This window comes from Thiorhodovibrio frisius, assembly GCF_033954835.1.
Classification (GTDB): Bacteria; Pseudomonadota; Gammaproteobacteria; order Chromatiales; family Chromatiaceae; genus Thiorhodovibrio; species Thiorhodovibrio frisius.
The window spans coordinates 3,948,031-4,063,373 of record NZ_CP121471.1 but is presented as its reverse complement, the minus strand read 5'-3'; the positions used below and the strand labels follow the sequence as shown (position 1 = coordinate 4,063,373).

The window sequence follows — 115,343 nt, the reverse complement described above, 5'->3', positions numbered from 1 at the left end:
ATTGCTCTTCGGTTTGGAAGTTAATGTACTGGGCGCGTCCGCTGTGCGGCTCGCGCGCCGAGGTATAGCGGATACCCCCTTCGCCGGCTAAGTCGACCACAAAGCTCCTGAAGCCACCCGGGACCATCAGTTTGATGCCGCAGGGATTCTCTGGACCGCCGATCACCTCCGCCACCAGTCCGCCTAGGCGGTCGTTGCGGCGATCGAAGTCTGTGGGCCAGATTTGCTTGAGCAAATCGATCTTGACGAATTCGTTTTGAATGTCCTCAAATGCCTTGATTAGCGGCTCCGCAGCCTTGGCGCGCTTGACGGCGTCCGAGTCTTTTGACTCTTTTTCCATCATCTGAGATTCGCCGCTTTGGCTGGCCTTCCGGCGAATTTTACTCAGCGTGTCGTTCATCCTGTATGCTCCGGCAGGAGTTTTTGGTCGGTTACACCAGTGCGCAGGCTGACGCATTGCGGGGCTGGCGGCACTAGCTTAGGTCTGCGTGTCTGAGTATATAGCAGTCGCAAATGCGTTTTCTGTTTTGGGTCGGGTAGCGCTCCCGGCCCGAAACAAGCCGGTGAGGAAATTGCATCAAGGGGACGATGCCACTGGGCCGCGCTCTGCCATCGGTTGGTGGGTATCGGCGCGCGTCGCCGTTGTATCCGACTCCGCGAGCGGCGTGCCGACCAGCGCTTTGCTGTCCTGGCTGATGCTGTTTAGGGTCAGGGATTCTATCTGATTCAGCCAGTCCTGATGGATTCTGCCCGCCGCGCTGCTGATGTCAAGACGCACTGGTAGATAGTTGAGCGTGTAGCCAAAAAGGGTATCACCGCGAGCCCCAGCAAAGCCGTTTTCGAGCAGGACCGGCATGGTGCGCCCAAGGTGCGCATCGAAGGCCCGGGCTCTTAACTCTTCTGCAAGCTGGTGCAATTGCTCGGTGCGGACGCGCTTGATCTGGTCCGGTACCTGCTCTGGCATCTCGGCGGCGCGGGTGCCGGGGCGCGGCGAATAGGAAAATATATGGACATGGCTGAAGCCGATTTCGGCGACTGTGGTCATTGTCTCCCGCCAGTCTGATTCACTCTCCCCGGGAAAGCCAAGGATGATGTCGGTGGTTGGGTTGAAATCGGTGATGGATTGGCGCGCCTGTGCGATCAGTGCGCGGTAGGCTGAGCTGTCGCAACGCCGGCCCATGCGCCGCAGGATATGATCAGAGCCGCTTTGCAGCGGCAGATGCAGATGGGGCGCCAGACGCGGATTCTCGAACAGGCGCCAGAAACCCTCGCTCAGGCCCCAGGGCTCGATTGAGCCGAGGCGCAGTCGCGGGATGTCGGTGTCTTGCAGGACGGCAGCGATCAGATCCTCAAGCCGGCTGTTGATATCGGCCCCATAGCCGGTCGCATGCACGCCGGTCAGCACGGCCTCTTGGATGCCCTCAGTGGCGGCCTCTTGCACCTCGGCGACGATCTCCGCCAAGGGCCGGCTGCGTTCCGGACCACGGGCAATGGTTGTGATGCAGAAGGTGCACTGGTAGCGGCAGCCATCCTGGATTTTGACAAAAGCCCGCTGGCGACCACGCGCAAACAGCGGATTGGCCTGGCTGGTCTGGGCAGTGGTGGGCATGACCGGCAACGCCAACTCGCGGGTGGCGATCTCGACCAGACGGTCCTTGTCGGAATTGGCGATGAGCAGATCGATGCCGCTGTGGTCAATGCCCGTTGGTTTTCCGCTGGATTCATCCAGTGCGGTGGCGCAGCCGCTGACGATCAGGCGCGCGCGCGGATTTTGCCGCTGCACCCGGCGCAGCAATTGGCGCGATTTTCGCACTGCTTCTTGGGTAACTGCGCAGGTGTTGACCACGACAAGATCGACAGGCCGATCAGTGTCCTGACCGGATGCGCTTGGGCTGTGCCCCAGTGCCTGGAACTCCCGCGCCCAGCGCTGGAGTTCGGCCTCGTTCAGCCGACAGCCGAGTGTTTCGAGTCGGATGTGCACCTTGAGATGCCGGGAAGGACGCGTTCAGGGTCGCGGCAGGATGATGATGACGCTGTTGTCTTGGTCCGAACGCGTCATAGCGCCGAGATTGGCATCGGGCGGCACGCCGAGGCGGCGCTGGAAGCGGCCGCTCGAGAAGCTGAAGCTGCGGCTATAACCGCGCCCGTTTTGATTCTCCTGCTCGGAGCTGCTGTAGCTCTCCCGCACGCTGCTGATGAGCAGGCCGCGCCCGCGTGGCTCGATCTTGATGTCCTCGGGCTTCTGGTTGGGACTTAGCCGGATGGTTAGCCGATAGCCTTGGTCGGTGATGTCCTGAATCAGCTCTGGCATCTGGCGCGAAGGGTGCGAGCCAGTTCTTGAGTAACCGGGCCCGTGATAGCCGGGTCTGGCGTAAGCTGATCCCGGGTCAGGTCGGTAGGCTGGTGGGTAGCTAGGCTGATAGCTCGGCAGATTGAAATTTCCATAAGAGGGCGGCAAGGGATAAGTGCCTGGTGCCCCTTGGGAGTAGCCCGGTCCATAACCGGCCACATAAGCGGGTGCGACAGGCGCTGGCTGGCTGGCCGGATTGGATGCCGCAGCTGATGGTGGATTGGTTGGCGGGGTTTGCGCCACAGCGGCGGTGAAGGGCAGGGCGCACAGCAGGGTGGTGAACAGCAGGCGGGTAGAGACGGTGTTGATGGTCATTGGCGGTATTTCCCCAGGCATCGGCGAAAGAAGGCAGCGGAGACATCCCGAGGCTTTTGGTGAGCCGCGCGACAGGCGTGCATTATAGCCGCAGCTCAGTGGCTAAGGGTGACCCGGTTCTGGCATTGAGCGGCTTAGATTGCGCACCAGCACCCGAGCGTCGCGGGCGATTAGCCCGGCATCATTCAGCCAGTCGTGGGCATCCTCAGCGTCCTGTTCGAACCAGGCTTGGGCGTTGCCAAGGCGAAAGGAATAACCCCAGGCGTCCATGTCGGCGAAAAGGCGCGCGCGCGGCAGGCCGAGCAGCTGCTCGCCAATCAGGATTTGCAGCATGCAGACGGCGTTTTCCTCCTCCACCGTGCCGCCGGCGTCGGTGTGCAGACTGGCGCGGCGGGCGTCGTTCATGCAGATAAAGTGACAGGCCTCGTGCAGCAGGGAATGCACCGGTGTGTCGGGACGCACCAGCAGCTGCTGGCCGACCAGACCGGCCTCGGGTGCGCCCCAGTAGGAGCCGGGGATCTCGGCATCGGCTGGCAGTTCGCGCAGTTCCAAACCATAGCCGCTGAGCACTCTGATGATCAGCGCGCGATCCGCTGCGGCGAAGGTCAGCACCTCGGGCGCCGGGCTCGCCTTAGGGGCCAGCGTCTGCGCATTCGTGCTATCCGGAGTCATGTCAGTTTTCGCCGCTCAGACGGGCGGCGGCGCTTCGGCCATGGCGTCAAGAAAGAACTGAGGCGCCGCTAGCGCCGCCTGATGCATGGCGGCGTTGTAATACTTGGTGGCAAAGCCGCGTGCCTCGGCGGCTTCCCGGCGCCAGTCGTCCAGGCTGCTGTCCTTGGCCGCCATGGTGGCGCTCCACCAGCCGGAAGGATAAATAGCCTGCGGAAAGAACAGGGTGCGCCGGTCGGCAAAGCCGGCGCTGGTTAAGTCGGCGTACATGCCGCGAATGATCTCCATGTGGTAGAGCGGGGACTCGCTCTGTTGCACCAAGAGGCCGCCCGGGGCAAGCGCAGCCAAGCAGTCGCGGTAAAAGTCGGCGGTGAACAGGCCCTCGGCCGGGCCGACCGGGTCGGTGCTGTCGATGATGATGACATCCAGGCTGGCGTTCTCGACATTGCGAATCCAGGCAATGCCGTCCTCAAACAGCAGGCTGGCGCGCGGGTCCTGGTTGCTTTCGGTCAGTTCGGGAAAAAACTGCTCGGCGACTCGGGTAACGCGTTCGTCGATGTCGATCTGCACCGCGACTTCAACCTCTTGGTGCTTGAGTACCTCGCGCAGGGTGCCGCAGTCGCCGCCGCCAATGATGGCGACATGGCGCGGAGCCTGGTGGGTGAAGAGCACCGGGTGGGCGAGCATCTCGTGATACAGAAAATTATCCCGGCTGCTCAGCATGGTGAAGCCGTCGATCACCATCAGCTGGCCGAAGCCATCGGTGTCATAGACCTCGATGCTCTGGTAGGGCGTCTGTTCTTCATGCACCTTGCTTTTGATGCGCAATGAAAAGGCGCTGCCCGAGTCTTCGACGATCTCGGTGAACCATTCCTCGGGATTCAGCATGATGTCTCCAGCAATCGGTATTTAAAGGATAATTGAGGGAAAAGGGAGCGCCGGGCCGGTTCGATGTCAGCGTGGGTAGTGATCATCGAGATTGGCGGGGCAGAGCACGTCGCGCATGATTCCGATCAGTTCAAGTAGTTGGCTGTTGCGGATGCGGTAAAAAATCCGGTTGGCATCTTTGCGCGAGATAACGATATTTTTGTTGCGTAGTTGCTCAAGATGCTGGGAGATATTGCTCTGCGACGTACCGGTGCGTTCGACGATCTCGCCGACCGAGAGTTCGCGATCACCAAGCGAGCAGAGGATTTTCCACCGCAGCGGATGCGCCATGGCCTTGAGCGCATTGGCGGTCAGGGCGGCGTTCTCTGTGGTTGCCTTGGCGGTCGGTTGCTCGGTTGGTTGCTCGGTTTGTTGCTCGCTCATGCGGCCAGCCCTCGTGCTGGAGACCATTGGCTCATTGTTCTGGCGACCCAGGACAATGAATCCTTGTGATTCAGAGTCAATCTTCTCTTTCCGTGCGGCGCTACTCAAACCCGGATGGCTTTGCTGTCGCCTTGGTTCGCCGCCGGCTCTGCTGGAACCAGGGCATCTGGGTCCTGATCCTGGTCTTCCGGCACCCGGGTGTAGCCGGTCATGTTCTTGGCGATGCAGATAATGTCGCTGATTTGTCCGCTCGGGTCCAGCAGGGCGGTGCGCGAAAACAAGATGGGAACTCGCGAGCCGTCTCTGGCGATAAAGCGGGCGTCGATCTTGCTCAGGGCGCCGGTGCGGATCAGCGCCTCCAGCCAGGTTCCCATGAAGGCGCCAGCTTCCTCGTCGCCTTCTTCTTCGAAGACATCGCCAATGGCCATGCCGATGAGATCCTCGGACTGGTAGTCGAGCATGGCGCAGGCGGCCGGGTTGGCAAATTTGATCTCGCCTTGCGGGTTGAGGACCAGCAAGGCCTCGCCCATGTGGGTGATAATGCGCTCGCTGTATTGTTTTTCGCGCTCAAGCTCAGCGGTGCGTTCGGCGACTTTTTGTTCGAGCGTGCGGTTGAGACCGCGTTCTTTCTCGATGAGTCGAAAATAGGTGCTGATTTTGTTGATCAGCAGCAAATCGTCAATGGGTTTGAGCAGATAATCCACCGCGCCCACGGCGAAGCCGCGCTGCTGGAATTCTTCCGACTTAAAGGCGGCAGTCAGAAAAATAATGGGAATATCCCGGGTACGCTTGCGCAGCTTGAGCAATGAGGCGGTCTGAAAGCCGTCCATCTCCGGCATCTGCACGTCGAGGATGATTAAATCGATGTCGCGCTGATCGAGAGTGCTGTCGATGGCCTCGCGGCCGCAGGTGGCCTCCAGCACCTCCGCGTCCAGATGCTTTTCAATCAGGGTGCGCAGGGTGAAGAGATTGTGCTGGTGGTCATCGACAATCAGCACCTTGTAACCAGGTTTGGCGGGCATGGCGGTTGCTGTCGCTCAGGGTTGGGCTGAATGCTTGGCTCGCTGCTGGGGACAGGGAGTTGGCCTGGGCGGGATCATGTCTGACTGTCCTGCGTTGGCGCGTCGCGCTGGTCATCCGACTCGGCCTCCTGCGCGACCAGACGATCAATCAATTCGATGAGATCATCGGCTGCCAGCGGCTTGCTGAAGAAGGCCGTCGCGCCGGCGGCCAGATAGTCTTGCAGGGCGTCATCTTTGGGTGGGCCCATCACAATCACCGGGAACTGGGCGCCAGCCGGATCGGCGCGCAAACGCGCGATGCTATCACAGGTGCGCCCGGGCTCGGGCAGGGCGGCGAACAGGATCAGGGCGCAGTCGGGTTCCTCGTTCAGGGCTTCGAGTGCTTCATCGACATCTGCGGCTGCCTGCACGCGCAGGCCAAAGTCCTTTAGATAGGCGGTGAGATCGAGCAGGCTCTGGACGTCGCGCTCGAGCAGCAGAATCCAGCGGTTGCCAAGATTGGCCTGCGCCAGCCGCTGCCTGGCAGATTCGGTGTCCCAGCGCTTGGTGCGGCGCTTGCCTGGATTGTCATTGCCATGTCGCATGTCGTCCTTTGGCATGTCTTCTGGCAGGTCATCGTCCATGCTGTCGTCATTGATTGGGATCAGATGGGTGCTGATGGGTGTGTTGTGTGTCTCGGTGACCTCCATGCCATCGAGTTGATCGGGGCCGAGTGACAGCGGTAGCGCCAGCGTGAAGCGACTGCCCTGGCCAAGAGCGCTGTCGACCGAAATTTTGCCATTCAGCAGTCCGGCGAGTTCACGGCTGATGGACAGCCCCAGCCCGGTGCCGCCATAGCGCCGGCGGGTTGAGCCATCCGCCTGCTGGAAGGCGTCGAAAATGATCTCCTCCTTGCCCGGCGGGATGCCGATGCCAGTGTCGCTGACGCTGATGGCTACCGGGTATTTCGGGTCGCTGTGCGCCTCGGCAGTGATCAGCACCCGGCCCTGATGGGTAAACTTGGCTGCGTTGGATAGAAAGTTCTTGATAATCTGCCGAATTTTGTCGCGATCACTGTAGATGCGGGTGGGCACATTGGGGGCGATTTCGAGCTCGAGTGGCAAGTCCTTGGCGGTGAAAATTGCCTCGGTCAGGTTGGCCAGTTCCTCGAGCATGGAGGGCAGGTCCACCCATTCCAGATGCATGGCCACCTGACCGGCCTCAATGCGCGAGATATCCAGAATGTTGTCGATCAGTCCGCGCAGATCGCGGCTGGCCTCGTGAATCACCTGCGCCTGGCGGCGTTGCTCGCCTTCCAGGCCGGATTCCTGGTCGGCAAGCATTTTCGACAGCAGCAAAATGGCATTGAGCGGCGTGCGCAGTTCATGACTGACATTGGCTAGAAACTCCGACTTGTAGCGGTTGGAACGTTCCAATTCACGCGTGTGTTGGCGCTCGCTTGCGATATGCTCGGAGTGGGAGCGCGACAGGGCGCTGAGTTGCTCGCCGAGTTCGCGCACCTCGAAGGGGCCGCGCCATTGGAGCTGTAAGGGTTCGCCGGCGCGCAGAATGTGCTGCACGCCGGCGGTCAGCTCGCGCCCGAAGCGCTCGGCGCGGCGCGCGATGGTCCGCGCCATGACCATGACCACCAGCACCAGCACCAGTACGATGGACAGTACCCTCACAATCAAGGTGTTGCGAAAATCGGCGATGGGCGAGGAGTCCACCGGCCGGCCTACCCACAGGGGCAGCGCGTCCTCGGTCAGAAACATGGGTACCCAGAGATAGGGCTCGCCCGCAGTGGATTTTGACAGCGCCAGCTTGCCCTCGGCAAACACCTGCTCGAGCCCGGGAAAATCGGTGAAGGCCTGGGGGGCGTCGCTAATCGGCTGTCCGGGCACAAGATAGCTTCCGCGGTGGTGTACCCAAAGGGTGTTGCGGTAGAACTTCGCCAGACCACCCACATCGACCGTCATTAACAGCAGCCCCAGCGCAGGTCCGCCGGGCTTTTTCGGTTCGCCGATGGGGCTCGCCAGTTGCAGGGTGAGCAGCCGGCGCGGATCGCGGCTGGAGGCATAGGGATTGACGCGAATTCTGCTGACCATGACCTCGCCTGGCTGAAGCTTGGCGGCGGCATTGATGAAACCAAAATTGGGCGGCTCGGGCGGGTTCTCGCTCTGGCGCCACTGGCGATCTTGGGCATTGCGCTCCAGCCAGAAGCGCTCCTGGCCGTGATGGTCGAGAAACAGAATCTGAATGATATCGCCCTGATCAGACAGCATCTGGTTGATCCAGCTGGTGTAACGCGCGCGCGTCAGCTCGATTTGCTGCTCGCTGCTGAGGGTGCCGAGCAAAATCTCAGGGTCGGGCAGCTTGGCCAGTAGCCGGATGATTTCATCGCGACTGGCCAGATGCTGATCAAGATCGCGAAAATCCGCACGCAAGTTCTGCAGATAGGCTTTCTGATAGAACATGGCGGTGCGCTCCACCACCAGCGGCAGATTGATCAGTACCGCCAGAATCAGCGGTACCAGGCCAAAGAGCAGCAGCAGCGCGAGGATGTAGTAGCGAAGTTTCATCCCTGAGCAGAGGAGCCTTGGGGTTGCCAGGGTTAGAGCCGGCGCCGGATGTCGTCCAGCAAACCGGCGCTGGCCGCCTCGACCAGATCCAGCACCCGGTCGAAACCACTGGGGCCGCCATAGTAGGGATCGGGCACCTCGCGCACCGGCGCCTGGGGGGCAAAATCCATAAAGAGCTTGAGCCTGTTGCTCAACCCCGGCGGGCACAACTCGCTCAGATCGCGAAAATTGTCACCATCCATCGCCAGTACGTAGTCGAAGGCGTGGAAATCCTCCACCCTCGCACGGCGCGCGCGCAGATCGCTGAGATCAATTCCGCGCAGGCGTGCCGTCTGGGCCGCGCGCGCATCTGGCGGCTCGCCGACATGGTAGGCATGGGTGCCGGCAGAGTCGATCTCGATACGATCAGCGAGTCCGGCCTGCTCCACCAGTTGGCGGAAGACACCTTGGGCGGTTGGGGAGCGGCAGATATTGCCCATGCAAACGAAGAGCACCCGCACCGGGCTTTGCTGGTTTTTGAGGGTGTTTTGGGGGTTGTTCTTGGTTGTGTCATTCATGGGCATTACTGTCCTTCATCTGTTGGCGCCGGCTCGCGGCCCACCCGAACCCCCAGGACCGAAAGCCAGTTTGCGATGGGCATAAAACGGATCTTGCAGCACTGTGTTGGCGGTTATGGTACGCCTGAGCGCTGGGTGGTCAACTCAGGATGTCCGTGGTGTCGGCGATGCGTCTTGGAGCGCTTGTCTGTATCATAGAGGCTTGTGAGTTCCGCGCGCATGCTTTGCCTTTGGGCCCGACTGATTCTTTTTTTGCGCCTGTTTTCAGAGCCAGTATTCAAAACAGGCGATTAGAGATCTTTCGTTTCCGCTGGCATTGGCTGGTGTTTCGCCTGTTTGGGCCTTGCTGCCTTTGTCCTCAATCTTCAGTCCTCCAGCGATCAATCTGGACTCAACCACTGCTGCCGGGGTTTGCTGATGGAATGGTTGTTTCTGCTATTACCTGTCGCCGCCGCATCTGGCTGGTGGGTTGGGCGGCGGGGCGCGGGTGGCGCGCGGTCAGCTGAGCGCGGTCCTGGTTCAGCGTACTTTCGCGGTTTGAATTATCTGCTCAACGAGCAACCGGACAAGGCAATCGATGTCTTTCTGGAGCTGGCTGAGGTCGACCGCGAGACCGCCGAGACGCATCTGGCGCTGGGTGCGCTCTTTCGTCGTCGGGGCGAGGTTGATCGCGCTATTCGCATTCATCAGGATCTGATCGCGCGGCCGAAACTGACCGCTCAGCAGCGCGCCTTCGGGCTTTATGAGCTGGGGCTCGACTACATGCGCGCCGGACTGCTCGACCGCGCTGAGAGCTTGTTTAAAGAACTTGCAGAAATGCAGATGCAGGTTCAGCCGGCACTGCGTGCGCTGATTGATATCTATCAGCAAGAGAAAGACTGGCAGCGTTGTCTGGAAACCGCGCGCCAGCTTGAAGCGGCCGGAGAGGTTCCATTGCGCGCCGAGATCGCACAATTTCACTGCGAACTGGCCGAACAACATCTGCGCGAGCAGGATAATCGCGCCGCACGGCGGCACTTGCAGGATGCACAGCGGGCCGCCCCGGACTGCATTCGGGCAAGCCTGTTACAGGCCGAAATGGACATGGCCGATGGTGATGCAAAATCGGCGCTCGCGCTTTATGCCCGCGTGACTGAGCGCGGTCCGCGTTTTGTTCCTGCGATGCTGCCCGGGCTGCTCGACTGTTACCGGCGGCTTGGCTATGAACGCGTGGCAGGCGAGCTTGGCCAGCTGTTCCAGGCGCAGCCGAGCCCGCCGCTGATGTTGGAGCTGTCCGAGGCACTCGAGCGCGAGCAGGGCATAGATGCCGCAGTCAGCTTTTTGGTCGATTACTTGCGTGGGCACGCGGACTTGTCGGCAGCCGAGCGCCTGCTCGATTTGCGGGTTCGTCAGCAGCGACAAGAGGGCGGGACGGCCGATCCGACCGCAGAAATCGTCCTCGGTGTTGTGGCGCATCTGTTGTCTGCGCGGCCGGCTTATCAGTGCGAACATTGCGGGTTCGAGGCGCGGGCGCTGCACTGGCAGTGCCCGAGTTGCAAGCACTGGGGAAGCATCATGGCGGTCGAGCCTGACCGCTTGGTGACGGATGTGGCGCCCTTGCGGCAACGACGCATCACCTAAATTCACGCGTATACCCATCGCAAATGGTTTTCGGTTTTGGGTCGGGTGATGGTCACGGGGGTCTCGGCGGCCCTTGATCAGATCAGGGACACCGCCGGGAAGCCTCCATGGATGGATTTACGGTGTCCACCGTGGCCAGCACCCGGCCCCGAACGAGCCGAAATCTTAAAGGGTTTCGGTATACAACTGGCCTGGGCCAGTATCAGAGATTTCAGGAGTCATCATGGCAACGATTGGCAAGACGGTATTTCCGGTGGCAGGGCTTGGGACCCGCTTTCTTCCGGCAACGAAGGCGAGCCCGAAAGAAATGCTTCCGGTTGTTGATAAGCCGCTGATTCAATACGCCGCCGAGGAGGCGGAAGCGGCCGGAGCCGGGCGGCTGGTGTTTGTGACCGGGCGCAGCAAGCGTTCGATTGAAGACCACTTTGATAAAGCCTACGAGCTTGAGTCTGAGCTCGAACGCGCGGGTAAGACCAAACTGCTAGAAATTGTGCAAAGCGTGCTGCCAGATCATGTCAGTTGCATTTACCTGCGCCAGGCCGAGGCGCTTGGTTTGGGGCATGCCGTGCTCTGCGCCCAGCCCGTGGTTGGCAACGAGGCGTTTGCCGTGGTGCTCGCCGATGACCTCATCCGCAATCCAGGCGGGCCAGGAGTGGTGGAGCAAATGGCCGAGGTCCATGCGCGTACGGGTGCCAGCGTGCTCAGTGTGGAAGAAGTGCCGCCAAGCGAGACCAATAAATACGGCATTGTCGAGACCGAGCGCCAAGCCGATGGGACGCTCAAGGTGATCTCCATTGTTGAAAAGCCTGATCCCTCCCAAGCCCCATCCAATCTCGCGGTTGTTGGCCGGTACCTGCTTTCACCAACAATATTTACCGAACTTGAAGCGACGGAACCCGGCGCCGGGGGCGAAATTCAGCTCACCGATGGCATCGCAAGCCTGCTTGAGAAAGAACTCGTGATCGCCCATCCTTTTGTCGGCAAGCGCTACGACTGCGGCAGCAAGCAGGGCTATCTGGAGGCGACCGTGGAGCTGGCGCTCGAGCATCCCGAGCTTGGGGAGGAGTTTTCCAGGTATCTGCGGCGTTTAATGGCCTGATGGGGCCGGCTTGCCCATCTCTCGCATGCGGGTCATGCGGGTGCTTGGGTGGGGCAGCCATCCATGGCGGTGATTGATCGGTTAGGGTTGCTGTTTGTGGCTGGGCCTTCGCGGTAAAAAGTGTTCAGTTGCTCGGGTTAGCCAATCAGGGCTTTTTCCAGGGCCTTTAAATCCATGGCTTTCAGATAGGCTTCGAGCATGTCCTTGGTGGCCCCGCCGCTGCCATCAATCTGCATCAGAATTCGGGTGCCCAGCATCAAAGAGAGCTGGGTGTCCCCCGCGCCATCCGTTTGCATCATGCCGCGGTAAGCGCCAAAGCTGTAGGGCTTGGTGCCTGGTTCCGCCTGCATCAGCATGGGCGATGCCATTAGCATGTTCATCATCGTCAGCAATGGCGAGTCGGCCGTGACCGTGATGCTAACTCGCGCGCCGCTGCCGTCCTGGCGATAGCTGCGCGAGATGTTGGTGCCGGTCAGCAGACCAATTAGCCCGCCGGAGGTGCTGTCCGCCGGCTCGGCGCTCCAGCCTTTCAGGGGTTCCGGCAACAGACTGGCACGTTGTTCGGCAAGTTGCTCCTCAATCTGCGCGGCGGCGAACTGTAGTGCCTGAATGGCAACTCGGGGCTCGCCATCCTTGTAAGCACGCAATGCGGCGTCGATTTGATCGGTCACCGGATCGGCAGCGCCTGACTGTGCGGTGACGAGCAGCAAAAGCAAGCTGCAACCGATGTGAATGGTCTTGGCGGTGTGCATTTTGGTGTCCTTTTGTTTGATTGCTGGTTGTTTGACAGGGGGCTCGGGGGAGGGTCAGTCGGGAGCTTGGTGCCTATTATGGTCGTCAAGCGGTGGGTTCATGTTGCGCTCGGTCTCGGTGAGCAGTTGTTTCACGCGATTCGGGCTCGCGCCGCGCCTGGGGCGATTGGAAACCGGGTCGAGCGGCGGATTACGCTGGGCCTTGTACGGCAGCACATCGATCCGCACTGGCACCTCGCCAGCCAAGAAGCGCACGACCGGGTGGTCCAGACGCTGATTACCCGCGTATCGGAAGGACGCCTGATCGGCGCTCCAGGGCATCTGACGGTCAATCAATAACCAGATGATGTCTTCGGTGCTTTCGCTAAAGACCTGCAGCGTAATTCCCTGCGCGCGGGTTGCGGTGCCGGCCAGGGCGGAGCCGACTAGACGAGGAGCATAGGCATCGAAAAGCTGCATTGCGGCCAGTGCTTGCTCCAGCAAGCTGTGTCTTTCACGCTGCTGCGCCAGGCCGCCAAAGAGCCGCTGCTGTTCGAGCAGGCGTTGCTCAATTTCCTCGTTGTCCGGCCACAGAGCTTTGTTGGTCACGGCCATGCGCTCGGCGGCTTTGCGTCTGGCGTGCTCGAATTCGCCAATCTGGCCATCCGCCATGATGCGTGCCGCCTCATAGGCGAGTTGCTGGCGCAGGGCGGCAATGCCCGCTGCCTGGCGGCTTCTGCTCTTGCCGGCCGGCGCTGGTCCGGTGTGTGTCTGATTCTTGCGAGAGTGTTTTCGGGCCATGGTTTGATCGTGCTCCAAGCGGGAGCTGGCCTGATCATTTTGAGGTGGGCGCTTGGGACGGCCGCCGTTCGCGCCATCAAGGCGTCTGCCTAAGTGGCATCCTGCACCCTGGGAGCAGCAATGTGCAAGCCGGCAAAGCGGGGCTTGAGATGTGTCGGGCCTTGACGCGGATTGCTCAAGGAGGGTGAAAAGGCTGTTACAAGCGCACGGAACTTAGTCTATACCCGAGAGAAGAAATAAAAAAAGCCTGTCACAGTACTTGTTTAAGACGGTTTTATAATCTAAACTCGAAGCATCATTAACAAAGCCTGCCATCTTTAACGCCGCTGCATGCCATGTTCAACCTAGGTCGCAACAAACACGCCCTTCTCGGCATCGACATCAGCTCCACCTCAATCAAGCTGGTTGAGCTGGCGCGAACCGGCAGTTATTCCTCGGGCATGTACCGGGTCGAATCTTTCGCGCTTGAGCCTTTGCCGGTCGGGGCTGTGGTGGAGAAGAAAATCGCCGACGCTGAAGTGGTTGGTGGCGCTATCCAGAAAGCCCTACAGCGCTCGCGCTCAAAAACCCGGCAGGCTGCGGTGGCCGTGCCAGCCTCGGCCGCCATCACCAAGTCCATCGCTATGTCCGCCGAGTTGTCCGAAAGCGAGATGGAAGCACAAATCCAACTCGAGGCGGATCAGTATATCCCCTATCCGCTCGAGGAAGTGAATCTTGACTTCGACATTCTAGGGCCCTCCGCAGTCTCCTCGGGCATGGTTGATGTCTTGCTGGCCGCTTCCCGACGCGAAAATGTCGACGACCGGGTTGCCGCGCTCGAATTCGCCGGGCTCACGGCCGAGGTGGTGGATATTGAGACCTATGCGATGGAAAACGCCTGCGCGCTGCAACTGGCCAACATAGACGACGCACTGGAAGCCAAAATCATCGCCGTCGCCGACGTTGGGGCCACCACCACAACCCTGCACGTACTCCATGGCGGAGCCATTGTATACACGCGCGAGCAGAATTTCGGTGGCAATCAGTTGCTCTCTGATTTGCAACGGCGCTATGACCTGTCGGTTGAAGAAGCGCTAGCAGGACTCAATCAACCGGCGGCGGCACAGCCAAACCTGCTGGCCAAGGGCGGGCTACCCGAGAATGCTGAAACTGAAGTCGTAGGTCCTTTCAAGGAGGCGCTGGCCCAACAGGTGAGCAGAGCCTTGCAGTTTTTCTACTCGGCAAGCAGTTTCGGTCGCACGGATCAGCTCATACTGGCTGGTGGCGCCGCACGTTTGCTCAATATCGCCGATCTGGTCGAGCAACGACTCGGTTTCCCGGTGCAGGTGGCAAACCCCTTCGAGGACATGGCGCTTGCCCGTGGCGTGGATCGCGATGGCCTGGAGCGCGCCGCACCAGGCATGATGATTGCCGTCGGGCTGGCGCTGCGAGGGTTTAACTAAATGGCCAGAATCAATCTTCTGCCCTGGCGCGAAGCGCGCCGCCAGCGCCGTCAGCGCGACTTTATCTCGGCCGTTATCGCGGCCGTGGTGGTGACCCTGCTTGCGGGCATTGCGGTGCAGATGCAGTACTCGCACATGATCGAGAATCAGAATCGGCGCAACGATTTTCTCACCGCCGAGATTCGCAAACTCGACGAGATCATTAAAGAAATTGAGCGACTGGATGCCATGAAGCAGGATCTGCTCGCGCGCATGAACATCATCCAAAAGCTACAGGAAAGTCGGCCCGAAATCGTGCGACTCTTCGACGAGATGGTGCGCGTGATGCCAGAGGGCGTTTTTTTGGTCGATCTAAAACAAGATGGCAGCACTGTGACCATTAGTGGCCGAGCACAGTCGAACGCGCGAGTCTCGGCGTTGATGCGCAACATTGAGGATTCCGACTGGATTGGCTCGCCGCAGCTTCTCCTCATTGAAAACAAAGACCAGACAGGCACAGGTCTGTCGCATTTTCGCCTGAGCTTCAAGCAGCAGCGGAAGAAACCGGACGCGGCAGAGGCAGGTTAGGGCAAAGCAAAGTGGCTGTGGTGATATCTTCAGGCGTCGAATCATTGCGCAGCGAGTGACAGCATGGATATCAATCAACTCAACGAAATCGATTTCAACAACCTTGGTGAGGCTCCCATTGGGGTCAAGGCAGTGTTGATTGTGCTGTTGTGCGCGGGCATCGGCTATGGCTGGTATCACTTCAACACCAGCAAGCAGATCGAGCAACTCGAGGCGGCCCAGCGCAAGGAAAGCGAGCTGAAGCAAACCTTTGAAACAAAGCAGAAAAAGGCCGCCAATCTCGATGCCTACAAGATGCAGCTGGCCGAGATGGACGAATCCTTCGGCGCGCTGCTCAAGCGGCTGCCGAATGAGACCGAGGTGGATGATCTATTGATCGATGTCTCCCAAACGGGCCTTGCTGCTGGGCTGGAATTCCAATTTTTTAAGCCCACGGGCGAACAGAAACGGGACTTTTACGCCGAATATCCGATTCAGATCAGTGTCACTGGCAAGTACCACCAGTTCGGCGAGTTTGTCAGTGGCCTAGCGGCTTTGCCGCGAATTGTGACCATTCACAATATTTCCACCAACGGCGATAGTTTGAGCGCGACCGTCAAGACCTATCGCTACCTGGAAGAGAACGCCCTGCAATGAGGATTCCAGCCCGCCTTGTCTTTGCGACGGCCTTGAGTGCCACGCTCGGTCTTGCCGCCTGTGGTGATGCCAATCTGTGGGAAGTGCAGGGCTTTGTTGACGATGCCAAACAAAAGCCCGCACCGCCGCTGGAGCCGGTACCGCAGATTAAGCAGGTGGAGAACTTTATTTACGACCCCGATGGCCGGCGCAGTCCCTTTGTGATGGACGAGCAGAGCGCGGAGGCGGTCATACCCGAAAGCGCCAACGGCACAGGCCCCGCGCCGGACCCGCTTAGGAGCAAAGAGGTGCTTGAGCAGTATTCGCTCGACTCCCTGCGCATGGTCGGAACCCTGGATCAGAACGATACGAACTGGGGCCTGATCACCTCTCCGGACGGTATTTTGCATCGGGTCACGGTGGGGAACTACCTGGGGCGCAACTATGGTCGCGTGACCAGTATCAGTCAGCAGGGCATCCAGTTGATGGAACTCATCAACGAGGGTGTGAACGAATGGGTTGAACGCCAAGCCTCGATCAAGCTCAGCGAATGATCGACCGGAGATTTTCGCCATGACCAGACGCAAGACAGAGATACACTCAACCCATGGGTTTGAACGCAGGCGTTTTCGAGGTGCCGCCAGCGCGTGCCTTGATGGTAGCCGGCCTGTCCTTCGGCCCTTCCTACTGTTCGGCCTGTTGTTGCCTCTGGCAGCTGGGGCGGCGACGCTGCTTGAGGATGTCGAATTCTCGTCCTTGCCGGGCAATGCCGTCGAGGTCGATCTGATCTTCTCGGGCACACCGCCGACGGCAACGGATTTCGCCACCGACAATCCGGCGCGCATCGCCATTGATCTGCCCGATGTCACCACCGATCTGACCAGCAAGGAAGTGCCGATCGGGATTGGCGTCGCCCAGAGTCTGAACGCTATTCAGGCCGGCAGTCGCACCAGGGTGGTGCTGAATCTGGCCGATGCGGTGCCTTACAAGCTCAGAACCGATGGAAACCGCATTATTGTCGGCCTGAATATGCCTGCTGCGGATGTCGTGACGGAAGTGGATCTTGCCGATGAGGATTTGCGACCTGGTGACTCCCCAGCAGGAGAAACAGCCGACACCGCGGCCACCGGAGACCTAATTCCGCCGGCGGAGGTCGCACCTGAAATGCCGCGCCAGATCGGCGCCTTGCGCACCTCTCGCTTCGGGCGCGAAGCAGCATCCAACCGCCGTGCCGCGCTCAAGAATATCGACTTTCGCCGCGGCGCCGATGGTGCCGGGCGGGTGCTGATCAGTCTGCCCTCGGCCAGTACGCCGGTGAATGTGCGCGAACAAGGTGACTCTGTTGTGGTGGATATCGGCAATACCCAGCTGCCGCAGCGGTTGTTCCGCCGGCTCGACGTGGTTGACTTTGCCACTCCCGTGGTCGCGGTGGAGTCGCGCGCCGAGGGTGAGGACATCCAGGTCAAGATCGATACCACCGAGGACTACGACTATCTGGCCTACCAAAGCGACAACCTCTTCACGGTCGAATTCCGCGCCTTGACGCCGGCTGAGAAGGAACAGCTCGAGCGCGACAAGGTCGTCTACGATGGCGACCGCTTGTCGCTGAATTTCCAGGATATCGAAGTGCGCGCCGTGCTCCAGTTGCTGGCCGACTTCACCGGCCTGAATCTGGTCGCCAGCGACACCGTGCGCGGCAACATTACCCTGCGCCTGCAAAATGTTCCCTGGGATCAGGCCTTGGACATTGTGCTCAAGACCAAGGGTTTGTCCATGCGCCAGACTGGCAATGTGGTCATGGTCGCGCCGACCCAGGAAATTGCCGCCCAGGAGAAACTGGAGCTTGAATCCATCCAGCAGATTGAGGAGCTTGCTCCGCTGCGCTCCGAGTTCATTCAGGTCAATTACGCCAAGGCAGGAGATCTCGCGTCCCTGATCAAATCCGAGGGCAATAACCTTCTATCTGAGCGCGGCGCCGTCACCGTCGATCAGCGCACCAATACGCTGTTGGTGCAGGATACCGGCAACAAGCTCGAGGAAATCCGCGCACTGGTATTGCGACTGGATATCCCTGTGCGACAGGTGCTGGTCGAGTCACGCGTGGTGATTGCGGATAACAACTTCTCGCGGGATTTGGGGGTGCGGTTTGGTGTATCGGGGTCGATGGGTAACATTGGGAGCAACGAGCTGATGATTTCCGGTTCGCAGCAAGGCAATATCGATGATAGCGGTACGCTAGACATGGGAGGGTTCATGGGCATTTACGGAGCGCCTGACTCACCGGTGAATTCCACTATCATTACGGAAAATGATGCGGCGGGGTTGATGGTCAGTCTCCCCGCCGGCACTCCCTCGGGCGCGGTGAACTTCCTGCTCGGAAAAGTCGGTTCGCATCTGTTGCAGCTCGAATTGTCGGCCATGCAGACGGAAGGTCGCGGCGAGATCGTTTCCGCCCCTCGGGTGGTCACCTCGGATGGGCATCAGGCGACGATCAAACTGGGCAAGGAGATTCCCTATCAGCAAGAGGCCGGTGGTCTTGGCGGCGGAACGACCGTCGCTTTTAAGGAGGCCCTGTTGAAACTGGACGTCACTCCGCAGATCACGCCCGATGATCGCATTATCATGGATCTCGTGGTCAACAAAGATAATCCGGATTACACGAGAGAAAGAAACGGTGTTCCGCCGATCGATACGCGATCTGTGGAAACTTCGGTCTTAGTCAATAACGGCGAAACCGTTGTTCTTGGTGGGGTGTTTGAAGGCGATAAGACCTTTAGTCGCGAACAGGTGCCTTGGCTGGGGGATATTCCCGTCCTGGGAAATCTGTTCAAGACAACGGGTCGTCGGGAGATCAACTCGGAGCTTCTGATCTTTGTGACGCCAAAAATTCTCAAAGGTGGCCTGGCTGGGGGCTAGTGGTGCAGCGGACTGGTGATGCTGCGGAAAAGTGTCCCAGCCTGCGAGCGGTGCACAGACAATCATTAAATAAGGGTCCAACAAGACCCTTGGTCGCAGGGCGGCTGGATTCGTTGAGTTGCTACCTTTGCCATCTAACGCGTCTCAAGGGCATGGTGACGCTCTTGCCAGGGATGCCATTTGCCAGGCGAATGGCGACGGATAGGGATTGTTCCGAATGAGTCGAGCCGTTGCGCACGTCGGTTTCGCTGCCCCTAGCGGGACCGGCAAGACCACCCTGCTGACGCGGCTGCTCCCGGTGCTGCGCGCGCGCGGTCTGCGCTTGGGTTACCTCAAGCACGCCCATCATGGCTTTGATCTCGACACTCCAGGTAAGGACAGTTACCTGTTGCGCGAGGCCGGCGCGAGCGCCGTGCTGATCGCTTCCTCCCGGCGCTGGGCCCTGATGCAGGAGGGTTTGCCCGAAAGTGAGCGGGCAGAACATCGGGCGGCCTCGGCAACAGGCCAAGACGCCCCCCGGCTGTTCGATTCCCTGCTGTCGCGTTTTGACCCGCATGTCACCGACCTGGTGCTGATTGAAGGCTGGCATGGTGCGTCCTTCCCGCGCATTGCGGTGCATCGGACTGCCTCTGGGCTGGCGTTCTCGCGCTTTGATGATCCCGATCTGATTGCCGTGGCGACCGACGCGCCCGAACAAGTGCCGGGCAGTTTGCCGAAGCTTGCGCTTGGCGAGCCGGAAGTGATCGCCGATTTCATTCTGAATCACCCGCGCGTCGGTCTGAGCGCCAGTGAATCTCCCGCGCCTTCCCGCTCTTTCCATGACCTATCCCCTGCCTGCGCGCCATCCAATCCGCGCGAGCAATTGGTGTTTTACTATGGCCTGTTGCGGCGCCATGGCTATAACGATGCGCAATCGGGCAATGCCTCGGTGCGCACAGACAATGGGTTTCTGATCACCCCCACCGGTGCCGGCGGCGATGATCTTTCCCCTCATGAGCTGGTGGCCTGTCCGCTAAGTGGCCCCATACCCGAGGGCGCGTCATTTGATAGCCTGCTGCATCAGCTTGTTTATTTGAACCAGCCCGAGGCGAGGGCGATTCTGCACAGCCACGGTCCTTATTCGATTGCAGCAAGTTGCGGCCCCGGGGGGGGCTTCATGCCGGTGGATTTTGAGGGCAAGCACTATTTCTCTCAGGTGCCGATCGTGCCTATACCCGACAGCTTCGAGGACTACATCCGCGATGTGCCTCGGCGGGTGTCATCGGCGCTGAGCGCTTCCCCGATTGCTATGGTGTCTAGTCATGGTGTGTATGCCTGGGGCCGAACCCTGCGCGAAGCCTACCGCTGGACGGGCGCGCTGGAGCATTCGGCGCAAATCAAGCATTTGCTGACTGGCGGGGCCTCCCAGTCCTGCGGGTGCTCTTAAGATTCCTGAAAGCCAGGGCGCTTGTCGGGGCAGGTTAATTGGCCCCTGCATGGCAGGGTGCGGTCAGCATCTCTCCACTCACACCGCAGCTCTCGGGCCCAAGCAGATACAAAAAGCTCGGGGTAACCGAATCGGGAGGCGGGTTGTTGCCGGGATTCTCTCCCGGATAGAGCACCCGGCGCATGGCGGTGTTCAGAATGCCAGGGTCCAGGCTGTTGAAACGAATCGGCTGCTCGGTTTGATTCTCCGCCGCCAGCACCTGCATCAGCCCCTCAAGACCGAATTTGGCTGCGGCAAAGGCGCCCCAGTAAGCCCGCCCTTGGCGGCCGACGCGATCAGCGGCGAACACCACGCTAGGGTCCGGTGCTGCGCGCAACAGCGGCAGACAAGCCTGAGTGAGCAAAAAGGGGGCGGTGAGGTTCACTCGCAGCACCCGCTCCCAGTCCTTTAACTCATAGTCATCAATGCGCGTCAGATAGGGCGCGAAGGCGGCGCAATGGGCGATGCCGTCGAGGCGCCCGAACTCGTTCCCTAGGGTGTCGGCAGCACCGGTGAAGAGCGTCTCGTCGCCTTTTTCCAGATCAAGCGGGAAACTGGCCGGCTGGGGCGCGCCGCTCGCTTCGATCTCGTCATACAGGCCGTCGAGGTCGGTGTCCTCGTAGTCAACCAGCACTGCGGTGGCGCCATGGCGGGCGCAAGCCAGGGCGACCGCACGGCCGAGACCCTCGGCGGCGCCAGTGATCAGAATCACGCGCTCGGCGAGCAGATTGGAGGAGGAAGGGGAAGAATCGGTGCTTGGGTTCATTGCGACAGAGGCTTGCGGGACAGGGCGGTCATGGATATGGGTGGATGGAGGTGGACCTGAGCCTGACTGATTAGGCTAGGCTAGGTCAAACCTTGGTGCTGGGGGCAGAAAAAACTCAGGCCGGACGTTGGCAACTCAGCAGGTAATTGACCGAGATATCCTTGGAGTCAAGGTGGTAGACCTGGGTCAGTGGGTTGTAGGTCATGCCGCTAATCTCATCGATTTGCAAGTCGGCGGCGCGGGCAAAACGCGCCAGCTCAGATGGGCGCAGAAAACGCGTGTAGTCATGCGTGCCTTTGGGCAGCATGTTTAGCAGATACTCAGCCCCCAGCACCGCGAACAGATAGGACTTGGGGTTGCGGTTGAGCGTGGAGAAAAACAGATATCCGCCAGGTCGCACCAGCCGGGCGCAAGCGCGCACAACCGAGGCAGGCTCTGGCACATGCTCGAGTAGCTCCATGCAGGTGATGACATCAAAGCTTGCGGGTGTTTCCTCGGCCAGGGCCTCGGCCGAGGTCTGACGGTAGTCGACTTGCACGCCGGTCTCAAGCGTATGCAACTCGGCAATGCGCAACGGCATCTCGCCCATGTCGATGCCAGTCACCTTGGCCCCCCGCGCTGCCATGGCCTCGGACAGAATGCCACCGCCGCAGCCGACATCCAGCACTTGTTTGCCCTGGAGTTCGACCTTGCGTTCGATAAAGGCTAGGCGCAGCGGGTTGATGTCGTGCAGGGTCTTGAATTCGCTGTCCGGGTCCCACCAGCGCGCGGCCAGTTGCTCGAACTTGCTGATTTCGGCGTGATCCACGTTCGCGCTTGCTTGCGTCATAAGTATTGGAATTCTCTAGCGGTAGTTTTTTGCGGTCTGACGGTTGGCTGGCCCATAGTTTGGCACAAACCCCAAGAGTCGGCAGCGTCCCGATTTGATCGAAAAATAAGCACTCAGTTGGAAGGCGCACATAATTATCGAAAAAGCCAAGTCTTTGACGGCTTGTCCACAGGGGTTCTGGTCATCGGTGTGAAAATCTGAGTGTCTTGGCTGCCGCTATGACAGCAGCCATCACAGCTGCGAGGTTCCTGCAGCAAGATGACAGCAGGATCACAGAATTAGGAAAAGAATGATTCCCCCAAGCAGCAAGCGATAGAGCACGAAGGGCAGCATGCTGATGCGCTCGATCAGCCGCAGGAAAAAGTGAATGGTCACATAGGCCACCAGGGCGGAGATCATGGCACCGACACCTAACGCCAACCAGTCCACTGGCGTCGGGCTGGCCAGTAGCTCGCGGGTTTCCACCATGCCGGCGAGCAGAATAGTTGGAATCGACAGCAGAAAGGAGAATCTTGAGCTGGCCTCGCGTGTCAGGCCGAGCATCAGGCCGGCGGTCATGGTGATGCCCGAGCGCGAGGTGCCAGGAATAATGGCCAGCGTCTGGGCGCAGCCGATGGCCAATGCCGCCTTCCAGTCGAGCGCGTATTCGTCCTTGACTCGCCGGCCGCGCCAGTCGGCCAGCCACAGGAGCAGACCAAAACCAATGGTCGTGGCGGCAATCACCAGGGCGACCAAGTGCTCGTCCTCGCGCAAGACTTCCAGCAAGGCTTTGAGCGGCAGCCCAAGCAGCAACAGCGGCAGGGTGGCGACCACCAGCAACCAACCCAGGCGGCGCTCCTGCTGCGCCTGGGCATGCTGGGCGCGTCCGAGCATGGCGCCCGTCATGCCAATCAGCTCACGGCGAAAATAGAGCATCACGGCAGACAGGGTGCCCAGATGCACGGCGACATCGAAGGCCAGGCTCTGGAGTTCGTAGCCAAATAGCAAAGGGGCTAAAATCAAATGGGCCGAGCTTGAAATTGGCAGGAATTCGGTCAAGCCCTGGGCCAGGCTCAAAAGCGTGATCTGACTAAGATCCATGGGATGATGATCCTTGTGCTGAAGGCTAAAAGTCGCCCATTAAATAGCCTATTGTATTCGCAATGCCCATGACAATCGGGGCTAAAACGCATTGATGATGGGTAGATACCAATCGCAAACGAATGGTTTTCGGTCGGGTGACGGCCACGGGGGTCTCGGCGGTCCTTGATCGGATCAGGGACGCCGCCAGGAAGTAGCCTCTCTAGATGCAAATAGGGATGTATTCACGGCGTCCCTCGTGGCCGTCACTTGGCCCAAAACGCGCCGAAATTTCAAAGGGTTTCGGTATAGAATGCAAGCGACTGCTTTGAGTGAGCGACAAGCCCGTGGGGTCTGAAATGCAGGACGAAAACCAAGAGCCAGACGCGGCGGCCCAACCGGCGACAAGCGGCGAGACCGTTGCGCGTGTCATGACGGGCCTCAATATGCTGCGCGGTCGCGCCGAGCTACCCAGAGCCGAGCCCTCTGGTGGCGACCGGGACGGGGCATTTGATTCTGATTCAGCCGCTTTCGTCAATGAAAATGCCATGACAGCGCGTCTGAATGCCTTTGTCGATGCCGCCGAGCGCGCGCTCGAACAAGTCATCGACAATGATGCGCGCTTGCCGGCGGCACTGGTTCCCGCCGGCCTGGCCGAGAGCGACGCCAGCGGCGTGCCGGTGCCGTCCGAAACCGGCATTGCCGCCTTGCCGAGCATGCAGTGCGGGCTCGCGGCCCTGCGGCTCGAGGTGCGGATGCTGATTAACGGCGCGGACGATTTTGCCACCGATCCGCAGGATCAAACCCGCTTTGAGCGTCTTGACAAGCGCCTGATTCATGCACAAAAGACGCTCGCGGAGTTCTCAACCCTGCGCGAGCGAGCGGAAGAGGAATTGGCAGAGTATCTTAACGGCTCAGCGCCCGATCAAGGAGATTCGGCAGAAGAGCCTGAGCCAGAACCTGAGCCAGAACCTGAGCCAGAACCTGAGCCAGAACCTGAGCCAGAACTTGAGCCAGAGTCCGAGCCAGAACTAGAGGCGGAGCTGGAATCAGAACTCGATCTGGAACTAGAGGCCGAGCTGGAATCAGAACTTGAGCCAGAACTAGAGTCCCAGCCGGAACTGAAGCCGGAACCCGAACCTGAGCCAGAGCCAGAGCCCGAACCTGAGCCAGAGCCCGAACCTGAGCCGGAGCCCGAACCTGAGCCGGAGCCCGAACCTGAGCCGGAGCCCGAACCTGAGCCGGAGCCCGAACCTGAGCCGGAGCCCGAACCTGAGCCCGAACCTGAGCCTGAGCCTGAGCCTGAGCCTGAGCCTGAGCCTGAGCCAGAACAAGAGCCAGAACAAGAGCCAGAAAATACGGCAACTGTTGAACCAGAGGCTCCGTTCGTCAGTGCGTCTGACAAGGCAGAAATTGCCTCGGTTGCCACTGCGCTATTTGCCGCGACGGGCATGGATAAGCCGGAAGTGCCGGCGGTGCCTGATGATTCGCGATTAGACCAGGATGACGCACCCTTATCCCCGCCCGCATCCGAGCCGGAACCGATGCCACAGCCAACCCAAGTCGAGCCGCAGGAGGATGCAGCCATGGCGCAACCAAAAGACGAGGTCACCGACGCCAGGGGCGCGGATGATAGCCGCATGCCACAAGATCTTTCGGCGATGACGGCTGCAATGGCTTCAGAAGATGATGCCATTGACCTCGCCGAGGCCGAGGAGTTGGCCGATGTTTTCGATGAACTCGACGACCAGCGTGATGACGCGCCCAGGGATCAGCCGATTGATAATGTCCCCGATCTGGACCAGGGCCATGGCCAGGATCAGGCCATGGATCACCTAGGTGATCCGTCATCGCAGGATGCGCCGAGCCCTGAAGCACTGACGGCTGAAGAGACCTTTGCCCAGGCGTTATCCGCAGAGGAAGCGCCGTCAGCACCGCCTGCCGCAGAGGACGTGGTCGTTTCAGCTCCCGAGGAGCCCGAGGAGGATCTCTTCTCCTCGGAGCCGTCTCCGGGCAGCCTGACTGAAGAGCCGCCACCCGTTAGCCTGGAAGGCGAGCCCTCACCCGAGAGCGCAACCCAAGCGCCACTCAAGACGCCTACTCACCCGAATTGGAGCGGTGAACTCAAGCAACTCAAGCGCCACATGATGATGGGCTTGGGCGCGGTCACCGCTTTGGCCTTGGGCTTATTCGGGCTTGGTTGGTGGTTATTCGGCGCGGGAGCGGGCGCGACAGCAACAACAGGTGCGGCAGCGTCAGGACAGACCCCCGAGCTGGTGCAACAAGTTGAAGGCCGCCTCGCTGCCATTGAAGGCGACTTTGAGGCTGTGGATCAGCGTCTAAGCCGACTCGAGCAACAGGCCGCTGCTCTGACCGAGTACTTTGCCGGCTTTAACCGAGGTGCGCCTGCCATCTCTTCGGGGGGCAACCCGGCTTTCCCGCAAGCTCCGGCTGAGCCCTTGTCGGGGACGCCCGAGTTGCTGGCGAATCAGCCGCCGCTCGAGAACGCGCCGCCAGCAGATCTCCGTTCCGCGCCCACCGCCGCCGAGGTGACTGGAACACCAGACAATCAGGAGGCGGTCCAGACTGATGCGCAGCAGGCGGGGGCGGCAGAGACTCCAGTCCCATCCGCCGACACCTCGGGTATGGATGCGAATGCCTCGACGCCTTCTGAGGGTTCGGACATGCTGAGTCTGACCCCTGCGAGCAACAGTCTGGTGCTGAACTCCGTGCGCTACGGCATTCAGCTTGGCGCTTTTGGTCTTGAGGAAAGTGCGCGGCAGCTGGCGCGGGAGAAAAGCGCCGATGGCCAGTCGCTGTATTTCTTTCGTTCTGGTCCGAACGGGAAAATGATCGCGGTGATTCAGGGGCTGTATTCGACCAATCAAGAGGTGTCGGATGATCTGCTTGAGGCGCGCCGCAAATATCCAAAAGCCTGGCCGCGCCGCTTCGATCCCGGCGCTGAGCTGACCCTGTTTAACCCCGGCGCGGCGCAGTGATGGCATTAGCCTTCCCGCCATCGGAGGTAACAATCCGCCTAGTGATCATCGTGCTTGCGCTCTTGCTGCTCGGTGCTTGTAGCGGGCACGAGCAGGCCGAGGTGCTGGAACTCCAAGGGCGGACCATGGGGACCACCTACTCGGTGCAACTGGCCAATCCGCCGCCAGATATCGACCCTGCCGCTCTGCAGCAGTCCATCGCGGACGAACTGGCGCGCATCAATGCGCAAATGTCGACCTATGACCCCGACTCCAGCCTGTCGCGCTTCAACCAGTCGGGCTCAACCCATTGGTTTGCGGTGCCACCGGAACTGGCACAGGTGGTGGCAGAGGCGCGGCGGATCAGCCGGCTCAGTGATGGCGCCTTTGATGTCACTGTCGGGCGCCTGGTCAATCTGTGGGGCTTTGGGCCTGAGTTTCATCCGGATCGGATACCGACGCCCGAGGCGATTGCCAAGACACTGGCGGTGACGGGCTACCACAAGCTTGCTGTTCGCGCTGACCCGCCAGCGCTGTGCAAGACTCAGCCCGAGCTCTATGTCGATCTTTCCGCCATCGCCAAGGGCTATGCGGTGGACCGTTTGGCCGAGGTGTTGGCAGAGCGCGGTTTTGGTGACTATCTGGTCGAAGTGGGCGGCGAGCTGCGCGCCGCCGGCCAGCATCCCGAACGGCCCTGGCGTGTCGCTATCGAGCGCCCGGAGAGCAGCACGCGCGCGGTGTTCCGCGTGGTGCGTCTCAACGACATCGCCATGGCCACCTCGGGCGACTACCGCAATTTCTTCGAGCAGGATGGCAAGCTTTATTCTCACACCATCAATCCCCACAGGGGACGCCCGGTCGATCATCTGCTGGCGTCGGTGTCGGTGCTGGACGAAAGTTGCATGCGCGCCGACGCGCTGGCCACCGGGTTGCTGGTGCTAGGACCGGAGGACGGACTGGCGCTGGCCGAACAGCAGGGGATTGCGGCCTTTTTCATCGAGCGCTTGGAGTCAGGTTATCAGGCACACATGAGCAGCGCCTTCGAGCGCATCGCGGGTGCTAGCGAATCGCCGAATCCGTCCGCGCCATGATGCGGGCAAGGGATTGTCTGACTCGATTGCTCGGTACGGCAAAGCCAATGCCGATATTGCCGCCGCTGGGGCCGAGAAGGGCGGAGTTGATGCCGACTACTTCGCCGGCGAGATTGATCAGCGGGCCACCGGAGTTACCAGGGTTGATGGAGGCATCGGTCTGGATCAGATCCCCGAGTCGGTCGCCAGCGACGCCGGAGCGCCCGAGCGCACTGACAATGCCCGAGGTAACCGTCTGACCGAGCCCGAAGGGATTTCCGATCACAATGACGAAATCCCCGACCTCCAAGGCTTTGGAGTCGCCCCATCGCAGCCCGTCGATAGCCACCGGTGGAATGCGCAGCAGGGCGGTATCAGAGCCAGGGTCACGCCCGACCAGCTGTGCTTTGAAGTTGCGCCTGTCTTTCAAGGTGATGGTGATGTCGGTTGCGTTCTCGATGACATGCGCGTTGGTCAGCACCAGGCCGCGACGGCCGTCGATCAGAAAGCCGGAACCTACACTGCCGCGTTTCTCGGTGCCACCGCCCGCAGGTGGCAGCGGGATGTCGAAGTGCTCGAGAAAGCGGCGGAATTCTGGATCGCGCAGGAAGGGGTGGTCTTCGACTTTGACCTCCGAGACCACTGAGACATTAACCACCGCCGGAGTGATGCGCGCCAACATAGGCGCGAGCGAGGGATAGCCACCTCGGGCCTTGCGATAGAGGACGTCGGGCATCAGCGCGGGCGCGGACAGGGCCGCTGACGTTTCCGGCATCGGTGTTTGCGCGCTGGCTGCCGGATTGGTGGTTTGGCAGCCGGATGCGGTCAAGACGAGAAATGATAGCAGCAGCACGCCTGTGTGTTTCGCCCGCAGGCGACGGCGAGCGGGGTTTTCAGTCAATTTGCGATTGGCGGACACGCCCGAAAGACTAGCCGCGACGACTGGCTGGGTCATCGTGCTGGGCGTGCGAGGGTCGGCGTGTCCGCCAGGGCCTGCGCCAGGCGCCGGCGCAGGTCATAGGGCGCGGCCTGGTTGATCATCAGGCTAAAGGGCACCCAGCCCTGCGGGCGCTCGACAAAACCCGCGTAGCAGCTCACTGCGCTCAGGGTGCCGGTCTTGGCGCGCACTCGGGGCTCATTGTCCTGCTCTGGCAATAACTGGCGATAGTCGGCCAGGGCGCCCAGGAGTTCAATCATTTGCTCGCCGCTCAGACGGTTGCCGCGCGACAGCCCGGCGCCGTCCTCGATACGGAAATCCCGCCAGCCGAACTTCCTTCGCGCCCAATCTTCCATGTGCCGCTGCGCCTGCGCAAAACTGGTCTGTCCGGCCTGTTCGCCAAGCAGCAAGAACAGGTTATTGGCGACAAAGTTGTTGGAATACTCAAGCATGCTGCGGAGGACTTGCTCCAGGGTTCGGCTATTGGCATGCAGATGCAGCCGGTTGGCGCTTGCGGGCACCGAGCCCATGAGCACATCGCCCTCGACCTGAATGCCAGCCTGTTGCAGCTTGGCGGTCAAGACTTCGCCAAAATAGCTGAGCGCACTGGCTCGGGTGCCGAGATTGACGCGATGTTTGCCCCCCGCTAGTCCGGCACCCATGCGCCGGCCAGTGGCTGTTAGCGGAGTTTGCGGCTCGCCGCTGCGAATGCCGGCTTGCCCGATGGATAAATTGACTGTGTTGAAGTTGACCGCCAGAGCCGACAGCGGCGCGTCATAGGGGTTATTGCTGCGCGAGCGTCCGGGAACGCGCAAGTCGCTCGCATAGAGCCCGTCGTCGAGCCCGAGGCCGCGCACCCGGTTCAGCCCGCGCGCCTTGAGCGCCTGGACCAGAAGGTCGAGTTCCTCAGCGACCAGATAAGGGTCACCGCTGCCTTTGATCCACAGCCTTTGATTGCCATCGACCAGCACTTCGGTGGTGAAGTGATGCGACAGCCCCCAGCGCTCGATAGCCGCCAGCGCGGTGACCAGCTTCATGGTGGAGGCGGGGATCATAGGCTCGCTGGCGTGGCGGCTGATCAGGCGTTGTCTGGCGGGCCCGACGACCAGGCTTGCCTGGTCCATTGCGAGCACTTGCTCAATGGGGCCGGCCAGGCTCAGGGGTGCCCAGGCAAGCAGCGCGCTGAAGGCGAGCACGAGGGCGGAACGACGCCCAGTGCCGCACCCAGTGTCGCACCCAGTGTCAAAGTGGCGGTCATGCCGAGTCTTGTTGTGATTCATCGGGGTCTCTTCATGTCGGGGCTGGTTGTGCGCTTGCGCGAAGCAGAATTGTCGGTCGGATGCACATGTATTCGGGTTGGATGCAGCCTCGTTGGAGGTTCACCGTTGCATCCTGGCGTCGAACCTAACCGAAAAAGTGACTATAATGCGTGGTTTTTGCACCGGCTGATGGCCTGCGGGCTGCTTTGGCCGTTTATGGTTTCACTCAAGAGGTTTTAACACCATGCCACACGGAACGACCATCACTCAGTTTATCAGCGAAGAGCAGCGCCGTGCGCCAGGCGCGACCGGCGACTTCACCGCCTTGCTGAACGACATTGTGACAGCGTGCAAGATGATCTCCAATCAGGTCAATCATGGCGCGCTGGTGGGCGCCCTGGGGAGCGCCGGTAGCGAGAATGTGCAGGGCGAGACGCAGAAAAAGCTCGATGTGCTGTCGAATGATATTTTTCTGCAGTGCAATGCCTGGGCTGGCCATCTGGGCGCCATGGCGTCTGAGGAAATGGATGACATCTACCATATTCCGGATGAGTATCCGCGCGGCAAGTATCTGCTCACCTTCGATCCGCTCGACGGCTCGTCGAATATCGACGTGAATGTCTCGGTCGGGACCATTTTCTCCATCCTCAAGTGCCCGGGCGGCGCAGAGAAACCCACGGTGCGAGATTTTCTGCAAGCTGGCACCCAACAGGTGGCGGCGGGTTATGCACTTTATGGTCCCTCAACCATGATGGTGCTGACCTCCGGGAAGGGTGTGAACGGCTTTACCCTGGATCAGAACATCGGCGAGTTTATTCTGACCCATCCGAACATGACCATTCCGGCCGATACCCGGGAGTTTGCCATTAATGCCTCCAACATGCGCTTCTGGGACGCGCCGGTGAAGCGCTATGTCGATGAGTGCCTGGCTGGCAAGGAGGGGCCGCGCGGTGAGGACTTCAATATGCGCTGGATCGCTTCCATGGTGGCCGAGGTGCATCGGATTCTGACTCGAGGAGGGGTGTTCATGTATCCGATGGACGCGAAAATTCGCTCCAAAGGGCAGGGCGGCAAGCTGCGCCTGATGTATGAAGCCAATCCCATGTCCTTTATTGTCGAGCAGGCCGGCGGCGGTTCCGTCATCGGGCAGGAGCGCATCATGGAACTGCAGCCGGAAGACCTGCACCAGCGGGTGCCGGTCATTCTTGGCTCGCGCAACGAGGTCGAGCGCATTCGTCAGTACCACGAGGAAGCCACCAGCTAACCTCTAGAGCAAGTCTCGCCATGGGTCAGGAGGGTCGGCATCGCCGGCGCTCGGACCGGGCCAAGGCGCTCCACCATTAAGATGAATAGCCCGGACCAGCTCGCGCCGCCGCAGTCGGCGAGCGAGCGCATGGCCTATCTATCCATTGGCTCGAATATCGACCCCTTGGGCAATGTCAGACGCAGTCTTGCGCTGTTGCGCGCGCTCCCTGGGGTGGCCATGGTCGCGGTCTCGAGCCTCTACCGCACCAGCCCCTGGGGCGGCGTGACCGAGGCGGAATTCCTCAATCTGGCGGTGGCGCTGCAAACCGATCTTTCCGCGCGGAGGTTGCTAACACGCACCCAGCGGATTGAACTTGCGCTCGGGCGCAAGCGCTCCCGTCGCAACGCCGCGCGCACCATGGATATCGATCTGCTGCTGATCGGCGCCGAACAGCACCGAGACGCGGACCTGTGCGTGCCCCACCCCGGTCTGCTCGAGCGCGACTTTATGTTGTTGCCACTCGTTGAAATTGCGCCTGAGTTGCGCGACCCAAGGACGGGCGAGCGCTTGGCTGATCAGTGCGGGCGAATTCGCTACCAGCAGATTATCGAACGCTTGCCTATGGCGCAGGTGTTGGATGAAACAGGGCTGCCGTGACCTATGGCGATTGCGCTGAACAAGCCCGTTTTTTTAGTTCATTCTGGGGTCATTGCGGGTTCATTGTGCGGGTTGAATCCGCATCGGAATCCAGCGGCTGATCAAGCGTTCGAGGGTGCCGTCGTTTCGCCATTGGGCGATGGCGGTGTTCACGCGAGCAAGCAGATGAACGTCCTTCTCGCGCACAGTCCAGACTAGATGCTCGCTGATCAGCGGGTCGAGCAGAGCCGCAAGTTCGGACTCCTCTGGGTCTGCGAGCAGATTCCAGGCGCGCAGGGCATCGAGCACCAGCAAGGCGATCTGCCCGCGTTTGAGAGCAACCAATGCCTGCCAGGCATTGGGGAAGGGGATACGCTCGGCTTGGGGCATGAGCTGGTGGACCGCGCGCGCCGCTGTGGTGCCGCGCTCGAAACCGACCTTGCCGCGGGTCGATAGCACGTCGATCTGGCGCGTATAGCGCACCAGATCTGCCTGTCGCACCAGCGCGAGCTGCCCGGTTTGCAGTACTGGCTCGCTGGGTAACAGACGCAGGGCACGCAACTCCTCATTGGGGAGGGTGCTCAGCATCAAGTCGATGCGGCCTCCCTTGAGTGCAGGAATCAGGTCGCGCTCTGGTAGCTGCCTCAGTCGAAGCTCCATGCCCAGTTGCTCGCCGAGCAGGCTGGAGAGGTCAACGGCGAGTCCGTTGAGAACGCCATGCTCGACGGTGGCCAGCGGCAGTGTGGACTCGCGGGCAAGGCCGATATGCAACTCGAGATCGCTACCCGCCATTGCGACGGGGCCGCCAAGACTCAGGGCGAGACCCAGGCAGACCCTGGGGCAAAAACAGGGCTGAAGGCTGGGCCAAAAGACGGCAAGTATCTCACGCAAAGTCAATCGCCCGGCAGAATGGGCGTGGTGGCGCCGCGCTCGGGGTCGGGGTTGGCGCTGAACCAGGCCAGCTTATCCCGCAGCTTGACGACCTGCCCCACAATGACGAGCGTTGGTGGTTCCGGCGGGTCTTGCTCGACCTTGGCCAGAATGTCGGTCAGCGTGCCAACATAAACCTTCTGCATGTGGGTTGTTCCCTGCTGAACCAGCGCGATAGGCATGTCGCGCGGCACACCGTGCTCCATCAGTTTGGCCACAATCACCGGTAAGCCAACCAGCCCCATATAAAACACAAGGGTCTGGTGGGGCTGGGCCAGTTGTGGCCAGTTGAGGTCAATGCTGCCATCTTTCAGGTGGCCGGTGACAAAGGTCACGGACTGCGCGTAGTCTCGATGTGTCAGCGGAATGCCGCCGTAGCAGGCGCAGCCCGATGCCGCCGTGATGCCGGGTACCACCTGGAAAGGTATCCCTTCTGCGGCCAGAGTGTCGATTTCCTCGCCGCCGCGACCAAAAATAAAGGGATCACCACCCTTGAGACGCAGCACCCGATGTCCTTCTTTGGCCAGGCTGGCGAGCAGGGCGTTGATTTCCTCTTGGCGCATGGCGTGATGGTTGCGCTCTTTGCCCACATAGATGTGGCGGGCGTCGCGGCGCACCATGGCTAAAATGGGTTTGGCGACCAGCCGGTCATAGACCACGACATCCGCCTGCTGGAGCAAGCGCAGGGCGCGGAAGGTGAGCAGGTCCGGGTCGCCGGGACCGGCGCCAACCAGATAGACCTCGCCCTTGCCCGAGTCGGTGATGCCGATGGCAAGCTCGCGCTCCATGGTTTGATCGGCTTCTTCAAGGTGGCCCGAGAAGACGCGCTCGGCCACCCCCCCCTGAAGAACGCGATCCCAGAACCGGCGCCGGTCGCGTTGATCATTAAACCGGGCTTTGACCCGGTCGCGATAGCGCGCGCATAGCTCGGCGAGGCGCCCATAGCCGGCGGGCACCAGAGACTCCAGCCGCGCACGAATCATGCGCGCCAGAACCGGGGAGGCACTGCCGGTGGAGACTGCGACCACCACTGGCGAGCGGTCGATGATGGCTGGCATGAGGAAATTGCAGTCTTCAGGCTGATCGGCCACATTGACCAGCAGTTTGCGCGCCTTGGCCTGCCCGGCGATGGTGCGATTTAGCGTGCGGTTATCGGTGGCGGCAATGACCAGAGATGCCTGGTCAAGGTCCTCATCGACAAATGCGCGTAAGCTGAGGGTGATTTTGCTCGCGTCGGCGAGCGTCTGAATCTCGTCAATGACCTCTGGGGCAATCACCTGCGCGCTAGCACCCGACGCCAGCAGATGGTTGAGCTTGCGCAATGCAACGCGACCCCCGCCGACGACCAGGCAGGGGCGGTTCTTGACCTCGAGAAAAATCGGTAATTGTTCCATTTAAATACTGATGACAGCGAATAAGACAGCCTGACTGACGCGAGCGCATCGCCCTTTCGGCACTGGGATCAGGCCGACTTAGAACTGCTCGCGGCTGATAACACTTGAGCCGCAGCGGCTAGGGTCCAACAATATACTGAAGATTTCAGCCTCACGGGTAGGAGAAACAGTGGTTCGAGAAATAGATTCGGATTCTCTCAAATTGCGTCTGGGTGCGTTCGACAACCTCCAACTGGTCGATATTCGCACGCCAGAGGAAGTGGCTCAGGGTGTGATTCCGCAGGCGACCCATGTGCCCATGCACCTGCTGCCCCTGCGCCAGACCGAGCTGCCGCGCGACCGGGATTTGGTGATCTACTGCCGCAGCGGGGCGCGTTCCTATCATGCCTGCCAGTTTCTGATGCAGCAGGGGTTTGACAACGTCATCAACCTGCGCGGGGGCATCATCGATTGGGCGCGGCAGGGGTTCGGGATTGGAGTGCTCGAAAAGGCTGGCTAATTGCAGGTTCCATGCCGTGAAACAGCAGCTTTCATCAGCCGGGCCCCTGACCCTTGCCCGGCCTAACACAGAAAACTCAGTTGCTGCAGCTATAACGCATTGAACAAGCAGCAGGTATCTCTGATATGGGGGCGGGCGGCTAGTCCTTACGGCTTGCGTTTTGCGCTGGCTTCGCCTATAAATCAGAATCTTTGCGTTTTGTTAACTGCTGAAATGCTTTCCGGGGCATGCCTTGGAGGCGAACACAAATCTGGAGGTTGACGATGGCCGATTTTGATCAAGAACTGGATGCAAGCGGACTCAATTGCCCTTTGCCGATTCTGCGCGCGAAAAAGACCCTTTCCAGCATGGAATCGGGTCAGGTACTCCATATCATTGCCACCGATCCAGGCTCGGTCAAGGATTTCGACGCCTTCGCCAAGCAGACTGGCAACGAGCTGATGGAGTCGCGTGAAGAAGATGGCAAGTTCCTGTTCCTAATAAAGAAATCCTGATAACAGTGATCCGGGTAACAGGCCGGTCTGAATTTGGCTGGCCGAACAAACCACGGGAACCGACTGACACCCGCTGAGAGGAACCGATGGAAGAAAAGAAATTAGCGATTATCGCAACCAAGGGCTCGCTCGACTGGGCTTATCCGCCTTTTATCCTGGCGTCCACAGCGGCCGCACTGGGCTATGAGGTGCAGGTGTTTTTCACCTTCTACGGCCTACAGCTTCTCAAGAAGAAACTGTCGCTTGAGGTCACGCCACTTGGGAATCCGGGCATGCCCATGCCTATGGGTATGGACAAATGGTTCCCGATTCTCGGCATGGCCCTGCCAGGCATGCAGACCATGATGACGGCCATGATGAAAAAGAAGATGAAGGATAAGGGCGTGGCGAGCGTCGAAGAGCTGCGCGAGCTGTGCCAGGAAGCCGACGTTCAGCTCATTGCCTGCCAGATGACGGTGGATCTGTTTGACATGGATCGCAAGGATTTCATCGACGGCGTTGAATATGCCGGCGCGGCGGCTTTCTTTGAATTCGCTGGCGAGAGCGACATCTGTCTCTATATCTAAGCCGCTCTTTACATGCCACTGGCCAGTTGTGGCCAGTTGTGGCAAGTTGTCGGAAAAATGCCGCGGGGCTTGTGCCGCGGCGTTTTTTTTCCTGACATTGCGCGTTGGTGTGGGGCGACGCAGACTCGCCTGACCGTCACCATGATTTACATGGGTTCATTCTCCGGGTGGCCGGTACCATGATGCCGGTACTATGAGCTTGAAAATGTCTTTGTCAGGTCACTGCGCTGATGTTGGGAACTGAAATTGGTAACGCGCGCGAGCGTCGTTTGATCAAGCGCTTTCGGGCGCTTGATACCGCAGATCGCGAGACCTTGAGCGCCTTTGCGGAGTTTTTGCTTGAGCGGCGAGCGCGGGTCGAGTCCCTGCCGGACGGTGGGCAACCCCAAGCAAAGGGCAATGGCAAATCCTTGTCGCAGGTGCGCGAGCCGCGACCGGCGCAAGAGAGTGTCATCGCCGCGATGAAGCGGCTGCGGCGCGGTTATCCCAAGCTTGACGCTAGCGATCTGCTCAACGAGGCATCCTTGCTGATGTCGGAGCACATGCTTCAGGGGCGCCCGGCCGCTGAGGTGATCGATGAACTCGAAGCGCTCTTTGAACGCCACGAGAGCGCTCGCCATGCGCATGAGAGCTCCTGAGGTATTCGCCCCCAATGCTGGCTGTCAGCAACGGATTCCACCAGCGCCTTTGCGGTATGCGCCGGGCGCGCATGAGCCGAGTGGATGGGTTAGAATCCTCGTCCGAATTGCGAATTTGCGCAGCCCGCCCGAGCGCGGCTGCTTAGTGCAGTAGCTTCCTCTATAATGTTTGAACTAATCACCGGCCTGTTGCTGTTTTTGGGAACGCATTCCACAGCCATAGTGCGTCCTGCCTGGCGGGCTCGGGCGATTGATCGCCTGGGCGTGGCAGTATGGAAAATTGGCTACGCGCTGCTGTCGCTGCTCGGCCTGTGGTTGATCATCCAGGGTTATGGCGATGCGCGGGCCAGCCTCGATCCGACAATCCTTTACCAGCCGCCCACTTGGCTGCGGCATTTGGTGTTGCTGCTGATGTTGCCGGTGTTTCCGCTGCTGTTGGCCGCCTATCTGCCTGGACGCATTCAGCAGGCCACCAAGCATCCGATGCTGGCTGGGGTCAAAATCTGGGCCTTCGCGCATCTACTGGCTAATGGATCTCTGGCCGATGTGCTGCTCTTTGGCAGTTTTTTGGCATGGGCTGTCGCTGATCGAATATCGCTGAAACGCCGTGGCCTTGGTTCCGAGTCCGTGCCGGGTGCTTCGGCCGGACAATGGAACGACTGGATCGTCCTGATCGCTGGCGTGCTGGTTTATTTGCTGTTCCTGTTCTGGGCGCATCAGTGGTTGTTTGGCCGAGCGCCTTTAGGGTAGGAGTGAATCCAGCCTGGTGCGTGATTGCATGCATCTGGCGAACGGTGTTTGCTTTATCGTGAAATGCAGTTTCCTTTGCCGGGGTGGTCGTCGGGACCATGAGCCTTAGCCCCGGTAACCTATTTTGACGACATCAATTTCTTGCCACTGTGCACTAATGTGCATCACTGTGAAACGGAACAACAGGAGATATGAATGAGCAAGTCCGTGGATGCAGATCAGCATAACCAAAAGTCCGGCGGCATCTTTGCCACGCTCGGGACTGGTCAGGTCGTAACTGTCGGTGCTGTTCTTGCGCTGATATTCGTTTCCATCTTCGTGCTTGGCGATCCCTACGGCTCGCACAAGAGTGCCGCTCATCATCATGCGGGGGAAACCATCGACGAGCGTCTCAGCCCAATCGGGCAGGTCGCGGTCGCCCAGGAAGTGCCGGCCGATGCGCCGGCACCTGGGGCGGATGCCAAGGGCACCTCTGGCAATCAGCCCAAGGCGGATCAGTCTGCCGGGGAGATTTCCGCAACAGCTGCCAGTGCCGCGAAACCCGCAGCTACCAGCGCGCCAAAACCCGCAGCTACCAGCGCGCCAAAACCCGCAGCCACCAGTGCCGCGAAACCCGCATCCACCAGTGCCGCGAAACCCGCATCCACCAGCGCGCCAAAACCCGCCGCTGCTGCGCCGGCGTCGCAAGCAGGCTCCCCAGGGACACCTCATCCAGCAAGTGCGCCGGCACCCGACCCCGCCAAGCCTTTTGCGCCCCGGCCCAGTCAGTCCGCGAGTAAGCCAGCACCAAAACCCGCGCCGCCAGCTGCACCTCCGGCAGCTGCGTACAAGCCAGCGCTTGCGCCAGCAACGCCAGTTCCAGCAAAGCCAGCACCAGCAAAGCCGGAACCAGCAGCGGGGTCTGCGCAACCAGCTTCGGGCGATGCGGCAGAATCTCAGACTGCGCCTGTGCCACCCAAGGCTGCTCCGGCGCGCCCGGTTAAGCCTTTCGCGCCTCAACCAATGCCGCGGCGGCCAGTCATGCCGAGCTGGATGCAGCAAAATGGGCCCCTGCCTCCGCAGCAATATCATCCATATCGCTAGCGCCGTTGCTAACAAGCACCTGTAACAAACAGGAGCGGGTGGCCCCGCAGTGGGGCCTCCTGCGCTGCCTGATGATTGCCGAATCACATGAATTCATCCTCCTAGGCGGCCGGGACCATTAGCCTTAGTTCGCCTCAGGTGCCGGTCAGGTCGGTGGTGGGTGCGGCCACCTCTGCTGCGTCATACTTGTAGTGCTTGATTTTGCGCCGGATGTTGCGCTGGATGATCAGGCCGAGCATGCTCCATTCGAGTCCATCAAGGGCGATGTCGGGAAAATCCGGGTTTAAGGCAATTAGCCATTGCCGGCCCTTTTCGTCGCGCCGGTATTGACGCAGCCAGCGTATCCCTTCAACCTCGGCGAAGATGTACATGCCATCGGCCACCTTGTTGACGGGGTCGATAATAACCACGCAGCGGTCGGGGAATTCTGGTTCCATGTCCGGCCCCAGAACTTGCAGGGCGAAAGGCTCCTGCAATGCGCAGCCGCCATTGTCCAGTGCCAAGCCCATCTCCGAGCGGGCTGTCGGTGTCTGTTCGTTCATCGTTGTCTCAGTCTGTTTTGCGTCGCCTTGGTGACCGTTCGGACATGGGATCGCTGCCGCCAAGACTCAATCACCCATGGTGAATCCGGGAAGAATCTTCGCCACCGAGCGCGTTCACAATGATCGCCGCGACTGGCGGAATCTGCGCGAAATGTTGCCCTATCTGTGGGAGTTTCGCGGGCGCGCCTTGCTCGCGCTGACGGCCTTGGTGCTGGCCAAGTTCGCCAATGTTGGCGTGCCCATGGTGTTCAAAGAAATTGTGGACGCCTTTGAGGGGCGGCAGGCGCAATTGCTGGTGCTGCCTGTCAGTCTGCTGCTGCTCTATGGCGCGCTGAAGCTTTCGAGCTCGTTGTTTAACGAACTGCGCGATGTCGTTTTCGCACGGGTGCGTTTCCGTGCCATGCGCCGACTCTCAACCCGGGTTCTTGAGCATCTGCACCGCCTGTCGTTGCGCTATCACCTTGAGCGGCAGAGCGGTGCTATCAGTCGGGACCTTGAGCGGGGCACCCGTTCGGTCTCGACCATTCTCAATTACATGGTCTTTAGCGTCATCCCGGTGCTGGTGGAGTTCTCCCTGGTTGCCGCCGTGCTGCTGACCAAGTACGCGCTGGTGTTCACCTTGGTCACCTTTTCCACCGTGCTGGTCTATGTTGGCTTCACCTTTGCGATCACCGAGTGGCGCATGGATTATCGCCATCAGATGAACCGGCTGGATTCTCACGCAAACACCCAGGCGTTCGACAGCCTGCTGAACTATGAGACGGTAAAGTACTTCGGCAACGAGTCTATGGAGTTGGAGCGCTACGACGGCACTCTGTCGCAGTGGGAAGACTATGCTGTAAAGAGCCAGAGTTCCATGTCGCTGTTGAACTTCGGTCAGGGCAGCATTATTGCGCTTGGAGTGACGGGCATTATGTTCTTTGCCGCCCAGGGCGTGGTGGCTGGGCGCATGAGCATCGGCGATCTGGTGCTGGTCAATGCGCTCATGTTGCAGCTGTTTATTCCGCTGGGTTTTCTTGGCATTGTTTATCGGCAGATCAAATACGCACTGGCTGATATGGACCTGGTGGTCAAGCTGCTCGCGCGGGTGCCTGAGGTGCAGGATGCCCCCACAGCCCGACCGCTTTGCCTCAATGCCGGCGGCGTGCGCTTTGAGCAAGTCAGCTTTGATTATCAGCCGGAGCGGCCCATTTTACGCTCGGTGGACTTTGCTATCGCCCCGGGCGAGAAGGTCGCCGTGGTCGGTCATAGCGGGGCCGGCAAGTCGACCCTTGCGCGACTATTGTTTCGTTTCTACGATGTGACTGACGGTCGTATCCTGGTCGATGGTCAGGACATTCGTGAAGTGACCCAGCAGAGTCTGCGCGCAGCTATTGGTATCGTGCCCCAGGATACGGTGCTCTTCAATGACAGCATTCTCTACAATCTGAGCTATGGGCGCCCGGATGCTACCAGCGAGGAAATTGAGCGCGCGGCAGAACTGGCGCATATCCGCGACTTCATCGAAAGCTTGCCAAATGCTTGGGAAACGATTGTTGGTGAGCGTGGGCTCAAGCTCTCTGGTGGCGAGAAGCAACGAGTTGCCATTGCACGCACAATACTCAAGCGCCCGCGCATTCTGGTGTTCGACGAGGCGACTTCCTCGCTTGATAGCCGCACCGAACAGGCCATTCAGCAAACCCTGGCCGAGGTGGCCGAAAACCACAGCACCCTGGTTATCGCCCATCGCCTTTCGACCATTGTCGACGCCGACCGCATTCTGGTCATGGATAGCGGGGGCATTATTGAGCAGGGGCATCATCGCGACCTGCTCGCCGCCGGCGGCACTTATGCCACCATGTGGGAGTTGCAACTGCGCGAGCGCGAACAGCAGACAACTGAGGAGCCGGTGCCGCAACCCGGTTGAGTGATAGCTGCAACAAATGTGTTTTCGGTTTTGGGCCGGGTAGCGGTCACGGGGTTCTCGGCGGCATGGATGCCTGGAAGCCCCCATGGAAGGGTTTACGGCGTCCCCCTGACCGCTGCCCGGTCCGAAACAAGCTGAAAGTTATAATGACTCGCTTTTACGGATATCACCAATGGCGCGCATCAAGGTCGAATTTCCCAATCAGCAAGGCGAGCGTCTGGCCGGCTTGCTCGAGACGCCGCCATCTGATACTGGTACCTTGAGCTATGCGTTGTTCGCGCACTGCTTTACCTGCGGAAAGGATATTGCAGCAGCCAGTCGCATCAGCCGTGCCTTGGCCGCGCGCGGCATTGCAGTGCTGAGGTTTGATTTTACCGGGCTTGGCAATAGCGATGGGGATTTCGCCAATACGAGCTTTTCCTCTAATGTGGCTGATCTGCTGGCAGCCGCCGACATGTTGGCGCGTGAGTTTGCGTCGCCGAGGTTGCTGATTGGCCATAGCCTTGGCGGAGCGGCCGCCCTGGTGGCCGCGCACCAATTACCCCAGGTCGAAGCCCTGGTGACAATCGCCGCGCCAGCCACCGCGACCCATGTGCGCCACCTGTTCAGCGGTGCGGAGCAGGAGTTGAACATCCAAGGCGAGGCGCAAGTGCGTATCGCCAACCGGCGTTTTCGCATCAAAAAGCAATTTCTTGAGGATCTCGACCAGCATGCGACGGCGGAGCATATCGCGCGACTGCGCCGGCCGCTGCTGCTCTTTCATTCGCCTTTCGATGAGGTAGTGGATATCTCGGAAGCCTTTAGCATCTATCAGGCGGCAAAGCATCCCAAGAGCTTCATCTCGCTTGACCGTGCCGATCATCTGCTGACTGACCCAGCCGATGCCCTCTATGTGGCTGATACCATGGTTGCCTGGGCTAGACGTTATCTTGGTTGTGGCTGAGGGCTAAGGCAAAAAAAACCGGGTGTTGAACCAACGGCTCTTACCCGGTAGTAGGGTCGGGAAACTGTCAGGTCTAGGGGGCGACCGCTTATGGCCCTGGTCACACCGCAGAGTGAAGCCGATGTTTAAAGTAAGCCCCGTCAAACAATCAGAATCATCGGACGATTGATCGGAAGTTTTGGGAGGTGATGTCCATGGCGGCCATCCGTGGCTGCCAAATCCCCCAGCAAGCTGTTGTTTTCCGCTCTTTGTCCAGTCTTTAACTAGTCGCACAGTGTGAATGATAGCCTATTGCATTCTGTTAGGCTGTGAGCTGGTTTGCATTTCATGCGGCGAAGAAAATGGCTATCGTTGGTGGTGTGCCCGGAGCTTGATTTTCCGCCACGAACAGGACAAGGTAGCCAAAGCCTGCCGTGAGGCGGTTGAGGCCATTTTAGGCGTTAAGAACGGTAATGACTGACTGATGTTACGTGAGGTAACGAAAACATGAAGGTGATGAACTTGAAAACGCGCTGGCTGGTCGCTCTGGCCGTCGCACTGGTCCTTGGCGGTTGTGTCAAGGTTGAGCAGACACTGACGCTGAAGAAAGACGGTTCCGGCACGCTCGACATGCGCTATGGCATGTCCGAGCAGACCATCGCGCAAATGGACGCCATGCAAACAATGGCCGAGAGCATGGGGCAGGAAGCAGAGGACGCCGGTTCCGAGAACCCGTTCGATTTCGACGAGGCCGAAGTTCGCGAGCAGTTCGAGGCTGAAGCGCCCGAGGGTGTTGAGCTGGTCAGCCTGAACTCGGAAAGCATCGATGGCTGGAAATACATGAACCTCAAACTGACCTTCGATGACCTCGCGGCACTGAGAGAAACCGAATTCTTCTCAGACGGCGCGATGAGTCTGACCAAGAACGCCGATGGGAACTATGTGCTGGTGCAGTCCACCGGTGCCGAGGATGCCATGCCGCCGACGCCATCCGGCGGCAGCGAGGTTGCCGAGGCTGCCATGTTGCAGCAGATGGCAGGCATGTTTGCCGGCATGCGCATTGTCACGACCGTGGTCGCGCCTTCCGAGGTGATTGAGTCCAACGCCACTGAGACCGACGGGCGCAAAGCCTCCTGGGTGTTCGATGTCGATGAAGACCCAACAGTGCTCTCGAAGCTGCAGAATATGAGTTTGCGTATGGTCTTCAAAGGCAAAGGCGTCGATATCGCGGAATTCGGCTCGGCTGAGGCCGAGCCAGAGGCGGCTAAGGAGTAATCGCACTCGCGCCGCGAAGATAGGCGAAAGATTGAGCGGGCCCGGAAGCCGCGGCCCGCTCTTTTAACGACCCGCAGCTTAACCGCGCGCCTGCTCCAATGCCGCGATACGGCGTTCAAGTGGCGGATGGCTTGCGAATGCCGCCTTGAAGCCATCGGCTATCTTGCCCGAAACACCAAAGGCTGCGAACTCGCCAGCCGCCAGATCCTGGGGTTCATGCACCCGCTGCAAGGCGCGTAGTGCGTTGATCATATTCTGCCGTCCAGCCAGATTGGCGCCGCCGGCGTCGGCGCGGAACTCACGGTAGCGCGAGAACCACATGACGATCATGCTGGCGAGAACGGATAGGCAGATCTCGGCGATGATGGTCACCACAAAGTAGCCGATGCCATAACCGCGCTCGTTTTTTAGAATGACCCGGTCGACAAAATGACCGATCACCCGGGCCAGGAAGATCACAAAAGTGTTTACCACACCCTGGATCAGCGTCAGTGTGACCATGTCCCCATTAGCGACATGGCTGATCTCATGGCCGACCACGGCCTCCACCTCATCCTTGGTCATGCGTTCCAGTAGTCCTGTGCTTACGGCGACTAGCGCGTTATTGCGATTCCATCCGGTTGCGAAGGCATTCGGGGCTGGCTGATCAAAAATACCCACCTCGGGCATGCCGATGCCGGCGCGTTGCGCTTGCTGGCGGACCAGTTCCACCAACCAGCGCTCGAAAGGCGTGGCAGGTTGCGCGATGATTCGCACGCCCATTGAGCGCTTTGCCATCCATTTCGACATTGCCAGTGATATTAGCGAGCCACTAAAGCCGAAAAGGGCCGCCACCACCAGGAGCGCGCCCGGGTCAAGGCCGCCGGTTTCGGTTTGAATATTGCCCAGCCCAAACAGACTGAAAACAATACTCAGCACCACCAGGACGGCCAGGTTGGTGCCAAGGAATAGCAAAACTCTCATCATGTTCATGGACTCCAAGAAGTTGCGTGACATTTCCACTCGCTCAACATGGGATTCAAGTAGTCAGTCGACAAGTCCCGGTCGGAATCTTGCGAGTAGGTGCGGATGGGTAAAAATGTCTAGACAGAGTCCTGCTTGCGGTATATAGTAGCGGGCTTCCGTTCGGGGCCATAGCTCAGCTGGGAGAGCGCAACACTGGCAGTGTTGAGGTCGGCGGTTCGATCCCGCCTGGCTCCACCAACAAAAGCTCGGGCCCAACAAAAGCTCAGACCCAACAAAAGCTCAGACCCAACAAAAGCTCAGACCCAACAAAAGCTCAGACCCAACAAAAGCTCAGACCCAACAAAAGCTCAGACCCAACAAAAGCTCAGACCCAACAAAAGCTCAGACCCAACAAAAGCTCAGACCCAACAAAAGCTCAGACCCAACAAAAGCTCAGACCCAACAAAAGCTCAGACCCAACAAAAGCTCAGACCCAACAAAAGCTCAGACCCAACAAAAGCTCAGACCCAACAAAAGCTCAGACCCAACAAAAGCTCAGACCCAACAAAAGCTCAGACCCAACAAAAGCTCAGACCCAACAAAAGCTCAGACCCAACAAAAGCTCAGACCCAACAAAAGCTCAGACATAGAGCCAACAAGCTTTCGATTGTGGGCCTTCACTTGCAGGCCCTAGAAAAAAACGCTTCTAAGTCCCCATCGTCTAGAGGCCTAGGACACCGCCCTTTCACGGCGGCAACCGGGGTTCGAATCCCCGTGGGGACGCCAATAAGAACAACGGGTTAGCTGAGAAATCGGCTAGCCCGTTTTTCGGTGGGTGAAATTCGGGGGAAAATCGGCGCGTATTTTTTGCGCTCGCCACCGCGAACACTAGGCCGGCAGTTTGAAAAATTCTTATTCAGTCTCGTTGCCGGCCTTTCGGCTCCGCGATGGTCGCTGCGGCATCGTCAGAGATTCTGCCGGAACGAAGCGGGGCAAACGTTTCATCGCTTCCTGATGACGCAATGGCGAATGCTCGTTTTCCAGGATTTCCTGCCACAAGCCCTTCTTATTTTGCGGTGCTGCCACTTTGGCAGTCGTGGACTCGACAGATTTCAGCCCTCTCGGCTGGTGAAACACTGGCGGGCTGTGCCGGTGGTAAGCGAGATGATAGCTCCGTTCGGAGTGACGGTTTCTTGGGCTTATTGTCTTCTGGCATTAGTTAACCGACAGGGGTTTTCCGGCGACTAACCCCTTTTTACCAGCATCGGCAGAATGGAAAAGTAGACCGACTAGGGTGGGCGGAGAAGCGACCACCCTATGTCCCGGTGGGCTGATGCGATTGTCGCTTTGGCGGGTAAGGTGATGTGCAATTTTTGCGTATCGGTCGCAGGGGGATAAGTCTCGCTAACCAGTCCAACTGGGCAGGGATGGCGAGGGAAATAAATATTGAGCCGCTAGCGCTGCTCAAGATCGGCGCTAGAGAGTGCGCGATCCTGGCCGTTGGCGCAAAGGCGCATGTCGGAAATCTTGGCTTGCTTGAGCAGGTTTCTCGCCTGCTTGCGGCTCACATCAAAGATTTCGAAATGGCAGTCATCGCCAGAAGGCGTCGGGGAGTGCTTTACGCAGTGGCTCTCAGGAAGCCCGGCAATTGGTACGGGCCAAAAAATGGGTGGTTCGCCGGAGATCCTTTGGTCGTAGTAGGTTCTGATGTGATTGCATACTTGACCACTCTTCGCTTCGGCGCACTCTCGGTCAACGACGGAAATGCCTCCATTGGATGATGGCTTGAAGGCCAGGCTTTTGAACTCCTGTCGCTGCGGGTCGTAGTGATCTTGGTGGATGAGTCTGACAACCTCCACTGCTCCCTCCAGAGTCGCCTTATGTGTTCTTTTGCTGCGTGCATGTCGATGGTCTGATCTAGGACTTCCTTGCCGTCTTTTTCAAAAAGAAAATGAATCCGGCCATCGGCCTCAACGGTGAACTCTTGGTATAACCGACCGCGACGATGGTACAGCGTGACCATAATCTCCCCGTCGACGCCAGGAAAGGCATCCGTCCCTTCGATGCCGTAATTGATCGCGAGATCAATAAGTTGATCTGCATTCGATAAGGTTTTTTGCACAAAAGGAATGCCTTCACCGAAGTGCCAGCCCGAGGGGTAAGTAAGGAAGCGCTGTAGCTTCTTCTTTGCCTTGAGCTGATCAGCGGTGCCTAAGCGCGGAGTAGCTTGCTCAATCATTCGGTGTCGTCCTGCATGAGTGGCTCGGCAATTTCCTCTGTTGTCATGATGCTATTGCCTGTTTTTTCCTCTAACGTGGCCAGAAGGCTGCTGAGCGATTGGGCGAGTGTTTTCGCTACGGTGTAAGAAATATTCAGAACGGCAGCTGGTTGGCCGTTGCGGTCGATGGCGAGGATCATGTCACCAACACCAATGGACGCAGTGAATCCATTGAAATAAATCTCAGGCACGTTCGCTTCAAGCGCGGCCTCAAGTCGCTGGTTCCGATCTGTCGGGCGTCCTAAATTTTCGTCGGTCATGGCAAATGAATCGGTTTCGCTTTTAGTCTCTTGGTCGCAGTTTAAGGCAACTTCCGGAAAATAGCATGCCATTGATGCATCGCGTGACTAATCAGACCTGCACCAGTTATCAGGAAGTACTGTCAACTTATTTCCGGGGAGTTGCCTAACGACCGTTTCTAGCATCATGATCGAACACCCCCTGAGTGTTGTTGTCTGTTATCATCGGGGCGTGAGCGGTGCTTGAGATGTCCCATGGTCGGATATGCTAGGAAACAAGTTTTGTGAATTGGTCGGATGAACGCGAACGGGTGTATCAATGGATGCGGCGCGCGCTCTTGGGTTCTGGTGTCGGGTCGGAAGGCGCGACCGCTATTGCGTCCCTGACCGGCATTAAACCTCTGGACCGGTTTCAGACCGGTATTCTGTTTCCGCTCGCGAGCGACGAATCCGGCATTGACGCAGCCGACAGCGATGCCGATGAGGAGACCGAATCAGACCTTAGCGCGGCAGAAGGCCAAAATACATCAAGCTTGTCGGGGGCCGCCCAACCCAAACGGCGCTTCGTTCCGCCATCCTCCGTCGGATTCTCTTTCTTCGTCCAGGGAAACGTCGCCAACATCCAGCTGATTCCGAGTGCTGTTCGCTATCAGTTGCCGAAGGACCGCAAGCGTAGCGATGTTGAACAATGGCAACGCGTCTCGCTCGGCGATGCGGACAGCGAGGTACGCGACCTCAGCGCGCCACCCCCTGGTCGAACCCGCGTCAGAATAGAGCCTATCCAGGTTTTCAATGGCGCAGCCAGGCTCGACGTCCTCTGGCGCGCCCGACTCGATGGCTGGCTCGTCACCGTCTCCCTGAGCAACACTCAAGAACTGCCTTCGCAACGGGGTGCTGACAAAGCGACCGCTGCCACGCACAATCAGGTTCTAATTGCGGAAAGCGAACGAGCACTGTTCGAGGTAGCCCTCGAATGCGTGATCGATACCGGCTGCCTGGGCCCCTACCCGCGGGCAGACTTCCATCTGCTCGGCGACGAAGACCAAGAGCTTGAGCTTCAATACCGCAAGCGCGTCATCTACGCCATCGGGCACGGTGCCGCCGTGGACTGGACCTTGCGGGAAGGGCGGGTTGCCAGTATTCGCACGGAGTTTCTGCCCAAGGTCGAGATTCCACGGTTCGACCCCACAGCGGGAGAAGCCGAGGGCGCGGAGCTTGATGTTAGGCGGCTCGCGTCCATCGAGTCCGAATCTCACCAGATCTGCACAGCGCTGGAGCGCTTTGTCGATGGCTACGCTGCCTGGATTGCAAGCCAGGTATCCGCGTTGGATGGGTTGGAATCCCGTTATCAGAAACCTGCCTCCCGCATTCTCGCGCGAATCAAAGACGCCGAAGCACGAATGCGAGCCGGTGTCCTGCTTCTGCGTGATGACCCCTTAGCCGCGCGCGCCTTCGGCCTCGCCAATGAGGCGATGGCTCGACAGATGCGCTATTCGTCCCCGCGCTGGCGTCCGTTTCAACTCGCATTCCTGCTGCTGACCATCGAGTCCGCGACCGACGCCGACTCGGATCACCGCGATGTCTTGGATTTGATCTGGTTTCCGACCGGTGGCGGTAAGACCGAGGCCTATCTGGGGCTGATGGCCTTCGTGATTTGGTGGCGCCGGCTCAAGTACCAAGCAAGCGGCGGTGGCACGACTGTGCTGATGCGCTACACGCTTCGACTACTCACCAAGGATCAATTCCGACGCGCGGCGCGGCTGATCTGCGCCATGGAACTGATGCGCCGCGCCAAGCCTACGCAACTTGGTCATGAGCCGGTGACGCTGGGGCTCTGGGTGGGCGGCGCATCGAGCCCGAACAACTTCGCCGTTGCAAAGCAAGCCGTCGAAGACGCCATTGAAGATGAACAAGACCGTCCACCGAGCCTGATGGTGCTGGAATCCTGCCCCTGGTGCGGAACGCCATGGCATGTGCGGCACAACTTCGACGCCAGCGGGGAGCACTTCCGCTTCCGCTGCACCAATCCCGACTGCGATTTCGGGAAAACAAAAGATGGCACGCTACCCTGCAACGTGGTGGACGCAGCCCTCTACAAGGCGCCGCCGACGCTGCTGCTCGCGACCATCGACAAGTTCGCTCGCCTCGCCTGGGAGGAACGCAGCTTGGCCTTTTTCGGTCGTGACGGAAACCGCCCGCCGGAGCTGATTATTCAGGACGAGTTGCACCTGATTGCGGGCGCCCTGGGCTCCATTGCTGGGCTGTATGAGGCGGGCTTGGAGACCGTGCTGCGCATGCGCGGCATGTACCCAAAATACATTGCATCCACAGCCACCATCCGCATGGCACACGAGCAGGTGGAGCGACTCTATGGGCGCGAGGCGGCGGTATTCCCGCCGCCCGGGCTCAATTCCGACGATGCCTATTTCGCGCGCAGCATCGCGCCAACCCGTGAGCAGCCGGGGCGACTCTATGTCGGCTACCTGGCCCCGGCCCGCAATCGCCAGCGCTGCCTCGCTCCGCTGGCAGCGGCTCTTTTGTCGGCCCCGGAAGGGCTGTTCGGCAGTGCCACCTCGGACCAAGATGCGCTACTCGATGCCTGGTGGACGCTACTGGTCTACCACGGCAGTCTCAAGGGCGTCGGCGTCAGCCGCAATGCGCTGCGCGAGATCGAGGAGCGGATCGAGCGACTGCAACGTGAATGGCGCGAACATACTGCCGGCGTTGGTTCGCCAGACCAACCGGTTCCCCCGGCGAAAAGCGAGCCGCGTTGGCGGTCTCAGCTCGCCGAGCGTCTAACCCAGCTTACCAGTCAGATGTCGGCGGACGAGAATGCCCGGGGCTTCGAGGGGCTGGCAAAGGGGCGCGACACCGCGGATTGCCTCGATCTGGCCCTGGCCACGAACATGGTCTCGGTTGGGCTCGATGTACCCCGCCTTGCTGCAATGATTATCAACGGTCAACCGCTGACAACAGCGGAGTACATCCAGTCCAGCTCTCGGGTCGGTCGTGGTGCCGTGCCTGGCATTGTGGTGGCCAACTATTATCGCGATCAGGCCCGCAGCCTGTCTCACTACGAAGACTTCCGTGCCTATCACGAGGCTTTCTATCGCTTCGTCGAGCCCACCAGCGTCACGCCATACACCTATCAGGCCCGCTTGCGTGCACTGCATGCGGCTTTGGTCATTGCGGTGCGCCACGCGAGCGACGATCTGACCGCCAACCAGCGAGCCCATGCATTCGACCCGGGAAAACCGGAAACAGCTAAGTTGATTGAAGAGTTCATCAAGCGTTGCCGCTGCGCCGATCCGGGACGCGGGAACGAGACCGCTGCACACATTCGACGGCTGGTCGAACATTGGGCTGACACCGCTCGCAGGGCTAACGAGCAGCGAGAACTTCTTGTCTATTCCGGACCGGATCGCGACCGAAAGGATAAGCGTCTGCTTTACACTCACGACGCCCGCGTGCGAGGCGAATGGGTCACGCTGAACAGTATGCGCAATGTTGAGCATGAGGCGTTGGTAAAGATCCTATGAAACGCTACATCCCGACTCGTTGGTCCCATGTGCTCGGCTTCAGCGGTGTCGGCGCATTGGTGCGCGCCGACAATGATCTCTTTGTGGTCATGGACATCAGTCATTGGACCGACAAAAACCGCAAACCCGCTGGCGAGCCTTTGTACTACGTGGACCTGTTGCGGGGCGCCCTTGGCCTCGACGACAAGCGGCTCCTGCAGCCGCCGCTGGCGCGGTTGATCAATAACGGCGCTGTGGACGGTATCTGTGTGCCGGCGGTGCGCTTCCCGCGCTGGGCGCGCTGCCCGAGCTGCGGACTGCTCCATTACCTGCCATGGCGACCCCAAGGGCAGGAGCATCCTTCACTGGAGGATCCTCGCTGCCATTGCGAGAAGCGCTCACGTTTAAGGCAGGTGGACTGGGTCGTCGCCCATCCGGACGGCGGGCTCTGGGATGTGCCCTGGCACTGGCTCGCCCATCGCGGCGGACAGGCGGACTGTCGCGAGTCCAATGAGCAACGATCGTTGCACCTGCGGCGTGATGGCAGTAGTGGTCATTGGACTCTGCATTGCGACCGCTGCTGCTCCTCCGGGCGCTTCAGTCCCAGCCAAGAGTTTAAGAATGAGCAACGTGCGCCCTTGCAGCCCTGGCAGAAACACGCGGGAGGTCAGACCGTTCCCAGCAAGCAGCCGGCTCGCATTCTAGAGGTCAATGACCCGAGGCTCTACTTCACCCGGTTGCAGGGCGGTTTGGTGATCCCGCCCGAGTCGCAGGTCGAGCGCGGCGGGGTGTTGGATCGTCTGTATCGCAATCATGGCATGCGGATGGACATCGCGCGCTCTAGGACCAAATTGGCGCGCGGTGGCCTGTTGCGACGATTGGCAAACGAGTTCGGCTGCACGCGCGGAGCATTGGAGGAGGCACTGGAGCAGATCGAAGCCGGCTGGCCACTCCACGGCGAGACCGCAACAAAGGGCCAGCTGCTTGAAAAGGAGCACCGGGCACTGACAACGCCAATCGCGAATCAGCTTGAGGGCGAGGACTTCGTCACCGAGCATCAAACTGTCGCTTGGCAGTCGTTGCTGTTGGATCAGCCCGATGCATCTCGAGTCCGAGCGGTTCGGGACGCCATGCAGCAACTGGTCGCCGTAACCCGCCTGCGCGAGATCCGCGTCTTCACCGGCTTCCATCGCGTCGAGCAATGGTTCGACGACGGCATCAAGCCCGACAGCGCGCACGATGCCGATGCGCCAACAGCGCGGCTAGTGCCTCCGGATCTTGACGGGCATCTCGATTGGCTGCCGGCGATCGAGCTCTACGGCGAGGGGATCTTCTTCACGCTGAACGAGGACTTACTCCGGCGCTGGGAGGGCCAAGAGCAGCTGTTGCATCGCGCCGAGATGCTGCAACGTCGCTTCGAGCGAACCGGCATGCGCTTCCCGGAAGACCCGCCATTGCCGCTGACCCCGCGCTTCATCCTGCTGCATACCCTAGCGCATCTGTTGATCCGCCAGTTGGAGACGGAGGCCGGCTATCCGGCGGCCTCCATCCGCGAGCGCATTTATTGCGCGGGCGGCCACGAGCCAATGGCAGGTATCCTGGTCTATGTGGCGGTGACGGACATTGCCGGTTCCCTCGGCGGCCTTGCAGAGTTGGCGGAGCCGAAGCGCTTCCTGCGGCTGCTCGCGAGTGTCTTCGATCATGCAGACTGGTGCTCGTTGGACCCGGTCTGTGCCGAGCATGAGGGTCAGGGGCCGAGCCAGCTCAACCGGGCCGCCTGTCACGCCTGTGCTCTGGTGCCGGAGCCCAGCTGCCAGTTTGGCAACATGCTGCTGGATCGGATCTTCGTTGCCGGGGATCTTGGCGGCGAGATCCAATCCTTGTTGGCCTTTGCGGCGACGGATTGAGTGCCGTGGCGGCGCGCAACTGGTCACTGCCCAATATCCAGGACCTGAGTAAGGAGCAGGAGCGTGCCCGGTTGTTGCCGCTGGACGGTTGCCACCTGATTGTCGGCGGCCCGGGCACTGGTAAGTCGGTGCTGGCTCTGCTGCGGACCCGTCGGCACCATCGGGACAAAGGCGGTCAGGGCTACGTATTTCTTGTCTATAACAAGCTTCTGTTGGAGGCGAGCCGGGAACTGGTGGACGGTGCGGTCAATGCCGATAGTTGGATACGAAGGTTCAAGGCCATGTACAAGTGGGCGCTTTCGCAGCATTGTCCTGTGGATGGTACTCCGTACCGGCTCGACTGGCCGGCGATCAATGAGGCAATCCTTAACGCATCCGCGCCCAAGCCACCCGTGACGCCCTTCGTGATCATTGATGAGGGGCAGGATATGCCAAAGGACTTTTATCATGCCTTAGCAGAGTTGGGATTCGAGCATTTTTACGTGGTTGCAGACCAGAATCAGCAGATCACCGACGAACACAGCAGTCTGCGAGAGATTGCAACCGAGCTGGACATCGATCCCGAGAACCGGATCGAGCTGACCGAGAACTACCGCAATTGCGACAGTGTCGCCCGCTTGGCCATGGCCTTCTGTGTCGAAGACCTGGCCAGTCCCTGTGTGAAGTTACCCACCGCAAGGCCATGCGTGCGCGCGCCGGTGCTGGTGGACTATGGTCCCGGCTGCCGTTGGGATTACGACACCCTGGTTGAACGCCTGTTGAAGCTCGCCGACCGCGACCCGGCCAAACTGATCGGCATCATTACGCCAAACAACAAGAGCCGCGAACGTTGGCTCAAATCATTGCGCGAACGTCCAGTCACGCTGGATCATGGACGCCCACGCATCCTGACCTATGCTTCGGACAGTGACGGAGGAGATCATCGCTTTTCCGAGGGCGGTATATTCGTGATTAACGCCCAGTCCTCGAAAGGACTGGAGTTCGATACCGTGTTCTTGGCCGACATTGACGAGTACCCCTACCAGCTCGAGAACAAGGACTGGATGGATGACCTCAAGCGCCGCTTCTATGTCATGGTGTCGCGTGCGCGCGAGCAGGTGATTCTGCTGCGGCAAAGTGGCCGGAACTGCCCGATTGAGGCGATCCTGCCGGTCGATCAAGCAATCCTCAAACGCTGGAGATAAAAAATAACAGTGGCCAATCACAAGCAGCCATCCGTGGAATCGACCGAGCTGGCGACGGCCAACGCAGATGCATCGCGCCAGAAGCCAAGACAGAGTTGGCACTTGCTAACCAATCAACTCAATCTGATGTATACACTCTCAGCGGGTCTGGTGACCGGCCCGAAGGGATTTGGCGGCAAGCATTATGCCGACCCGCTTTCCGTGGTGCCAGGCTGGGTTCCGCTATTTGATGATGTGATTCCGCCTGCTGCCCTGGAGCTAGCAAGGTCCGAAGAAAGTCATCTAGTCCCAATCGTCGCCAGCCTGGACCTCAGCGCCCTGCGCGGTCTGATCCATGCGCAGGACACCCACGGCCAGTTGCGGGCGCTGCAATGGCCAGAGGATGCGCGCGGAGACGAGCGCATGCTGTGGATTCCCGCGCCATTGCCCGTTGCTTGGATACAAGGCATTTTATTTCCATCGAAGGAGGCGCGGGCTCTGGTTCTGGAACAGGCGGCCGATTATGCCAACGTGCCGCTGGATTCCTACAAGTTACAGGTCAAGCCGCGGCTGTACTCGGCCAAGTCGACGGTAGCCTGGCCTATCTACGGACTGTCGCTGCCGGATCGCGACCGGTCGCTGCATCATGTCTCCGGGGTGGGCGCGGTGCAGGGGCTGCTGGTCGGGCTTGGCAATCGCGGCGATGCTTTGGTCACAGCAGCCAGGCACCTGACTGACCCCACCGCGGGTGCAGCGGAGGAGCCCCTTCAAGACCCGGTATTGCGCGGCATCCTTGCCTGGGCGCAGCGCGACAGCGAGCGTGCGAATGCGGACGTTCAGGGTCGTATGCTCGCCCGACTGCTCACTGCGATTATCGACGCCAAGACCCAAGCTGGCGATGCAACAGATCGTGAACGGTGCCCGCCGGATACTCAGCAGGTGGTGCTGGATGGATTGGAGGCGGAGCGACAGGCGCTCGCCGAACCCAAGTGGCAAGATGCGCTGGCACGGCTGATCGCCGACCTCAAGGGGAGCGTTGGGCTTGGCGACGCGACCGTCTCCGAGCTATTGCAGCGCCACCAAAAGCCCTTTTCTCGCGGGTTGATCCTTTTCTTCCTGCGCCAACGATGCGAGGAATTGCTGCGTTTCGAACAGCCCCTGCTGACCGATCAGGATCGGGTCGTCGCAGCAGCCCTGTTCGGCGCCCGCGGCGGTTGGATGGAGCTTCCTCAAGCCCTGAAGGATGTGCCCGGCCTAACCTTGGCCACCTCCCATCGCATGGCAATGCTGGCCCAGCAGGCCGATGCCACGGGGCTGGACCTGGGGCCAGCGCCGCCACGGATCCAGTTGTTGCGTGAACTCTTGTCCGTCGAAGGTGATCGCTGGGCCAAGCGGCAACAGGACGGCGCCTTGGAGTTGGTCCGCGGCATGGGCTGGCAGCAGGTGCTGAAGACGCGGATCAGCCTCGGCAAGGGCGATTACCGCTTGCAGGTCGACGGGCGTGGAGCGCATTTGTTGCTTGACGGCGAGGTCAAGGCTGTGACGACCGATGTGGATATGGGCCGTTTGTTCGAATTGCTCGCGATGACGGCCATCCCGGCGCGGATTGATGCCAAGGTGCGCAAGACGCTGAAGCTCTGAGAAAAATCCATGGAGCCGCGACCATGAAAATGATCCCTTCATCTCCGCACGACACCAACAGCAGTGCCGAGCGCCGCTTTTTCGACCGGCTGCGGGCGGCATTCGAGCAGAGCAAACACTCTGATCGAAACGCGGAGTTGACCGCCTTTCACTCGCTGAATCTGACCCGACATGCCTACAAGCGGTTTGGCGAGATCGACTTCGTCATCCTGGGGCCTCAGGGCATCTTGGTGCTGGAGGTCAAAGGTGGCGGTATTGGCTGTCATGACGGGGTTTGGTACTCCACTGATCGCTCTGGGGCGAGTCACAGGCTCAAGGAGAGCCCGTTTCGGCAGGCTGAATCCGCCATGCACGGCTTGCGCAACCGGGTGGAGGCCGCGCTGTCGCGCAGTATTTGCGCGCAGTTCGTGTGGGGTTATGGCGTCGTCTTTCCGGATTGCGTTTGGTCCGCCTCCGGTGCCGAATGGGATCGGGCGATGGTTGCAGACTTATGTGGTGTAAAAAATACCGAACGATGGCTATCAGGGCTGTTCCGCTATTGGCATGAGCGTGATGGACGTCAGCGCGAACCAGCAACTGCGCAGGCGGTGACTCAGGTCGCCCGATTTTTGCGCCCGGAGCTTGACGTCGGGGTTCCACTACATGTGACGCTGGATGAATTGGAAGAGCGGGTCGCCGCATTGACCGAGGACCAGATGGATCTGCTGGATATCGTCGACGCTAACCCGCGAGTGATCTGCACCGGCGGAGCCGGCACCGGAAAGACCTTTCTCGGTTTGGAGCTAGCACGCCGCTGGGCTGGCGCAGGCAAGCAGGTTCTGCTCGCTTGCCAATCACCCTGGCTGAAACACTGGTTGGAGAAACGTTTTGCGATCGCCGGAGTCAGCGTCAGTGTCGCCAAGGCCGCAGCGACTACGGCGCGTCGTTCCGGCATTGAACAATTCGACGCATTGATCGTCGACGAAGGTCAAGATCTGCTGAACATGGACGCGCTGGACCGACTCGACCGTATGCTGAAGGGCGGCCTGGAGCAGGGGCGCTGGTGTTTCTTTCACGATGTCAACAATCAGGCGGGCTATTTCGGTCCCCCGGATGCCGACGCTTTGGCCATGCTGGAGTCCTACAGTGCAGCGCGGATGCCGTTGAAGCGCAACTGCCGCAATACGCGCCAAATCCTGAGTGAGGTCCAGTCTGCACTGGGTGCCGATATGGGCGTGCGCGGCACCGGCGATGGTCCGGAAGTGTTGCACCGCGAGGTCGAGACCAGGGAAGACATCGCGAAATTGCTGGCAACGGAGATCGAGCGGCTGACTGGTCCTGCGGGACTAACGCCGGCCGAGATTACTATCCTATCCCCGCAGCCATTGCGCCACTCAGTATTTGATTTCTTGCCGGGCAAGCTGGCCGCCAAGATCGTCGAACTGGACGAATTCGCGCTGCGTGACTTCCCGCCGGCACAGATCAGCTTTGCGGAGATCGCCAACTTTAAGGGTCTTGAAAACGAGGCGGTGATCCTGGTTGACTTGCATCGTGAAGCGGATGTCCATCGATCTGTCACCGACCGTTACGTCGGCATGAGCCGGGCGCGGTCATTGCTGATTACTATTGATGGTAATGGGGCGTCCATCTAAGAGCGGCAACTACCCGCTTCGGAAAGGATTAGCCGGCAAGGCCGCCGTCGCGCACCAGCGCCAGCATCTCGGTATAACTCAGACGGCTGCTGTCATCCGTGCCCTCAAGCAGGGCGTCGGCCAGGTCGCGCTTGCTTGCATGCAGTTTGAGGATGCGCTCTTCGATGGTGTCTTTGGCAACCAGTCGGTAGATGGTTACGGGGCGCTCCTGGCCGATGCGATGGGCGCGGTCGGAGGCCTGATCTTCGACCGCTGGGTTCCACCAGGGGTCCATGTGGATGACATAGTCGGCGGCGGTGAGGTTGAGTCCCGAGCCGCCCGCGCGCAGGCTGATCAGAAAGAGATCTCCTTCGCCGGATTGAAATGCTGTCACTGCCGCGCGGCGCTTGGGCTCGGGGGTGCTGCCGTCGAGATATTGGTAGTGGATGCCACGGCTGTCTAAATGTTCGCGAATGATTTGGAGATGGTCGACAAACTGGCTGAACACCAGCGCCTTGTGACGGTTCTCGAGCAGTTCCTCGACCATTTCGGCGAAGGCGTCGAGCTTGCTGCCGGGTAGCGGGCTGTCGGGTAGCGCGAGGCGCGGATGGCAGCAGGCGCGACGCAGGCGCATGATCTCGGCGAGTAGCTGCATGCGCTGCTGACCGGGATTGGCGGTGGCCTCGGCGTTGGCGAGGCGGTCGATGGCTTCTTGGCGCACCGCCTCGTACAGGGCTTTTTCGCTGTCGCTGAGCTCCACGGTCAGGGTGATCTCGGTGCGTGATGGTAGCTCGCTCAGCACCTCGCTCTTTAGGCGTCTTAAGATGAAGGGGCGCAGCAGTTGGCGCAGGCGCGCACGAGCGTCGCGATCCTGGTGCTGTTCGATGGGGTTAGCGAAGCGCGCATTGAAGGACTCCAGCGAGCCGAGTAGCCCGGGATTGATGAAGCGGAACAGGTTCCACAGTTCGCCGAGATGATTCTCAATGGGCGTGCCGGTGGTGATGACGCGAAAAGCGCCTTTGAGTTGCATGATGGCCTGCGAGCGCAGGGTTCGCGCATTCTTAAACGCCTGAGCCTCGTCGGCGACGATGGTCTGCCAGTTTGCTTTGGCTAAGCGTTTACCCTCGGTTTGCAGCAGGCCGTAACTCACCACGATCAGGTCGAAGGGGCCTGCCTGCTCCAGCATGGCGGCGCGGTCGCCGGAACCGAAGCGCAAGGGGTTCAGGGTGGGGGCGAAGCGCGCGGTTTCCTCCAGCCAGTTGCCACACACCGAAGTTGGCGCGAGCACCAGGGTTGGTCCCTCGGGCGCGCGCGACAGGATCAGCCCGAGCGCCTGTACGGTTTTGCCTAAACCCATGTCATCGGCGAGACAAGCCCCGGCGCCCCAGTGTGCCAGGCGTGCCAGCCAGCGATAGCCGTCGATTTGATACTCGCGCAGCTCGGCTTGCAGGGTGGAGGGGATTTTCGGTTCCAGCTCGCGCGCCTCGGCAAGATGCGCGAGACGCTGCTTCCATTCTTTAGATGCCTCCACCTGCATCCCGTCGATCAGCTCGGCGATGGCCGGTGCTGCGAGCGGATGGAAGCGCCCGCCGTCGGTCAGACCGCGCAGTCCCTCAAGGCGCTTGCGCAGCGCTTCGCTGAGCGTCAGGAAGTCGCGCTCGCCCAAGCGCACGAAGCGGCTGTTGGTCGCGGCGGCCAGGAGTTCGCGCAATTCCAGCACCCGGCCGTCGGGCAGATGCAGAGCGCCGCCGAGGTCGAGCCAGTCTTGTTGACTGCTGACCTTGGGGCGCACTTGCGCCAGGTCAGCGGCGGGCGTCAGGCCGATGCGCTTGCCTTTGGGCCAGTCCAGCACTACGGCATCGCCGAGGGCATGGAGTTGTTCGAGCGCGCTCAGGGCGTTTTCCGGGTCCTCGAGCTGCCAACTCCAGGGAGAGTTGTCCGCCGTCTCGGCTTCGAGGGTCGGGCAGCGCGCGATCAGCTCTCGTGCCTGGGAGCGCTCGTCTTTGAGTTTGCGGGTGCAGCGCAGGGCGCGACCACTAATCTCGGTGAACAGATTGGCGCTGCCTTCGCCCGGGCGCAGGTGTGGACCGCCGCCAGCGTCGCCAAAGGGGTGCATGAAGAGTTCCAGGCTGATGCCGTCATCCACGGGCTTCAGGTGAAAATGCGGGCGGGTATCGGCCGGCACCATCTTGGCGTCGTCGCTCCCATCGACACCTCCGATATCCGAGTGCACTGTCACCATGGGGGCCACGGCGGTAAGACTTTTCAGCAGGCGGCTCGAAGCGCCCTTGGGTACGCTGAGTCCGTCTTGACCCAGGATGGCTCCGATTTGTTTGTGCTCGGGCTTGAATTCCACCAGGCGAACGCGGCGTGTGGCTTCTTTGATTGGCAGTGCAGGGCGTGCTTCCTCTGGAAAAGGCAGGATTTGCACCAGGATGTCCTGGCGGCGCTTGGAGACTTTCAGGGTCGGTGCGGCACTGACCAGCTCGATCGGGCTGCTGTCGTCGAGACTGGTGAAGAGCAGCGGATGGCCGACGGCCGCCATCAGAGCACGGTCGGAATCCAGGTGGTAGGTCGTGCGCCCGTAGTAGCCGTAACTTTCCTCGCGCACGATGCAGGCCGTGATCGCTCGATCCTGGGCGGTTAAATGGGGCATTGTCCCCACGTCTTCGGCCAGTCGCTGCAGGCCGACCGCGCGACCGCGTGTCCAGCTGCCAGCCTTGGTGCGTTTTTGCTCGCGCGGTTCCAGGCTGGCCCATTGGCTGTGGATAATCAGCAGCCAGATCAGCCGCAGGGCGCTGGGGCTTTGAGTCTCCCCGACCGCGCGTTGGTCAGGCTTGAGTCGCGCGAGTGCATCGAGCGCCCGCTCCCAGTTGGGTTTGGGTTGTAGCAGTTCGGTCATGGTGACCAACTCGCGTGGGATCAGATCGAGCACCGGCAACTCGCCGTCGAATTTGACCCTCTTCAGCAGCGCGACCGCCTCGTTTGCGTACCAGGGTTGTCCGCCTCTTGCTGCGATTTGGGCCAGGCGAGCGAGCGATGACAGTGAGCTTTGATCCAGACGCTCGCCGATCCAGTGTGCCGCCAGTCCCTGAAACAGCCGCATGAGGGGGTCGCGAGTCGCGCTGAGGCTATAGAGCAAGAAGCAATCAGAAGGTTGGCACTGTCCCGCCAGCAGATTGGCCAGCTCGCCGATGATGCGATAGACCGGGTGCAGGTAGTCGGCGTCGCGGGCGCGCAGGGCGATGTCGACCTGCTTTTGCGCCAGGGAGATGTCCTCGGGTTTGCCGCGCCGCAGCAAGGCGAGCAGGTGCAGGACACCGGCGAGACCGGGCAGCAGAATGTTGCGCTTGCGGGTGGCTTTGCGCGCTGCTTGATGGGCAGCGTCGAAGCCGGCCAGCGCCCCGGCATAATCGCCGCGCACGAAGGAGAGCAGGCCCCTGACGGTCAGGGCGTCGGCTTGAGGTTGCTTGGCCAGCAGCGGGTCGAGTTGCGCCAGGTCGGTCTCGAGCAGGGCGAGCGCGCCATCGGGATCGCCCTTGAGGGCAAGCTGAAGGGATTCGAAGTCGGTCACGGTTTGAGTTCAGGCAGCACAAAATCCAGTCTCGCTAGCCCCTTGCGGAAGGCGGTGAGCTTTTTCTCTGGCACGCAGAGTAGGCGGTCTCCCGCGCGGTGGCAGTGCGCGGCCGTGGCCGGATCGCTGCTCAGCATGGCAGCCAGCGCGGCATCGCGGCACTGAATGAGCCGTGCCGTGCCACCATCGACCAGTGCGGTGGCGCGTTCTTCAAGGCTGGCGAGCCATTCATCTAGCTCCGGTGGCAGGTCACCTTCGAGTGCAGTTTGCACAAAGTCGCGGATGCGCTCGCGGTCCTCGGGATTGGCGCCCTGAGTCAGTATTTCATCGGCGTTCAGGCGCCAGCGTTCGGGTGATTCTGCGTTTGCGATCTGTTCAAGCTGTAGCTGCTCGGCCGGATCGCTCGGGCGCAGCTGGGTCAGGCTCAGGTCGGACTCGACGCGCAGCAGGGCAGGGCGCTCGGGCAAGCGCGGGCTGTAGGTCTCGGATAGGTCCAGGCAGTAGGCCCCAAGGTCGTTCAGGCGCACATAGCTCAGACCGTCATAGCGGCTTAGAAAGGAGAATTCATCCACGCCCCAGCGGCCGCCAAAGTCCGGGCGGGCATCGTAGGGCAGGGTGTAGGCGACATCAATCAGCCCCAGGGTGGCCAGGTACTCGAACAGATAAACCAGGGTGTAGCGGGCTTCCAGAATTTCAAAAGCATCGCCGCCGTCATAGCCCAGGCTGCCGTAGTTGGCATCGACGAAGTAAAGCTTCCAGGGGTTGCCGGCCACCTCGAAGCGATGATGCTCGGCCTTCATCAGCCGGAACAGATCATCCACCGCCATCCATTGGCCGACCGGGCAGCAGGCGCGCAGCGCATCCTCAATGACCTGGCGCCGGTCGAGGGGTGGCGAGAGCTTGACGCCTTTGGCGGTTTGGCCCTTGATGAGGTCCACCCGGCGCAGCTCGTCTGGGGGGCCCTTGCTCTGCCAGCGCTCGAACAGGTGCGCGACCACCTCGTGCAGCGGCTGAGACAGCGCCTTCTTGCCGCGCGGCGTCAGAGCAAGTTTGCTGCCGTCGATCTTCGCCAGTCCGCCGGCCTGCAACAGCAGCGGCCAGGCGAAGGGGCGAATCGGGCGGATGGAGCCACCGGCATAGCGCGGGGCTTCTTCATCGTCTTCTGCGCTGTACCAGTCCCCGTCGAGTAACAGTGCCTCGATCCGACCGATGGCGGCGGCACTCGGCAGGCCGGTTTTGGCGCCCACTGCCAGCTTGCCCTGCGCTACCAGCCGCAGCAGTGCTGGTAGCTCCTGGCGCACTCGGGGCTCGGTATCGGCGCGGCGCAGCCTAACATGATCGTCTTCTGCGCCGCGGGCGATTGTCTCCGGGAGTTGGTCATCCCCTAAGGTAGCGATCACCAGGGGCGCGGGTGGCGGGACCAGCGCCGCCAGACGCTCGGCAAGATCGGGCGGGACATGTCGATTGTAGAACAGGATTTCAAGCGGGCTCGGTGGTGAAGGCTCCTCGCGGCGGCTGTAATAGCCATAGGAGGATCGGGTAAAAGATTTCGGCACCGAGCCATACTTGGCCTTGAAGCCAACGCCATCAAACCAGCCCTGCCAGTTGTGCACCGCCTCCGCCACGGCATTGCGCTCCAGGTCTGTCAGCTGGGCGACTGTCGTTGCCAGTGCATCGGAGAGCAAATGCCCGCTGATGGCCGCGACCAGATCGGCCTTGCGGTTGAGGCCGGACCCATTGGGGAGATGGACGCGGCGTTGCTTGAGGTCGTTAACGGTGTAGGAGTAGAGGGCTTCTGTTAACGTCATGGGATTTCTGGGTTGTATCGTCCCTGAAGACTGTCAGGCCGTTTGCAGGCAGCGCAGTTTGATATGGCCAACAGTCGTTGAAAATCTGTCGGCAATCAGGGTTGCCGCAATGGCAACGGCTTTGTGGTTGGTTCGCTCAAGGAGGTCTGTGATGCGATTCTTTGTAAAGGCACCGGTGCAATTCCCTCTGGTTTTGCTTTGCTTATGGTTGCCGATTTCTCTGATTGGCGTGGATGCGGTTGCGGCAGAGCCTGCGGAATTGTCACAGGGTCAGCCGCACACGCCGGTGCCTGGAACAGCCGAGCATCGCGCGATTCTCGACGCGTTGCGGGATGAGGAACCGCGTTGGCTCTAATGCTGCGCGCGGCGTTTTTCGACTGCTTTGGCCAGTTCATGCAGCATCGGCGAAGTCTGGTCCCATGACACACAGCCGTCGGTGATGCTCTGGCCGTAAACGAGGTCCTGGGTGGCCGTCAGGTCCTGACGGCCGCCGACCAGGTGGCTTTCGATCATGGTGCCCATGATGTGCTGGTTGCCGCGCGCGATCTGTCGCGCTACGTCATTGCAGACCTGCACCTGGTTCTCGGGTTTCTTGCGGCTGTTGGCGTGGCTGAAGTCGATCATGATCTTGGGTGCGATGCCGGACTCAATAATGGCATCGGCGGCGATCTTTACGCTCTCGGTGTCGTAGTTGGGCCGGCTGCCGCCGCGCAGGATGATGTGCGTGTCCTGATTGCCGGTGGTGCTGAAAATGGCCGAGTGGCCCTGTTTGGTCACGGACATAAACACATGTGGGCGGGCAGCGGCGTGGATGGCGTCGATGGCGACTTTCACGCTGCCGTCGGTGGCGTTTTTGAAGCCGACCGGGCAAGACAGGCCTGAGGCCAGCTCGCGGTGGCCCTGGCTCTCTGTGGTGCGCGCGCCGATGGCGCCCCAGCTCACCAGATCAGCGATATACTGGGGGCTGATAAGATCCAGAAACTCGGTCCCGCCGGGGATGCCCAAGCGGTTGAGATCGAGCAGCAGCTTGCGCGCCAGCCCTAGGCCCTTGTTGATGGCAAAGCTGTTGTCCAGATCCGGATCGTTGATCAGGCCTTTCCACCCGACCGTTGTTCGGGGTTTCTCGAAATAGACGCGCATGACGACCAGCAGATGCTCGGCTAGTTCGCGCCGCGCCCCCAGTAGGTGCTCGCCGTATTCGAGCGCGGCATCGGGATCGTGCGCCGAGCACGGGCCAGCGACCACTAGCAGGCGGTCATCCTCGCCGTGCAGAATGCGTTGGATCTCGGTGCGGGTGCGATAGACGGTCTCCGCCACCTCCTCGGTAATGGGAAACTGGCGGTGCAGTTCCTCGGGAGCGATCACCTCGGTGATGTTGCGGATGCGCAGATCGTCGGTTGCATGGGTCATGGTCGGGACATCGGAGCCAGGAAAATCCGCTAGTATAGCGAAGTTTGGCCCGATACTCGGGTGGTCATCCGCGCTTTTTGCCGTGAATTTCTTGGATTGATTGTCCGGACGGGCCGGGACCATGAACATCGCCCTGCATCAGACGGAGTCATTCTCCGGGATGGCCGGGACCATGAACATTGCGGTGAAACAGCAGATTCATTCTCCGGACGGGCCGCCGGGACCATGAACATTGCCCTGCATCAGACCGAGTCATTCTCCGGACGGGCCGCCGGGACCATGAACATTAAGGAGTGATATGAAGTCTTCCGGACAGTCCGATGAGGGCAAACCTCGGGGCCGGCGTCAGGCGGGTCGCAGCGGACGCGCGCGAGAGACGGTGCGCGAGCGCGATATTTACGCCGCTCCGCCGCACCGACGCGATGCCGATGGGGCTGATGTTATTGTCAGCACCGAGCTGCGTAAGCCCAAGGTGTATCTCACCGCGCCATTAACCGTGGAGAAGGTCGACCTGCCTCGGTTCATGGGGCGCTGGTACGAGATGGCGCGGCTGCCCTATTTCACTGAGCGGCGTTGTGTGGATAACGTGGTTGCGGATTATCGCCTCGGCGAGGACGGCATGGTGTATGTCAAAAACCGCTGTCGTTATCGCGACGGGCGCATCAGCGAGGCAAAAGGTGTGGCGCGAGTGTTGGATTATGGCCGCAATGCGCGCCTGCAGATCAGCTTTCGCATGCTCTATGGCGTTTATGTGTTCTGGGACGATTACTGGATTATTGGTCTGGGTGCTGATTATGACTATGCGCTGATCGGTCAGCCCACCAAGACCCGCGCCTGGGTGCTGGCGCGCGATCCGCAGGCAAGCGATGCGCTGATCGATAGCTGGTTGCGTGAGTTTGGCGACAAGGGCTTTCCGGCGGAGAACTTTTTGCGCACCCGTCAGGATATGGCCGGATTGGAGGCCATGATGGAGCCATCAGGGAGCCATTCGGGAGAGAAATAGCTGCGCGCCTGGGCCTGATTCCCCCTTCGAATCATGAACCCGCCAATTGGCGGATGCCGGTCAGGGCGGTTTGAATGACTTGCCCCTGCACGGCGTTTGGCTCGGATTGATCGTCGGTCTGATTTGGCGGCTGCTTGCAGACCAATCGGCATAGCCTGTCGCTGGGTGACTCGAAGTCGCAATGGCTCGCTTGCGGAATTGGCGTCAGGCTGAGTGCGGAGGCGACCCGGTAGACGGGCGCGGCATTGTTGTTGGCATTACAGTTGCTGGGCATGCCGGTGAGCGCGATCAACGGCACTGCCAGTCCCTCAGCTGCCCGGCGACCGAGATCCTGGCTATCCACCAGATCCAGCGTTAAAACTCCTGTCGCGCTTGGATCGTTGCGCGCGGCCAACAAGGCCGCGAGTGCGCCGGCGGAGAAGCCGGCGTAAATAACCCGCTTGGCGCCAAGCGCTCGCGCTAATTCCATCATGTCCTGACTGTTGGCCACATGGCCACCGGAGATGGGTGAGTCGTGGCGAGAATTGAGGGTCGCGACCGGAAAGCCAGCCTCTGCCAGCGCCACCGCAAGTCCTTGCATATGGCGCTGATCGCGCAAAAATCCGTGGGCCAGAATGACCCAGGGCTGCTTGCCAGCAACCTCGGCCTGATGCTTGGCGCGACTTGGCGCGCCCGTGCTGATGGGTATGAATGTCCGGTAGTCGAGCAGTGGCCCAGCATCCATCTTGAGTTGATGATCGCTCACCCGGACCTTGTCGGACAGAGGGGCGATAGTGGTCTCGCCCTGCTCCGTGTCCAATCCGGAGTCGCCAAGCCAGGCACAGCCGGCGGGCGCTAGCGCCAATATGATGAAGATCAGCAGGAAGCGGATGAGCCATTTCATGCGCTCATAGATGCGCCCGGGTTCGCGCTCGCGCAAGGCCGGTGATGTTGTCGCCCGCCTTGTCGTCAGGATGACTCATGATACCCTGTCGCCATGCCAAACCCGACTCTCCGTCGCCGTTCCCGGTCAACAACTACAGGTCTGCCGGTGCGCATCCGCCGCCGCACGGACGGCGCCGGTGCGCCGCGAGAATTGAGCGCTTTGCTGCACTCGCTCTACCGTAATCGCGGGGCCTGTCGCGACCAGGGGCAGGCGCTTGCCGACCTGCATCCCGCCGATCAGCTGCTAGGCGTTCAGGCTGCCGCCGAGTTGCTGGCGCAGGCGGTTACCGATCAGCGTCGCATCCTGGTGGTGGGCGACTATGACGCCGATGGCGCGACAGGGTCCGCCGTCGCCCTGCTCGGGCTGCGGGCGCTGGGTGCCGGGGAGGTCGATCATCTCACCCCCAGTCGCTTTGCCGATGGCTATGGGCTGAGCCCCTCGGTGGTCGATGCTGCTGCCCTGCGCGCGCCCGAGCTCATCATTACCGTCGATAACGGCATTGCCAGCCTCGCCGGGGTGGAACGCGCCAATGCGCTGGGGATTCCGGTGCTGATTACCGATCATCACCTGCCCGGGGAGCGGCTGCCGGCCGCAGCAGCCATCGTCAATCCCAATCAGCCGGACTGTGATTTTCCGAGTAAGGCGTTGGCCGGGGTGGGGGTGATTTTCTACCTGCTAGCCGCGACCCGCACCCGGCTGCGTGCGCAGAGCTGGTTTGATCAACGCCGCCCGGAGCCCAATCTGGCCGAATTGCTCGATTTGGTCGCGCTTGGCACCGTGGCCGATGTGGTGCTGCTCGATCACAACAATCGCATCCTGGTCGAACAGGGGCTCAAACGTATTCGCCACGGGCGCTGCCGCCCCGGTTTGCGTGCGCTGCTCGAAATTGGCGGGCGGCGCATCGAGCAGATCACCGCGCGCGACCTGGGCTTTGTCGCCGGGCCCCGACTCAATGCCGCCGGACGCCTGGAGGAGATGTCCATCGGCGTGGAATGCCTGGTCACTGCCGATCCGGTGCGCGCCATGCAACTCGCGCGCGAGCTTGATGCGCTCAATCGCCAGCGCCGCGAGCTGGAGGCCGAAATGCGCGAGGGAGCGGAAAGCCTGGTCGAGCGTCTCACTCTGGAACAAGACGCGCTGCCGCCTGGCCTGTGCCTTTTTCGCGAGGACTGGCACCAGGGCGTAATTGGCATTGTCGCCTCGCGCCTCAAAGAGCACTATCACCGACCGGTGATCGTCTTCGCCCGCGCCGATAATGGCCAGTTACGCGGCTCGGCGCGCTCGGTCGAAGGGCTGCATCTGCGCGACCTGCTTGCCGCCATCGACCACCGCCATCCCGGGCTGATGGACCGCTTCGGAGGTCATGCCATGGCCGCCGGCGTGACCATGGCCGAGGCGCATTTAGAGGCGTTTCGCGAGCTTTTCTTCACTCTGGTGGAGGCGGAGCTTGGCAATGCCCCGCAAGAGCGCGAAATCCTGTCAGACGGCGAGCTGGCGAGCCCGCTGCTGTCGCTGCAAACTGCCGAAGCGCTGCGCGTCGCCGCGCCTTGGGGCAAGGGTTTCCCAGAGCCGGTTTTCGATGGGGAGTTCGCCATCTCCGAGGTCAGGGTACTCAAGGAGCAGCATCTAAAACTGCGCGCCCAGGCCGCCGACGGCACCGCCATCGATGCCATCGGCTTTAACCTCGCCGCCTGCAAGAGCGGGCTGGGCAAGCGCGCGCATCTGGCCTACCGTTTGGACGTGAACGACTATCGCGGACTGCGGCACCCGCAACTCATGCTGGAGCATGCACAGAACGTCAGTGACTAATAAACATCTGGAATCAGACGGCGTCCATGGCTATGCCGTGGCGCCCGATGGCATTGAAGACGGCCCAAGCAAAAGCGCCGTTAAGCGCGAGCATCACGCGCTGCAAGAACTTGCCGAGCAACTCCTGCGCCTGCCGCGGGCGGAACTTGAACGCCTGGCACTGGACGCCAAGACCTGGGAAGCCATCGACGAGACCGTGCGCATCAAGGACAAGCGCGCCCTTGCGCGGCACTACAAGCGCATCGCCAACTGCCTGGCGCGTCTGGATCAGGAACCCCTCAAGGCACTGCTGGCCAAGCGCGACCAGGCCGAGCGAGTCGCGACCGCCACACACCATCAGCTCGAGCGCTGGCGCGAGCGGTTGATTACCGAAGGCGACGCAGCCCTCGGTGAGTTTGTGACGGAGTATCCACAGGCCGAACGTCAGCCGCTGCGCGCCCTGATCCGTGTCGCCCAGCGCGATGCCAAACGCAGTCGGCCCGATGGGCCGCGCAAACTGTTTCGGTACCTGCGGGACCTCGTGCAATCCGGTTGAGGACACCTCAAACCGCATTCGGTTAAACGCAATTCGCGATTAGGCTTTTTCGATTACGGCCTGTCAGGACAAGGTCGGCCACCTTGGTGCTTGCACTGTTAGGGCTTCTTTTCTATCCTGTACGGCATTACCGTACTTTATGAGGCGCCGCTGATGTACAGCACAAGTGTGAACAAGTTTCGAGACGGTTTGAAAAACTTTGTAGAACAAGCGGTTAATCAACACATGCCGTTGCGCGTTACGCGACGGAACGGGGCTGATTTTGTTGTGATGAGTGCCGAAGACTGGGACCGCGACCAGGAAACCTTGTACGTACTCCAAAATACTAGCCTCATGCGCCAGATCGCGGAATCTAGCACGACCCACGTCACCCGCACCGGATATTCAGCGACCCAAGAGCAGCTAGATGAGATCCTTGGTATTTGAGGGTAAATCATGGGAAGTGTATGAGGATTTGCGACAGCGAGACAAAGGGATACACAAGAACCTTTGTGCGATTTTAAAAGAAATGTTGCGTGGCGATCCGAGTAAAGGGCTGGGAAAACCGGAAGCCTTACGTCAGAACCTCACAGGATTCTGGTCGAGACGCCTTAGCCAAAAGGATAGGCTTGTGTATAAATTTGACGATACCAATATCTATATTTTTGCGATTGGCGGCCATTACGACGCATTTCAGCATTAACGCCATGCTCCGCCGGGCCGGTTTGGCGAGAGCGAAACCGGCTTCGGCTGGAGCATCTCGTCTTCATCTTTGGAGGTGGAGCGCTTGCGTTGCTGCACGAGCCGATAGGCCTTTTTCAGGCAACGGATGTTGTAGGCACTCTGGCGCCAGTCGCTCAGGCCATGGTCTGCACAGAAGGAAGCCGAGGTCTCGATGCTCTTGCGCACCGCGTCCTGAAGCAGATTGATGTCAGCAATGGGGTTTGCCGGCGCGCTGGACTTGGCGCGCTTGCAGCCAGCCTTTTTTCAGCCAGCTGAACAGCGTCACCGACGGCATCGCCAAGGCGCGCGACAGCTCGGGTAGAGGCGCACTACGGAGAAATCAGCATAGTCCTGCTGCTTAGAAAAATCTCGCACTTTCGTAATAGTTACACACTGCATAATACAATTTCTGGGGTTGTCTTAGGGAAAGGCGAATTAATTCAGTCTCGTCAAATCCATATATTATCAAATTATGCGCTTCCCGCGTGTATTGTATGTTGCTAGACTCTCTCTTTGTAGCAATTTTTTGTTTTGGCGCGTATCTGCTTGCCTTAGTCCTCACTTATTTCTTGTTGCTGTTGAGCAAGGAACCAGCACCGCGAGTTTCCTTTCGACTCGACCTGAAGCTCAAGCGATTGCCTGAATCCCCATCTTCTCGATGACAGTGAGGAGTCGAAGCGCTGGACCGCCGGGGCGCTTGACGCCTCGCTCCCAGTCCGAGACCAGGTTTCTGCTGACATTGAGGTAACGGGCAAAAACTGGCTGAGAGAGATGCTCGCGCTCGCGCAGAGCACGAATGCCCTCGGGAGAGAGGGGCTCGACCGGCGTCAGACAAGCGTCGTCGAATTCGCGCATGGTCTGCTTGTCGATGGCACCCACCTCTTGGAGAGCCTCCATGGTCTCGTGAATCGAAGTCATCGCCTCACTACGATATTGTCTAGCCATCCTGTTCAACCTCCGAGAATTGCCCCATCTGGATCAGCGCAGAGAGCTGCTCGTCCGTCATCTCAAGAACGGGACGCGCCGCCTTCTTGAATGCTGTTTCTTCCTCGACGCTGATGTTGGCTTGCTGACTTTTGGCAAATCTATAGACGAAGAAGGCACGATGCGTTTGCACTCCTCTTCCATATCACACTAAGTATTATATCATCGCCTCGAAAAATCACCTCCACGAAAGATCCAGGCGTTCGTCAGCACAACGGTAGGATGATTGGCAGAGAATCTGATCTGCCATCAGACGTATGGGGTTCGGTAGCACCTTGATGTGACGCGCTGATCCGGACAGAATCCGGTGATGCTCTAGCATCCCAGTCGATTCTAGCCGTTGAAGCAGTCGGCACTCATTGTCAGCCATGGTTCGCTATGTGAAGCTTCACCTAGGCGTTCAAATCAGACGTTCCCTAACGACGTCCTCCTCAAGCCGGCCATGGACATCGTCCAGCAACCGGGTTGCCTCTCGCTCGCGGCCGGTTTCACGCCACAGCGTTGCCATGTCGGTGGCGGCGCGTAACTCCAGGGACAAGGCCCCCTGATGACGACTGATCGATAACGCCTTGTTGAAGCAGGTTTCGGCTTCCTGCACGTCATCCGGCGATGCCTCCATCAGGCAGATGCCCTTCAAACGGTGATAGTCCGCCTCCAGGTAAGGTTCGTTGCGTTCATCCGCCAGGGCAATCGCATCATCCAGAACCGCCAGGGCTTCCGGATAGCGTGCCAGATGGACAAGCCCGTCGGCCAACTGCTGGTAAAAGAGAATTCTTGCCGCGCCGGGAATCTCGGGGTTGTCCCGCAGTTGGTCGAGAAATGCCAGGGAGTCCGACGCATCTCCGCGCATGGCGCTGACCCACGCCCAATCGGCCGCGGCCGACAGCTGCCAGAACGGCAGTTCAAACTCAGCGGCGCAGGCGAGGGATTCCTCGACATAGCGTGCCGACACCTCGACATCCCGACGCCAGCGACTGACCAGCGCACAGCCGTAAAGGGCGATGCACAGGCTATGCGGGTGGGCCTGCTCCCTGGCGTTTGCCAGGGCGCTTTCCACGCAGGCCCAGCTCTGCCCGGGATAGCCGCGCAACCACAGTATCATCGCCAAATGCACGCCGTTGTTGATGGCAACATTTTCGCCAAACCGGGCGACCATCTCGCTGTGGTGTTCGGGCCGGTAAAGTGCGGCTCCTTGCGTGTGATGAGCAAACCCGCCAGCCAGATCCCCCGAGCAAGCGATACTGACGCCATAGGAATCGTGGGCTGCCTGCAGCTGCACCGGGTCTTTGGTTTGCTGCGCCAGACGCAGCATCTGTTCGGCCATTTCAGAGGCGGCCTGACTACCCAAATACATGTAGTCGACCATCCACAGCCGGCGCAGGGTCGCGAACAAGCCGGCCTCGTCTTTCTCTCCGCCGCTCAATTCCATGGCCTTGAGATGCGCCTGACGAGCCTCCTCACAGCCATAACCCCCGGCACTCATCCAGGCCGCCCCCAGGTTGAGATAGAGCATCGTCTCCAGCCGGGTGTAGGTGCCATCTGCCGGCAAGCTGTGCAGCGCGTCTAGTGCCGCGTTGAGGTGCTCGATCGCCTCGATGTTGGCGCCGGTGGCCAGGTCGCGGCGGCCGGCCATCGCCCAATACTCCGCGGCCCTGGCGATCTCGCCGCCGCCAAAGCAGTGTCGGGCCGCCAGTTCCGGACGTGTTGCCACCAGCTCCGGGAAGTCCGTCAGCAGCGCCTGCGCGATGCGCTGGTGAGCGGCTTTGCGGTCGGCACGGGTTTGCGATTGATAGCAGACATCCTGGATCAAGGCGTGTTTGAACTGGGCGGTGGTTTGCCCCCGTTCGGTCAGCAAGCCGGTTTCAAACAGCAGCGTCAGATGCTCGTCAACCTGCTGCCCGTCCAGGGTCGAGGCCGCTTGCAGCAGTGGCAGGTCAAACTCCCTGCCGAGGCATGCGGCAAGCTGGGCCGTCCCTTTCGCCCGGCCCAGATCGTCGACACGGGTGGCCAGGAGATCATGCAGGGTGGAGGGGATCGTGGCGTTTGCAGCATCCGCGATGCTGGCGACGATCTCCTCGATGAACAGCGGGACGCCGTCCGCTCTCTCGATGATCCGCGCCACGGTCTCCTTTGGCAGCCTTGCATCCAAGGCCATGACCATCTGTTCGACGTCTTGCTGGCCCAGCGGCGACAGGGTCGCGGTATCGGCCTGGGTGGACGTCCACGGCGGGATGAAGCCGGGGCGCGCGGTCAGCAACATCAGCACCCCTGCTGAGTTGGCGCGCTCGACGAACCCGCTGAGAAACTCCAGCGTGGAATAGTCGGCCCAGTGCAGATCCTCCCAGATCAGCACTGCGCACTTGCCGGCCACCATGGACAGCATCAGCTCGGCAAGCAGGGAAAAGGTGTGCTGCTTTACTTCGTCTGCCGTCATGGCCAGGGCTTGGTATCCCGTGGGCAGCGGCAAGCCCAACAGCTTTCCGAGCAGGGACACGGCGGCGGCATCGCGGCTGAGCGGTGTCGCGGTCAGATGGGCGGCGAGCTTGTGAAATTTCCGCCCCGGTGTGTCTGTCCGCTTGAAGCCAAAGACCGTCTCGATCAAGCCAATGACGGGATGAAACGACGAGTGGCAGCTCTCGGCGAAACAGCGCAGCTCGAATACCGCACCATCGCCAGCGGCCGCCTGCCGGAAGCTGTGGATCAGTCGCGACTTGCCGATGCCCGGCTCACCTTGCAGCAGGAGCACATGACCCTGGCCCGCCTTGGCCTGACGCCACAGGCCGTGCAGTCGCGCCAATTCCGCGTCTCGGCCCACCATCGGCGTCAGACGGGTCGCCGCATCAAGCCGGCTGCGAGCACTGTTCGCGCGCATGACCCGGTAGACGCACCGTGCCTTTGCCGCGCCCGGGGTGGGCATGTCCCGCAGCTCGGCGCACTCGAAATAACGGCCGGCAATGGCATGGGTCGCGTCGCTGATCGCCACGCCACTCTGACCCGGCGGCAGCGTCTGGCGAAATTGGATGGCCAGGCGCGATGTCTGGCCGACGCTATCCGGGATGGACGGATCCAGCCCGGTCACGATCATGCCGGTGTGCACGCCGATGCGGGCCTCGATCACGGCACCGGCGTCCTGAACCATGGCGAGCGCGGCATTCACCCCATGGCGTGCCGCGTTTTCATTGGCCTGCGGATACCCGAAATAGACCAGCAGGCCGCCACCATGAGCCTGAACGGTGTGTCCACCATGGCGGCGAACGATGTCCAGGCAGCGGGCTTGGGGGGAGCGCAAGCGCTCCAACGCCTCTTCGGGATCATCACTGTCGAACGCCTCCCTCAGAGTCAGCTCGCAATAGAGCACGGTGACCTGACGACGCTCGGCCGGTGCCGCCGAGACTGCCAGCCGCGCCTGGCCCTTCGTCCGTGGTCGCGCAGCCGCGCCGACGTCGCCGCGCCGAATCTGCCGCGCCAGCCGTTGTGTTTCTTCCTCCGGCAAGGCGGCCAGCTCGCTTTTCAGCAGCTGCACGCACTTGCTGTATTGGTGAAGCGCAACGCCCGATTGATTGTCCAGCGCGTACAGACGCATCACCCGGCGATGGCCCGACTCGTCGGTGGGCTCCAGCTCGACGTAGCGCAGGGCAAAGGGCAAGGCCCCGGCATGATGGCCGAGTCGCTCATGACAGGTCGCGAGCCGCTCGAACAGCGCCAGCGCATGGCGATGCAGCGCTTCGCGCTGGTGCAGCAACCACTCATCGAAGGCGTAACACCCCGGCAGGGCAAAGCCCCGCAGAAACTCACCGCGATAGAGTCCGGCCGTCTGCTCCATCTCCGCCAGGCAAGCCCGGCACTGTTGCTCGGATTGCCTGTCGCAGGCAGCAAGCGGCCTGGTGAAATTAAACACATCGATGGACAGATCGGGGATGAAACGCAGACTCTGTTTGCCGGCGATGAACAGACCCTTGCCCGAGGGCCCCTCGATGGCGCGACGCAAGTCCGACAAGGCGCGGCGCAAATTGCCGCGTGCCGTGGTCGGGTCCTGTCCCTCCCACAAGAGTTCGGCCAGAAACTCGCGCCGGTGATCGCGCGGCGGCTCGACCGCCAGATAGGCGAGCAGGGCGCGCATCGTGTTGTAAGAGACGCCATCGATCGGCCGGCCATCCAGCCGGATATCGAACCCGTTGAACAGCCTCAACGCCAGCGCGCGTCCCCTGTTTCCTATGCCCATATCGGCTCGCTTCAATATCCGCGCTGCTCAGCAACAGCACAGGGAATGTAGCGCAAAAACCTGGAAGTGAATATGGCCCTGACGCCCTCCAGTCGCTGGAATTTGCAGCGATTTCCCCCTGCGAACGATTGGCGAACGGTCAATCAGTACCCTCGACACACTCATTAGAGCCGCCGGCCAGCGAACAAAGAGTGCCGAGGAAATGAACAAGATCTATCGTCTCATCAAAAACCGCCACTCCGGCCTGATTCAGGTCGCCCCGGAGATCGCGAAAGGGCACGGCAAATCGACAACCCTGAACGTCGGTGCTGGCGCGACGGCACTCCGGGGCGTCACCTGCATGGTGGCGGCGCTGACCTTGCTCGGCGCCGTTCCGCCTTCCCTGGCCGCAACCCTGTACTGGGATGGCCCGAACACCGAGAACATCAGTGGGGCGCCGGAGGGCGGTTCGGGCACCTGGGACGCCACGACCACCAACTGGACCAACGATGCCCTCGGCACAACCAATCAGGCCTGGGTCGATGATAGCACTGCCATCTTCGGCAATACCGGCGGAACCGTGACCCTCAGCGGTAGCCAAAGTGTCGGCAACATAAGCTTTGATGTGACCGGCTATACGATTGAAGGGGGGACGGAGTTAACTGCAGCCGATCCTTACACTGGTTCCACTCTGACCGTTTCCAATGGCACGGCGACCATCTCCAGCACGATCAGCGGGAGCGGCCGTATCACCAAGCTAGGGGCGGGCACCCTGACCCTGACGGGCACCAATACTATTGGTTACTGTGATATCGACGGCGGAACACTGGCCATCAACAATGCCGGCGCGCTTGGGAACAGCAGGATTTATGTCGCTCAAGCTGCTGAATTGCACGCAACCAATGACATGACCCTCTCACCGTTAACTTTTCAACAAAACCTCGGCACCCTTTCTGTCGCCAGCAACAAGACCCTGACCCTCAGTCCGGCCACCTGGCTGATGTCATCTTACGGTCCTTTACATATTGGCTCGGCAGGCAATACCGGCACAGTGGTAATCGAGCCTGGCGATATAGCTCGTGGCGGCGGGTCGAGCGGCATTTATGTGGACTATGGGACGCTCAAGGTCGGAAATTCAGCGTATGATTATTTCTCCAGCGCCAGCACCGCCAGTGGCGCAATACTGGACTTCAACGATTTCAATGTAACGGTGCGCGATCTGCTGGGGGAGGGAACGTTTCATACCGGCAGTGCGGCGGGGACGAATATCACAGTATATGAAGGCAATTTCTCCGGCACGATCCAGGGCGCGGGCGGGATTATCAAGGGCGGCAGCGGCACCGGCACCTTGATCTTATCCGGCACCAACACCTACACCGGCGGCACAACGATCAATGCCGGCACGCTGAAGCTGTCGGGCGGCGGCAAGCTGGGCGCGACGAGCAGCGGCAACCTCACGGTGAATGGCGGCACGCTTGACCTGGGCGACACGACCCAGATCAAGAACACCACCATCACCCTCACCGATGGCGAGATCATCAACGGCACGCTCAGCTCATCGGACAGCTTCGCCGTGCAAAAAGGCAGCATCGGCGCCACCCTCGTCGGCTGGGCGGGCCTGACCAAAACCGGCCCGGACACGGTGACCCTCAGCGGCGCCAACACCTACACCGGCGGCACAACGATCAATGCCGGCACGCTGAAGCTGTTGGTCGGCGGCAAGCTGGGCGCGACGAGCGGCGACCTCACGGTGAATGGCGGCACGCTCGACCTGGGCGACACGACCCAGACCAAGAACACCACCATCACCCTCACCGATGGCGAAATCAACAACGGCACCCTCACCTCCTCGGGCAGCTTCGCCGTGCAAAAAGGCAGCATCAGCGCCATCCTCGCCGGCACGGCGGGCCTGACCAAAACCGGGACGGATACGGTGACCCTCACCGGCACCAACACCTACAGCGGCACCACCAAGGTTTCCGGCGGCAAGCTGGTGGTGAACGGTGCGCTGACCAACTCGGCAGTCACGGTGAATTCTGGCGGCACCCTCGGCGGCTCGGGCAACATCAGCGACGCGGTGGCGGTCAGCAGCGACGGCACGCTGACTCCGGGAAACCTGATCGGCAACCTCACGACCGGCAATCTCAATGTCGCGAGCGGTGCAGAGCTGAAGTTTGAGGTGGATGCCGCGGGAAATTCCTACACCCTCAATGTCAACGGCACCGTGACGATTGATCCGGGGGCGAAGATTGATGTCATCGCCCTGGGTTCACTGGACGGTCTGGCGATCCAGACCCAGCATGTACTGCTGGAAAATGATGATGCTGATCCGATCAACTATAGCCCGGCGGCAGGCGTGCTCGGCAGCGATGGCCACTTCTTTTCGCTGTTCTCGGCTGCTGGTGGTGATGGCAATGACCTGGTGGCCACCACGTTTCGTACCAGCGTGACATTGGCCAACGGTGCCGATAACAGCGAGTCGGTGGTCTTCCCGGATGCTTTTCCCGGTTTCAGCTTTGAGGTAGCCGGAAGCGACAGTGCCACCTTTTCCGGCACCTTTGGCGAGAACAGCACGCCAGTCTCCCTGACCAAGACCGGGACCGGCACACTGCTGATTACCAGCGCCAATACCTACAGCGGCGGCACCACGATTTCCGCCGGCACCCTGCAAATCGGCGCTGGCGGGACGGCGGGCAGCTTGTCCGGCAACGTAAACAACAATGGCACGCTCGTCTTCAACCGCAGCGATGCCGTGAGCTTTAGCGGCGACATCGGAGGCGCAGGGAGCCTGACCAAAATCGGGGGCAATACGCTGACCCTCACCGGCGCCAACACCTACAGCGGCGGCACCACGATTTCCGCCGGCACCCTGCTAGTCGGCGATGGCGGGACGGCGGGCAGCCTCACTGGCAACGTGACCAACAACAGTGCGCTCGTCTTCAACCGCTCCGACCCCGTCACCTATGGCGGGGTCGTGTCGGGCACCGGCAGCTTGGAACAAGCCGGCGGCGGCACCCTGACCCTGACCGGCGCCAACACCTACAGCGGCACCACCACGGTTTCCGCCGGCAAGCTGGTGGTGAACGGATCGCTCACCAACTCGGCGGTCACGGTGAATTCCGGCGGCATCCTCGGTGGTTCGGTCAGCTTCGGTGGCGCGGTGACGCTCAACAGCGGCGGCACCTTTGCGCCGGGCAACAGCATCGGTACCAGCACCGTTGCCGGAAACTTCACGCTGAAAAGCGGTGCAACGCTGGAGGTTGAACTGAAATCCGGCGGTAAAATGGCAGGTACGCACAACGACCAAGTGATCGTCTCCGGCACGGCCACCATCGCCGACGGGGCGATCATCCATGTCACCCCCGAAACCGCCGCCGACAGCACCACCAATCCAGGCTATGCGGCAAATACGAAATACACCATTCTGACCGCCGGCGTGTTGAACGTAAGCGGTGCGCAAGAAATCACCGACGACTACCCGTATCTGAGCTTCACCGCCAGCCACGATTCGATCCGCTACTACCTGACCAGCGCCCTGGCGCCCGCTCCCGGGCCGACGCCAGGGCCAACGCCCGAGCCAACGCCCGATCCGACTCCCGATCCGACTCCCGATCCGACTCCCGATCCGACGCCCGACCCGACTCCCGATCCGACCCCCGACCCGACTCCCGATCCGACTCCCGATCCGACTCCCGATCCGACTCCCGACCCGACGCCCGACCCGGCGCCCGACCCGGCGCCCGACCCGGCGCCCGACCCGGCGCCCGGGCCTTCGATCGACACCTTTCGCCTGCCCGGCATGACGCCTAACCAGGGCAATGTGGCGGACGCGGCCTTCCGGCTCGGCGCCGGCAACCCCCTGTATGACCAGGTGCTCAATCTGACCAGCGGACAAGTGGGTTCAACCTTCGACAGCCTCTCCGGCACGGCCCATGTCTTTGCCACTTCGTTGGCCTTCAGCGCCACCCGCCAGTTCCATGACCTGCTGGACCAGCGCCTGAATGGAGGCGGTGGCGTTTTCGATACGGCCCGCCTCGATGGGGTGAACCTGAGTGGCGTCAGGCTCGCCGATGCTGGTGACGGACTGGCCAGCTTATTCGACCGCCCTGCCTGGCAAGAGGCGCACGAGGGGGTCTGGGTGCGTGCCTTGGCCAGCGAAGGGCGCATCGACAGTGACGGCAATGGGCCCGGGGCGGATACATCCGCCGCCGGCCTGGCTTTCGGGGCAGATCGCGAACTGAATCCCGAGACGCGTCTCGGCCTGGCTTTCGCTTATACCCAGAGCGCAGCCGACCCCCAGGGCGCCCCGGGGGATGTGAAGGTGAGCAGCTACCAAGTGGCGGCCTATGGCCGCTGGCAGGGTGAGACAGCTTACGTCAACGCGAGTCTGGGCTATGGCCGTCACCGCACGGAGAGCCAGCGGGACATCGCCTTGCTGAGCGAACGAGCGCAGGCGACTTACGATGCCGACAGCCTTTACCTGAGTTTCGAGACCGGTCGCCCGCTGGCTGATGGCCGGGCGGTGCTGACGCCCTACTTCGGGCTGGAGGCCGGGGCCGTGGACCGGGAAAGCTTCACCGAAAAGGGCAGCAGCGCGGCCCTACAACTGAAGGGCCAGCGGGATGAGTCCCTGCGCACGATGTTGGGCCTGCGTTACCAGTGGGAGGGCACGCGCTTTCAGCCAACCGTCGATCTGGCTTGGGTACATGAATTCGGCGACCAGCGGAGCAGTCTCGACGCCGCCTTCGCCAGCGCGCCGGCCGCCACCCCCTTTGCGACAGAGGGTCCGTTACTCGACCGGGACCGGCTGGCTGTGGGCATCGGCTTCACGGCCTTCGCTGGGAAGAATGCCCGCCTCGATCTGGGCTACTGCGGCGAGTTCGCCAGTTCCGACCGCAACCAGTACGTCGCTGCCGCGCTCCGGTGGGTGTGGTGACGATAGGCCGGTTAATCCCGTCCCCGTCTTACGCCGGCAGTGTGCCGAAATGCCAATTGATCTTGTCCAGCAGAATTATAGGTTCGATTGAATTCCGCCGATCCTCGCCGCCCCGGTCACAGGTGAGCGCCCAAAACGTCCAGGCAACCGGTGACTTCAGGCCGCTTCGCGCCGGTGTTCTGCCTCCCAGCCGATACAGGCCAGCGCGATGTAGCGCGGGACCGGGCGCGCGCCGGTGCCAAAGGCGCTGATGGTTCGCGTTGTGAGGCCCAGCGCCTCGGCGGCCTGGGCGAGGGAGAGATGGTTGCGAGCGCGCCATTGGGCAAAGATGCGGGTATTTTCGTCCGGGGCGTTTTGCGCTTGGGCGTCCAGCCAGAGGGTGTCGGCGCCAATCTGGATGTCCGCGCTCGGCCAGACCACGGCCCAGCCTTCGCCTTCGATCAGACTGGCCTCGGCAAACACCTCCGCCAGCTGCAAGGGCGCCAGGCCAGGGGATTCTTGCCAAAGGGGAGCAAAGTCGAGTTCCCGCACCTTGTCATCAACAAAGGTGAGGCGCAGGCGATATCGCGGCAAGGCTTCGACGGCTTTCAGGCGAGGGCGTTTCATGGATGCCATTGCTTCCAGTCCTCCATCAGTTGCGTCCGGTGTTGTTCGATCCAGTTCAGAACCTCCTGGCGCAGCCCCTTGGGCCATGTGCCCTCGCTGAGGAGGGAGTCGAGATAGATGATCACATCAATCTCGCCACCCACCAGGTGAACATGCGCGGGTCCGTGATCCCGCTCGCGCAACTCCAGCCGGTATTTGTCGCGGAACCTTTCCTTGGTCGTCATTGGTCGAAGTGTATAGATATTATTTCTATATATAAAGGTCGATGCGAGCGTATCGTGCAGATGTCGGCAATGGCGGAAGCGCCTGGCGGTGGGTTACCGGGGTGAATTCGCCGGCAACGGGCGCGACCACAGCCTCGGCGCAGCGATGAGGTGGGAGTGGTGATCGCACACAGCCTGCCAGACCCGAAGCTAGGCGGTCGAAGCCCGTGCCCCCATCCCATTCCACACAACTTTCCCGTCATGAATTGAAAAGTTCTTGCCGGCTTGAGGCCATTGGAATTAGTTGTTCGGGCGGAAAATTGTTACAGTGTTATCGAGTTCTTTTACACTTTATAAATCCAACGCCAGCCTCAGCCGCCGCGAGCGTAGCGAGCGGTCGGACTGGAGCCCATCGTTAGGCAATTTTCATATTAGAAGCCTGGAAAGTTTGTGGATAAGGCAATGGAGATGTTGTATCTATTAGCAATTCCAGCACTTCTTGTGCTCTATTTAAAGCATCATGGTAGGTGCTGCCGTGAGTTAACGCGTAAGGGCCAAATTCTGGGAGAGATGCAATATAGCAGTTGTCCTCCTCAGACCATTGAATGACAATACTGTAGTGAGCTTTCATGTTTTACTCGAAATATCTTTTAAGTATTTATTGACAGCATTTTCTTGGTATGGTTTGGCATCATTGCCATCACTACCTGACAAGACAAGTTTGTCAGGTAAAATTGGATGGGACCATTTTGTGTGACTGCCTTTAGCCCTTTCAAACTTACAACCAGCTCGAAGCAATAGAGCTTTTAGTTCTCTAATTTTCTTTGGCACGACAGTTTAATGTTTCAAATGCTTTAAATTTCATCCAGCCTAACGCCAGCACCATCCGGCGCGCTATATGCGTGCTTGGCTGAATACCAACGTTAGGCGTTTTTTCGTTTGTTTCGATTGGTGGAATTAAAATATAACCTGGCCTCATTAATTTGATAATCTCCTACAGTAAAATAATATTTTGAGGGTAGTACCACAACCTATAGGACGAAAAAACCCTTCAAGCCTTCGTTATCAGTAGCTTGGCTTGATCTTCATCATATAAGCAGGGGCACTACTAAATGTTTTTTAAGGCATAACGCCAGCTCCAGCCGCCGCGAGCGTAGCGAGCGGTCGGACTGTAGGCTATCGTTAGGCGGCTATATCAACGTACTCCACCTGACTTTGTGGCATCGGAGGGGGCATGCCGTCTTCCCGCATACCTTCTAGGTGAAAGGCGATTGCTTCCCGGATTTCGGATTCTACTTCGGCAACTGTAGCGCCAGTTGCGATACATCCGGGCAAATCCGGCACATATGCTGAGAAGTTGCTTTCTGATTTCTCAATGACAATTGCATAGCGCATGGTTTCACTTCCAGCCGGCTTGTTTAAAAATACTGTTCTTTGTGCCTGGAGCCACGTCATCATTTGGCTTGCCGGGCACCGTAACCCGACCGGGTTTATCGGGATGCTTAAACTGCCTGTGGCTTCCTCTTGTCGCCGCCAGATACCAACCATCTTCTTTGAGTCGTTCTAAAATCTCCGATATTTTCACGGCGTTTCGTGCGAGTGAGTAAGTGGATTTTCAATGCCTAATGCCAGCATCAGCCGGCACGCTATTTGCGCGCCCGGATGAAAGCCATGGTTAGGCTTTATTCTAGGTTTAATTCAATTACTGGGAATTAAAACGGACCCTGGCCCCATAAATTTGATTATTAATAAGCGACGTTGGGTCCCGCTCTCACCGAAAAAAGCCGTAGACAGGACGTGTTTTAACTCGGCCGCAGCCGCGTATGGCTTGCGAAAAAATCGACTTTTCGGTCAGGCATTAGTTAGGCACATTTGTGTGCGACGTGCGGCTAGCCCAAGCCCATGAGGACGAAGTTAAAGAAAAGGCCAACAAAGCTGGCGATAACAAAATGCCAAGCTTGACTCTTGCGTTTGGAGTCTGCCGCAGCTCCTCGGACATGAATACCACCGAAAATCCAGCCGAAGATCGGAACGAAGAACGAAAGCACAAGCAGGCCGATGTAAGGCCAAAGAGACCACTCTTTACCTGCTTTCCCCAGTAGACTGGACCCACATGCTGTGCAAATCACTTGCCTCTCTTTTGTTGGAGCTCCGCAGGTAGGGCAATGTTCGGTTCCCTCACGCGGGTCCATTCCGCACCCGACGCAAGCGACGGCCTTGTCGTTAAGTTCTTTCCCGCAGGTTCTACAAAACATCATTGGTCTCCTTGGGAATTCGTTGTAGCGACTGATTTCACTGTTTTGGTTTCAACGCTCGATATATGCCCAATGATCGAGGACGAAGCCCATGTCTTCGATACGGCGCCGCGCCTCGGTTAAGATTACGTTGAGCTGGGACGCAGTGTCTACCCGCGAGGTATTTTGCCCGGGTTGGAAAGGGAAATTCTTGCCGTTCGGAAGATGGACAACAAAGGACACTTTAGTGCCATAGTCGTCCTGAGTGTTGATTGAACATTCCAAGGGAGAGAAAGCTGCGCGGATTGCATCTCGAATTTCCTCATCGGGAAGCGTGCGTGCGATCGGTAAGTTCATACGGCCTCCTCGTGCCTAACGCCAAGCTCAGCCGAGCCGGTTAAGCGAGAGCGAAACCGGCTTCGGCTGGAGCACCGTGGTAGGCGATTTGATGGATTAGATTCGGTCTTGAAAATTAAACCGACCCTGACCCGTTTGATTTTCATAACGTAAACATCGCTTATTACTCCTCTGCGTCTACTTTGAGCATGACCTTTTCTGCACCATAGTGAGCAATAAGTGCATATATCACATTTCCGATTCCAATTGTCCACCAAACAGTCAAAACCGCCCAAAGGACATGGCCTCCTCCGGATCCCCATGTCTTTTTTCTGACCATTGCGTTTCTTTCGCTTTGCTCAAGGATTTCATATCCTTGAGTAACATAGTCGTCAATCAGATTTTCCATCTCCTTCATGGAAGAAACTCTTCTAAGACGTGGTGCAGCCATAAAATCTCACCTCACTCATCGTTTACGGCATCTATCCTTTAAAACCCCCATGGCTTAAAATTTAGATGCGCATCACGGTAGGACGGCCAGTTACCCGGCCGCCCCCGTACAGATCCCGGCGTGCGGAACTACCGCACCGGGCTCCTCGAAATGATTCGCTTCGCACGCGGCAACATTGCAGAATACTCAGAAGCTGTGGCAGATTCGTGGTCGCTCAAGCTTGAACACCTTGATCAGTTCGGCAAAGCCCTTCCAGTTGTAACTGCGCCGCTGACTGCGGCGATTCAGCTCCCGGTAGAGCATGCGTGTGACATGGTAGAAAAAGTCACCCAGGCTGTCGGAGTTGCCTCGGATACCGTAGTAATTGTAGTACCCGCGCAGCTTCGCATTGAGAGCCGCGAAGAACTTGTCCTTGTGCATCCGGCAGTGTGCCCGACACCAGTCTCGAAAACTGGCCAGGGAGGCGCGGTATTTCTTCCGTGCCGTGCGCCGTTTGAGCGCGGGTTTTCCCCAACGCCCTCGTCCCCAGCGAAACTCGAATCCGAGAAACTCAAAGGTGCCGTTACGCGTCCAGTCCTGACGCGAGAACCGCAGCAACTGCGTTTTCTCTTGCGCGACTTCCAGCCCGAACCGCTCCATCCGCAACCCAAGCACCCGATAAAAGCGCTGGGCGTCGAACTCACATTCAAACGCGCACACAAAATCGTCGGCATACCGACAGAGGTACGCTTTCCCTTTGCAATGTGTCTTGACCGTGTTCTCAAACCACTCATCTAGCGCGTAGTGGAGATAGATATTCGCAAGCATCGGGGAGATGATCCCGCCCTGGGGCGAGCCTGTCTTGGGATGCTGAACCGCGCCATCTGGCTCCAAAACGCCGGCCTTTAACCACTTGCGAATCAGCCGCAAAAAGGGTTCATCGTCTATCCGTCGCTGCAACAGTTCGATCAGTGTATCGTGATCGATTCGATCAAAGAATGCGCGAATATCCGCCTCGACCAGGAAGTGATAACGCCCGCTTCGCAGCTCGGCGCTCAGGTCTCGCACTGCATCCAGGGCACCAACCCGAGGTCGGTAACCATAGCTACAGTCCAGAAAGTCCTGCTCATAAATCTCTTCCAGTATCTTGGTAACCCCCATCTGGAGCACTTTGTCCGCGATGGCCGGAATCCCCAATGGCCTCAACTTTCCGTTGAGCTTGGGGATGTATCTTCTCAGTACCAGCTTGGCCCGATACCATCCCCCTTTGACCGCCGCCGCCAGTGCTTCTACATTGTCCTGAAGGTTGGCTTCATAGGCGCGGGCATCCAGTCGGTCGACACCGCTGGCCGCACCTTTGTTAATCAGCCGCCAACAGGCCAGAAGATAGCTGACGTTGAGCAGGCCAAAGAGGTTGCGGAATCGATGGGCCTTGTCCGATGCCGCCTTTTTCGCTATTCCCAACAGGGAGGTTTGCTTCATGGTCCAGCCCGTCGTGTCTGGGTGAAGTGTCCTTTGTTGGCTGCATCACTTCGCCGACCCCTTTCCCATGTACGCGGCTCTCCCGCGCTCGGAGTACTATGAGTCGGTCTGACTCCCCATCCGCTTCCGGCGAACCTTCCTTCTCGGTCAGTTGCGCTTCCCCGGTCGGTCGGCTCTAGGCTTCGGTCTAATTCCGTTTCGGGGTTTCCCCCTGTGTGTCTCAATAACCGCATGCCTTACCTCTCCCGCCGGGAGCTGATGGGGTCTCCCAAGTTCTCGACGCTTCTGTGCTTGCATGCCAGGCGCTCGGACCCCGACAGACCCTCGGGACTCTCGCCGTGAACGACCTTAGGGCAACGTTTGTTTTCTCTGTTTGCTGCCTGGTTTCCCGGCAGTGCCACAATATCTTGCCCATCGTCGTTCTATTGAGTCCTCTGTGTTGGCTTCCAGGTCGTTAACCCTGTCGCCGTCTGCTTTAATGCTTTTAACGAGGCTGAAATCGCTTCAGGGTGGTGCGTACACCCCTCTGGCCTACAAGTTTCTCTATGTACGCTTCACCTCTTTTGTTCACGATAGCACCAGTCTCCTGACCAGTGCGTCGCTATCCGCCAGAGGCGCAACACGCGATACGGGTGGGTGGCTAGCCCTTACCCGACCGGGACTTTCACCCGGCAAGAAGCGCCAAGCTTCGCTTGGCGCACTAACGACAAGCTCAGCCGACCCGCGCTGGTACGGTGCTGAAGGAAAACAAAACAAGCCGACGCGCGGGGTCGGCTGGAGCAGCTTGTTAGGTGATTCATGCCTGTATACAAACGACTGACAGAAGACGAGTTCTCACGGCTTTGCGGTTTGAGTACTGCATCTGATCTTAAAAAAGAAAGAGCTTACAGATATTGCGTTCTTGGTAAGTCATTTCGCGAGATAGCCGACGAGGATGATGTTCATCACAGGACCGTCGCCAAGGATGTTGCGGATGTGTTTACAAAGAAAGTTCCGATTGATTACACCATCACGGTAGGACGGCCAGTTACCCGGCCGCCCCCGTACAGATCCCGGCGTGCGGAACTACCGCACCGGGCTCCTCGAAATGATTCGCTTCGCACGCGGCAACATTGCAGAATACTCAGAAGCTGTGGCAGATTCGTGGTCGCTCAAGCTTGAACACCTTGATCAGTTCGGCAAAGCCCTTCCAGTTGTAACTGCGCCGCTGACTGCGGCGATTCAGCTCCCGGTAGAGCATGCGTGTGACATGGTAGAAAAAGTCACCCAGGCTGTCGGAGTTGCCTCGGATACCGTAGTAATTGTAGTACCCGCGCAGCTTCGCATTGAGAGCCGCGAAGAACTTGTCCTTGTGCATCCGGCAGTGTGCCCGACACCAGTCTCGAAAACTGGCCAGGGAGGCGCGGTATTTCTTCCGTGCCGTGCGCCGTTTGAGCGCGGGTTTTCCCCAACGCCCTCGTCCCCAGCGAAACTCGAATCCGAGAAACTCAAAGGTGCCGTTACGCGTCCAGTCCTGACGCGAGAACCGCAGCAACTGCGTTTTCTCTTGCGCGACTTCCAGCCCGAACCGCTCCATCCGCAACCCAAGCACCCGATAAAAGCGCTGGGCGTCGAACTCACATTCAAACGCGCACACAAAATCGTCGGCATACCGACAGAGGTACGCTTTCCCTTTGCAATGTGTCTTGACCGTGTTCTCAAACCACTCATCTAGCGCGTAGTGGAGATAGATATTCGCAAGCATCGGGGAGATGATCCCGCCCTGGGGCGAGCCTGTCTTGGGATGCTGAACCGCGCCATCTGGCTCCAAAACGCCGGCCTTTAACCACTTGCGAATCAGCCGCAAAAAGGGTTCATCGTCTATCCGTCGCTGCAACAGTTCGATCAGTGTATCGTGATCGATTCGATCAAAGAATGCGCGAATATCCGCCTCGACCAGGAAGTGATAACGCCCGCTTCGCAGCTCGGCGCTCAGGTCTCGCACTGCATCCAGGGCACCAACCCGAGGTCGGTAACCATAGCTACAGTCCAGAAAGTCCTGCTCATAAATCTCTTCCAGTATCTTGGTAACCCCCATCTGGAGCACTTTGTCCGCGATGGCCGGAATCCCCAATGGCCTCAACTTTCCGTTGAGCTTGGGGATGTATCTTCTCAGTACCAGCTTGGCCCGATACCATCCCCCTTTGACCGCCGCCGCCAGTGCTTCTACATTGTCCTGAAGGTTGGCTTCATAGGCGCGGGCATCCAGTCGGTCGACACCGCTGGCCGCACCTTTGTTAATCAGCCGCCAACAGGCCAGAAGATAGCTGACGTTGAGCAGGCCAAAGAGGTTGCGGAATCGATGGGCCTTGTCCGATGCCGCCTTTTTCGCTATTCCCAACAGGGAGGTTTGCTTCATGGTCCAGCCCGTCGTGTCTGGGTGAAGTGTCCTTTGTTGGCTGCATCACTTCGCCGACCCCTTTCCCATGTACGCGGCTCTCCCGCGCTCGGAGTACTATGAGTCGGTCTGACTCCCCATCCGCTTCCGGCGAACCTTCCTTCTCGGTCAGTTGCGCTTCCCCGGTCGGTCGGCTCTAGGCTTCGGTCTAATTCCGTTTCGGGGTTTCCCCCTGTGTGTCTCAATAACCGCATGCCTTACCTCTCCCGCCGGGAGCTGATGGGGTCTCCCAAGTTCTCGACGCTTCTGTGCTTGCATGCCAGGCGCTCGGACCCCGACAGACCCTCGGGACTCTCGCCGTGAACGACCTTAGGGCAACGTTTGTTTTCTCTGTTTGCTGCCTGGTTTCCCGGCAGTGCCACAATATCTTGCCCATCGTCGTTCTATTGAGTCCTCTGTGTTGGCTTCCAGGTCGTTAACCCTGTCGCCGTCTGCTTTAATGCTTTTAACGAGGCTGAAATCGCTTCAGGGTGGTGCGTACACCCCTCTGGCCTACAAGTTTCTCTATGTACGCTTCACCTCTTTTGTTCACGATAGCACCAGTCTCCTGACCAGTGCGTCGCTATCCGCCAGAGGCGCAACACGCGATACGGGTGGGTGGCTAGCCCTTACCCGACCGGGACTTTCACCCGGCAAGAAGCGCCAAGCTTCGCTTGGCGCACTAACGCCCAAGCTCAGCCGGCCAGGTTGAGCGAGAGCGAAACCTGGATCGGATGCAGCGGCTTGTTAGGCGGTTTTGTTTGGTGGATCAAATGAAAAGAAAACAAGAGCGAGTCAGGCTTGCAAAAAAAGAAGGTTGGTATCACGGGCATAACAGAAAAGACCCCGTTGTGATTTATGACCCTGGAACGGAACTTGAACTTTGCATTGCTTATGATGAAGGATGGAATATTGGGATAAACGCTCCAGATGATGCGAAAAACCCGTATGGAATCTATCAGCGCAACCGTGTGCCAAAGTCAGGATGGTACAAATACGAAAGCATGGGTAAAGCCCATTTCTTTCGCAAGGGCTGCACTTCGTCAATTTGCGGCACAGTGTTTTTTGATGACGGATGCAATCCGTTATCTCACACAGATGTAAACATTCAATGCAAAAGTTGCCGCAGGTGATTTTTCCGCCTAACGACAAGCTAAGGCGCGCCAAACCGCGCTGGGCACAAAGCCCGATCTTTTAACCCAAGCTCAAAGCGCGGTTTGGCGTCGCCTTGAGCAACTTGTTAGGGGGTTTCATGTTTAGAAGCTGGTTTGTTCACAATCTTTTTGCCCACCCTGCGATGCAAATCTTGAATATGGTTGGCTTGCATCGTGCTGCTGAATATGTCCACGACGGCACATTACCTTTGGCTGACGGCGGTTCCACCTAACGCCCGGCTCACCGGCGCCGTATTCCGGCGTCCGGTGCAGCACCTCGTTAGGCTAATTTTGGAGATAAACATGAATGATCAATGCGAGCATAAAGTACGCCCGCCTGAATTGTATTTCAACTGGACTTTCCCTCAGCGGCAGCGCTGTATTCGGTGCGGAAAATGGCTTACTGAAGATGACTTGCACAGAGCGCGTTTCGATTTTATCCGTGAATACCAATCAGCGGCGCGCTATGCGGCTAAAGCTTTGTCAGCCTAACGCCCCGCATCAGCCGCGCGCTATTCGCGCGTCGGCTGGATGCTAGGGTTAGGCTTGTTTTATCGAGAGGATCACAATGACATCACAACAGCGCGACTACATCACAATGATGAATCGATCACGATATTACCAACATACGCGCCATGATTGCGATATGCGTTATGTTGCGATCCAGGTTCGTTATCAAAATCAGTTTTGCTTTCCAAAACGATTCTGGCCTAATCAAAAACGAATTGCCCAGTTATCGATTCGGAACATGACGCGATTCAGTTATGGGCCAGCGCGATGCTAAATGTTCATGCCTAACGCCCCGCATCAGCCGCGCGCTATTGGCGCGTCGGCTGGATGCAATCGTTAGGTTAATTTTTAACCGGAGAGAATTATGAGTAACGATTGTTGGAACAAAGATTTGCAATGTCGCTGGCAATCCTGGCGTGTTGTTGGCGACCGTCACCTCGCTTTAGATTTGCCTGACATGAATTGTTGCGACATGGGTGGTGCAATAAAGATTGCTCAATATCTATACCCGGATGTTGACAAAATTGACACGTTTTCCGGCGGTCAACCTGACACAAAATATCGCTTTGACCACGACGGATCCGAATGGAAGGCGTTTATCTGATTCCGCCTAACAGTTAACTAGACAGAAAGTTGGTCAGGTGTGCTAGACAGAATCCGTCTAGCCCCGTTAGCATAGATTCCATCTAGCCCGGAGAACCAAGGCGAACCGTTCGACCGGCGCTAGACGAAATCCACACTCTCTGCCTGTGAGATCGACGTTAGCACATGCCGAAACCTCAAGCAACAGGACCAACGGCCAAGGATCGGTTTTGGGATCAATTCATCGCCCGAGCCGTTCAAGCCGGCGTCAAGGAGAATGCGCTTCGATGGCTGGTACGCCGGGCGGAAGCCTATCTTGCGGCCTTTCCGGGCAAGCGCCTGAAGCAACATAAGCTTGATGACGTGACCGGCTATCTGCAACAGGCTGGGCGGCTAGACAGAATTTCTGACTGGCAGTTTGTGCAAATCGTCGATGCTATACAGAATTTGCTGGTGACTGCAAAGGCGCCGGTGGCGGCGGAGGTGGATTGGGACTTTTGGCGGGCCTCGGCGCGAACCTTGGAGGCGGATCACCCGACTGTGGCACGGGAGACGCCTGCGTTTGAGGAATCTCCGGTATCGGGTGCCCGGTTAAAGGAGAAGCGGAATGCGACCTCGGCGCTCGACCAGGTGAGGGAGGCGCATCGGCCGTTGCTGGAGCGCATGGTGGGGGAGATTCGGCGACGGCACTATTCGATTCGCACGGAGCAGTCTTATGAAGCCTGGGTGTGCCGTTTTATTCTGTTCTGCGATCAGCGGGACCCGGCGGATGTTGGCGCTGAGCGGATTCGCGCGTTCCTGGAGGACTTGGCGGTGCGCGGCAATGTCTCGGCGAGTACCCAGAATCAAGCATTGAATGCGCTGGTGTTTCTGTACAAACAGGTGCTCGGGCGGTCGCTGGAGGAGCTTGGGGATTTTGCGCGCGCGAAACGGCCGAAGCGACTGCCGGTGGTGCTGGAGCGCGGGGAGGTCGCACGATTGCTAAGTGGGATCGAGGGCGTCCAGCATCTCATGGCGGCTTTGCTTTACGGTACCGGGATGCGGTTGATGGAGTGCATGCGGTTACGAGTGCAGGATATCGACTTCAGTTATCATCAGATTCTTGTTCGCGATGGCAAGGGGCAGAAGGATCGGTTGGTGCCGCTGCCGGTGCGTTTGGAGGAGCCCTTGCGGGAGCAATTGCGCAAGGTGCGCGCATTGCACGAGCAGGATCTCGCCGCGGGCCATGGGGAGGTGTTTTTGCCGGATGCTCTAGCGCGCAAATGGCCGCATGCACCCAAGGAGTGGATTTGGCAATATGTGTTTCCGAGTGGTCGGCTGTCGGTTGATCCGCGCAGCGGCAAGACGCGCCGGCACCATGTGCATGAGAATAGCTTGCAGAAGGCGGTGAAGGCCGCGGCGCAACGGGCGGGGATTACGAAGAAGGTAAACTGCCATTGTCTGCGCCATTCGTTTGCGACACATTTGCTGGAATCCGGCTATGACATTCGCACCTTGCAGGAGTTATTGGGGCATGCGGATGTGTCAACCACGATGATTTATACCCATGTGTTGAACCGTGGCGGTCAGGGGGTGCGCAGTCCGTTGGATGGGTTGCTCTAGCTGCGGATGCGCGCAGCCAGGTGATTCCCGAGAGCCGGTGGCCGAACGCACTGCGGTTGCGCACGAGCGTCTTCTACCGCGCCAGCACCGCCTTCGAGCGGCGAGCCAGGAGCATTCGCGGCCTCTAGCGGCTGCGCCGCAACCAGCGTGTCGCGCTGCGCTTTGGCATGCGCGAGACCGTGCGTTCGGTCGCGCTGGCCGGTTTGTGCGAGCGTATGGACCGGTAGCTGCTGAGCGTGCTGACGCGCTGAGCGAGTGGCTCAGCGCCAATTGTCCACTGGCAGCCCAACGATCCGGCGAAATTCCACCTCGTTGCTCGTGACCATCGTTAAGCCGCGCGCCAGCGCCGTGGCGCCAATCAGGACATCGTAAGGGCCGATTGGCGTGCCCCGGGCTTTCAGATCGGCCCGAATTGCGGCGGCGGCTTCCGCGTCGGCCAAGGTGAAGGGTAGGGTCGTGATGGAGGCAAAAAACGCCTCCAGCACCGGCGTCAGCTCACGGGCGCGCGCCGGCTTTAGGCGCAACCCGAACGCCACCTCCATGCGCGTCAGCGTCGAGACCGCAATCAGCGTCGGCGCCGTGGCCTTCACGCGGGCCAGCACCGTCGGTTCGCCCTTGACGAAGTCGGACACCGTGCAGGTATCGAGCAAATACCTCATGCAAGCGGATTTTCAGTGGGGGGCGGCATGCCCTCGCGGAACGCCTCGAAACGCGGCGCGTCGGCAACGCCCTCGAAGTTGGCCACGGCCGCTGGCCAGTAGTCCGAGCGCTCGGCCAGCCAGGCTTGCAGTGCCTGAGTAATCAGTGCCGAAGCGCTTTGTCCCTGCTGTTCGGCAACGGCGAACAACCGCTCGCCGATGGTGGGATCGAGTTCGATATCAAGATGCATGAGAGGGCTCTTGGTAAGGGGGGGATAAGCTTGTCTTCATGGTGCTGCCATTGGGTGGCGCGGCGCGGGCATCTTCGTGAGTGTGACGAAAGTGCTAGCCGTGCCCAATCAGCTCATCGATATGGGTGCCGACTGAGCGGCCAAGGGCGGAGAGGGCGTATCCGCCTTCCAGTACGGAGACGACCCGGTCTTGCGCGTAGCGTGCGGCGAGGTCGTGCAGTTCGTGGGTGATCCAGGCATAGTCTGGCTCACGCAGCATGAAGTGCGCCATGTCATCTTCGGCATGGCCGTCGAAGCCCGCTGATATCATGATCAGGTCGGGCTTGAAGTCATCGAGTCGGGGTAGCCAGCTTTGCTCGACTGCGCTGCGGAAAGCCGCGCCATCGGTGCGCGCGGGTAGCGGTAGGTTGATGACGTTGGGCGCCTTGCTGTCGGCGCCGGAGCCGGGGTAGAAGGGATGCTGAAAGCTTGAACAAAAGAGCACCCGCTCGTCGCCCGCAAAGATATTCTCGGTGCCATTGCCATGATGGACGTCGAAATCCACAATAGCGATGCGTTTGAGAGCATGTTCGGCCATTGCATGGGCAGCGCCGACGGCGACATTGTTAAAAAAGCAAAAGCCCATTGCCTGATGGCGTTCGGCATGATGGCCGGGCGGTCGCACGGCGCAGAAGGCAGCGTGGTGCTTGTCGGTCATGACCAGGTCAACCCCGAGCATGGCGGCGCCGGCGGCGCGGCGGGCTGCATTGAGGGTGCCGGCGCTCATGGCGGTATCGCCATCGACCCAGGTCAGCACATCGCTCGCCGTGGGCGCGTTGGCGAAAATCATCTCGACGTAATCGGCATCATGCACCCGTAACAGGGCTTCGCGCTCTGCGAGCGGCGCGTCATAATGGGTCAGCAGTATTTCGATGCCGGAGGCGATCAGTCGGTCGGTGATCGCATGCAGGCGCTCGGGTACCTCTACATGGTGCGCGCCCATGCGGTGATCCAGGCAGTCGGGATGAGAGATGAAGGCGAGATTCATGGTTTTTGTGCTCGGCCTGTGCGGGCGAATTGATTCGCCTGGAAAATGATTGGTTTGGAAATTCCTTCGCCTGAAGCAGCTTTATGTCATCAGGTTAGTCTATTGGGGCAAATAGATCGGCCCCTGCGCCCGGGAGGGCACCAAGATGCGTTTATCGGATGTCGATCAACTCTTTGTCCCTAGTGCCGTGGCGGTCTTTGGCGCCAGCGACCGTGAGGGCTCGGTCGCAGGCATGGTGTTTCGCAACCTGCTTGCCGGCGGCTTCAAGGGGGGATGCTATCCGATCAATCCCAAATATGAAAAGGTGGCGGGCGAGCGGTGCTATCCCGACCTGGCTGCGCTCGATAAGCATGTCGAGCTGGCGTTGATTGCCACGCCGGCCGATAAGGTGGCCGGTATTCTTGATCAGTGCGGCGAGGCGGGGGTGCGCGCGGCCGTGGTGCATTCGGCTGGCTTTGCCGAGCGCGGTGAGCGCGGCGTGGCCTTGCAGGAGAAATTGGTCGAGGCGGCAAGGCGCAATCGAATCCGGGTGCTGGGGCCAAATTGCCTGGGCGTCATGCGCCCTGCCCATGGCTTGAATGCCACCTTTGGCCATGAGCAGGCACTGTCGGGGCATGTTGCGCTGGTGTCGCAGTCCGGGGCTGTGTGCACTGCCATGCTCGATTGGGCAGGGCCCCGGCGCATTGGCTATTCGGCGGTGGTGTCTCTGGGCGCGGCGGCGGATGTGGACTTTGGTGATGTGCTCGATTATCTGGCACTCGATTCCCAAACCCATAGCATTCTGCTCTATGTTGAGGGCATCCGCGATGCGCGACGTTTCATGAGCGGGCTGCGCGCGGCAGCGCGGCTCAAACCGGTAGTGGTGGTCAAGACCGGGCGCCATCCGGCCGGGTCGCGTGCAGTCAAGTCACATACCGGCGCCTGGGTGGGTTCGTCGGAAGTGTTTCGCGCGGTGATGGAGCGCGGCGGTGCGGTGCAGGTCGATTCGCTTGATCAACTCTTTGCTGCCGCTCAGGTGTTTGGTGCCGGGCGGCGCATCGCTGGCAACCGCATGGCCATTGTCACCAATGGCGGCGGGCCGGGCGTGCTGGCGGCAGATCGTGCAGTCGAGCTGGGGCTGAGCCTGGCGACCCTGAGCGATGAAACCCGCGCCGAGCTGGAAAAACTTTTGCCCGAGCACTGGTCGCACGGCAACCCGATCGACGTGATCGGCGATGCTCCGGCCGCGCGCTATGGCGCCGCGTTGCGTCTGTGTCTTGCCGATACCAATGTCGATGGCGTGCTGGCGATTCTGGCGCCACTGGCCAGCGTTGACCCGACCGCCGTGGCGCGCGAGGTGATCGAGGCTGCTGCCAAGACCCGCAAGCCGGTGCTGGCCTGCTGGATGGGCGGGACCCGGGTGGCCGAGGCCCATGGGCTCTTCTCCGAGCATGGCGTGCCGCACTATGACCTGCCGGAAGTTGCCGCTGAGGCGCTGTCCTTTCTCGGGCGCCAGCAGCGTAACCAGAAGCTGCTGATGCAGTCACCCGGACCGCTGTCGCAACAGCTCACCCCCGATGTTGAGGGCGCGCGCCTGATCATTGAGGGCGTCATGGCCGAGGGGCGCAAAACGCTGGGCACCATCGAGGCCAAGGCGATTCTGGCAGCCTTTCGCATTCCAACGACCCAGACAGTCCTTGCCCGTTCGCCCAACGAGGCGCTGATCGCCGCCGAGGCGTTGTCCTTTCCGGTGGTGATGAAAATTAACTCGCCCGACATCCGCTACAAGTCCGATGTCGATGGGGTGCGGCTGAATCTGACCGATGCCCAGAGCGTGCGTCGCGCCTATGGCGAGTTGACGGACCGGGCGCGCAGCCTGCGTCCCGAAGCGCATATCGAAGGGGTGACGGTGGAGCACATGGTCCCGAGCCGCGCCGCGCGCGAGCTGATGGTGCGGGTAGTGCGCGATCCCATTTTCGGCCCGGTGATCAGCTTCGGCGCCGGCGGGACCGACACGGATGTGCTTGCAGACCGCGCGCTTGGCCTGCCGCCGCTCAATGCCTTTATTGTCCAGACTATGATCGAACACACCCGGGTCGCGCGGCTGATGGGTGCTTTCGGTAACATGCCGCCGATGAACCGCCAGGCACTCGCGCGCATTCTGCAACGCGTCTCGGAGATGGTGTGCGAGCTGGCCGAGGTGATCGAGTTGGAGATTAACCCGCTGATCGGCAATGATCTTGACGTGATCGCGGTGGACGCGCGCATTCAGGTCGCCTATCGCCCGCCGCAGATGCCGGTGTATGGTCACATGGCGATTCACCCCTATCCGCAGCATTTGATCGAGCGGGTGCCCTTGCCGGACGGGGCGGATCTTACCATCCGCCCGATCCGGCCCGAGGACGCACAGATGGAGCAGGATTTTGTGCGCGGGCTGTCGGAGCAGACCAAGTATTTCCGCTTTATGCAGGCGATCAAAGAGCTGACGCCGGAGATGCTGGTGCGCTTTACCCAGATTGACTACGATCGCGAGATGGCGCTGATCGGCGTGGTGGTGGACCAGGGGCAGGAAGTCGAGGTTGGCGTGGCCCGCTACATGTCGCGCCCCGGCGGCGACACCTGCGAGTTCGCGATTGTGGTGTCCGACGCCTGGCGCAATCGCGGCATTGGCGCGCGCCTGATGCGCTCGCTGATGGCCAATGCCCGTGCCAAAGGCCTGCGCATCATGGACGGCGAGGTGCTTTCGGCCAATACCCGCATGCTGGCGCTGGTCAAATCGCTCGGTTTTGGTATCGAAAGCGACCGGCTTGACCCCAGTGTCAAGCAGGTGTCGAAGGTGTTGTAGCAGGCGATTGGTTTATTGCCTGCGTTTTCGCAGTCGGAGGACACTTGAGTTTTTTGGTGGTGCACGACCCGAAGAGCCTGGTATGCCACTGATTTCAGTTTTCTTCGGTATTGTGATCCGGATGTGGCATGACGACCATCCGCCGCCTCATATCCATGTTGAATACCAGGGATTCGAGGCATTGGTCGACATTCGCACAGGTCGCATCAGTCAAGGGGGTTTGCCGCGCAAAGTCGCGGCGATTGTGGCGGAATGGTGTCAGGTGCACCAGGACGAATTGATGCATAACTGGAACCGCGCGCAGCGGTTCGAGCCTCTTCAACCTATTCAGGGGCAGATCGTGATTAAACTGCTTGAAGCGCGATATCTCGGCCATTGTCGATTGGAGCTGCTGTTTTCCGATGGGCATCTTGGCGTCTTTGATGTTGGTGCTTATCTGGCTGCGCGCAGCGGCCCCTTGCTCGATGAACTGCACTCCGAGTCTTACCTTCAGCGATTTTTGATCGACGCCGGAGCCCTGGGTTGGCCGAATGGATTGGAGCTTTCGCCGATGCGGCTTTATGAGTTGTGTGAGGCGCGGGAAGCGGCTTGACGTTGTTTTCCGCGCTTTTTTGATCGATTTGTTTTCCGCCTGGCGCGTCTTTTAAACTTTATGAACTACTCAACCATCGAATCCCTCATCGGGAACACCCCGCAGGTAGCGCTGCAACGGCTGCCGGGTGAGACCAGCAACACCATTCTCGCCAAGCTTGAGGGCCAGAATCCGGCCGGCTCGGTGAAGGACCGCGCGGCGCTCAGTATGATTCAGCGTGCCGAGCAGCGCGGTGCCATCAAGCCCGGTGATACCTTGATTGAAGCCACTAGTGGCAATACTGGCATTGCGCTGGCCATGGCGGCGGCTATCAAGGGGTATCGCATGCTGTTGGTTATGCCGGAAAACATGAGCGTCGAGCGGCGCCAGTCTATGGCCGCCTTTGGTGCCGAGATTCGCCTGACGCCAAAGGATGGCAGCATGGAGGCGGCGATCGATCTGGCACGCGAGCTGGAGGCCAAGGGGGAGGGCGTGCGTTTGGATCAGTTCTCCAATTCGGACAATCCGGAAGCCCACTTCGAGACTACAGGCCCAGAAATCTGGCGCGATACCCAGGGGAAACTGACCCACTTCGTCAGTGCCATGGGCACCACGGGCACCATCATGGGGGTGAGCCGCTACCTCAAGCAGTGCAGCGCAAGTGTGCAGATCGTTGGGGTGCAGCCGGAAGAGGGCTCCAGTATCCCCGGCATCCGCCGCTGGCCGACAGAATACTTGCCCAAGATCTATGACCCCAAGCGCGTGGATCGCATCATCGACATCAGCCAGCTTGAGGCCGAGGAAACCACCCGCCGACTGGCGGCGGAGGAGGGCATCTTTGCCGGCATTTCCTCCGGCGGCGCCGTTGCTGCGGCGCTGCGGCTATCGCGCGAGCAGGAAGGCGCCGTGATTGTTGTGATTGTCTGCGACCGGGGCGATCGCTACCTCTCCACCGGCGTGTTTCCAGCCTGAGACGCGCCGATTCTGAGCGCGCGGGCCATCAAAGAGAGCCACATTTGAGCAAGAAAAAACCGCTTCCCCAGGAGCCCATTGAGGCCGAGATTGGCGACCTGAGTCACGACGGTCGCGGTGTCGCCCATGTCGACGGCAAGGCCGTGTTTGTGCAGGGCGCCCTGGCCGGTGAGCGGGTGCGCTTTCGGCTAACGCGCCGGCAACGGCGCCATGACGAGGGCGAGGTGGTCGAGGTGCTCAGCGCATCGCCAGACCGCGTCACTCCGCGCTGCGCCCACTTCGGGCTTTGCGGCGGCTGCGCCCTGCAGCATCTCGATCCGGCCGCGCAGATCGGCATGAAGCAGGAGGTTCTCGCCGCAGCCCTGGAGCGCATCGGTAAGGTGCGGCCCGAGACTTGGCTGCCGCAGCTGGTGGCCGAGCATTGGGGCTACCGGCGCAAGGCGCGGCTTGGCGTGCGCTATGTCGCCAAAAAGGGCCGGGTGCTGGTCGGCTTTCGCGAACGGCGCTCGTCCTTCGTCGCCGATCTCGCGCGCTGCGAGGTGTTGCACCCGGCGGTCGGCGAGCGCCTGACCGAACTCGCCGAGCTGATCGGGAGCTTAAGCATCCGCGAGCGGATCGCGCAGATCGAAATGGCCCAGGGCGACGGCCCGGTGGTGCTGATCTTTCGCGTGCTCGAGCCACCGACGCCGGGCGATATCGACCTGCTGCAAGCCTTCGCCGCCCGCACTGGTTTGCATGTCTATCTCCAGCCTGGCGGCATCGAGACGGTTGCGCCCCTGCCCGGGCAGCAGGCGGAGTTGAGCTATGCCTTGCCGGCGCAGGATGTCACCCTGGCGTTCGAGCCCAACGACTTCACCCAGGTCAATCTGGAACTGAACCGCCTGTTGGTTGCGCGCGCGCTCGAACAACTCGACCCTGGCCCCGGTGATCGGGTACTGGATCTGTTCTGCGGCCTTGGCAATTTCACCCTGCCCATCGCCCGCCGTGCCGGCTTGGTTCTCGGGGTTGAGGGCGATGCCGGCTTGGTCGAGCGCGCGCGCGCCAATGCCGGGCGCAATGGGCTCGATGACAGCCGCGTGCGCTTTGAGCGCGCTGATCTTTATAGCGAAACGCCGGATCAGGACGCGGCTGGGCCTTGGGACTGGTCGCGGCAATCCTTCGACCTAGCACTCATCGATCCGCCCCGCAGCGGCGCCTTGCAGGTGCTCGACGCGCTGGCAGCAACCGGCATCCGGCGCCTGGTCTATGTGTCCTGCTATCCTGGAACCCTCGCGCGCGACGCTGGTTATCTGGTGGCCAATCATGGCTTTCGCCTTGAGGCTGCCGGTGTGATGGATATGTTTCCGCACACGGCCCATGTTGAGTCTTTGGCGGTGTTTGAGCGAAGCAAGAGGGGCACCTTGGCGTGAGCCTTTGCCAGCTGCCACCACAGGTGACTGATCTGCTAAAACAATGCGAGTTTTTCTGTTTGCCGAGGCTGTATAAACGATGAATTTTGTTGACCTCAAAACCCAGTACGAACGCCTTCATGAGCCGATCAATCGCGGAATTCAGCGAGTGCTCGAGCATGGTCAGTTCGTGATGGGGCCAGAAGTGCTGGAGCTGGAACAGCGGCTTGCGGACTTTGTTGGCGTTGCGCATTGCGTATCGGTATCAAGTGGAACCGATGCATTGCTTGCGGCCATGATGGCGCTGGGCATTGGGCCTGGGGATGAGGTCATCACCACGCCATTTACTTTCGTGGCGACGGCCGAGACCATTGCGCTCCTTGGCGCGGTTCCGGTGTTTGTCGATATTGATCCGGTGTCCTATAACATTGCCCCAGGGGCGATCACGGCGGCGATCAGCGAGCGCACCCGCGCCATTATGCCGGTGTCGCTTTATGGCCAATGCTTTGCGGTTGATGAGGTGCGCGGCATTGCGCGCGATGCGGGAGTAGCGGTGATTGAGGACGGTGCCCAGAGTTTTGGTGCCGCCAGTCGCGGACGGCTTTCCTGCGGCTTGAGCGAGATTGGCTGTACCTCTTTCTTTCCCTCCAAGCCCTTGGGTTGTTATGGCGATGGCGGGGCTTGTTTTACCGACGACGCCGAGCTAGCCAGCGTCTTGCGCGAGATACGCAATCACGGGCAAGATCGGCGCTACCATCATGCACGGCTGGGGTTGAATGGCCGACTCGATACCATGCAGGCGGCGATTCTTCTGGCCAAGCTTGATGGCTTTGGCGAGGAGGTCGAACGTCGCACAGCCATTGGACAGCGCTATACCCAGGGCCTGATCGCGGGAGGCGCTGCGTCGAGCCGTGATGCTGAACAGGGGCTGCTGGTTCCTTTTGTTCCTGAGGATCAGCGGTCGGTGTATGCGCAATATACCCTGCAAGTCGATGACCGGGATGCGGTGATTGAGACGCTGAGCGCCCAAGGGATTCCAACCGCCGTGCATTACCCGATTCCGCTCAACGAGCAGCCGGCGTTCGCGAGTTACCCGGTGACCCAGGATCTCTCGGTATCGCGCAGAGTCTCGCGCCGCGTTTTGAGCCTGCCAATGCACCCTTACCTTGGGGAGCAGGATCAGGACCGCATCATCGCGAGCGTCCTTGCCGCCTGTCGCTAAGCAGGCAGACCTTTTTCGCTATTTCTACTTCTGGACATACTGATGCCTGACTATCGCTCTCGAACAACCACTCATGGTCGCAACATGGCCGGTGCCCGCGCGCTTTGGCGCGCCACTGGCATGAAAGACGGTGATTTCGACAAACCAATTATTGCAGTGGCCAATTCTTTTACCCAATTTGTCCCAGGTCATGTGCACCTAAAGGACATGGGGCAATTGGTTGCTGCGGAGATTGAACGGGCCGGAGGCGTGGCCAAGGAGTTCAATACCATCGCCGTTGATGACGGCATCGCCATGGGGCATGGCGGCATGCTCTATTCGTTGCCGTCGCGCGATCTGATTGCCGACTCGGTTGAATATATGGTCAATGCGCATTGTGCTGATGCGCTGGTGTGCATCTCAAACTGCGACAAAATCACCCCTGGCATGCTGATGGCGGCCCTGCGGTTGAACATCCCGACGGTGTTCGTCTCTGGCGGTCCGATGGAGGCGGGCAAGGTGATTCGTGGCGAGAACGAGCAGCATCTTGATCTGGTCGATGCCATGGTCGCGGCAGCCGATTCCAACAGATCCGATGCCGAGGTGGCCGAGTATGAGCGCTCCGCCTGCCCGACCTGCGGGTCCTGTTCGGGCATGTTTACGGCCAACTCGATGAACTGCCTAACCGAGGCTTTGGGTCTGAGTCTGCCCGGCAATGGCTCGCTGCTGGCCACACACCAGGCACGGCGGGATCTGTTTCTGGAGGCGGCTCGACTGGTGGTGTCCCTGGCGCGGCGCTGGTACGAGCAGGACGATGCCAGCGTGTTGCCGCGCTCGATTGCGAGCTTCGAGGCGTTCGAGAATGCCATGTCGTTGGATATCGCCATGGGCGGTTCAACCAACACCGTGCTTCATCTGCTGGCGGCAGCCTTTGAAGCTGGAGTGCCTTTTTCGATGAGCGATATCGATCGGCTCAGCCGCAAGGTGCCAAACCTGTGCAAAGTGGCGCCTGCGACGCAGCAGTATCACATGGAGGACGTCCACCGTGCCGGCGGAGTGATGGGGATCATGGGCGAACTCGACCGTGCCGGCCTGGTCCATCGCGAGGTGCCTACAGTGCATAGCGAGTCCTTTGCGCGGGCGCTTGATCAGTGGGACCCGATGCGCACCGATGCCGAGGCCGTGGTGCAGCGTTATCTCGCCGCGCCCGGCGGCGTGCCCACCCAGCAGGCGTTTAGCCAGAACGAACGCTGGCCGGCGCTGGATTTGGATCGGGATCGGGGCTGCATTCGCCGGCTCGAGTCCGCCTACAGCCGTGATGGCGGCCTGGCCGTGCTCTATGGCAATTTGGCCGAGGACGGTTGCATTGTCAAAACCGCCGGTGTCGATGAGTCCATTCTGCAGTTCACCGGGCAGGCGCGCGTTTTCGAGAGCCAGGAAGATGCCGTGCAGGCGATTTTGGTCGACCGCATCACCGCAGGGGATATCGTACTGATCCGTTACGAAGGACCGAAAGGCGGCCCGGGGATGCAGGAGATGCTCTATCCCACCAGCTATCTCAAGTCCAAAGGGCTCGGCAAACTCTGTGCGCTCATCACCGACGGGCGCTTTTCCGGCGGCACCTCGGGATTGTCGATTGGCCATGTTTCACCAGAAGCAGCCGAAGGAGGCCTCATCGGCCTAGTGGAGGAGGGGGATCGGATCGAAATCGACATCCCGGCCAGACGCATTCAGCTCGATGTCTCGGAGCAGCAGTTAGGTGAACGCCGCGCTCAAATGGAGGCACGTGCTGATCGAGCCTGGATGCCGGCGCAACGCCAACGCCCCATCAGCACGGCATTGCGCGCCTATGCGGCATTGACGACCAGCGCCGCGCATGGCGCGGTCAGAGATGTGACGCGGGTTGGCGGCTAAAACAGGTCGCGCGATCCACTGCGCCGGCGTCCGATGCCGGCGCTGGCCAGGAAGAGCCCAATGATCAGACCGCCGCCGGCGACGCCGGCTCCGGTCAGGAACCAGCGTCGGTCGTCGCCACTGCGCAGGTCGAGGTTTTCCTGCTCAAGTTCGCCCACAGTGCGGGTGAGTTTGGCGACGTCTTTCTGTAGCTGGTTGCGCTCCTCATTTATGTTTACGATATTCTCTGATGTGTGCTCAAATACCGCCAAGGCTTCTTCGAGTTCAATATTGCGCTCGGAAACCGTCTGGTGTTCCTGCTGTAGCGCCTGATGCTCTTCTTCGATTCGGCTGAGCTTGGCCGCGAGTTGATCGGGTTCCTGTTGTAGCTCATCGAGCCGTGCACGCGTTTCCGCGAGCTGAACCCGTGCGGCAGGGTCATCCTGGAGATAGCGTGTGAGTAAGAAACCTGTGGTCCCATCCTCAGTGCGCACGCGCGAGTAGCCTGTTTCGCGGTCTTTGCTTAACACCTGGACCGAGGCGCCGCTTGGCAGAACCCGAATGATTTTATGACTGGTACTCTCGCCACTGCGTAGGTTGAATTCGCCCTGATCAGTGACATAGGCAGTGTCGGCCGTGGCGACCAGGGCTGCTCCCAAGAGCCCCACGGCGATCAGAGCCCTGATCAGCTTGGGCGCCCATTGGCGGCGATGAGGGGCAGGATGACAACTTGCAACTCGCTTGAACATGGCTGATTAAGACTCCAGTCAAACCTGGCCTGGTGGCGGACCGACCAGAAGAAATTCCAGCAGTGCCTTCTGGGCATGCAGGCGATTTTCGGCCTCGTCCCAGACGACCGATTGGGGCCCGTCGATGACATCTGCGCTGACTTCTTCACCGCGATGGGCAGGCAGGCAATGCATGAACAGCGCCTCTGGATTGGCCTGGGTGAGCAGCGCGCGGTCGATGCAGAAACCCGCGAAGGCCTGGCGGCGCTCGCGCTCCTCATCCTCTTGCCCCATGCTCGCCCAGACGTCAGTGACGACCAGGTCGGCGTTGGTGATGGCTGTCGCCGGGTCGTGCGAGAGATGGCAGCGGTCGCCGTTGGCGGCGAGCAGCTCGTCATCCGGCTCGAAACCTGGCGGGCAGGCGATGCGCAGCTCAAAGTCAAACAGTCGGGCGGCGTTGATGTAGGAGTGACACATGTTGTTGCCATCGCCAATATAGGCGACGCGCCGCCCGCAAATCGGCCCCCGGTGCTCCTGATAGGTCAGCATGTCGGCAAGCAACTGGCAGGGATGGAAGCGGTCTGTCAGGCCATTGATGACGGGCACTTGGGAGTAGGCCGCGAAGGTCTCAATAGTGTCCTGCGCATAGGTGCGTATCATGACTGCATCGACCATGCGCGAGAGCACGCGGGCGCTGTCGGGGATGGGCTCGCCGCGGCCAAGCTGGGTGTCGCGCGGGGACAAGAAAAGCGCGTGGCCACCGAGCTGTGCCATGCCAGCCTCAAAAGAGACCCGGGTGCGGGTGGAGGATTTTTCAAACACCATGGCCAGCGTGCGCTGTTGCAGCGGCAGATAGGCAGTGCCTTCGCGCTGAAGGCGCTTGAGCACCAAGGCGCGATCAATCAGTGCCCGCGCTTCTTCTGTGGAGAGATCAAGCAGGGTGAGAAAATGCCGCAGTGGGCGGTCTTTTCGCTGTGCCATGGCGCTACCCCGAAGCCTCAGTCGGTTGATGGGCGAGAAAACGGCGAATCAGCGTGGCCAGCCCGTCGACGAGTAAGCCGATCTGCTCGTCGTCGATGATCAGCGGTGGCAGCAGCCGCACGACCCGCCCGGCGGTGACATTGATCAGCAGGCCCTGATCGAGCGCCTGCCGGGTGAGTTCCGCGCAGTCGCGTTCAAGCTCGATGCCAATCATCAGGCCAAGCCCGCGAATGTCGCGCACGCCGGGCAGGTCGCCAATGGTCGTGCGCAGTTGCTCCAGCAGGGCCGCGCCCTGGCGAGCGGCCTGCTCCGGCAGGGCCTCCTGCTCGAGTGTTTGCAAGACCGCCAGGGCCGCCTTGCAGGCGAGCGGATTGCCGCCGAAGGTGGAGCCGTGACTGCCAGGGCCCAGAACCTCGGCCGCTGGTCCTCGCGCCAGGCAGGCGCCGATGGGCACCCCATTGGCCAGCCCCTTGGCCAGGGTCATCACATCGGGCAGGATGCCGGCATGCTGGTAGGCAAACAGCTGGCCAGTGCGGCCCATGCCGGTCTGGATTTCATCGAGCATCAGCAGCCAGCCGTGCCGATCACAGCGCTCGCGCAGACCGCGCAGATAGTCGGGCGTCGGCAGGATGACGCCGCCCTCGCCCTGGATGGGCTCGACCAGCACCGCAACAATGCTGGCGGGACTGGTGGCGACCTTATCGATGGCTTCGAGGTCATTGTAGGGTACGCGCGCGAAGCCCTGCACCAGAGGCTCGAATCCGGCCTGGGCCTTGCGGTTGCCGGTGGCCGTTAGTGTGGCCAGGGTGCGACCATGAAAGCTCGACTCCATCACGACAATGACGGGATCTTTGATGCCGCGCTGATGGGCATGCAAACGGGCGAGCTTGATCGCCGCCTCGTTGGCCTCGGCCCCCGAGTTGCCGAAGAAGACCCGGTCCATGCCAGCAAGGCGGGTCAGCTGATCACCGAGTTGTTGCTGCGCCTCGATTTGATACAGGTTAGAGGTATGCAGCAGGCGCCCGGCCTGCTCGCACAGCGCTGCGGCGACGCCCGGATGCGCATGCCCGAGCCCGCAGACGGCGATGCCCGAAATCGCGTCCAGATAGCGGCGCCCCTCGGTGTCCCACAGCCAGAGACCTTCGCCGCGAGCGAAAGTGACTGGCAAAGGGGAATAGGTCGGCATCAGGGATTGGCCCATGTGGTGTCAGGGAGTCTCGTTAGTCTTTCACTATGCCCTGCGTTTGTGCATCACAGAAACGACAAGGCGGTCTTGCGCGGCAGCGCCGAGACCGCCTGAAGGTCTATTCTGTGCCAAACGGGCGAAAGCGCTTAATATATCAGCGTGCGGCACAGGCTCACAACTCACACATTTTTTGCAGGGTTGTACTCGGCGGACATGGACGTTTGACTTGTTTCGGGCGGGGCGATGCCCAGCGGGGATGCCGGGAACCCTGTGAGCGCTACCCGACCCAAAACAGAACACTTGTTTGATTCAGCTTTTTAAAGGTATTTCATGACTGCTTCGGTTCCGACGCGTCGCAGCGGTGCGGCCATTCTGTTCGATGTGCTAAACGATCTGGGCATTGATTGTATTTTCGGTCACACCGGAGGCGCGGTCATCCCGCTGCATGTCGAGTTGAACAAACGTATGCGTCGCGGCGAGCGGGTGCCGCGCTTTATTCTGTGTCGCCAGGAGGGCGGGGCGGGTCATGCCGCCGAAGGCTATGCCCGCGCGGGCGGTCGGGTTGGTGTGGCGCTGGCCACCTCCGGTCCGGGCGCGACCAACCTGGCCACCCCTATTGCCGATGCCTACAAGGACTCGGTGCCCACAGTCTTCATTACCGGGCAGGTGCCGAGTTCGGCCATTGGTAGCGATGCCTTCCAGGAAGTCGATACCCTGGGTATGACCCGGCCTATCTCCAAGCACAATTATCTGGTCAAGACGGTGGCGGACCTTGAGTGGACGCTGCGCGAGGCTTTTGTGCTGGCTGGTTCGGGGCGTCCGGGGCCGGTGGTGGTCGATATCTGCAAGGACGCGCAAATCGCGCTGCTCGATCATCCCAATCCGCCACGTGTGCGCCATCGCGAGCCGCTGCCCTTTGATCCCGCCGCCGCTGATCGCATTCTCGATGCCCTTGCCGCCGCTGATCGTCCGGTGATCAAGGCCGGGGGGGGCATTATTCATGCCGGTGTTTCCGGGGCGCTGCGCCAGTTTGTCGAGCGCTTCGATACCCCGGTCACCACCACCTTCAACGCGCTGGGCGCGGTGCCCATGGATGCGCCCCACGCGCTTGGCATGCCCGGTATGCATGGCAGCATTCCGGCCAACTATGCTCTGCGCGAGGCCGATTTTATCCTCACGCTCGGCGGTCGCTTCGATGATCGGGTCGCGGTCAAGGGTTTTGCCGACGGCAAGCGCATTGCCCATGTGGACATAGACCCCTCCGAAATCGACAAGACCATCAAGACTGATCTGGCACTGGTGGCCTCGCTCGATGAGTTTTTTGCCCATGCGCTTGGTACCAATCGCCGCGCGCAACACTCCGCTTGGATGGTCCGCATCGGCGAGTGGCGCAAACAAATGCCCCTGCCTTATGCGCAGGGCGATTACATCAAGCCCCAGGCGGTCATAGAGGCACTCTCGGAGCTGACCAAGGGCGATGCAACCTTGGTCACAGGCGTGGGTCAACATCAAATGTGGGCGGCGCAATACTATGGCTTCAAGCGTCCGCGCCAGTGGATCAGCTCCGGTGGGCTAGGCACTATGGGCTTTGGTCTGCCGGCGGCCATTGGTGCCTGGTTTGCCAATCCGGACAAGCCCGTGGTGCTGGTCGACGGTGATGGTAGTTTTCAGATGAACATCCAGGAGCTGGCCACCGTGGTTGCCCACCGCATTCCGCTGAAGATGTTTGTGCTTAACAACAGCTTTCTCGGTATGGTGCGCCAGTGGGAGGACATGATGGACGGCGGCCATCATTACGAAACCTGCCTGGCGCGCAACGAAGATTGCGAGCCTGACTGCATGACCATCGACCAGACCTGTCGGCGGCAAGTCCCCAACCTGACTGGCCTGAGCCATGTGTATCCGGGCTTGAAAACCCAGCGCATTCGTGGCCCGCTCGGCATGCGCGAGAGTATCCGCGAGGCACTCAATCAAGACGGCAGCGTGCTGGTGGATGTGTGGATAGACAAGGCCGAAGATGTGCTACCCATGGTGCCGCCAGGCAAGAAGCTTGATGCCATGATTGCCTCCAGTGTCACGCCTGCTGCTGGGGCGAATGCCGCCTGATGTCTATCCCAAAAGCTTAGGTACCGCCTGGCATCTGCCTGGGACCACAAGGAGCAAAGGAGCAGTAGCGGTGAATGCTTAATCCACAGCTGTCAACTTGGGATTTTCACGGCTGTTCGGACGGAGCAATCTGTGTCAGAATTAGGGTCAAGGATGGGCTTCATTTTCGCGTCGAATCTGTTGGGGAATGTGTTCCCGACCCAGAACGAGCTGAATCTCATAGGGGGTTCGGTATAAACTAAAAAAAAGCCGACTTCCTGGTTTTTGGCCACCACTGCCCAAAACCTGTGAAAAGTCGACAGCACTGCCACCAAGTCGCCGGAGGATTCAGCGATGATCGTCTTCTCTCAGCTACACGCGCAAAACCATAAAATCACGGAACTGTCCAATATCTTTCTGTATCTGGTGCAAAATCGTGAAATGTGCGATACAGAAACCGCCTGTGATGTGTTTTTTGAATACTCGACAAAGGTTAAGGAGCACATCGAGCTGGTTGATCGGGAAATCTGCGGCCGTTTGATTTCCTACCCGGATCAGGCGGTGAAAAACACCGCGAACCGGTTTTTGTCCGGCTCGACGGAAATCAAGCGGATTTTCAACCAGTACCTCAAAGAATGGTGCTCAGAGCCGCAGCGGCGCCTGCAAATTCGCGACCATCAGCATTTTCTGAGCGAGACCCAGCAGATGTTCGGCCTGGTGCTCGATCGCATCCAGCGCGAGACCGAGCACCTGTATCCGCTGATCCGCAAACTTGAAGAGCACGCTGCGGAAGCGGCCTAAGTTTGGGTGATAAGAAGTTTGGGTGACAAGATCTGGTGTGATGAGGTCTCTGGTGTGACCGGATATCCGGCGTGATCGGAACCGGCAGCGCGGGGAGCGCCGGCCGATTTCAACCGAGTCTGATTCGATCAGCCCCGGCGCGTTATCACCGGTAGGTCATTGCTGGTAGGTCCTCACGGGCGCGTCATCCCTGATTCGCCGCCAGCCGGCGCTCGAAATGGCTCAGCAGCCGCGAGCGCAAGTTTTTCTCCTTGTGCTTAGCTGCTGCGGCTAGGCGCTTTTCGGCAACCTGAATTAGCAACTCCTGCGCGCCCTTGGTGTTTTCATCGGCCGGCTGGCGCTGCACATAGGTCCCATCGGGCTGCATGTCCCAGGCCGAGCGGGTGTCGGCGAGCTGCACGTCGAGAATCAGCCGCAGTTCCTGGCGTAGCTCCGGGCTCTCGACCGGGGCATGGACTTCCACCCGGGACTCCAGATTGCGCCGCATCATGTCGGCCGAGCCGAAGTAATACTCCTCCTCACCACCGTTGCGGAAGTACAGAATCCGCGCATGCTCCAGAAAGCGCCCGACAATGCTGACCACCCGGCCGGTTTCGGACAGACCCGGCACGCCGGGCCGATAGCGGCAGGTGTCGCGCACAATGAGGTCCACCTTCACTCCGGCACGGCTGGCCTTGTAGAGCGCGCGGGTAATATCCGGATCCTCAAGCGCGTTCATTTTCATCTGGATTAGGCCGCCACCGTCGCGCTGATGATGCTCGATCTCGCGTTGAATGCGGCTCAGAATGCCCGGCTTGAGGGTGTAGGGCGCGGCCAGAATTTTGCGATAACTCGGCGGTGGGGAGTAGCCGGTCAGGTAATTGAACAGCTCGGTCAGATCCTGGGCAATGTCCTCGTCGCAGCCGAGCATGCCAAGATCGGTATAGAGCTTGGCGGTGCCGGAATGATAATTGCCCGTGCCGATGTGATAATAACGGCGCAGCTGAGCGTAATCCCGTCGCACCACAAAAATCAGCTTGCTGTGGGTTTTTAATCCCATCACGCCATAGGTGACGTGAATCCCCTCGGACTCCAATCGCCGCGCCCAGCCGATATTGGCCGCTTCATCAAAGCGCGCCTTGAGTTCCACTAGCACCGCGACCTGCTTGCCGTTGCGTGCCGCTGCGATCAAGGCATCCAGAATAGCCCCGGCCGAGGTGCGATACAGCGTCATTTTAATCGCCAGTACCTTGGGATCCTTTGCGGCAGTCGACAGAAACCGCTCCACCGTGGTTGAGAAGGACTCATAGGGGTGCTGTAGCAGCAGTGGTCCATTTTCGCGGATCACATGAAAGATGTTGCGCCTGTCGTTGGCCAGCAGCGGGTGATCGCCGGGACGATGGGTCTTGTCATGCAACTCGGGCTGGTTGAGTCCAGCCAGTTCGAATAGATCGCGCTTGGCGATCATGCCGGCGACCTCAAAGACATCCTCGGCCTCGTTCAGGCCGAGTTCCGCCGCTAGCATGCCGCGATGCACTGGGTCCATGCCGGCCTGCACCTCCAGGCGCACAATGGGCGCGAAGTGGCGCTCGCGCAGCTCGGTTTCGATCATCTCCAGCAGATCGTTGGCCGCCTCGGCTTCGGGCTCGACAATGGCGTTGCGGGTGACACGGAACAGTTCACAGCTCTCGATCTCCATGCCAGGAAAGAGCATGTCGAGGTTGTGCTTGATCAAATCGTCGAGGGTCACAAAGGTATTAACGTCATCGACCTGAATCAGCCGCTTGGACACATCCTTGCTGACAGGCACCTTGATGCGCGCCAGATAGGTCTCGTTGCCGCCGGGGTAGCGCAGGCGCACCAGCAGATTGAGTGCCAGATTAGAGATAAAGGGGAAGGGATGGGTCGGGTCCATCGCCAACGGCGTGATCATGGGAAAGATGTTGGTGCGGAAGTGCTCGCGCAGGCGCTCACGCGCATCGTCAGGTAAGGCGCTGATGCTGACCAGACGAATGTCCTGGGCCTCCAGTTCCTCCATCAGGCTGTTGAAGAGCCGCATCTGATCGTCCTGAATCTGGGCGATCACCTCGCGGCATTCCGCCAGCTGCTGTTCTGGTGTGCGCCCGTCGATGGTGCGCGAATGCACGCCGGCGGCAAGTTGCTGCTTGAGCCCGCCGATGCGCTTCATGAAGAACTCATCGAGATTGTTGCTGACAATGGCCAGAAACTTCACCCGCTCCAGCAGCGGCGTGCGCGGGTCCTCGCCCTCATGTAGCACCCGTCGATTAAAGGCCAGCCAGGTCAGCTCGCGGTTCAGATAGAGCGCCGGATCATCGAGATCGATTTCTTCCGCCGCCGGGGCAGTGGCGGATTCGGGTTCTGGCTGGTTGAGATCGCTCGGCCCCGAATCCATGGCTTTTGGCTCATTGGGCTCGGGGTCCATCGAACGCGGCGTGGCGGAATCCTGAGCATCGGTAGTATCAGTAAACGTCATGGGTGTGTCCTGATCAGCAGTGTGGAACAGCGACGGGAGGCTGGCGTCTAGCCGGGGTAAACGCGTTATGCTAGCAGCCTTTCGCCGCACTTGTGTTGCCGTAAATTGACCAGATGACCGAAGACTTTCAGCAGAATACGCGCGACCGTCTCTACGCAGGCATGGAGGCGGCGCCCGGAGATTTCGCCTTCGATGACTCGGTCGCGCGGGTGTTTCCCGACATGATCAGCCGTTCCGTGCCCTGTTATTGCGACCTGGTAAAACTGATGGCGGTGCTGGCCAGGCGCTTTCTGCACCCCGACGCGCGCTGCTTCGACCTCGGCTGTTCGCTTGGTGCAGTGAGCGCGGCGCTGCTGGGGCAGTATCGCCATCTGGGGCTGCGAGTGGTGGCGGTGGACAACTCCCAGGCCATGATCGACCGCCTGAACCAACGCTTGGCCGAGGAGGTCGCAGGCGGGAGGCTGCAAGCGCGCTGCGAGGATCTAACGGAGGTTGACACCAGCGGCGCCAGCCTGCTGATTCTGAATTTGACACTGCAATTTATCGCGCCCGAGCAGCGCCTGGCGCTGCTTGCACGCCTGCGCGAGCGCCTGCAACCGGGCGGTGGGCTGCTGTTGGCCGAGAAGGTGCAATGCGCCAATCCAGATGCCGAACACTTGCTCGCCGAGGCGCACGCCGAGTTCAAGCGCGCCAATGGCTACTCGGAGCTTGAAATCAGCCGCAAGCGCGCCGCACTGGAACGGGTCATGCGCCTGGATGCGCCCGAGGTGCATGCCGAGCGGCTGCGCGCAGCCGGTTTCACCCAGGTGGTGCCCTGGTTTCAGTGTCTCAACTTCATGGCCTGGGCCGCCTGGGCTTAGGTGATCTATCTGACCAAAATCCCAACAGTGCGCTAGCAGAGGCGACTGTATTGGCTCAACTGGGAGAGGTCTGCGCTGCATTGGAATAGAACATGGTGGTCCAGGATTTCGCGCAAAGCGCCTTAGTACCCTTTGCTCCCTTCTTCGCCCACTGGCAAGAGAGCGCTGCAGGCGCCTGGCTGCCCCGGTTGCGCGCCTTGACGCAAGAACGTCTGCAAGCACCCCGGCACGGGGACTGGTCGCAGTGGATGGCGCTGCTCGCGCGCCTGCCAGACATTCAGCCCCATGAGCGATGTTTCGACCAGCCCTGCGTCGGGGTCATGTCCGCGCAGCCGCTGGATGCGGCAGCCCACGGCGAACTGCGCGACGCCCTCATGGGCCTGCATCCCTGGCGCAAAGGCCCCTTCTGCCTGCATGGTGTCACGATCGACGCCGAATGGCGCTCCGACTGGAAATGGGCACGCGCAGCTGGGGCACTCGGCGATTTGCGTGATGCCCTGGTACTGGATCTCGGCTGCGGCAACGGCTACTACGGCTATCGCGCTCTGGGCGCCGGCGCACGGCTGGTGCTGGGTATCGACCCCGGCTTGCGCTTTGTCGCCCAGTTTCTCGCGGTCAATCACTTTCTGCGCAGCGACAGACTCGCCGTGCTGCCCCTGGCCGATGAGGATCTGTATGATCAAACCGCCGGTGTAGACCTGCTGCTGTCCATGGGGGTGCTCTACCATCGCCGCGACCCGCTGCGGCATCTGAATATTCTGCGCCGCCTGCTGCGCCCAGGCGGACGGCTGCTGCTGGAAACCCTGGTGCTGGATGCGCCGGGCGATGCGCTGCTGGAGCCCTCCGGTCGCTATGCGCAGATGCGCAATGTCTATGCTATCCCGAGTGTGACGCGCCTAAATGCCTGGCTGCGCGAGACCGGCTTTTGCCATATCGAACTGGTCGATCTGACACCTACCACCAGCGCCGAGCAGCGCAGCACCGAGTGGATGCGCTTTCAGTCACTGGCCGATTTTCTCGATCCCAAAGAGCCAAGCCGCACCTGCGAAGGTCACCCGGCCCCAGTACGAGCCATGCTTCTTGCAGAGGCTTGATCGATCGCCTTAGCGCGCGCCGAGTCCAGTATGGGTCGCCTGTAGACGCCGGGCTGCCTGGCTTAGCGCCGCCAGGGTTTCTGTCAAAACCTGTTGTCGGTTTTCTGTTTGGGTCGGGTGGCGGTCACGGGGGGGCTCGGCGGCCCTTGATCGGATCAGGAACGCCGCCGGGAAGCCTACAGGGAGGTATTTACGGCGTCCCCCGTGGCCGTCACCCGGCCCAGAACCAGCCGAACTCTCAAAGGGGTTCGCTATATTGTTTGTGGCGGTTGATCGCAGGCGAGTCACAAGAGGAATGGGTATAATGCCCCTTCGCGAAAGTCAAGCCAATCGGCTTCATGCAGCGATCACCCCATGAGTAATACAAGCGCCTGAATCATCCGCCGAGATGCGACCGATGTTATGCCTGCCATCTTGCAACTGAGTGCCATCGCTGCCGGTGGTGCCTTTGGTGCGGTTGCCCGCTTTGCCGTCTCCACCGGCGTGTATCGCCTGCTTGGCCGAGAGTTTCCCTGGGGCACTCTGGCCGTTAATGTCAGTGGCTCGCTGCTGATGGGCGCGCTCTTCGTGCTTTTTCTTGAGCGTAGCCTGGTTTCGGCCGAATGGCGTTCGGCGATTCTCATCGGCTTTCTTGGCGCTTTCACCACCTTCTCTACCTTTTCGCTCGAAACCCTGACGCTGGTGGAGCAGGGCGAGGTGCTGCGTGCCTTGTTGAACGTCAGTGTCAGTGTGCTGCTGTGCCTCGGCGCCTGCTGGCTTGGCATGATCGCGGCGAGGGCGCTGTGAAGGCCGGCGGAAAAGCGCAAGTGTCTGTGGCGAACCAATTCGCCGCGACCGGTTGACCACGGACTACTAAAAAAGGTGCCAAAAATGACCTTGATCGAAGCCACCATGGTTCGGGTGTACCTGTCGGAATCCGACCGGGAACTGAAAGCTCTGCTCAAGTGCCTGCACGATGAGCTGCACATCTGCGGGGCCACCGTGATGCGGGGTGTGGCTGGCTTTGGCACCTCAGGCGTGGTGCACAGCGCTAGCCTGCTTGATCTGTCCGCCGATTTGCCGTTGGTGCTGGAGTTCTTCGACCGCCCGGAGCGAGTGCGCCTGGCCATCGAGCGGATTCGCGATTTTGTCGACACAGGACATCTGGTGTCTTGGAATGTGCTGGTGGAACCAGTCCAATTGGACCAAAAGGCTTAAAGACTCATGTTAGACCCCCGACTGTTACGCGCGGAACTCGATCAAGTCGCCGCGCAACTGGCACGCCGCGGCTTCGCGTTCGATACCGCCGGCATTCAAGCGCTCGAAGAGCGGCGCAAGCAAGTGCAAGTGCGGGTGCAGGAGCTGCAAAACCTGCGCAATACGCGTTCCAAGGCTATTGGCAAGGCGCGTGCCGCTGGCGAGGACATCGAACCGCTCAAGGCCGAGGTCAGCGCCTTTGGTGAAGAGCTCAAACAACTCGATGCCGAGCTTGGCGACATTCAGGAGCAACTGCGCGCCATCGCTCTGGGCCTACCCAATCTGCCCGATGCCAGCGTGCCCGACGGCAAAGATGAGTCTGCCAACCGCGAGGAGCGCCGTTGGGGCGAGCCGCCAGCCTTCGACTTCGCGCCGCGCGACCATGTTGACCTCGGCACCGCTGGTGGCTGGATGGACTTCGACCGCGCAGCCACCATTGCCGCCGCCCGCTTCGTCGTGCTCAACGGCCCCATGGCGCGGTTGCAACGGGCGCTGGTGCAGTTCATGCTCGACATCCATACCCAGGAGCATGGCTACCAGGAGGTTTACGTCCCCTACCTGGTCAACGCCACCAGCCTGGAGGGTACCGGGCAATTGCCCAAGTTCGAGCAGGACCTATTCAAAATTCCCGGTGAGCGGGATTTTTATCTCATCCCGACCGCCGAGGTGCCAGTCACCAACTTGCTGCGCGACCGTATTCTGGAGCAAGACAATCTGCCCCAGCGCTTCGTCGCCCACACTCCCTGCTTCCGCAGCGAGGCCGGCTCCCACGGCAAGGACACGCGCGGCATGATCCGCCAGCATCAGTTCGAGAAAGTCGAGCTGGTGCAAGCCGTGCGCCCCGAAGAGTCCATGGCCGCACTCGAGCAACTCACCGGTCATGCCGAGACTATCCTGCAACGCTTGGAGCTGCCCTATCGCGTCGTCACCCTGTGCGCCGGCGACCTCGGCTTCTCCGCCACAAAAACCTACGATCTCGAGGTCTGGCTGCCCGGCCAGCAGTGTTACCGAGAAATCTCATCGTGCAGTAACTTCCGTGACTTCCAGGCACGCCGCCTGCTCGCGCGCTACCGCCACCCCGACACCGGCAAGCCCGAACTCCTGCATACGCTCAACGGCTCCGGCCTTGCTGTTGGCCGCACCCTGGTCGCGCTGATCGAAAACGGCCAACAAGCCGATGGCAGCATCCGCATCCCTCAGTCGCTACAGCCCTACCTTGGCGGGCAGGATGTTCTTCGCTGACGTATCGCCATCAGCCCGAAGGATTTGCACCCAAACTCCGTAGGTGCCCAGAGTGAAAATACGGATAGCTTGCGTCACGAAAATGACATAAGTTGGCGTCGTTTTTTTGTAACTGCCCATCCCACCCATCGAACGCGGCAGATATGGCGTGGAGGCATCTCTGGGCGTCGCCGCACGGCGGCGCGCTCTGCATCACCCCAACGAGAACCGCTGATAATCTTGTTTTTTTCAAAAAAACTTTGAAAAGCAGGTCAATACAGGCTATTGTTACAGTAGTTGCTTAGCGGTTTTTGCAAGCGTCATATGGCGCCTGGAGGGAAAGCAGATGGGACGGCTACGAACAATGGGCATCTTGACTCAGGAGCAGGGTTTGACGCCGCTGCTTCGGTGCCCCCCCACCGGATTCATGGCAGGCGGTCGCCGATGTGCCCGGTTCTCATGGGCGTTGCGCGCAACCTTGCTGGTTCTGGTTGTAGCGCTTTTGTCAGGCTGTGCTATCAAGCGACCCCGCTATGACACACCAGATATCCCGCTGACCGACGCTTATGAAAACCCCTTGCTGCGCGATGGCGAGGTCTGGGAGCCGACGCCCGGGGAAGCAGCGCTTGCCTATTGGTGGCGCTTGTTGGACAACGAGGATCTTAACCGGCTCATTGATCGCGCCATCGCCAACGACCCCGACCTTCGCATTGCCTCGCAGCGCGTCATGCAGGCGCTGGCCAGAGCCTCGCAGGCTGAGGGTGGTCGCCTGCCGGAGGTGTCGGCGCCAGCTCGATACGAGTATGAATCTCCTGACGGAGGTGCCGGCTCGCGCGCGCGCGGCGAGGACCTGGTAACCCGAGAGACCTATCAAGCGGGTTTGCGCGCTGACTGGCGGGTCGACCTCTGGGGAGAGCTTAAGTCCCTGTCCGAATCCGCTGACTATGATCTGTGGCGGGCGGTGTTTGACTACGACGAGCGCGTGCGTCAGTTAACCAGCGATGTGACCAGAGCCTTTATCGATTATCTGGTATTGAACGACAGGATGCGCGTTGCCTTCGATACAGAAAAAGTTCTCGGGCAAATGCTTAATGGCATGGCAAAACGCCTTGAGTCAGGCGACGCGACCCTGATTGATGTTGAAAAGCAGCGCACCGCCGTCAAAGGTTCCCAAGCGGACAAGCCCGCCATCGCTCTTGAGCGAGAACGGGTAAGGAATCGGATTGTTGTGCTGGTTGGTGCCATGTCGGACAGTGTCAAATTGCCCATATATGGTCTGGACATGCTCGACAAGCCACGCGTGAAACCGGGCATTCCGGCGGCTCTGCTGCTACAGCGGCCCGATGTCAGAGCCGTCGAGGCGGGCCTGCTTGCGGCAGATGCGGATATCGACGTGGCGCGTGCACGGATATTGCCTCCTCTGGATCTCACCGGAGAGATCGGTTACGGCAGTGAGTTCATCGAAGAGATCTTCATGCCTCACACCCTATTCACGCGCTTTATCGCCAACCTATCGGCGACAGTGTTCGACGCTGGCCGCAGAAAGCGCGAAGTTGACTATTCGCGAGCCGTCTACGAGGAACTCCTCGAAACCTATGTCAAGGTTCTATACGGCGCCAGTATTGAGGTCGAGGGCGCGCTTGCCTCTATCGAGAAGACCGAGAAGCGACTAGGGCTGCAGCGCGAGGCAACCAAGGCCGCACGGAGCGCCTGGACCAACAGTCAGGAGGCCTACCTTGCCGGTGGGATCGACTACCTGACATGGCTGGATACTGCCCGCACCTATCATCGTTACATGGATGACTTGTATATCTTCAACGGAGACAACTACCGCAGCTATGTCGATTTGTTTGCCTCTCTGGGGGGCGGGGCGCCTCGTCGGGCGCCGCTACCTGGCGATGGTGATCGTCCCAAGCTCGAGCTGGCTAGCGTGCTCAGCGGTAAGGCGCCGCCTCTGACAATCACGACCAAGTGGCCGCCCAGCGACGGCTGGTACGAGAACAAACCCCCAAGAAAGGGTGGAGGCAGACTGGGCGAGGACCCGAACGAGTGGCTCGTCAGCCTGTCCGGTATCCACGCGCGCGAGGGTTTGGAAGCAACATGGCGCGACCTGATGAATCGCTTCCCGGAGCTTGTCGATGGCCATGCCTTGCTCGCCTTGCAACCGATCCCGACAGTCGCGCCCGAGGGCCGCGCGGCGACCTGGTACAAACTGGCGGTGGAAGTCTTTACGACAAAACAAGAGGCGAGAGACTGGTGCAGTGCCCTACGCAAGCAACAGACGCGTTGCGATGTCATCGAGAATGAGCAGCCGGAGACAGCCGTTGCCGGACGTTTCCCCTGGCCCGATCCGCTCCGCGAGTTACCGGCTGCCGGCAAGGGCCCGGATTTGAACGTCAAATAGTCCATGAAGAAGGCGCCTTGAACCGATGAGCAAGTCATCCAGCGCTCATGGAGAGAACGGAGCCCCGCGCGCGCTCGCGCTGACACCGCGGCAGCGCCAGATTCTGGGCTTGATGTGTAAAGGGAAGGTGAACAAGGAAATTGCCAACGAGCTAGACATTAGCCTCGGCACCGTCAAGCAGCATATCGCCGCACTGTTCAAGCGGATGCAGGTCCAGAACCGCAGTATGGCGGTCGCTCAGGGTAAAGATATGTTCGATGACTCCGCTGCCCGCGATAGCGGGTCAGCGGTTGCGGGTGCCGACTGGGCCGATGATATTATGCTCATCCGTCGTCCCTGCGTCGTGCTTGCTGTTCGCATTTCGCGCACGCTGAATGCGAATGGACAAGCGCAGGTCAGGGAGTTGGTCAAGGCTTTGGCGGCTGAGATGGGGGCGTTTCACCTGCCTGGCGGGGACGAGATCAATATCCTGCTGTTTGGTGTGCGCAGACCCTCAGTCTGGGATGCAATCAAGGCCTTGCTTCTGCTGCAACAATTGCACAAGCAGGCGCTGGGGCAGGGTTTGTGCGACACAGGTGCCATGGCGGCCGCCCTCGACGGCGGAATGGCCGTTATCAGCATTAACGCCCGCGGACGCTGGTCCGGCGACACAGTAGCCACCCCGGTCATTTCCATGACACGGCGCCTTCTGGGCAATTGCCCGGGGGGCATGCTGACGCTCGGGGTGAATGCTCGGCACCTGCTTGAGAGCCTCCATGCATTCAATGGCAAGGCTGCCGGTAGCCGCCTTCCGCTCGGGGCGCTCAATAAAGCCTTTGCTGCGGACTTGGGCTCGGTACCCGGTGAGCTTTTGTACCCAAATCAGGCAGGAGAACTTGAGACCCCGTCCGGCAAGCTGCGGCAATTGGTGGGGCCTCTGGGGAGTGGCAAATCGCATCTCTGCCGGTAT

98 protein-coding genes, 2 tRNA genes and 1 pseudogene (2 of these 101 only partly in view) are annotated in these 115,343 nt (G+C 60.1%); 52 read left to right on the top strand and 49 right to left on the bottom strand.

The genetic code is table 11. The features are described from left to right. The 9 genes from Thiofri_RS18440 to Thiofri_RS18400 all read right to left on the bottom strand — a co-directional run. Nucleotides 1-400, bottom strand: partial view of a hypothetical protein gene (locus Thiofri_RS18440; protein WP_009147415.1) — the 5' portion only. Its footprint begins 47 nt before the window's first position; 400 of the gene's 447 nt are visible here — the first part of the coding sequence; its start codon is at nt 398-400; the stop codon falls past the left edge of the window. 177 nt (nt 401-577) lie between these two features. After that, nucleotides 578-1,981, bottom strand: a complete 1,404-nt coding sequence (locus tag Thiofri_RS18435) for a MiaB/RimO family radical SAM methylthiotransferase (protein WP_009147416.1) — start codon at nt 1,979-1,981, stop codon at nt 578-580. A 24-nt stretch (nt 1,982-2,005) separates the two neighbouring features. Next, nucleotides 2,006-2,665, bottom strand: a complete 660-nt coding sequence (locus Thiofri_RS18430; RefSeq protein WP_009147417.1) for a hypothetical protein — start codon at nt 2,663-2,665, stop codon at nt 2,006-2,008. A gap of 102 nt (nt 2,666-2,767) precedes the next feature. Then, entirely contained in the window at nt 2,768-3,337 is a 570-nt protein-coding gene (locus Thiofri_RS18425) for a hypothetical protein (protein WP_009147418.1), read from the bottom strand. 15 nt (nt 3,338-3,352) lie between these two features. Then, a complete protein-coding gene (speE, locus tag Thiofri_RS18420; protein ID WP_009147419.1) occupies nt 3,353-4,222 on the bottom strand; it encodes a polyamine aminopropyltransferase in 870 nt (289 codons plus the stop codon). 66 nt (nt 4,223-4,288) lie between these two features. Further along, nucleotides 4,289-4,645, bottom strand: a complete 357-nt coding sequence (locus Thiofri_RS18415) for an ArsR/SmtB family transcription factor (protein ID WP_009147420.1) — start codon at nt 4,643-4,645, stop codon at nt 4,289-4,291. Between the two features lie 104 nt (nt 4,646-4,749). Beyond that, nucleotides 4,750-5,667, bottom strand: a complete 918-nt coding sequence (locus Thiofri_RS18410; RefSeq protein WP_009147421.1) for a response regulator — start codon at nt 5,665-5,667, stop codon at nt 4,750-4,752. Nucleotides 5,668-5,741: 74 nt separating this feature from the next. Then, entirely contained in the window at nt 5,742-8,225 is a 2,484-nt protein-coding gene (locus Thiofri_RS18405; protein ID WP_009147422.1) for an ATP-binding response regulator, read from the bottom strand. 32 nt (nt 8,226-8,257) lie between these two features. Continuing rightward, nucleotides 8,258-8,788: a low molecular weight protein-tyrosine-phosphatase gene (locus Thiofri_RS18400; RefSeq protein ID WP_009147423.1), complete on the bottom strand. Its 531-nt coding sequence runs from the start codon at nt 8,786-8,788 to the stop codon at nt 8,258-8,260. A gap of 411 nt (nt 8,789-9,199) precedes the next feature. Between Thiofri_RS18400 and lapB the strand changes: the two genes are divergently transcribed. Further along, a complete protein-coding gene (gene lapB, locus Thiofri_RS18395; RefSeq protein ID WP_009147424.1) occupies nt 9,200-10,402 on the top strand; it encodes a lipopolysaccharide assembly protein LapB in 1,203 nt (400 codons plus the stop codon). Between the two features lie 223 nt (nt 10,403-10,625). Beyond that, complete coding sequence (gene galU / locus Thiofri_RS18390) at nt 10,626-11,501, top strand: UTP--glucose-1-phosphate uridylyltransferase GalU (RefSeq protein ID WP_009147425.1); 876 nt, start codon at nt 10,626-10,628, stop codon at nt 11,499-11,501. A gap of 137 nt (nt 11,502-11,638) precedes the next feature. On the opposite strand, the gene Thiofri_RS18385 is transcribed toward galU, so the two are convergent. Both Thiofri_RS18385 and Thiofri_RS18380 read right to left on the bottom strand, forming a co-directional pair. Continuing rightward, nucleotides 11,639-12,253 carry a hypothetical protein gene (locus Thiofri_RS18385; RefSeq protein WP_009147426.1) on the bottom strand — a complete coding sequence of 205 codons (615 nt, stop codon included), beginning with the start codon at nt 12,251-12,253 and terminating at the stop codon, nt 11,639-11,641. 54 nt (nt 12,254-12,307) lie between these two features. Beyond that, entirely contained in the window at nt 12,308-13,033 is a 726-nt protein-coding gene (locus Thiofri_RS18380; protein ID WP_009147427.1) for a hypothetical protein, read from the bottom strand. 335 nt (nt 13,034-13,368) lie between these two features. Between Thiofri_RS18380 and pilM the strand changes: the two genes are divergently transcribed. The 6 genes from pilM to mobB all read left to right on the top strand — a co-directional run bounded on the left by pilM (nt 13,369) and on the right by mobB (nt 19,999). Then, on the top strand, nt 13,369-14,475 hold the full coding sequence (pilM, locus tag Thiofri_RS18375; RefSeq protein ID WP_009147428.1) for a type IV pilus assembly protein PilM: 1,107 nt from the start codon (nt 13,369-13,371) through the stop codon (nt 14,473-14,475). Then, nucleotides 14,476-15,042: a PilN domain-containing protein gene (locus Thiofri_RS18370; protein WP_009147429.1), complete on the top strand. Its 567-nt coding sequence runs from the start codon at nt 14,476-14,478 to the stop codon at nt 15,040-15,042. 63 nt (nt 15,043-15,105) lie between these two features. Continuing rightward, on the top strand, nt 15,106-15,678 hold the full coding sequence (locus tag Thiofri_RS18365) for a type IV pilus inner membrane component PilO (RefSeq protein ID WP_009147430.1): 573 nt from the start codon (nt 15,106-15,108) through the stop codon (nt 15,676-15,678). Continuing rightward, nucleotides 15,675-16,211 (top strand): pilus assembly protein PilP, encoded by a 537-nt coding sequence (locus tag Thiofri_RS18360; protein ID WP_009147431.1) that lies wholly within the window; start codon nt 15,675-15,677, stop codon nt 16,209-16,211. The genes Thiofri_RS18365 and Thiofri_RS18360 overlap by 4 nt, the downstream gene beginning before the upstream one ends. A gap of 19 nt (nt 16,212-16,230) precedes the next feature. Next, nucleotides 16,231-18,573 (top strand): type IV pilus secretin PilQ, encoded by a 2,343-nt coding sequence (gene pilQ / locus Thiofri_RS18355; protein ID WP_009147432.1) that lies wholly within the window; start codon nt 16,231-16,233, stop codon nt 18,571-18,573. A gap of 217 nt (nt 18,574-18,790) precedes the next feature. Beyond that, nucleotides 18,791-19,999: a molybdopterin-guanine dinucleotide biosynthesis protein B gene (gene mobB / locus Thiofri_RS18350; protein ID WP_009147433.1), complete on the top strand. Its 1,209-nt coding sequence runs from the start codon at nt 18,791-18,793 to the stop codon at nt 19,997-19,999. 34 nt (nt 20,000-20,033) lie between these two features. Here mobB and Thiofri_RS18345 read toward each other — a convergent pair whose 3' ends face one another. The 3 genes from Thiofri_RS18345 to Thiofri_RS18335 form a co-directional block, all read right to left on the bottom strand. After that, the gene (locus Thiofri_RS18345; protein WP_009147434.1) at nt 20,034-20,804 is read right to left on the bottom strand and encodes an SDR family NAD(P)-dependent oxidoreductase; all 771 of its coding nucleotides are present in this window, start codon (nt 20,802-20,804) and stop codon (nt 20,034-20,036) included. A 115-nt stretch (nt 20,805-20,919) separates the two neighbouring features. Beyond that, complete coding sequence (gene ubiG, locus Thiofri_RS18340; RefSeq protein ID WP_009147435.1) at nt 20,920-21,633, bottom strand: bifunctional 2-polyprenyl-6-hydroxyphenol methylase/3-demethylubiquinol 3-O-methyltransferase UbiG; 714 nt, start codon at nt 21,631-21,633, stop codon at nt 20,920-20,922. Between the two features lie 270 nt (nt 21,634-21,903). Then, entirely contained in the window at nt 21,904-22,713 is an 810-nt protein-coding gene (locus tag Thiofri_RS18335) for an undecaprenyl-diphosphate phosphatase (RefSeq protein ID WP_009147436.1), read from the bottom strand. Nucleotides 22,714-23,024: 311 nt separating this feature from the next. Here Thiofri_RS18335 and Thiofri_RS24875 point away from each other — a divergent pair, with 311 nt between their 5' ends. Continuing rightward, nucleotides 23,025-25,691 carry an SPOR domain-containing protein gene (locus Thiofri_RS24875; protein WP_407702914.1) on the top strand — a complete coding sequence of 889 codons (2,667 nt, stop codon included), beginning with the start codon at nt 23,025-23,027 and terminating at the stop codon, nt 25,689-25,691. Continuing rightward, nucleotides 25,691-26,761 (top strand): FAD:protein FMN transferase, encoded by a 1,071-nt coding sequence (locus Thiofri_RS18320; protein ID WP_009147437.1) that lies wholly within the window; start codon nt 25,691-25,693, stop codon nt 26,759-26,761. The genes Thiofri_RS24875 and Thiofri_RS18320 overlap by 1 nt, the downstream gene beginning before the upstream one ends. Here the strand turns inward: Thiofri_RS18320 and Thiofri_RS18315 are convergent. Together Thiofri_RS18315 and Thiofri_RS18310 are read right to left on the bottom strand one after the other, a co-directional pair. Continuing rightward, nucleotides 26,730-27,695: a trypsin-like peptidase domain-containing protein gene (locus tag Thiofri_RS18315; protein ID WP_009147438.1), complete on the bottom strand. Its 966-nt coding sequence runs from the start codon at nt 27,693-27,695 to the stop codon at nt 26,730-26,732. The two genes, Thiofri_RS18320 and Thiofri_RS18315, sit on opposite strands and share 32 nt — an antisense overlap. Beyond that, nucleotides 27,692-28,957: a D-alanyl-D-alanine carboxypeptidase/D-alanyl-D-alanine-endopeptidase gene (locus tag Thiofri_RS18310; protein WP_009147439.1), complete on the bottom strand. Its 1,266-nt coding sequence runs from the start codon at nt 28,955-28,957 to the stop codon at nt 27,692-27,694. Before Thiofri_RS18310 ends, Thiofri_RS18315 begins: the two co-directional genes overlap by 4 nt. A gap of 223 nt (nt 28,958-29,180) precedes the next feature. On the opposite strand from Thiofri_RS18310, the gene Thiofri_RS18305 reads away from it, so the two are divergent. Both Thiofri_RS18305 and folK read left to right on the top strand, forming a co-directional pair. Continuing rightward, nucleotides 29,181-30,200 carry a class 1 fructose-bisphosphatase gene (locus tag Thiofri_RS18305; protein WP_009147440.1) on the top strand — a complete coding sequence of 340 codons (1,020 nt, stop codon included), beginning with the start codon at nt 29,181-29,183 and terminating at the stop codon, nt 30,198-30,200. 81 nt (nt 30,201-30,281) lie between these two features. Beyond that, complete coding sequence (gene folK, locus Thiofri_RS18300) at nt 30,282-30,839, top strand: 2-amino-4-hydroxy-6-hydroxymethyldihydropteridine diphosphokinase (protein ID WP_009147441.1); 558 nt, start codon at nt 30,282-30,284, stop codon at nt 30,837-30,839. A 60-nt stretch (nt 30,840-30,899) separates the two neighbouring features. Here the strand turns inward: folK and Thiofri_RS18295 are convergent, their stop codons facing one another. Further along, nucleotides 30,900-31,610, bottom strand: a complete 711-nt coding sequence (locus Thiofri_RS18295; protein ID WP_009147442.1) for a substrate-binding periplasmic protein — start codon at nt 31,608-31,610, stop codon at nt 30,900-30,902. A 101-nt stretch (nt 31,611-31,711) separates the two neighbouring features. Continuing rightward, nucleotides 31,712-33,142, bottom strand: a complete 1,431-nt coding sequence (gene cysG, locus Thiofri_RS18290; protein WP_009147443.1) for a siroheme synthase CysG — start codon at nt 33,140-33,142, stop codon at nt 31,712-31,714. Nucleotides 33,143-33,311: 169 nt separating this feature from the next. Between cysG and Thiofri_RS18285 the strand changes: the two genes are divergently transcribed. The 5 genes from Thiofri_RS18285 (at nt 33,312) to Thiofri_RS18265 (ending at nt 36,089) form a co-directional block, all read left to right on the top strand. Beyond that, nucleotides 33,312-33,641, top strand: a complete 330-nt coding sequence (locus Thiofri_RS18285) for a rhodanese-like domain-containing protein (protein WP_009147444.1) — start codon at nt 33,312-33,314, stop codon at nt 33,639-33,641. Nucleotides 33,642-33,904: 263 nt separating this feature from the next. Next, nucleotides 33,905-34,135 (top strand): sulfurtransferase TusA family protein, encoded by a 231-nt coding sequence (locus Thiofri_RS18280; protein WP_009147445.1) that lies wholly within the window; start codon nt 33,905-33,907, stop codon nt 34,133-34,135. Nucleotides 34,136-34,221: 86 nt separating this feature from the next. Next, entirely contained in the window at nt 34,222-34,701 is a 480-nt protein-coding gene (gene dsrE2 / locus Thiofri_RS18275) for a sulfur carrier protein DsrE2 (RefSeq protein ID WP_009147446.1), read from the top strand. 230 nt (nt 34,702-34,931) lie between these two features. Further along, on the top strand, nt 34,932-35,339 hold the full coding sequence (locus Thiofri_RS18270; protein ID WP_009147447.1) for a hypothetical protein: 408 nt from the start codon (nt 34,932-34,934) through the stop codon (nt 35,337-35,339). Between the two features lie 165 nt (nt 35,340-35,504). Beyond that, entirely contained in the window at nt 35,505-36,089 is a 585-nt protein-coding gene (locus Thiofri_RS18265; RefSeq protein ID WP_009147448.1) for an NnrU family protein, read from the top strand. 105 nt (nt 36,090-36,194) lie between these two features. On the opposite strand, the gene Thiofri_RS18260 is transcribed toward Thiofri_RS18265, so the two are convergent. The 3 genes from Thiofri_RS18260 to Thiofri_RS18250 form a co-directional block, all read right to left on the bottom strand. Next, complete coding sequence (locus Thiofri_RS18260) at nt 36,195-36,455, bottom strand: hypothetical protein (RefSeq protein ID WP_040854661.1); 261 nt, start codon at nt 36,453-36,455, stop codon at nt 36,195-36,197. Between the two features lie 205 nt (nt 36,456-36,660). Further along, nucleotides 36,661-37,044 carry a hypothetical protein gene (locus tag Thiofri_RS18255; protein WP_040854664.1) on the bottom strand — a complete coding sequence of 128 codons (384 nt, stop codon included), beginning with the start codon at nt 37,042-37,044 and terminating at the stop codon, nt 36,661-36,663. 262 nt (nt 37,045-37,306) lie between these two features. Then, complete coding sequence (locus tag Thiofri_RS18250) at nt 37,307-37,714, bottom strand: S24 family peptidase (RefSeq protein ID WP_009147450.1); 408 nt, start codon at nt 37,712-37,714, stop codon at nt 37,307-37,309. Nucleotides 37,715-37,790: 76 nt separating this feature from the next. On the opposite strand from Thiofri_RS18250, the gene Thiofri_RS18245 reads away from it, so the two are divergent. The 3 genes from Thiofri_RS18245 (at nt 37,791) to Thiofri_RS18235 (ending at nt 41,817) form a co-directional block, all read left to right on the top strand. Beyond that, the gene (locus Thiofri_RS18245) at nt 37,791-39,620 is read left to right on the top strand and encodes an ABCB family ABC transporter ATP-binding protein/permease (RefSeq protein ID WP_009147451.1); all 1,830 of its coding nucleotides are present in this window, start codon (nt 37,791-37,793) and stop codon (nt 39,618-39,620) included. 172 nt (nt 39,621-39,792) lie between these two features. Continuing rightward, the gene (locus tag Thiofri_RS18240; RefSeq protein WP_009147452.1) at nt 39,793-40,563 is read left to right on the top strand and encodes an alpha/beta hydrolase family protein; all 771 of its coding nucleotides are present in this window, start codon (nt 39,793-39,795) and stop codon (nt 40,561-40,563) included. A gap of 486 nt (nt 40,564-41,049) precedes the next feature. After that, a complete protein-coding gene (locus tag Thiofri_RS18235; protein ID WP_009147454.1) occupies nt 41,050-41,817 on the top strand; it encodes a hypothetical protein in 768 nt (255 codons plus the stop codon). Nucleotides 41,818-41,895: 78 nt separating this feature from the next. Here Thiofri_RS18235 and htpX read toward each other — a convergent pair whose 3' ends face one another. Next, nucleotides 41,896-42,783, bottom strand: coding sequence for a protease HtpX (gene htpX, locus Thiofri_RS18230; protein WP_040855227.1), 888 nt, complete (start codon nt 42,781-42,783; stop codon nt 41,896-41,898). A 161-nt stretch (nt 42,784-42,944) separates the two neighbouring features. Between htpX and Thiofri_RS18225 the strand changes: the two genes are divergently transcribed. Together Thiofri_RS18225 and Thiofri_RS18220 are read left to right on the top strand one after the other, a co-directional pair. Next, a tRNA-Ala gene (locus tag Thiofri_RS18225) sits at nt 42,945-43,020 on the top strand. 452 nt (nt 43,021-43,472) lie between these two features. Continuing rightward, a tRNA-Glu gene (locus Thiofri_RS18220) sits at nt 43,473-43,548 on the top strand. Nucleotides 43,549-44,380: 832 nt separating this feature from the next. Here Thiofri_RS18220 and Thiofri_RS18215 read toward each other — a convergent pair. Both Thiofri_RS18215 and Thiofri_RS18210 read right to left on the bottom strand, forming a co-directional pair. After that, nucleotides 44,381-45,001, bottom strand: coding sequence for a hypothetical protein (locus Thiofri_RS18215; protein ID WP_009147457.1), 621 nt, complete (start codon nt 44,999-45,001; stop codon nt 44,381-44,383). After that, nucleotides 44,998-45,372: a hypothetical protein gene (locus Thiofri_RS18210; protein ID WP_009147458.1), complete on the bottom strand. Its 375-nt coding sequence runs from the start codon at nt 45,370-45,372 to the stop codon at nt 44,998-45,000. Before Thiofri_RS18210 ends, Thiofri_RS18215 begins: the two co-directional genes overlap by 4 nt. A gap of 191 nt (nt 45,373-45,563) precedes the next feature. On the opposite strand from Thiofri_RS18210, the gene Thiofri_RS18205 reads away from it, so the two are divergent. The 5 genes from Thiofri_RS18205 to Thiofri_RS18185 all read left to right on the top strand — a co-directional run bounded on the left by Thiofri_RS18205 (nt 45,564) and on the right by Thiofri_RS18185 (nt 55,139). Further along, nucleotides 45,564-48,818, top strand: a complete 3,255-nt coding sequence (locus Thiofri_RS18205; RefSeq protein WP_009147459.1) for a helicase-related protein — start codon at nt 45,564-45,566, stop codon at nt 48,816-48,818. Further along, nucleotides 48,815-50,704: a DUF1998 domain-containing protein gene (gene drmB, locus Thiofri_RS18200; RefSeq protein WP_009147460.1), complete on the top strand. Its 1,890-nt coding sequence runs from the start codon at nt 48,815-48,817 to the stop codon at nt 50,702-50,704. The genes Thiofri_RS18205 and drmB overlap by 4 nt, the downstream gene beginning before the upstream one ends. A 5-nt stretch (nt 50,705-50,709) precedes the next feature. After that, nucleotides 50,710-51,888: a 3'-5' exonuclease gene (locus Thiofri_RS18195; RefSeq protein WP_009147461.1), complete on the top strand. Its 1,179-nt coding sequence runs from the start codon at nt 50,710-50,712 to the stop codon at nt 51,886-51,888. A gap of 102 nt (nt 51,889-51,990) precedes the next feature. Next, nucleotides 51,991-53,508, top strand: coding sequence for a hypothetical protein (locus Thiofri_RS18190; protein ID WP_190275770.1), 1,518 nt, complete (start codon nt 51,991-51,993; stop codon nt 53,506-53,508). A gap of 23 nt (nt 53,509-53,531) precedes the next feature. Then, nucleotides 53,532-55,139, top strand: coding sequence for a nuclease-related domain-containing DEAD/DEAH box helicase (locus Thiofri_RS18185; RefSeq protein ID WP_009147463.1), 1,608 nt, complete (start codon nt 53,532-53,534; stop codon nt 55,137-55,139). A gap of 28 nt (nt 55,140-55,167) precedes the next feature. On the opposite strand, the gene Thiofri_RS18180 is transcribed toward Thiofri_RS18185, so the two are convergent. Both Thiofri_RS18180 and Thiofri_RS18175 read right to left on the bottom strand, forming a co-directional pair. Next, nucleotides 55,168-58,692, bottom strand: coding sequence for a DEAD/DEAH box helicase (locus tag Thiofri_RS18180; RefSeq protein ID WP_009147464.1), 3,525 nt, complete (start codon nt 58,690-58,692; stop codon nt 55,168-55,170). Next, on the bottom strand, nt 58,689-60,500 hold the full coding sequence (locus Thiofri_RS18175; RefSeq protein ID WP_009147465.1) for a hypothetical protein: 1,812 nt from the start codon (nt 60,498-60,500) through the stop codon (nt 58,689-58,691). The genes Thiofri_RS18180 and Thiofri_RS18175 overlap by 4 nt, the downstream gene beginning before the upstream one ends. A gap of 151 nt (nt 60,501-60,651) precedes the next feature. Here Thiofri_RS18175 and Thiofri_RS18170 point away from each other — a divergent pair, with 151 nt between their 5' ends. Beyond that, entirely contained in the window at nt 60,652-60,855 is a 204-nt protein-coding gene (locus Thiofri_RS18170; RefSeq protein WP_009147466.1) for a hypothetical protein, read from the top strand. Here Thiofri_RS18170 and Thiofri_RS18165 read toward each other — a convergent pair. Next, nucleotides 60,852-61,910: a 3-deoxy-7-phosphoheptulonate synthase gene (locus tag Thiofri_RS18165; protein ID WP_040854676.1), complete on the bottom strand. Its 1,059-nt coding sequence runs from the start codon at nt 61,908-61,910 to the stop codon at nt 60,852-60,854. The genes Thiofri_RS18170 and Thiofri_RS18165 overlap by 4 nt on opposite strands. 298 nt (nt 61,911-62,208) lie before the next feature. Between Thiofri_RS18165 and Thiofri_RS18160 the strand changes: the two genes are divergently transcribed. After that, entirely contained in the window at nt 62,209-62,913 is a 705-nt protein-coding gene (locus Thiofri_RS18160) for a lipocalin family protein (protein ID WP_009147468.1), read from the top strand. Nucleotides 62,914-62,944: 31 nt separating this feature from the next. Here Thiofri_RS18160 and Thiofri_RS18155 read toward each other — a convergent pair whose 3' ends face one another. Then, nucleotides 62,945-63,832, bottom strand: a complete 888-nt coding sequence (locus tag Thiofri_RS18155; RefSeq protein ID WP_009147469.1) for a lipase family protein — start codon at nt 63,830-63,832, stop codon at nt 62,945-62,947. 57 nt (nt 63,833-63,889) lie between these two features. Here Thiofri_RS18155 and recJ point away from each other — a divergent pair, with 57 nt between their 5' ends. The 4 genes from recJ to Thiofri_RS18135 all read left to right on the top strand — a co-directional run bounded on the left by recJ (nt 63,890) and on the right by Thiofri_RS18135 (nt 66,864). After that, the gene (gene recJ / locus Thiofri_RS18150; protein ID WP_009147470.1) at nt 63,890-65,647 is read left to right on the top strand and encodes a single-stranded-DNA-specific exonuclease RecJ; all 1,758 of its coding nucleotides are present in this window, start codon (nt 63,890-63,892) and stop codon (nt 65,645-65,647) included. Continuing rightward, a complete protein-coding gene (gene yjgA, locus Thiofri_RS18145; RefSeq protein ID WP_223296677.1) occupies nt 65,640-66,182 on the top strand; it encodes a ribosome biogenesis factor YjgA in 543 nt (180 codons plus the stop codon). The genes recJ and yjgA overlap by 8 nt, the downstream gene beginning before the upstream one ends. Before the next feature lie 153 nt (nt 66,183-66,335). After that, entirely contained in the window at nt 66,336-66,608 is a 273-nt protein-coding gene (locus Thiofri_RS18140) for a type II toxin-antitoxin system Phd/YefM family antitoxin (protein ID WP_009147472.1), read from the top strand. Then, nucleotides 66,589-66,864, top strand: a complete 276-nt coding sequence (locus Thiofri_RS18135; protein ID WP_009147473.1) for a Txe/YoeB family addiction module toxin — start codon at nt 66,589-66,591, stop codon at nt 66,862-66,864. The genes Thiofri_RS18140 and Thiofri_RS18135 overlap by 20 nt, the downstream gene beginning before the upstream one ends. Before the next feature lie 56 nt (nt 66,865-66,920). Here Thiofri_RS18135 and Thiofri_RS18130 read toward each other — a convergent pair. From Thiofri_RS18130 to Thiofri_RS18115, 4 genes and pseudogenes are all read right to left on the bottom strand, one after another. Then, nucleotides 66,921-67,094 (bottom strand): annotated as a pseudogene (locus tag Thiofri_RS18130) (ISNCY family transposase); the annotation flags it as partial. 417 nt (nt 67,095-67,511) lie between these two features. Then, entirely contained in the window at nt 67,512-67,829 is a 318-nt protein-coding gene (locus Thiofri_RS18125; protein WP_009147474.1) for a helix-turn-helix domain-containing protein, read from the bottom strand. Beyond that, the gene (locus Thiofri_RS18120; protein ID WP_083848408.1) at nt 67,822-68,001 is read right to left on the bottom strand and encodes a type II toxin-antitoxin system RelE/ParE family toxin; all 180 of its coding nucleotides are present in this window, start codon (nt 67,999-68,001) and stop codon (nt 67,822-67,824) included. Before Thiofri_RS18120 ends, Thiofri_RS18125 begins: the two co-directional genes overlap by 8 nt. A 267-nt stretch (nt 68,002-68,268) precedes the next feature. After that, a complete protein-coding gene (locus Thiofri_RS18115; protein WP_143741795.1) occupies nt 68,269-72,105 on the bottom strand; it encodes an AAA family ATPase in 3,837 nt (1,278 codons plus the stop codon). 187 nt (nt 72,106-72,292) lie between these two features. On the opposite strand from Thiofri_RS18115, the gene Thiofri_RS18110 reads away from it, so the two are divergent. Continuing rightward, nucleotides 72,293-77,005, top strand: a complete 4,713-nt coding sequence (locus Thiofri_RS18110; protein ID WP_009147476.1) for an autotransporter domain-containing protein — start codon at nt 72,293-72,295, stop codon at nt 77,003-77,005. Between the two features lie 156 nt (nt 77,006-77,161). On the opposite strand, the gene Thiofri_RS18105 is transcribed toward Thiofri_RS18110, so the two are convergent. The 10 genes from Thiofri_RS18105 to ltrA (Thiofri_RS18060) form a co-directional block, all read right to left on the bottom strand. Next, entirely contained in the window at nt 77,162-77,611 is a 450-nt protein-coding gene (locus Thiofri_RS18105) for a DUF2442 domain-containing protein (protein ID WP_223296678.1), read from the bottom strand. Beyond that, nucleotides 77,608-77,835, bottom strand: a complete 228-nt coding sequence (locus Thiofri_RS18100) for a DUF4160 domain-containing protein (protein WP_009147478.1) — start codon at nt 77,833-77,835, stop codon at nt 77,608-77,610. Before Thiofri_RS18100 ends, Thiofri_RS18105 begins: the two co-directional genes overlap by 4 nt. A 394-nt stretch (nt 77,836-78,229) precedes the next feature. Beyond that, complete coding sequence (locus Thiofri_RS18095) at nt 78,230-78,445, bottom strand: type II toxin-antitoxin system HicB family antitoxin (RefSeq protein WP_009147479.1); 216 nt, start codon at nt 78,443-78,445, stop codon at nt 78,230-78,232. Beyond that, on the bottom strand, nt 78,442-78,645 hold the full coding sequence (locus Thiofri_RS18090) for a type II toxin-antitoxin system HicA family toxin (protein ID WP_009147480.1): 204 nt from the start codon (nt 78,643-78,645) through the stop codon (nt 78,442-78,444). Before Thiofri_RS18090 ends, Thiofri_RS18095 begins: the two co-directional genes overlap by 4 nt. 351 nt (nt 78,646-78,996) lie before the next feature. Beyond that, nucleotides 78,997-79,209 (bottom strand): type II toxin-antitoxin system HicB family antitoxin, encoded by a 213-nt coding sequence (locus tag Thiofri_RS18085; RefSeq protein WP_009147481.1) that lies wholly within the window; start codon nt 79,207-79,209, stop codon nt 78,997-78,999. A gap of 4 nt (nt 79,210-79,213) precedes the next feature. Continuing rightward, nucleotides 79,214-79,399: a type II toxin-antitoxin system HicA family toxin gene (locus tag Thiofri_RS18080; protein ID WP_009147482.1), complete on the bottom strand. Its 186-nt coding sequence runs from the start codon at nt 79,397-79,399 to the stop codon at nt 79,214-79,216. 721 nt (nt 79,400-80,120) lie between these two features. Next, nucleotides 80,121-80,405: a hypothetical protein gene (locus Thiofri_RS18075; RefSeq protein WP_009147484.1), complete on the bottom strand. Its 285-nt coding sequence runs from the start codon at nt 80,403-80,405 to the stop codon at nt 80,121-80,123. A gap of 163 nt (nt 80,406-80,568) precedes the next feature. Continuing rightward, the gene (locus tag Thiofri_RS18070) at nt 80,569-80,802 is read right to left on the bottom strand and encodes a hypothetical protein (protein ID WP_009147485.1); all 234 of its coding nucleotides are present in this window, start codon (nt 80,800-80,802) and stop codon (nt 80,569-80,571) included. A gap of 219 nt (nt 80,803-81,021) precedes the next feature. Further along, nucleotides 81,022-82,296 (bottom strand): group II intron reverse transcriptase/maturase, encoded by a 1,275-nt coding sequence (gene ltrA / locus Thiofri_RS18065; RefSeq protein WP_009147486.1) that lies wholly within the window; start codon nt 82,294-82,296, stop codon nt 81,022-81,024. 1,123 nt (nt 82,297-83,419) lie between these two features. Further along, nucleotides 83,420-84,694 carry a group II intron reverse transcriptase/maturase gene (gene ltrA / locus Thiofri_RS18060; RefSeq protein ID WP_009147486.1) on the bottom strand — a complete coding sequence of 425 codons (1,275 nt, stop codon included), beginning with the start codon at nt 84,692-84,694 and terminating at the stop codon, nt 83,420-83,422. 791 nt (nt 84,695-85,485) lie between these two features. Between ltrA (Thiofri_RS18060) and Thiofri_RS18055 the strand changes: the two genes are divergently transcribed. From Thiofri_RS18055 to Thiofri_RS18045, 3 genes are all read left to right on the top strand, one after another. After that, the gene (locus Thiofri_RS18055; RefSeq protein ID WP_143741797.1) at nt 85,486-85,845 is read left to right on the top strand and encodes a hypothetical protein; all 360 of its coding nucleotides are present in this window, start codon (nt 85,486-85,488) and stop codon (nt 85,843-85,845) included. An 895-nt stretch (nt 85,846-86,740) separates the two neighbouring features. Next, nucleotides 86,741-86,980, top strand: coding sequence for a hypothetical protein (locus Thiofri_RS18050; protein ID WP_009147487.1), 240 nt, complete (start codon nt 86,741-86,743; stop codon nt 86,978-86,980). Nucleotides 86,981-87,144: 164 nt separating this feature from the next. After that, nucleotides 87,145-88,560 carry an integron integrase gene (locus Thiofri_RS18045; protein WP_009147488.1) on the top strand — a complete coding sequence of 472 codons (1,416 nt, stop codon included), beginning with the start codon at nt 87,145-87,147 and terminating at the stop codon, nt 88,558-88,560. Between the two features lie 260 nt (nt 88,561-88,820). On the opposite strand, the gene Thiofri_RS18040 is transcribed toward Thiofri_RS18045, so the two are convergent. The 3 genes from Thiofri_RS18040 to Thiofri_RS18030 all read right to left on the bottom strand — a co-directional run bounded on the left by Thiofri_RS18040 (nt 88,821) and on the right by Thiofri_RS18030 (nt 90,476). After that, complete coding sequence (locus Thiofri_RS18040; protein ID WP_201068486.1) at nt 88,821-89,192, bottom strand: PIN domain-containing protein; 372 nt, start codon at nt 89,190-89,192, stop codon at nt 88,821-88,823. Between the two features lie 23 nt (nt 89,193-89,215). Further along, the gene (locus Thiofri_RS18035; protein WP_009147490.1) at nt 89,216-89,449 is read right to left on the bottom strand and encodes a ribbon-helix-helix domain-containing protein; all 234 of its coding nucleotides are present in this window, start codon (nt 89,447-89,449) and stop codon (nt 89,216-89,218) included. Nucleotides 89,450-89,543: 94 nt separating this feature from the next. Next, nucleotides 89,544-90,476: a histone deacetylase family protein gene (locus Thiofri_RS18030; RefSeq protein ID WP_009147491.1), complete on the bottom strand. Its 933-nt coding sequence runs from the start codon at nt 90,474-90,476 to the stop codon at nt 89,544-89,546. 145 nt (nt 90,477-90,621) lie between these two features. Between Thiofri_RS18030 and Thiofri_RS18025 the strand changes: the two genes are divergently transcribed. The 6 genes from Thiofri_RS18025 (at nt 90,622) to ilvD (ending at nt 99,346) form a co-directional block, all read left to right on the top strand. Beyond that, complete coding sequence (locus Thiofri_RS18025; RefSeq protein WP_009147492.1) at nt 90,622-93,300, top strand: bifunctional acetate--CoA ligase family protein/GNAT family N-acetyltransferase; 2,679 nt, start codon at nt 90,622-90,624, stop codon at nt 93,298-93,300. 82 nt (nt 93,301-93,382) lie between these two features. Continuing rightward, nucleotides 93,383-93,892 (top strand): DUF4160 domain-containing protein, encoded by a 510-nt coding sequence (locus Thiofri_RS18020; protein ID WP_009147493.1) that lies wholly within the window; start codon nt 93,383-93,385, stop codon nt 93,890-93,892. 60 nt (nt 93,893-93,952) lie between these two features. Further along, nucleotides 93,953-94,843 carry a cysteine synthase CysM gene (cysM, locus tag Thiofri_RS18015; RefSeq protein ID WP_009147494.1) on the top strand — a complete coding sequence of 297 codons (891 nt, stop codon included), beginning with the start codon at nt 93,953-93,955 and terminating at the stop codon, nt 94,841-94,843. 44 nt (nt 94,844-94,887) lie between these two features. Then, entirely contained in the window at nt 94,888-96,252 is a 1,365-nt protein-coding gene (gene rlmD / locus Thiofri_RS18010) for a 23S rRNA (uracil(1939)-C(5))-methyltransferase RlmD (RefSeq protein ID WP_009147495.1), read from the top strand. Between the two features lie 79 nt (nt 96,253-96,331). Beyond that, nucleotides 96,332-97,453 (top strand): DegT/DnrJ/EryC1/StrS family aminotransferase, encoded by a 1,122-nt coding sequence (locus tag Thiofri_RS18005; protein WP_009147496.1) that lies wholly within the window; start codon nt 96,332-96,334, stop codon nt 97,451-97,453. A gap of 42 nt (nt 97,454-97,495) precedes the next feature. Further along, nucleotides 97,496-99,346 carry a dihydroxy-acid dehydratase gene (gene ilvD / locus Thiofri_RS18000; protein ID WP_009147497.1) on the top strand — a complete coding sequence of 617 codons (1,851 nt, stop codon included), beginning with the start codon at nt 97,496-97,498 and terminating at the stop codon, nt 99,344-99,346. Here ilvD and Thiofri_RS17995 read toward each other — a convergent pair. Genes Thiofri_RS17995 through Thiofri_RS17985 form a run of 3 tightly spaced genes read right to left on the bottom strand, consistent with a single transcriptional unit; the run spans nt 99,343 to nt 102,235 of the window. Further along, nucleotides 99,343-100,074 (bottom strand): TIGR04211 family SH3 domain-containing protein, encoded by a 732-nt coding sequence (locus Thiofri_RS17995; protein WP_009147498.1) that lies wholly within the window; start codon nt 100,072-100,074, stop codon nt 99,343-99,345. The genes ilvD and Thiofri_RS17995 overlap by 4 nt on opposite strands. An 18-nt stretch (nt 100,075-100,092) precedes the next feature. After that, the gene (gene argF / locus Thiofri_RS17990; protein ID WP_009147499.1) at nt 100,093-101,034 is read right to left on the bottom strand and encodes an ornithine carbamoyltransferase; all 942 of its coding nucleotides are present in this window, start codon (nt 101,032-101,034) and stop codon (nt 100,093-100,095) included. A 4-nt stretch (nt 101,035-101,038) separates the two neighbouring features. Beyond that, the gene (locus Thiofri_RS17985) at nt 101,039-102,235 is read right to left on the bottom strand and encodes an aspartate aminotransferase family protein (RefSeq protein ID WP_009147500.1); all 1,197 of its coding nucleotides are present in this window, start codon (nt 102,233-102,235) and stop codon (nt 101,039-101,041) included. 315 nt (nt 102,236-102,550) lie between these two features. Here Thiofri_RS17985 and ilvB point away from each other — a divergent pair, with 315 nt between their 5' ends. Continuing rightward, on the top strand, nt 102,551-104,326 hold the full coding sequence (ilvB, locus tag Thiofri_RS17980; RefSeq protein WP_009147501.1) for a biosynthetic-type acetolactate synthase large subunit: 1,776 nt from the start codon (nt 102,551-102,553) through the stop codon (nt 104,324-104,326). A gap of 333 nt (nt 104,327-104,659) precedes the next feature. Continuing rightward, nucleotides 104,660-105,106, top strand: coding sequence for a hypothetical protein (locus Thiofri_RS17975; protein ID WP_009147502.1), 447 nt, complete (start codon nt 104,660-104,662; stop codon nt 105,104-105,106). A gap of 184 nt (nt 105,107-105,290) precedes the next feature. On the opposite strand, the gene ppk1 is transcribed toward Thiofri_RS17975, so the two are convergent. After that, the gene (gene ppk1 / locus Thiofri_RS17970) at nt 105,291-107,579 is read right to left on the bottom strand and encodes a polyphosphate kinase 1 (RefSeq protein WP_009147503.1); all 2,289 of its coding nucleotides are present in this window, start codon (nt 107,577-107,579) and stop codon (nt 105,291-105,293) included. Nucleotides 107,580-107,692: 113 nt separating this feature from the next. On the opposite strand from ppk1, the gene cmoA reads away from it, so the two are divergent. The 7 genes from cmoA to Thiofri_RS17935 all read left to right on the top strand — a co-directional run. Further along, the gene (gene cmoA / locus Thiofri_RS17965) at nt 107,693-108,439 is read left to right on the top strand and encodes a carboxy-S-adenosyl-L-methionine synthase CmoA (RefSeq protein WP_009147504.1); all 747 of its coding nucleotides are present in this window, start codon (nt 107,693-107,695) and stop codon (nt 108,437-108,439) included. Nucleotides 108,440-108,531: 92 nt separating this feature from the next. Then, entirely contained in the window at nt 108,532-109,533 is a 1,002-nt protein-coding gene (gene cmoB, locus Thiofri_RS17960) for a tRNA 5-methoxyuridine(34)/uridine 5-oxyacetic acid(34) synthase CmoB (RefSeq protein ID WP_009147505.1), read from the top strand. A gap of 402 nt (nt 109,534-109,935) precedes the next feature. After that, on the top strand, nt 109,936-110,319 hold the full coding sequence (crcB, locus tag Thiofri_RS17955; RefSeq protein WP_009147506.1) for a fluoride efflux transporter CrcB: 384 nt from the start codon (nt 109,936-109,938) through the stop codon (nt 110,317-110,319). An 84-nt stretch (nt 110,320-110,403) separates the two neighbouring features. Next, complete coding sequence (locus tag Thiofri_RS17950) at nt 110,404-110,730, top strand: DUF190 domain-containing protein (RefSeq protein ID WP_009147507.1); 327 nt, start codon at nt 110,404-110,406, stop codon at nt 110,728-110,730. A 6-nt stretch (nt 110,731-110,736) separates the two neighbouring features. After that, nucleotides 110,737-112,011 (top strand): serine--tRNA ligase, encoded by a 1,275-nt coding sequence (gene serS / locus Thiofri_RS17945; protein ID WP_009147508.1) that lies wholly within the window; start codon nt 110,737-110,739, stop codon nt 112,009-112,011. A 457-nt stretch (nt 112,012-112,468) separates the two neighbouring features. Further along, nucleotides 112,469-114,394: an efflux transporter outer membrane subunit gene (locus Thiofri_RS17940; RefSeq protein WP_190275772.1), complete on the top strand. Its 1,926-nt coding sequence runs from the start codon at nt 112,469-112,471 to the stop codon at nt 114,392-114,394. Between the two features lie 25 nt (nt 114,395-114,419). Then, nucleotides 114,420-115,343 carry the 5' portion of a LuxR C-terminal-related transcriptional regulator gene (locus tag Thiofri_RS17935; RefSeq protein WP_009147511.1) on the top strand. 750 nt of this gene lie beyond the right edge of the window, so the window shows 924 of its 1,674 coding nt (coding positions 1-924); its start codon is at nt 114,420-114,422; its stop codon lies beyond the right edge, outside the window.

Coding starts and splice junctions, on each gene's coding strand:
- Thiofri_RS18100 (WP_009147478.1), bottom strand. CDS start 77,835: ATGACGACCAAGGAAAGGTTCCGCGACAAATACCGGCTGGAGTTGCGC.
- cmoB (WP_009147505.1), top strand. CDS start 108,532: ATGGTGGTCCAGGATTTCGCGCAAAGCGCCTTAGTACCCTTTGCTCCC.
- Thiofri_RS18045 (WP_009147488.1), top strand. CDS start 87,145: ATGCCGAAACCTCAAGCAACAGGACCAACGGCCAAGGATCGGTTTTGG.
- Thiofri_RS18025 (WP_009147492.1), top strand. CDS start 90,622: ATGCGTTTATCGGATGTCGATCAACTCTTTGTCCCTAGTGCCGTGGCG.
- Thiofri_RS18360 (WP_009147431.1), top strand. CDS start 15,675: ATGAGGATTCCAGCCCGCCTTGTCTTTGCGACGGCCTTGAGTGCCACG.
- Thiofri_RS18405 (WP_009147422.1), bottom strand. CDS start 8,225: ATGAAACTTCGCTACTACATCCTCGCGCTGCTGCTGCTCTTTGGCCTG.
- speE (WP_009147419.1), bottom strand. CDS start 4,222: ATGCTGAATCCCGAGGAATGGTTCACCGAGATCGTCGAAGACTCGGGC.
- Thiofri_RS18240 (WP_009147452.1), top strand. CDS start 39,793: ATGGCGCGCATCAAGGTCGAATTTCCCAATCAGCAAGGCGAGCGTCTG.
- Thiofri_RS17950 (WP_009147507.1), top strand. CDS start 110,404: ATGACCTTGATCGAAGCCACCATGGTTCGGGTGTACCTGTCGGAATCC.
- Thiofri_RS18430 (WP_009147417.1), bottom strand. CDS start 2,665: ATGACCATCAACACCGTCTCTACCCGCCTGCTGTTCACCACCCTGCTG.
- Thiofri_RS17985 (WP_009147500.1), bottom strand. CDS start 102,235: ATGGGCCAATCCCTGATGCCGACCTATTCCCCTTTGCCAGTCACTTTC.
- Thiofri_RS18095 (WP_009147479.1), bottom strand. CDS start 78,445: ATGAAAGCTCACTACAGTATTGTCATTCAATGGTCTGAGGAGGACAAC.
- Thiofri_RS17975 (WP_009147502.1), top strand. CDS start 104,660: ATGATCGTCTTCTCTCAGCTACACGCGCAAAACCATAAAATCACGGAA.
- Thiofri_RS18110 (WP_009147476.1), top strand. CDS start 72,293: ATGAACAAGATCTATCGTCTCATCAAAAACCGCCACTCCGGCCTGATT.
- drmB (WP_009147460.1), top strand. CDS start 48,815: ATGAAACGCTACATCCCGACTCGTTGGTCCCATGTGCTCGGCTTCAGC.
- Thiofri_RS18235 (WP_009147454.1), top strand. CDS start 41,050: ATGAAGGTGATGAACTTGAAAACGCGCTGGCTGGTCGCTCTGGCCGTC.
- Thiofri_RS18260 (WP_040854661.1), bottom strand. CDS start 36,455: ATGATGATGAGCGGCACTCTTGTGCGAGCCGTAGGGATCGCCAAGCAC.
- Thiofri_RS18415 (WP_009147420.1), bottom strand. CDS start 4,645: ATGAGCGAGCAACAAACCGAGCAACCAACCGAGCAACCGACCGCCAAG.
- Thiofri_RS18250 (WP_009147450.1), bottom strand. CDS start 37,714: ATGAACGAACAGACACCGACAGCCCGCTCGGAGATGGGCTTGGCACTG.
- pilQ (WP_009147432.1), top strand. CDS start 16,231: ATGACCAGACGCAAGACAGAGATACACTCAACCCATGGGTTTGAACGC.
- Thiofri_RS18085 (WP_009147481.1), bottom strand. CDS start 79,209: ATGCGCTATGCAATTGTCATTGAGAAATCAGAAAGCAACTTCTCAGCA.
- mobB (WP_009147433.1), top strand. CDS start 18,791: ATGAGTCGAGCCGTTGCGCACGTCGGTTTCGCTGCCCCTAGCGGGACC.
- recJ (WP_009147470.1), top strand. CDS start 63,890: ATGCCAAACCCGACTCTCCGTCGCCGTTCCCGGTCAACAACTACAGGT.
- Thiofri_RS18345 (WP_009147434.1), bottom strand. CDS start 20,804: ATGAACCCAAGCACCGATTCTTCCCCTTCCTCCTCCAATCTGCTCGCC.
- Thiofri_RS18425 (WP_009147418.1), bottom strand. CDS start 3,337: ATGACTCCGGATAGCACGAATGCGCAGACGCTGGCCCCTAAGGCGAGC.
- Thiofri_RS18385 (WP_009147426.1), bottom strand. CDS start 12,253: ATGCACACCGCCAAGACCATTCACATCGGTTGCAGCTTGCTTTTGCTG.
- ltrA (WP_009147486.1), bottom strand. CDS start 82,296: ATGAAGCAAACCTCCCTGTTGGGAATAGCGAAAAAGGCGGCATCGGAC.
- Thiofri_RS18295 (WP_009147442.1), bottom strand. CDS start 31,610: ATGGCGGGTAGCGATCTCGAGTTGCATATCGGCCTTGCCCGCGAGTCC.
- folK (WP_009147441.1), top strand. CDS start 30,282: ATGAATAGCCCGGACCAGCTCGCGCCGCCGCAGTCGGCGAGCGAGCGC.
- Thiofri_RS18125 (WP_009147474.1), bottom strand. CDS start 67,829: ATGGCTAGACAATATCGTAGTGAGGCGATGACTTCGATTCACGAGACC.
- Thiofri_RS18140 (WP_009147472.1), top strand. CDS start 66,336: ATGTACAGCACAAGTGTGAACAAGTTTCGAGACGGTTTGAAAAACTTT.
- Thiofri_RS18280 (WP_009147445.1), top strand. CDS start 33,905: ATGGCCGATTTTGATCAAGAACTGGATGCAAGCGGACTCAATTGCCCT.
- argF (WP_009147499.1), bottom strand. CDS start 101,034: ATGGCACAGCGAAAAGACCGCCCACTGCGGCATTTTCTCACCCTGCTT.
- Thiofri_RS17995 (WP_009147498.1), bottom strand. CDS start 100,074: ATGTTCAAGCGAGTTGCAAGTTGTCATCCTGCCCCTCATCGCCGCCAA.
- crcB (WP_009147506.1), top strand. CDS start 109,936: ATGCCTGCCATCTTGCAACTGAGTGCCATCGCTGCCGGTGGTGCCTTT.
- Thiofri_RS18315 (WP_009147438.1), bottom strand. CDS start 27,695: ATGACCCAGCCAGTCGTCGCGGCTAGTCTTTCGGGCGTGTCCGCCAAT.
- Thiofri_RS18005 (WP_009147496.1), top strand. CDS start 96,332: ATGAATTTTGTTGACCTCAAAACCCAGTACGAACGCCTTCATGAGCCG.
- Thiofri_RS18380 (WP_009147427.1), bottom strand. CDS start 13,033: ATGGCCCGAAAACACTCTCGCAAGAATCAGACACACACCGGACCAGCG.
- cysG (WP_009147443.1), bottom strand. CDS start 33,142: ATGGAACAATTACCGATTTTTCTCGAGGTCAAGAACCGCCCCTGCCTG.
- galU (WP_009147425.1), top strand. CDS start 10,626: ATGGCAACGATTGGCAAGACGGTATTTCCGGTGGCAGGGCTTGGGACC.
- Thiofri_RS18165 (WP_040854676.1), bottom strand. CDS start 61,910: ATGACCCATGCAACCGACGATCTGCGCATCCGCAACATCACCGAGGTG.
- Thiofri_RS18305 (WP_009147440.1), top strand. CDS start 29,181: ATGCCACACGGAACGACCATCACTCAGTTTATCAGCGAAGAGCAGCGC.
- ubiG (WP_009147435.1), bottom strand. CDS start 21,633: ATGACGCAAGCAAGCGCGAACGTGGATCACGCCGAAATCAGCAAGTTC.
- Thiofri_RS18160 (WP_009147468.1), top strand. CDS start 62,209: ATGAAGTCTTCCGGACAGTCCGATGAGGGCAAACCTCGGGGCCGGCGT.
- Thiofri_RS18020 (WP_009147493.1), top strand. CDS start 93,383: ATGCCACTGATTTCAGTTTTCTTCGGTATTGTGATCCGGATGTGGCAT.
- pilM (WP_009147428.1), top strand. CDS start 13,369: ATGTTCAACCTAGGTCGCAACAAACACGCCCTTCTCGGCATCGACATC.
- Thiofri_RS18410 (WP_009147421.1), bottom strand. CDS start 5,667: ATGCCCGCCAAACCTGGTTACAAGGTGCTGATTGTCGATGACCACCAG.
- ilvD (WP_009147497.1), top strand. CDS start 97,496: ATGCCTGACTATCGCTCTCGAACAACCACTCATGGTCGCAACATGGCC.
- Thiofri_RS18335 (WP_009147436.1), bottom strand. CDS start 22,713: ATGGATCTTAGTCAGATCACGCTTTTGAGCCTGGCCCAGGGCTTGACC.
- Thiofri_RS18105 (WP_223296678.1), bottom strand. CDS start 77,611: ATGAAACGCCCTCGCCTGAAAGCCGTCGAAGCCTTGCCGCGATATCGC.
- Thiofri_RS18035 (WP_009147490.1), bottom strand. CDS start 89,449: ATGCATCTTGATATCGAACTCGATCCCACCATCGGCGAGCGGTTGTTC.
- Thiofri_RS18185 (WP_009147463.1), top strand. CDS start 53,532: ATGAAAATGATCCCTTCATCTCCGCACGACACCAACAGCAGTGCCGAG.
- Thiofri_RS18265 (WP_009147448.1), top strand. CDS start 35,505: ATGTTTGAACTAATCACCGGCCTGTTGCTGTTTTTGGGAACGCATTCC.
- Thiofri_RS18365 (WP_009147430.1), top strand. CDS start 15,106: ATGGATATCAATCAACTCAACGAAATCGATTTCAACAACCTTGGTGAG.
- ppk1 (WP_009147503.1), bottom strand. CDS start 107,579: ATGACGTTTACTGATACTACCGATGCTCAGGATTCCGCCACGCCGCGT.
- Thiofri_RS18135 (WP_009147473.1), top strand. CDS start 66,589: ATGAGATCCTTGGTATTTGAGGGTAAATCATGGGAAGTGTATGAGGAT.
- Thiofri_RS18210 (WP_009147458.1), bottom strand. CDS start 45,372: ATGGCATGCTATTTTCCGGAAGTTGCCTTAAACTGCGACCAAGAGACT.
- cysM (WP_009147494.1), top strand. CDS start 93,953: ATGAACTACTCAACCATCGAATCCCTCATCGGGAACACCCCGCAGGTA.
- Thiofri_RS18310 (WP_009147439.1), bottom strand. CDS start 28,957: ATGAATCACAACAAGACTCGGCATGACCGCCACTTTGACACTGGGTGC.
- Thiofri_RS18050 (WP_009147487.1), top strand. CDS start 86,741: ATGAGTAACGATTGTTGGAACAAAGATTTGCAATGTCGCTGGCAATCC.
- dsrE2 (WP_009147446.1), top strand. CDS start 34,222: ATGGAAGAAAAGAAATTAGCGATTATCGCAACCAAGGGCTCGCTCGAC.
- Thiofri_RS18270 (WP_009147447.1), top strand. CDS start 34,932: ATGTTGGGAACTGAAATTGGTAACGCGCGCGAGCGTCGTTTGATCAAG.
- Thiofri_RS18370 (WP_009147429.1), top strand. CDS start 14,476: ATGGCCAGAATCAATCTTCTGCCCTGGCGCGAAGCGCGCCGCCAGCGC.
- htpX (WP_040855227.1), bottom strand. CDS start 42,783: ATGATGAGAGTTTTGCTATTCCTTGGCACCAACCTGGCCGTCCTGGTG.
- Thiofri_RS18320 (WP_009147437.1), top strand. CDS start 25,691: ATGGCATTAGCCTTCCCGCCATCGGAGGTAACAATCCGCCTAGTGATC.
- cmoA (WP_009147504.1), top strand. CDS start 107,693: ATGACCGAAGACTTTCAGCAGAATACGCGCGACCGTCTCTACGCAGGC.
- Thiofri_RS18175 (WP_009147465.1), bottom strand. CDS start 60,500: ATGACGTTAACAGAAGCCCTCTACTCCTACACCGTTAACGACCTCAAG.
- Thiofri_RS18215 (WP_009147457.1), bottom strand. CDS start 45,001: ATGATTGAGCAAGCTACTCCGCGCTTAGGCACCGCTGATCAGCTCAAG.
- ilvB (WP_009147501.1), top strand. CDS start 102,551: ATGACTGCTTCGGTTCCGACGCGTCGCAGCGGTGCGGCCATTCTGTTC.
- Thiofri_RS18170 (WP_009147466.1), top strand. CDS start 60,652: ATGCGATTCTTTGTAAAGGCACCGGTGCAATTCCCTCTGGTTTTGCTT.
- Thiofri_RS18070 (WP_009147485.1), bottom strand. CDS start 80,802: ATGAAGGAGATGGAAAATCTGATTGACGACTATGTTACTCAAGGATAT.
- lapB (WP_009147424.1), top strand. CDS start 9,200: ATGGAATGGTTGTTTCTGCTATTACCTGTCGCCGCCGCATCTGGCTGG.
- Thiofri_RS18075 (WP_009147484.1), bottom strand. CDS start 80,405: ATGAACTTACCGATCGCACGCACGCTTCCCGATGAGGAAATTCGAGAT.
- Thiofri_RS18055 (WP_143741797.1), top strand. CDS start 85,486: ATGAAAAGAAAACAAGAGCGAGTCAGGCTTGCAAAAAAAGAAGGTTGG.
- ltrA (WP_009147486.1), bottom strand. CDS start 84,694: ATGAAGCAAACCTCCCTGTTGGGAATAGCGAAAAAGGCGGCATCGGAC.
- serS (WP_009147508.1), top strand. CDS start 110,737: ATGTTAGACCCCCGACTGTTACGCGCGGAACTCGATCAAGTCGCCGCG.
- Thiofri_RS18400 (WP_009147423.1), bottom strand. CDS start 8,788: ATGCCCATGAATGACACAACCAAGAACAACCCCCAAAACACCCTCAAA.
- Thiofri_RS18030 (WP_009147491.1), bottom strand. CDS start 90,476: ATGAATCTCGCCTTCATCTCTCATCCCGACTGCCTGGATCACCGCATG.
- Thiofri_RS18245 (WP_009147451.1), top strand. CDS start 37,791: ATGGTGAATCCGGGAAGAATCTTCGCCACCGAGCGCGTTCACAATGAT.